We start from the raw sequence: 115,343 nt of genomic DNA, 5'->3' as shown, positions 1-115,343 counted from the left end.
TCCTTACGAATGGACGGCAATACAATTTCTACACAGATCTTGAGCAGCCAAACAAGATGGACGAAAAGCCATTCCTCGTTTTGGATCTTGCCGATATTGACGAAACTCTTCTTCCTGAGCTGCGGAAGCTCACCAAGGATCAGTTTGACCTCGACTCAATTATGAGCGCGGCAGAAGAACTGAAGTACGTCGGAGCAATCAAACGCGAAATTGCGGCAGAGTTCAGGGAGCCATCTAGCGATTTCATCCGCCTTTTCGCATCTCGTGTGTACGGTGGCCGTCTCACTCAACCTGCTCTCGAGAAGTTCGTTCCTCTGACCAGTAAAGCAATGAACCAGTTCCTCGCGGAACGCGTTAATGATCGTCTCAAGAACGCTCTGGGAGCTGACAGTAATACCGTGATTCCCTCAGCAATGACAAGCTCCTTTGAAATTGCTACAGACCCTGAACCAAACGAGGCACCAACACGAGCCTCTTCTGACATTGAAACCACCGAAGATGAGCTCGCGGCATTTTATATCGTTAAAGCAATTGCCTGTGCGGAGCTGCCTCCCGAGCGCATTGCATGGCGCGATGCTAAGAGTTACTTCTCCGTGCTCGTAGATGACAATAACCGGCGCCCAATCTTGCGCTGTTACTTCAACGGACGAAATAAGTACCTCGTATTCCTTGACGACGACAAGAATGAAACGCGTGTAGACATCTCTGTCGTTGAAGACATCTATCTTCACGTTGATGCAATTCGTGAGGCAGCTCGAAGGTGGAAGTAAAACAGGATCGCTTTGGAATACCGGCTGGGCTATAAAGAATATTGATGCAACCCCAGTAGTAGCTGTTCAAGTTACCGAATGGTGGTGTGGGAGCAGAGAGTTCCCACACCACCATTCTGATCTATTCCGTTTATTAGGCTCCTCAAAACCAACAAAAAGCCCGGATTCACAAGGAATCCGGGCTCAACTGCGGAGGATGGGGGATTCGAACCCCCGAGGGCTTGCACCCAACACGCTTTCCAAGCGTGCGCCATAGGCCACTAGGCGAATCCTCCGGAGCGTGAAACACGCACCCCGTAATGCTAGCGGAATTCGTCGAAATCACGAAATTTTCACGCCAGCTTTTAGCGTGGAATCCCTCACGAAGAGCGCCAGAATAGTGCCATCCAGACCAGGAACCAGATCAGAATCCCTACAACTCCGGCGATAATTGCCGCAATCGACGCCCTGCGTCCCACACCGTTCATACTCGTCGAACCGACAAGTCCAATGATTCCTAGAATCACGGCTGCAATCGCGGGAAAGAAGAATATTGAGAGCGTGCTTACCCACGCCGCAATATTTGCAATCGTATTGACCTGCGGTTTGGGAGAGGTGTAACCGGGGCTTGCAAACACATCAAGCAACGAGGTGTCGTCACTGCCCGGGAACACCATGCTCTGTGGCTGTTCGGACTTTGGCTGCCCTAAGTGTGGAGTTGGTCCATAGGGGTCTAGGACGGTCGAGGCCGTTGCTGGATTGGCAGCATTGGCTGCGCTTGTCCCACTGCCGCCGGGAGCATAGGGATTGAGTGCCATGAATACCCTCCGATACTCCTACGACCTACACACACATTGATTCCTTCCTCAAGCATGCCATATCTCATGCCTTCAAGGTCAATACTGCAGCACTAGGCCGCAACCGAACGAAGTAAGGCCGTCCTGTGAGGCGCCACATAGCGAGCACTTTTACACAATACTCAGATTTCGGTCTATGCTGGTGTTCCGACCGGTTTCGGCCCAGACCCTTCAACTGATCGGAGATTTAGCAGCATGTCTGTTGCACAATCAGGATTCTTCCGCTGGAAACTTCATGGCGATGGCACCAGTATTGCTCCCGGTGACGTAGTTCTTCCCGGCGAACGTCTTTCTTGGCCTCGAACAATTGGAATTGGCGCACAACACGTCGTTGCAATGTTCGGGGCAACTTTTTTGGTTCCTTTGCTCACCGGTTTCCCACCGTCAACGACATTGTTCTTCTCGGCAATTGGAACGCTCCTCTTCTTCCTTATCACTGCAGGACGACTCCCAAGTTATTTGGGGTCGTCCTTCGCTTTAATTTCGCCGATCTTGGCGGTCTCCGGAACTAAGGAACTTGGCCCGAGCTTCGCACTGGGCGGCATCATCGCCACCGGTGCAACCCTGGCTCTTGTCGGCATCATCGTTCACTTCGCAGGTGTTCGCTGGATCGATGCGATCATGCCCCCGACCGTTACAGGCGCAATCGTTGCCCTCATCGGCCTGAACCTTGCACCCGCCGCATGGAACTGGGTGAAGACCGGCCCCATCACCGCAGTCATCACAATCCTCTCCATCTGCTTGATCACGGTTCTGTTCAAGGGAATCATCGGCCGCCTCTCGATCCTCTTCGGCGTGCTCATCGGTTACATTGCTGCTGTCATCCAGCACGAGGTGAACTTCGATAGCGTTCGCGAGGCCGCTTGGTTCGGTCTTCCGCAATTCCACACCCCCTCCTTCTCCGTCTCCACCCTGGGCCTCTTCATCCCCGTGGTCTTCGTCCTCATCGCCGAAAACGTCGGTCACGTGAAGTCGGTTTCCGCAATGACCGGTGAAAACCTCGATGACCTGACGGGTCGCGCACTCTTCGCCGATGGTCTTTCCACCATGCTCGCAGGTGCGGGCGGCGGTTCTGGTACGACGACCTACGCCGAAAACATCGGCGTTATGGCAGCAACCCGCGTCTACTCGACGGCTGCCTACCTGGTCGCGGCCTGCTGCGCCTTCCTGCTCTCGCTCATGCCGAAGTTCGGTGCGCTCATCGCAACGATTCCCTCGGGTGTCCTCGGTGGCGCTGGTACCGTCCTCTACGGCATGATCGGCATGCTCGGCGTTCGAATCTGGGTCCAGAACCGCGTTGACTTCTCCAACCCGGTCAACCTCAACACTGCTGCTATCGCTCTGATTGTCGCAATCGCCGACTTCACCTGGAACATCAGAGGCATGACCTTCGGTGGCATCGCCCTGGGCACCGCCGCTGCGATCATCGTCTACCACGGCATGCGCGGTATTTCGAAGCTGCGTGGCACCAACCTTGAGCAGGCTTCGCCCGCTTCGGCTCCGGCAGGATCCGAACTCGAGAGCGAGCCCTACGCTTCACGGCATCGCTCCACTCAAGCCTGATCGTTTCTGATCACTGTGGCCGGGGTGTCCGAAAGGACACCCCGGCCATAGCATTTACCTCATTTCCGCTTAATACCAACGATTTCCTACTGAGCGTAGCTCGCTTACTAAACCGGATGTCCGTTACAGTTATGTGTTAACATCTGCTCATGCGCTCTGAATCGACACGGACTCGATGGGCATTTCTTCTTGTGATTTCACTGGGGCTGTTCATCGTTGCAGCCGATAACTCCATCCTCTACGTCGCTCTTCCTACCCTTCGATCTGAACTCCACACGACCCATCAGCAAGGCTTGTGGATCATCAACGCCTACCCTCTGGTTCTGGCCGGCCTTCTATTGGGAACCGGAACCCTGGGAGACAAGATCGGACACCGACGCATGTTCGAAGTTGGACTCGTCATCTTCGGTCTCGCATCCACTGCTGCGGCATTTGCGCCAAATGTCGCGATCCTGATCGCTGCACGAGGATTCCTCGGCGCAGGTGCTGCGGTCCTCATGCCTTCAACCCTTGCGCTCATCCGCCAGACCTTCCTTGAACCCCGCGAGCGCAACACCGCCATTGGTATCTGGGGATCCGTAGCCACCGTCGGTTCAGCCGTCGGCCCACTCTTGGGCGGCTTCCTTCTCACTCACACGTGGTGGGGAGCGGTGTTCCTGATCAACATTCCCATCGTCATCATCGCCTTGGTCAGCACTTACCTTCTTGCGCCTGACAATTACCCCAACCCCAAACGCAGCTGGGACTTCATGTCCTCCCTCTACGCGATGATCACCATGGTCGGCCTGGTTCTCACAATTGAAAACCTTGCTCACACACCTATTGACACGACCCTTGTCGCGACCGGCATCGTCCTATTCATCATCGGCATGCTGCTCTTCATCCATCGCCAGCGTTACCTAGACGTTCCTCTTCTGACCCTTGATGTCTTTCACAGCCGCCTCTTCACAGCGGGATTCCTCGGCGCATTCCTCGGCATGTTTGTGGTCTCTGGAATGGAAATCCTGACAACCCAGCGTTTTCAACTCTCAGCAGGTTTTACTCCGCTCCAAGCTGGCCTTGTCACAGGCGTCGTTGCTGTAGCGGCATTCCCGGGCGCTATTTTGGGCGGCCGCTACGTCGACCGCTTGGGATTTAGAACCGTCATTTCAGGCGGCTATGTCATTGCAAGCATCGCCGGAATCATTGCGATCATCGCTATCAAGGAAAACCTCTTCCTCATCTTCATGATCGCGCTCGCACTCCTAGGTACGGGAACTGGCCTGGCTATGAGCGTCACCTCAACTGCAATCATCGGCTCAGCCCCAGCCCGCCGGACCGGCATGGCCTCGGCAATCGAATCGGTTTCCTACGAGTTTGGAACGATGCTTTCGGTGGCGGTCTTGGGTTCACTGATGTCACTGTTTTACACTCTCAATGCGGCTCCCGAAGTCGCCCACAACATGGACGCTTCCGCCCACGACCCACTTCTTGCACCCATAGCCGCAAACGCCATCGATACCGCCTATACATGGACACTATCCATTGCGATCGCAGTTGCCCTGAGCGCTGCAATCGCAACAGCAGTACTTCTCAAAGACAATCCGAAGGAGACCAAGTATGCGCACGAGTAAAAAATCGCAGCTCATCCAGGCCGCCTTGGAGATCATCGATAAGAAGAGCCTGGACGCACTGACCTACGACTCCCTCGCGAAGGCCTCGGGAATGTCGAAATCCGGCCTTCTCTACCACTTCCCCTCTCGCACTGCGCTACTTTTGGCGCTCAACGAGCACTTGGCCTCGTCATGGAGGGCAAGCCTTCTCGAGGCCGCGGGAGCCCCTCCCGAGGAACTATCCGCCCGCGAACGCCTGCGCGCCGTCGTGGAAGTACTCTCGCAAAGTGCGACCCGCGCAGACCTTCTTTTGGCGCTCGATACTCATACGCGCGAAGAGGGCGCCGAGGTGTGGGATGAGATCTTAAGTCCCTGGTTGCTTCCTCGCGAAGAAATTTTGGCCGATCCAGATATTTACCTGCTGTACATCATTGCCGACGGCCTGTGGGTGCACGACCACATCAATTCCTACGATCTGACCACACAGGAACGCCGTGCACTGATCACGGCTGCATTGGCGTACTTGGATTCACTTCCTGACGTTTCTCAGGCGCACTTCTAAATCTCACCCGCGCGGGTGATCTCAGCTATTTCCGCAGTGCCAAGCAGGTGCTGGGACCCTTAAGGTCATCGTGATTTTCCTGAACACGCTGCAGATCCTCAGCGGTCAAGGCACCGTTGTAGAGCGAGCCCAGAAGGACCGTCACTCCCGGTTCGGTGTTATCGGTCAAGGTCACTCTCGATGAGGGGAAGAAACGCGCGACGGTGTAGGCCGCATCAACAGACTGAGGACCTGCTTGAATCTGAGCTGAGCCCGCATATTCAGGCGAGGAATTCGAAGGATCTGCCACCTGGAAGCCCACGTTCTTGAGCATGTCCGATGCATCGCGTGCAACACCCGAGCGTGACGTCGTATTGAAAACCTGTACCTTGATCGAGGACGTAGCCAGAGGCTGAGTTTCCTCGCTAGGGCAGGGGATATCCCCCGTCGAGGCGTACTTAACTTTTGCGGAAAAGCCGTTAAGGAAAGGGATGGGAAGAATTCCCGAGAGCACCAAGAGGCTGAGGACACTGAGTCCAGCCATCACCGAAACGACGATCGAGAAGACCGAATTCTGCTTAAGCTGGCGTTCGCGGCGATAGAGTTCGCGGCGGGACAGTTGGGGTTGTGGTGCACTCACAGGACTAACCTACTTCACGAATGGCACTTTGCGCACGAATTACGCCGAATTTCAGTAGAGCACCATTGTCAGAATCAGGGCAATAACAGCAATCAAGGGAAGTGTTCCCTGCTTAATGGCTGCGCTTCGCTTATCTGGAAACCAGAAGATAGCAGTTGCCGGGAGTGCAACTTAAAGCACTCCCGGCAACGCTGCGGCACCGCACGCTCAACCCCACTTCAGCGCGCATAGCGGCCGCTCACACACTCGACGCTCCCCCAAAACACAGAGTCGCCGAGCACGTTGTTTTATGCAGGCCTGAATTCAAAGGATTCAAACCCAAGCTTCTTGATGTCTTCAGCCATCGCCTCGACTTCCATATCCCACGCGCGGTCCCCCGCGTTAAAACCCTGGGCTGTCCCCAAAGCGCGAGCCTGCTGCAAAGCGAAGTGAGTTGCCCCCAAGTCCTTGACGCACGCGGCAACCTCGCGCGCATCGGAAGGACCATCCGGATACACCGTCAGGCGAACCTCATAGGCGACACCCGAATCCAACACCTCGCCCAAGCTCTCCCAGGCTTTTGGACCCGCGTTAGGACGCCCGGCCACGGCCTCGTACGCGGGACCCGACATCGCTTTAATGTCAATGCCCACCCAATCAACCAGGTCGGAACGCAAAATCTCACGCAGACGCGAAGGATAAGGACCCGCGGTGTGCAAACCAACCTCGAAGCCCAAATCGCGCACGCGCTGCATGGCCGGCAGAAGGGCCAACTGGCGCGTGGCCTCGCCACCGGAGAAGACCACCCCGTCCAGCAGACCAACTCGACGGCCCAGCAGGTCCTCAACTTTCTCCCAGGACACCACCCCGGGAATTTTCGGATCGATGATCGCCTGATTGTGGCAATACGGGCATGCCCACGGGCACCCCTGGGCGAATACCGTCGCCACAAATTTCCCCGGCCAGTCCACGCTGGACATGGGGCTCAGACCTGCGATCTGCAGGTCCGAGGCCCTCAAGGTCGCAAGGCTCATCGCTGATCCACCGGCGGGAAAGCACTGACCAGTTCACCGTGATCCGAAGCCGCAGCCTCGGAGAACATGGTGCGCTCGTTGTACTCACCCTTCTTACCGATATTGAACGATTTCACGGGGCGGAAGTAGCCCATGACTCGAGTCCAGACCTCGCACTCTTGCGGTTCGCGGTCGGGGTGAGCCTCGGCGCACTTCTCGCAGGTGAAGTGTTCGCCAGCGAGGTAGCCGTGCACAGGGCAAATCGAGAAGGTCGGGGTGATGGTGATGTAGGGGACCTTGAATGCGGTCAGCGAACGACGCACCATCTCCTTGCAGGCCGCACCCGAGCTCATACGCTCGCCCATGTACAGGTGCAAAACCGTGCCGCCCGTGTACTTGCCCTGCAAAACTTCCTGATCTTCCAAGGCTTGGAAGGGGTCGTCGGTGTAGCCAACGGGAAGCTGCGAGGAGTTCGTGTAGTAGGGCTGCTCATCGGTGCCGGCCTGGAGGATGCCCGGGTAGTGGAGGCGGTCGGCCTTCGCGAAGCGGTAGGTCGTGCCTTCGGCTGGGGTCGCCTCGAGGTTGTACATGTGGCCGGTGGCCTCTTGGAGTTCAACCATGCGCTCACGGATGTGATCGAGGATCGAGCAGCACATCTCAAAACCGAACTTATCGGTGATGTCGTACTGGTCTCCCGTGAAGTTGCGAACCATCTCGTTCATGCCGTTGACGCCGATGGTGGAGAAATGGTTATTCAGGTGTCCCAAGTAGCGCTTCGAGTAGGGGAACAGGCCGTGATCCATGTGGAACTGAATGGTTTCACGCTTGGCTTCCAGGGTCTGAGAACCCAGGTCAATCAAGTGATCCAATTCTTTAACGAGGCCGTCCATGTCGCCCGCGAAACGGTAGCCCAGACGCGCCATATTGATTGTGACGACACCGATGGAGCCCGTCAGTTCTGCGGAACCAAATAGGCCATTGCCGCGCTTGAGCAATTCGCGCAGGTCCAGCTGCAGGCGGCAGCACATCGAGCGGATCATGTGGGGATCCAAGTCGGAATTAATGAAGTTCTGGAAGTAGGGAAGGCCGTACTTTGCAGTCATCTCGAAAAGCGCGTCAACATTTTCGCCCTCCCAATCAAAATCGGGAGTCATGTTGTAGGTGGGAATCGGGAAAGTGAAGACACGGCCATCTGCGTCTCCCCCGGTCATGACCTCAATGAAAGCGCGGTTAATGAGGTTCATTTCCTCTTGGAGCTCGCCATAAGTAAAATCCACAACTTCGTCGCCAATGAGGGGGTGTTCATCAGCCAGATCATCCGGGCATGTCCAGTCGAAGGTGAGGTTGGTGAAGGGGCATTGACTGCCCCAACGCGAAGGAACATTGAGGTTGTAGATCAGTTCCTGCATGCTCTGGACGATCTGTTCGTATGTCATGTTGTCCAGGCGAACGAAGGGGGCCATGTAGGTATCAAAGGAGGAGAAGGCCTGCGCTCCCGCCCATTCGTTTTGCAAAGTTCCAAGGAAGTTCACGATCTGCCCGCACGCCGAAGAGAAGTGCTTCGGGGGTGCCGAGGCGATGGCCCCGCTGACCCCGTTGAAACCTTCTTGGATCAGTCGCTTGAGCGACCATCCCGCGCAGTAACCCGCGAACATATCGAGATCGTGGATGTGGATGTCGCCGCTGCGGTGTGCTGCTCCTGCTTCAGGGGAGTAGACGCGCTCCAACCAGTAGTTAGCAATCATCTTGCCGGCAGCGTTCAGGATTAGGCCACCCAGCGAGTAGCCCTGATTGGCGTTTGCATTGACGCGCCAATCGGAGCGGTCAAGGTATTCCTCGACGGTCGAGATCGCATCGATGTCATAGCGTGTTGTGGGAGATGTAGTCACGGTTTTCCTTTCCGAGCTTCAACACTGACATCGTGGTGGGGCACAATATCTAGTGCGCGAGACGAACGCGTCCCACAATATCTAGTGGTTTCGGAAAAGGTGTAGCTACGACATGCGGCGTGTTGTCATTCGACAAAAATGCGCAAATTACGAAAGTGGGTGAACGCATTGCGCGAGTGTCTGAATAGCTTGTGAATAAGTTAGATGAAACTAGCGCGAGCGCGCTTTCAGCGCAAAATCGGCATTATTTCGCCGAAAGTCGGTCAACTTCGTGAATAACAAAACCTGCAACAGCGATAACACCAAAAGATGAAATCCCCGCAAGAACATGCGCTCGGCGCGGGAGCGCATCTAAAAATTCTGCGTAGGTGATTCCGCCCGAACCCATTTGTGCCAAATCATTGGGAGTCAAGGCCCACACAGAATAAACAACTCCCAAAACCGTGATGAACGCACTGGCCATTGCAATGACAGCCATAGCTTTTTGGACAGGCACGCCGTGGCGAACGCGTGTCTCTAGCGGACACAAGATCAGTGCCCAAAAACCGCAGATTGCCATAGCAACAAGAACATCGGCGGGGCGGTGCCAGCCAAAAACCATGACGGAAATACCCACCAAGGACGTCCAGATATAGCCGATCCACGCTGCGGGGCCTCGGAACCATTCGGGGGCAATCATCACCAATGCCAGAGCAAGGGACATTGCAACCGTCGTATGTCCCGAAGGAAGCGAATTCAAAATGGCTGCCGACACGTGAAAATCCGGGCGATCAATGAGCAGCTTCGCAACCTGAGTCGTCGTATTGGCCGCAACAATCATGCCCAGCGCACGACCCGCCAGCGTTGGACGACGACGCAGCCATGCGATCAAAACAATCAGACCACCAACAGCGACCATCGCGGGAACCGAAATAATGTGCGTCACGGTACTTCCCACAGCGCCCAAGGGCTCCGCCCAGCGCATGGCAGCTTCCATCGACAAAGTGTCGATCGCCTGGCCAGTAACAGTAAAGACGGCAACCCAAGCGACAAGGATACTGAAGAGCGCGCACCCTCCCGCAGCAAAAAGTCGACGCGCAAGGCGAGGACGGTAGCCGGGAGCCACAGTCCTTGGGGCGCTCCGAGCAGCACCCGAAGCGGCACCCGCATTACTACCGCGCGGGCTGGATTGCCGAATATTTGGCCGTCGTCCAGCACCAGAAGAGGGGGTTTCAGAAGTGGCACTCCCCGAGTCCTGGGGACCAGAGAATCGCCTTGACGAGGCCGCGAGCGCTTCCGGAACCTCTGCAGCATCCTCTGAGGGTGCGTAAGCCTCGGATTCTTCGGAATTAAAGGAAGGATCAGGATAACCGGGAATGCGTTCGCTCATTGCGTTCCCCCTTCCCTCATGCGACAACCAACTTGGCGGCAACTGTTTTGTTTCGCGTACTTCGAAGGTCTTATCTTAGTCACCCATCTGGGGCATTTTCTATTGGAACACTAGGTTTTTCCTCGGTTGATTGAGGTAACATTTTGTCACATTCTCAAGCTTCTATCTCGAGCCGCGCTCCGGTCATTCGGTTAGAGTGGAGGAGTCAACAGGCGTGAGTCACTGCAACTCAATGCCACTACCGACTCGGATCAGGGGTGCTACGTGTCGATTTCTCCGGTCAACACCGACCGCATTCGCGCTGTCTTGCACGGTCACGATCTGAATTTTGGTGAGTCTTCAGATGAAGAGCTTGCTGTTCCGACACGAAATGCGATCTATTTCTGGAACACATCAAACCCCCACATCCTGCAATTGCGTGCGCACTGGCGTGGAATTGCCAACGATGATGCTGAATTTGCGTCGCTCACGGAAGAGGTTCGGCGCTGCAATGCAACCCGCACAGGCCCGAAGGCGTACTTGGCACCTTTCGAAGACGGTCGACGCTACGGACTGATCGCCGAATGCGACATCGTTGCAACAAACGGTCTTTCGGAAGCCCAGCTCGATACCTTCTTCGAAACTTCAATGTCGATGATCATGGGATTCTTCTCTGATCTTGAAGAAACCCTTCCCGAATTCGTCACCTGGAGTGATGAAGATTCGGATCAAGAGTCATCTAGCGAGGCGAACACCATCTCGCTCCACCAGGGAGATCGATCATGAGCACGCTTCCAGGCCCCTATCCCGTACCCAAGGATTCGATCACGCCGTACAAGGTGACTTTCGAACGCTTGATGCGCACTCTTTCTGAGCTGCAGTTCCAGGCTGATGTTTTGGCGGAAAACCGCGCTGCTGGTGCCGTTTTCGACGGAGTGCCTTTCCTGCTCAGCATGGATTCTTCCGAACGTTTCCTGTCTATTCGCGCGGTCTGGGATACCGACTTTGATGCCGAAAAGGCCGGCCATCCACTTTTCGCCGCAGCTGATTCATGGAACCGCGAGAAGTATTTCCCAACGGTTTATTGGATGTTGGACCCCGCCGGCTCTCTTCAGGTGTGCGCCGATTTCGCCGTTGACACTTCTGCCGGCCTATCGGACCAGCAGCTCACCGACCACTTGGGCGCTGGCATTTCAACCGGAATTGACGCGATCCGCTACATGCAAGAGGCCGCAACCCAGACCTTGGGTTGGGTCGCTCCGGAGGCAACTCCCTACTCTGCTTCGCCCGAGGCCTCGGCCCCTGCTGAGTCCTTCGCGCAGCCCCAGCCTGGTAGCCCCACCTCCACTGATACCGAGGCCGAGGAACGCTCCGCTCATAGTGGTGCCGCTTTCGGGCTCTGATGGATTCACGCTCTGAGGACCTGCTCGAGATCATCCGTTCCCGAGGCACACAAGGGCAGTTCGTCGATTACCGCTGCCTTCCTGCCCAAGATGCGCTCACTTCACCGTGGCCGGACTGGATTCCCACCGCTGTTGTAACTACGTGGCGTCAAAGCGGAGTTGATGAACCGTGGCTTCACCAGGTGCAAGCCCTTGAGGCGATCCATTCCGGACACGATGTTGTCATTGCGACCGGCACGGGTTCGGGCAAGTCTCTGGTCGCATGGACACCGATTCTTTCAGACCTGGTTCAAGCCGATGACTCAAACAGAATCTCCGATATTCATCGGCGTCCAAGCTGCCTTTATATCTCACCAACCAAAGCGCTTGCAGCAGACCAACTTCATTCGCTGAACCGTCTTGTTGACGGCCTCGAACATGACGTCGCCCTTGCACTTGCCGATGGGGACACTCCCCGCGAAGCCAAGGAATGGGCTCGCGCAAACGCCGATATCGTCCTGACGAACCCGGACTACCTGCACTACGTCATGCTCCCCCGTCATGAGCGCTGGACTCGTTTCTTGGCATCGCTGCGCTACGTGATTGTTGACGAAATGCACCAGTGGCGAGGAGTCAGCGGTAGCCATATTTCTCTGGTTTTACGCCGACTTCTAAGAATCGCGCGCCACCTTGGTGCAGATGTCCAGGTCATCATGATGTCTGCGACTTTGGCCGATCCGCAATCCGTTGCCCAGACAATGATTGGCCGCGAAAACATCGATGCGATCACAGACGATACTTCTGGACGCGGAACTCACCACATCTTTATGTGGGAGGGCCGCGAGGTTCCGCGTGAAGAGGATGTATCAATTGATGCCTTCCTTTCTGCTCTTCGCGCTGCCGAAGCCGGCGAAGAAACGGTTCTTGAAGCTCCAACTCAGCGTCTTTCCGCCCAAACCGAGGCTTCGCTTCTGTGTGCAGAGCTCATTCGCGCCGACGCTCGCCTGCTGACCTTTGTTCGCTCACGCGGTGGTGCCGAGGCCGTCGCCGCCCAAACCCGCGACAAACTCCGCGACGCTCCAGAATTAGCCTCGACCGTCGCTGCGTATAGAGGGGGCTTTCTTCCCGAAGAACGACGCACCTTAGAATCTGCACTGCGTTCGGGGCGATTACGAGCGCTTGCAACGACCTCTGCCCTAGAAATGGGTATCGATATCTCTGGGCTTGATGTCACCATCACGGCTGGGTGGCCTGGGACTCGCGCCTCATTTTGGCAACAGGTTGGGCGCTCCGGACGTGCTGGGGCAGATGGTATTTCTGTTCTTATTGCTGGCGATAACCCCCTTGATTCTTTCCTTGTTCATCACAGCGATGAGATTTTTTCCCCTGTCGAGGCAGCGGTATTAGATCCTCAAAACCCCTGGGTTTTGCGCGACCACCTGTGTGCTGCGGCAGCCGAACTCCCTCTTCCTGAGGACGAAGCGGTATCTGTTTTCGGAAGTGGAGCTCCAGCTCTTCTAGCTGAGCTCGGTCAGGAAGGGCTACTGGTCCATCGAAGTGGAGGCTGGAGGTGGAATGTCAGCTCTTCTGATGGCCCATGGGAGAAAATCCAGATTCGCGGCAGTGGTGGCGATGTTCAAATTGTCGACACTCGAAGTGGAAGCATCATCGGTTCTGTCCCTCAAGATTCCGCGGATTCGCAGGTGTTTCCCGATGCGATCTACGTACATCAGGGACGAACCTTCCACGTCCTTTCTCTCGAAGAAGGCCCCGCACGTATCGCCTATGTCGAAGAAGTTCGCACACCGCTCAGGACCAGGGCTCAAGATGCGACCTCATTGCGGGTTATCAGTGTTGATGAAGAATGGGTCAGCCCAGATTCTCTTGTTCATTGGTATCGAGGGACTGTCGATGTCACCCGTCAGGTCACTGATTTTGACCTCCTTCGACTTCCACGTCTGGAATACATCTCAAATACCCAGCTTGATATGCCCGAGCGCACATTACGCACCCAAGCCTGCTGGTACACCTTGACTCCAGCGACAATGGCAGCGATCGGGATCGATAAAGGCGATGTCCTAGGATCGCTCCACGCAGCAGAGCATGCCTCGATCGCACTTCTTCCCCTACTGGCAAATTGCGACCGTTGGGATTTAGGCGGGCTTTCGACAAACCTCCACACTGATACCGATTTACCAACTGTTTTTGTTCACGATGCTTATCCGGGTGGAGCGGGTTATGCGCATTACGGTTTTGCCCATGCACGTGAGTGGATGGAGCGCACTTATCAGGCTGTTTCCGAGTGCCAATGCCACGATGGATGCCCCCGATGCGTCCAGTCTCCAAAGTGCGGAAACGGGAATGAACCGCTCTCAAAGTCCGGTGCAGAGTTCCTTTTAGGCTTCCTCGTCGAACATTCGCCTTTCGAAGAAATTCCCAGAAAACTTCCAGATACAAAATAGTATCCACACAGTATGACTTCCTATATTTAAGTCATCGAGAGTTGGACCCCACTTAAGTGGGGATGCCACACCGAAAGACTTTTCGGGAAACTCGCACTGTGTTGATGGGATGCTTGAGGGGCCAGCCGGGGGGCAGGCCCCTCAAGTGCATTTACAGCACTTTCATCATCAACTCCCGCTCGAGCCGAGCGAAAGACATTCCATCCCCACCCACTGCTCACACGCACCGTGACGATCGTGTCGACACTTTCGCAGTGACATGAGCTCAGCATTGCCCCGTTTTCTTGAGCGACCTCATTTGCTGCACGACAGGCTTTTTCCTCAACCGACTCCCACTGAGCTGTCGCGGAAATATCTGCTCCCGCCAAGGCACTGAGATCCGCAATATTCTGGGCTCGATTTCCCGCCGCAAGAATTGCAATGTACGTCAGTGCACTGCAGGCAAGAATGGCTAGGGCAGCCAGAACTCCAACCACCATGATTGTCCCGGAGCCTTCATCCGGATCAGTCTTCTCAGCCATTCTCAATCACCGCCAACCACAGTGCTCTCGCGCAACATCTGATATCTGCATTGCGAGTTCAAGCCGATCATTCCCGCGGGGCCCCTATAGGGAGCTTGTGCTTTGCCGTAGATCCACTTTTCATCTGCAGAGAACTCAAAGTGAGCCCCTGATATCCGAGCGGACATCACCTGCGCAGTTTCCTGCCCGTTCCCTCCGCGAGCGCTTTCACGGATGCCCATTGAAAGTGCAGTACACAAATTCTGGGTGGTCATGGCAGCAGCAAAGACTGAAAGGACAAGTGCAATCATGATGACTATCGAGAAGGTACCTAGAGCAATTTCAACGCTGACCATGCCGTCATCCGAATGCTTTTCGGATGACGGCATTGAGCGGCCGCACCTCAGTTTCATGAAATGCTCAATGCAGAGCTAATGAGCTGTTCAAGCGCAGATTGCACGACACCGGACTTTAAAACTACTAAGAGCAAGCCGGCGAATCCCGCTGTAGCCAATGCCCCAATCGCATACTCGACGGTTGTCGATCCTTCTTCTGGATCTGTCATCATTTCGCTCTTCGGATCACGATCATCATGAAGTGTTTCTTCCGTCAACATGGGTCTTTCCTTTCTCTTCGTTCCCATGTCTTGAGAGTGCTCCAAGAAGCTCTCGTAAATCTCAGCAGCCTCGAAAATTGTGGATGAATCGTCGACACACAGAAACTGTGGATAGCATTCGCGGGATTTCTTAGAAACTATTTCGAGCCATTGTCAGAAGTACCGGGGCAACCCCTAGGAAGATAAAGGCTGGCAACATCAGTAATCCCAAGGGCACAACCAATTTCACGCCCAATTCCTCTGCTCCGGCGCGCGCATCGGTCAGTCTTTGATCTCTGCTCGCCTCCGCTAAGGCGTGCAGCTGATGATCAACTGATGCCCCGCGCCCCCATGCTTCTCGTAGCACCTCGGCGATCCTTGCTATCCCCTCACTACATCCCTCCCAGGCGCGATCCCATCGCACACCAAGAGTCAAACAACTTGCGGCTCTCACCAGATCTTCGATTCGCGCAGAGCGCCCAATACACTCCAAGGCTCGAGGAATGGAGACTCCAGAATCCAATGCAGCGATTACCAGCTCAGCGATAATCGCGATATCTTCCTGAGCACCTTCCTCCCATTGACGTGACGATCGGCGTATCAGACGAAGTGACACCCATCGACCCGCTGCCAAGAATGACAGCCCGACTACTGCGCACAGCGAACCCACTCCCCCATCAACAAGCACAGGAAATGGGTTAATCCCCATGATGAATACCGCGAGCAGTGCCAGCAGTGGCAGTAAGTTGAGGATCTTTGCGGATAGAGCGGGGCCAGCACCAGCAACTCGTCGCGCCTTTTGAATGCTCTCAATATCATCAAAGTTTTGTGCCAAAGCATCCAATACCTCTGATAAAGGAGCGCCTAATTCGTAGGAGACGGCGCAGGCTGCAGTAACCATATGCGCGTGCTCTCCAGCCTGTTTGAGAACAATGGAAGCAACCCCATTGGGCACTCCTTCTTCTCCTTCACCCACTTGCAGCCATGCATCACGTGCGGGCAACCCGGCACGAACCAAAGCACTGACTTTTCGCAGGGATTGAGCCGCTTCACTAATCCCGGAATATGAAGTACTTACCCTCCAGGATCGAGAGTGCACGCGTTGCAGATTCGACCAGAATCGCTGCTGCCCACGCGCCAATGGATGCGGATCCCACATCAGAACACGACGAAATGTCCTGGCCTGCATCAGGGGTCCTCAGTAAGCAATGCGCGCAGTCCTTCCCACGCGGGTCCGGGTTTTCCACGGCCTCGGGAATCACATCGATAGGCACAGGTGCACGCAAGTACCCCATTTTCCATCCCAAAAATCCCGATCTGTGTCAGCTGTCGGGCACCGCGCTTTGGACCATGAGCGATACGTTCCATATGGACAACTATCTGAAACGCCGCCTTTGCCTGCAGATCCGTTGCCCGAGCTTCCATTCCCGCGAGCGCTCCCAGTGCTGCAAGTCGGGCTGGAACTTCAGCGGGGGTATTCGCGTGAATCGTGGCAAAACTTCCGCGGTGCCCGGTATTCAAAGCCGTCATAATGTCACGAACTTCAATACCTCGACATTCCCCTAAAACAATGCGGTCCGGCCTCATTCGCATGGCAGCTCGGACCAGTTCCGAAAGAGTCACTTCCCCGCGCCCCTGAGCATTAGCCTGTCTGGCTTGAAGGTGAACGGCATGGGGATGTTGAGGATTTAGCTCGCTCATTTCTTCGATGCAGATCAGCCTCTGACCGTGGGGCAAAGTGCCCAAAAGTGCAGCAAGCAGAGTGGTTTTTCCACTCCCCGTCGCACCAGAAATGAGGATGTTGCAGCGCATATCAAGGGCACGCATCAACACCTGATACGAGGTGTTGTCAATACTTCCCATCTCACGCATCTGCTCAATGCTGAGCCCATTTCTGGCTGGAATCCTCAGAGAAATCAGAGTTCCCCCACCAGAAAGTGGTGGGATAACCGCGTGCAGACGAATCCCCATAGGTAAGACTCCATCAACAATTGGAGCCGCATCGTCTAAACGCTTTCCGCAGATTCCTGCCATTGTGACGGCTAGTTCACGTACTTCTTCTTCACTATCAAAAGAGCATCCAGCCGGCTGAACACCCTGCCCGCAATCGGCCCACACCTGCCTGGAATTCACCAAAATATCTGTAATTCCGGGAAGGTGAATCAAGGGAGCCAAGGTCTTTCCCAAGCCATTGAAACGAGCTTCGAGTTCTTCCAAATGTGTACCAAGCTCTTCGATTCCCATCCCGACAGGCCTGGAAGCTATCGACGCTTGGCCGTCCTCCTTTCCCGAATGCGCAACTACAAGGCAATCGTCGATCAGGCTCATTGCGTGCGCTCCACAATCTGTTCCCACAGTCGCAAGCGGGCACGTCTGCCTTTCCGCCCCTGCCGAGGCCTCATTCCCGCTGGGTGCACACCCATTCCTTCGGTGTGGGTAATTTGAGTGATTTGAGTCGACGAGATTTGTCCGCTCAGTGGAGCTCGTGAAAAGAATCCACCACGTGGAGGTGGCGCGATTAAGAGAAAACTTCGACACGGAAACGGAAATGATGCACTGAGAGCACACAGACGCGCGGCTCCAACAGCATCTCCCAGACCTATAAGAATGAGCGCATCAAAATTCCTTGCGGTCTGTTCGCACCTCGCTCCCCATTTCCCCAGATCACACACCACACTGCGAGTTTCACGCAGAGCGGCAAGAAGCCCCGGGAGTCGCGAGTCATCAGAATCTGCATAGTCGCGTGAATCTCCGCCGACAAAAGACACTCCCTGAGCGCAGGGAAGACTATTCGCGATCGAGGGAAGGAAATAACGCTCGCCTCTGCTCAAGCGCGACCAAGCCACCTGCCCATCCTCGGGAACAGGGATGTGTCCGCCACGGCCTCGTACAGGTCCCGGTCCCGAGCAATTCACTAAAACACTTCCCGTGTCCGCGCACAGATCCCAGGCAAGAGCAGAGACCCCTACTCCCCCGCTCCAACCTGCGATTCCCACACAAAGGTGAGAAGAATGCGGCGGAACCATAGCCTGCCGACGCGCATGATCGGCAAGGATGAGCTGCCCCATTGCCTTCTCACAACCTGGAAGACGCAGCGTATCGCCAATCACCAACACGTGGATTCCACGGTGTTCCCACCGGGCTTGATCTTCGCTCCTACCAAGGACAGCGCAGATCACTTCCTCAACGCGAAACTCTGTGCGCTCACATTCTTCTGGGTGGCATTCACGAACATTAATCCCCAGCAGAGCGCAGACCGCACGCAATGACTGCTCGGCACCTTGCGAAAGTGCCCAAAATGCAACGTAGCCTTCGCTCTTCATGGTGCAAGCGTGAATTTTCTTTTCACCGAATACCACCGCCACCGCAGAATCTGTGGAAAACTAGAGCCAATCCCGTCCCTGTGGATAACACTGCTGTTTCCGCATCAAGCCAAGGTGTCAACGATGACCATCCTCAATAACAACAACACAGAAACCCTCAAACCTGCCTTACCCGGCGCTAACCAACGCCTAGAAGGTGATACCCGTATCGCGGCCTTTTTCGATCTTGACAAGACCATCTTGGCCACGGCCTCGGCAATGGCACTGAGCAGCCCGCTGGTTCACGCGGGAGTCATGAGCCGCTGGGATTCCCTGCGAGCAACCCTTGTCCAACTTCCCTATCTCTTCACCGGTGCTGACGATGAACGAATGCGCTCGATGATGCATGCCTTGGGGGAGCTTACTCGCGGCTGGGACCCACAGTACGTTGAAAAAATCGTCAATAACGTCACAAATTCAACGATTGCACCTCTGTGTTACAGGGAAGCATTGGCACTGATCGATCACCACCGACTCTTGGGCCACCACGTTGTTATCGCATCTGCCTCACCGCTAGAGATCGTTCGCCCCATCGCGCACCTGCTTTCGATCCCCGATGCTTTATCCACGATCGTCGGGCAGGGTCAGGACGGCTTGGCCGATGGCACCATTACCCACTTCAATCACGGGGAAGGAAAGGCCGAGGCCTGCGCAGCTTTGGCCCGCGAGCGCGGCTGGGACTTGAATGATTCCTTTGCGTACAGCGATTCCATCTCTGACCTGCCGATGCTCGAATTAGTGGGAAACCCAAGGGCGGTGAACCCTGATCGCGCGCTTGCGGCGGTTGCACGCGAGCGTGAATGGCCGATTCTGTCCTTTACGCGAACAGTGCGAATTCGAGGCCGAAAGCGCGCCCGCCTTGCCCGTGCAATGATTCCCCTCGCTTTGGCAGGAGGAATAGGCATCGGCTATTGGGCACGCCGCTCAATTCCCAGCTAGTACCGGCATACTTGATATATGTCCAGATTGTCCATCCCGGTCGGCGCTATCCTGCGTCCAGCAATCTTCGCTGTCATCTTTGCGCCCCTTGCCCTGATCCTCATGGGAATGTCGCTCGCGGATCTTCAGGCGCGAGCTGCGATTGGTGTTCCTTTGGCCTCGGTCGAGGGCATGATCGGCATGGCTTTTTCGACCATTCTTCTGGCCATGATTTCTATCAACTGTGAACGCAATTCCATTGGCATGTTCATTGCTGCCGCGTGGGCACTTGTCATTGGTTTCTTGCAGACCTTTGGCTGCCTTCGGGTCCACTTCCTCGTGGCCTCAAACCTTTCAACCAACGATATTTCTGCCGCACAGACCTGGAATCTCTACCCCATATGCGTAGCTGCAATCCTTTTTGGCGGCGGAGTTGCCTTGGCCCTGACTCATCGCGCACGCGAAAACAGCCCGGATTCCGATCAGCTTGTGTCCTTTCAGCGCCACCAGGGTGAGCGAATCGCAGTTGCAGTGGCTTCACTTCCACTGGGAATTATTGCCGTCGTCCTTCTCGTTCGCTGCGCTCCTGCCGATTCTCTTCCAATGGCTGCCAGCGGACTCCACGCAGTCATTGCACAGACCCCCATGCACACATCGGAGGGCATCGCAGTTGCCGTCATGTTAGGACTGATCGCGCTTGTTTCGCGCTGGTCAATGATCGGCCCTCAGGTTGTCGCATGGATGTACATCATCCCCGCCTTCCTTCTGATTCCTGTTGGGACAAGCCTCTCCGGCGCTGTCGTGACCCCTGGAAAATCAATGGGAACTCAGATTCTGATGTCTGCATCGACTATTTCCGCCTACGGAATGATCCTTGCTGCCTCGACCTTGGGAATTTACTGGGCTCGCCGCTACGCTCCCAACGACGCATCAAGCTCTGACCAAGTCGCATAATCCAGCGCTTCTCGGCGGGTAATCCCCAAAAATATTCGTTTTCTCGTTATCGTCAGCACGAGAAGAGGAGGTCTCATGTCTGATCAGGAACACAAGGAAGACGTTGACAAGGTGACGGAAGAAACCGCTCACACCCCTACCGGTGAGGAAACACCACTGACCGGTGAAGAAGTCACCCTTCCCGGTGAGGCATCTGCAACCGAGGACATCATCGGTGGCGCATCAGTTACCGAAACCAGTCAGGTTGAACCCGTCCACATGGGTGTCACCCCGACATCCGTGGACGATGCTCTTGCACAGCGTTCGACCTCTGAGCATTCCGAGGCCGAGGCCGAGTCAGCCCAGGAACAGCAGGATGCGCAGCCCGAGGAATCCTCTTCAGACGAAGCTTCGAGCGAAGAAACTTCGCACGACGATAGCCAGGACTCCGAGCACGCTGAGAACACCGTGACTGAGTCTGAGTACACCTCCCACGACGACGTCGATACTGAGTCGGCCTCGGAAAAAACTGAAGAAACTACTGAGGACAACTCAGAGTCCAAGGATGCATCCCCCATAGAATCTGAGCCCGAAGAATCTGAGGAAGCTGCCGACTCCGCACACACCACAACGATCCCGGCTACTTCCGAAGCTGCGGAAGAAGAGCCTGAGGACTCTCCTTCGGTGACCGAGGTTCCCGACGCCCTCTCGCGCCGCACACCTACTCAGCCCGAAACCACCGAGGAACCCGAGGACGAGGTTGAAAGCACCCAGGTTCGTAGGCGTGCATTCATTGCTCCGGCAGCGGAAAGCACAACGACCGAAGCTTCGTGGAAGCCTCGTGAAGACAGCGGCGAACGTACCGTTCCTCAAGAGACTCCCGAGAGCCTCGACGATGCCCTTTTCGAAGGCGCAACCGTCGTTCCTGAAATGCCTTCTCGCGCGGCTGCTCACTGGAGCTCATTGGCCCTGGGCATCTTTGCTCTGCCTATCACCTGGTACCTCATTGCCGATGCCGGCGCTCGGATGACACTTCCCGAGGGAAATCCCGCAGCAACCGGCGTGATCAACTGGCTTGCTATCACCGAGGTCGCTATCGCATTCGTCGCAGTTATCGCACTGTTTGAAGCATTCAAGCGTTCCTCACTGGGTGCATGGATCGGCGGCCTCTGCTTCTTCGCAGCCGGCCTCCCCTGGGTTTTCGCCCCCGGATTTACCTCGGCACACACGGTTTCCGTTCTGCACTTCCTGCAGAATTCCGGTGCCTTGGGCGCTAACCTTGCACACCACCTCCAAGCATCCGGATACTCCGGCCGCCTCCTCTTCCTTGGAATTGCACTGCTTGGCATCGCATCCCTTTCGCATTCGGTTCGTCGCCGCGGACGCAATGAAGAAGCAATGCGCGAACAGGTCGAACGCGTTAATCCCGTAGGTGCGCACTTCACCGCCCGTGAACGTCGTCGCGCCGCAAAGGCAGCTGGTCTGCGGTGAAACCCGAGGTTTCGCGCGCGGTATTGGAGGCTCCCGGGCCCTGGGTTCACCGTAGGATCTCAGCCTCGGGAGCGTCCTTCCACGTCGCCGACGCGGGACCCGAGGATGCCTCTTTTGCTGTTATCCTCCTTCACTCATTCCCCATGACCTGGTGGACGTGGCGGGAGATTATTCCCGCCTTCACACAGGCCGGTATCCGCACCATCGCAATGGATCTTCGAGGCTTTGGCACCTCCGATCTTGCTCCCGGAGAAGTTGAACTTACCCAGCTGGCGACGGACGTCGCTGGCGTGGCCTCGGCACTGGGAATTTCTTCCTACACGGTTGTCGGCAACGGCATGGGCGGCGTGGTCGCGTGGATGCTCGGCGCACTTAAACCCGCGGGCTTGCAGGCGATTGTGCCGGTGTGTGCCCCTCATCCGCTGGGCCTGCACTTCCTGCGTGGTCTTTCTTCCCGAGGCCGAGGCCGCTGGTTCTCAACCCTGCTATCGCGCCGTCCTCGCGTTACCTTCTTTGCGTCGCGCTCAGCATGGATCGACCGTTCAATCTCTCAGTGGGCTGCGCCTTTTAACCGCGAGGAAATGCTAGAGAATGCGGAAGTCTACCGTGAGGCACTTTCGCGTCACATCGCAGTTCGCTCCGCATGGGAGTCACTGCGGGCAACATTTAGGCCCTCATTTAGCTCAAAGAATGTTCTAACGCGGAGCGTGACGGTACCCGTGCTTTCGATTCAGGCTCGCGATGACGGTTTATGGTCGCACGTTGACTTTGCTGATGACGTCCAGGCAACCAGCGGCGAATTCACCATGCGCGCAGTCGGCGAATGCGGCCATTTCCCACAGGAAGAAAACCCTCAGGCTCTGATCCACGCGATCCTTCCTTTCGTTAAAGAATCTGCTGACTTTACAGCGGAGAGTCAACTCTAAAGAAACGAATTTGCGCAAACCGTGTGCAAATATGTGATTTAGACCGTTCACCGTGCATAATAGTTACGACTATCACACGGTGGCTCTTTTGTGCTGGGCTGCCGTCTTACATGATTAGGACAGCTCAGTAGTCGGCGGCGCATGCTAGCGGCGCTCGCGAATAGAACGGAGTTCCGGCTTTATGTATGGAGATGCAAACTTCATCAACCAAGTCCCGCTCTTCAGTGGACTCGATGAGGCGCAACAGGCATCGCTGCAGCAGAAGATGGGTCAGACAACACTGCGACGCGGCGAAACCCTCTTCGAAGAAGGCGATCTCGGTGACCGTCTGTACATCGTGACCGAAGGCAAAGTGAAGCTGGGCCACACCTCGAATGACGGCCGCGAGTCCCTGCTTGCAGTCCTTGGACCCGGCGAAATCCTTGGTGAACTGACGCTCTTTGATCCGGGCCCGCGCTCGACCACTGCAACCGCCGTTTCTCCCGCAACCCTGCTGCACCTGCTGCACAGCGACCTCATGGAGATCGTCGAGGCAAACCCGACTCTGGCCAAGCACATGCTCCGCGCACTGGCTCAGCGCCTGCGTCGTACGAATGAGTCGCTTTCCGATTTGGTCTTCTCCGATGTCCCCGGCCGCGTTGCTAAGGCGCTGCTTGATCTTGCCGATCGTTTCGGCACGGCAACCGATAAGGGCATCCACGTTCCTCACGACCTCACTCAGGAAGAACTGGCCCAGCTGGTCGGAGCTTCGCGTGAAACTGTCAACAAGTCCTTGGCAGATTTCGTTTCGCGCGGCTGGATCCGTTTGGAAGGCCGTGCGGTTACGCTGCTTGACGTCGATCGTCTGGCACGCCGCGCACGCTAATCTTTAGCTCAATGCCTTCGGGGCTGAGCAGGTTTATCACCTGCTCGGCCCCGATAGTTTATTGCGAAGAAATATTCGCAGTATCAGTCTTGCTTCGGACGCTTCAGATATGCGACCAAGCTATCTGAACCAGTCGGTCCTGGAACAACTTGGACGAGCTCCCAGCCATCGGCTCCCCACTGATCGAGGATTGCCTTCGTTGCGTGGGTCAAAAGCGGAATTGTTGCATATTCCCATGTAGTCATAGCGCCATCCTACGGCACTCACGGCGATTAGCCACGCGCAGCAACAGAAAGTGATGCCTCACGTAATGCCTTGGCATTTGTACGAAGATGTTTCATCGACAAACTTTGGGGAACTCGCGGTTTGCGCAACTCAACCGCCAGAGGATCTCGAGAGTGCATGAGCCACTCACTCCAGTCAGTCTTCTCTGGATAAACGCGCAAAATCACACGGCGTTCGCGTTCGGTAAGACCTCCCCACACCCCGTAGGACATCTGTGATTGCAAGGCATCTGCAAGGCATTCGAGGCGCACGGGGCATTCCATGCAGCGCATACGAACTTGACGCTGAGCTGCGCCCTGCACAAACAGGGAGTCGGGTTCATCTTCGGCACACAGGGCATACTCAACCCAATCGTGGTTATCAATCATGTGAAACTCCACCCTCTCCATGTGGTCAACATTGACCTCTTCCTCAGAGAGTACACATGAAATTTTCATAAGGGAAATTAGGACGGCTTCGGTCCGTAATGTGACAAAGACACGGAACGTTGACCTAATCCACCTCTTCCTCTCTCTTTCCGAGGCCTCTACACGTATCCTGTACCTATGGCTCAGTCGCATACACGCTTTGTTCGACCCGCACAGCTGGTGGCGCTCTTGCTGTCATTCTTGGCGGCATCAACACTGGTTGGTGTGGTCAGTGCTGGCGTCTTGGTGCCGGCCGTCGGAACCGGTGCAATCACGGCGAAAGCAGGGATGGAGATCTTCGACGAGATCCCCACCGACATCCAGGTTGTCTCTCCCGCGACCGAGTCCACCATGCTCGATACGAACGGCCAAGTGATTGCCCGTTTCTACGATAAGCAGCGCATTGTCATCCCCTCGGACAAAATCGCGCCCATCATGAAGAAGGCAATCGTCGCCATTGAAGACCGACGCTTCTTCGAACACCACGGTGTCGACCCCACAGGTATTGCCCGCGCAATGGTCAATAACCTCGGTGATGACGGCGGGAAGCAGGGCGCATCGACCATCACCCAGCAGTACGTTCGTAACGCCTTGGCCGAAAAGGGCTACATGGAAGGCGATGCCGACCAGGTCGAGGCCGCAACCGAGCAAACCACCGAACGTAAACTTCGCGAAATCAAGTACGCGCTTGCTGTCGAAAAGCAGATGGATAAGGATCAAATCCTGACTGGCTACTTGAATATCGCGCCTTTCGGTCCTATCACTTACGGTGTTGAGGCTGCCTCTCGGCTCTACTTCTCCAAGTCTGCCAACGAACTGACGATCGGTGAGGCCGCACTCCTAGCCGGCCTCGTCCAGTCCCCCGTTCAGTACAACCCTCTTCAGCACCCCGAGGCCGCGCAGGAGCGCCGTAATACCGTCCTTTCCGTCATGGCTGACCAGGGCGTCATTACCGAGGCCGAAGAAGCCGAAGCAAAGGCCGTGAACGTGAGCGACATGCTTCACCCCACTCAGATTCGAGAGGGTTGTTCGGGTGCTGGCGATGAAAATGCCTACTTCTGTTCCTATGCAGTACGCCAGTTCCTTGCCGATAGCGCATTCGGTAAGACCTCTGTTGCGCGTGAACGTCTTCTTAAGACCGGTGGCCTGACTATCCGCACGACTCTGGATCCGAAGAAGCAGCATGCTGCCTATGAAGCCTTAACGAAGACCATTCCTTCCGATGATGCTTCTGGTTTGGACGATGCCTTGGTCTCTCTGGTCCCCCAGACAGGCGAAGTTGTCGCCATGGCCCAAAATACTGTCTACGGCGTGGGTGAAGACGAAACGATGTCGAACTATGCGGCTGATGGTTCCTTCCAGGTCGGATCAACCTTCAAGGTCTTTGTCTTGGCCGAATGGTACAAGGAAGGCCGCTCGGGTTATGAAACCATTGACGGGCGAACCAACTTCCCCAACGGTTCCTTCAAGTGTGATGGCGCTCCGATCCACACTGAAAACTGGAACGTCGTCGACTTGGCGGGCAAGGACGGTGCTTTCAATGTCATCGGCGCAACAGGCCTTTCGGTGAACCACTCCTTCGTCAACATGTCCTCCAAGCTCAACTTCTGCAATATCTTCCAGGTAGCGGCGGATATGGGTATTGATGACGGAAACGGTGAACCAATCTTGGCTGTGCCCGGTAACATCTTGGGCTCCAGTTCTGCTTCACCGCTGAACATGGCACGCGCTTTCGCAACCTTCGTCAATGACGGCAAGATGTGCCAACCCTACTCGATCGCCAAGGTCACTGACCGCCAAGAGAACGTTCTTAAGGAAGGTTCTGCGAACTGCAAGCAGGTCATCGATTCGCAGGTCGCCCAAAAGGTTGCAACAACCCTGACGAAGTCGGCAAGCCAGTACTACACGGCTACGCGCTTGTCGGGCGGTCGCCAATTCGCCGCTAAGTCTGGTACAACCGACTACTCAGCAAACACGTGGCTGACCGGATCGACCGCCGAGCTCACCACCGCGGCGTGGGTTGGTCACGGCAACGCCTCGACGACCCCGGTTCAAAACGTTCGCATTAACGGACGCTACTACTCGCAAATCTTCGGTGAAACCTTCGTTGGTCAAAACATTTGGGCGCCATATATGAGCACAGCTCTGGAGGGAACACCCAACCAGCCCATGCCCAATGCGAATATCGGAACCCCACAGGCCGCACCTCGCCAAACTCAAGCTCCGACTCCCAGTGCAGCTCCTGCCCCGCAACAAAATCCGCAGGGCCAGCAACAACCCGGAGACAACGATGATGATGACGATGGGGATGAGTAAGAAATGACTTCACATCAGCTCGTCAAGCACGCATTCCGAGGCGCAGCCGCCCTTGCTCTGGGCGGTACTGCGGCTCTTGCCTGGGGAAGTGTCGAGCGGCGTCGACCTGTCCTTCGCCACTACGACGTCCCGCTTTCAGCACTGTCAACGCCCATGTTGCGCAGTCATCACCGAATGGCGAAGGTCCTCCATTTCTCCGATCTGCACCTTTTCGCAGGCCAAGAATTTCTTCTCGATTTCCTGCAAGAGATTCGCGAAACTCAGCAATTCGACTACGTGATCTCTACCGGAGATAACTTCGGTAGTCCCGATGCACTGGAAATGGTGATCCAAGCTCACGAAATTTTCGCCGATTTCCCCGGAGCCTTCGTTTTCGGTTCAAACGACTACTACTCGCCAAAGCCCAAGAGCTGGACTCGCTACCTTCGGCCTCGCGAATCAGGAAAGATCGAGCGCGCGGTGGACCTGCCGTGGACCGAACTTGCCGCACACCTGCGCGCGATGGGCTGGGCGGATTTGTCGAATTCTTCGGCACTTGTGGAGCCTTACCAAACTGAGACCACGACCGACGTCGACGAGTTCAGCTACGCACCTGCTCCTCTTGCTCTGCTGGGTGTCGATGACCCGCACATTAACCGCGACTCCATCACTGGGCTATCGCAGAGTTGGCTATCCTCTGGAGCTATTCGCATGGGTGTGACCCATGCGCCCTACACGCGCGTGCTCGACTCAATGACCCACTTGGGTGCAGAAGTGATCCTTGCAGGCCACACTCACGGTGGTCAGATTGGACTCCCGGGCGTGACCTCCCTGGTCACCAATTGCGATCTTCCCCGTGAGTTCGGCAAGGGATTGCACGTGTGGGAGACCAGTGCCAGCGAGAATGCATGGCTGCACGTCTCCGCGGGCTTGGGTACCTCCCCTTACGCTCGGGTGCGGATCGCCACCCGCCCCGAGGCCTCGATCCTGACAATTCACGACTGAACACTGGAAACGGGCAGGACTCCAGACCTTCGCGTACAAAATTTTGCGCACCGGCTTTGGACGGCTATACTCAAACGGTCACGGGGTGTGGCGCAGCTTGGTAGCGCGCTTCGTTCGGGACGAAGAGGCCGTGGGTTCAAATCCCGCCACCCCGACGTGATTCCCGCAGCATCGTTTGGTGCTGCGGGTTTTTTCTACCCGTTACACAATCCCATCTTCTGCATCCTCACGCGCATCTGTTTGATACGGCTGATAGCGTGACCTTATGAACGCTTCTCGACCCGCTTCTTCTCGCCCCTTCCTGGTGGCCGTATGCCGACCAGACGGCATTCTTGCGCGAGATGAGCTGGCGTCGATGAAGGCAATCGGCCAGCTCAGTGATTGCGATCTTCACCCACTTCCATTGGTTGATGCCGCTTCACCTCATCCGGCCAGCGATATCGACTTGGACCAGTATTCGGGTGTCATCATCACCGGCTCTCCTTTTGGTTTCGAGCACCCTCATGAGCAGAAAACCCCCGAGCACCTGCGCGTTGAAGAACGCATCGATGCCTTGACCTCCATCCTTTTGGAGCGCGATTTCCCAACTTTCGGCATCTGTTTTGGCTTACAATCCCTGGCCCGAACCTCGGGAGCACCCATCGTTGAGGGCTTCTCTGAGGATCTCCAAGCCCCCGAAATTTCCTTGACCGAGGCCGGACTTGCCGACCCCCTGACCGGTACGCTTCCACCAAAATTCCACGCCTACACCGGCCACGCCGATGCAATTGGATCTATTCCACAGGGAGCCGAACTTTTGGCGACCGGAACTCGCTGCCACGTCCAGATCCTCCGCTGGGGAAAGAACATCTATGGCACGCAATTTCACCCGGAAATTACGCGAGATGGGATGCATCTACGCATTGAGACCTATGGTGACACCTACTATCCTGCAGAAGAGAAACCCGCGGTAGTTGCGCGCTGCGACGCTGCGAATACTCAACCCGCCCACGACCTATTGGCATCCTTTATCCACCGCTACCAACAAGCTTGAGCAAGGGGAGCTATGGCCATCTCGTTCGCACAATCTGAACGTTCAACACTTGGCGTTGAGTGGGAACTCCAGCTCATCGATATCGATTCTGAAGACCTCCGCCAATGCGCGCAGGCAATTATCGCTCAAGTCTGTGCGCACTATCCGGGAACTACACTTGTTCACGGTGAAATGCTGCGCAATACAGTGGAATTAGTGTCTCGCAAACAGACACGTGTCTGCGATGCCATCGCCGATCTCAATGAGGGATTAGAGATGCTTGAGCCGATCACATCGGCACTCCGCGTCGACCTGACAAGCGCAGGGTCTCACCCATTTGCTAACCCTGCACACCAGCGAGTTTCAGACTCAAAACGCTATGCCGAATTGGTCAATCGCACCCAGTTCTGGGGTCGCCAAATGCTGATTTTTGGCACGCATGTTCACGTCGGGATTGAGGAGCGCGCTAAGGTCCTCCCTCTTCTTGCCTTCCTCTCCACTCAGCTCGGGCGAATCCAAGCCCTGACGGCCTCGTCACCCTATTGGGCGGGAACGGACACGGGCTACTGCGACAATCGCGCAATGGTTTTTCAGCAGCTTCCCACGGCGGGTGTCCCTCAGCTGTTTACCCGATGGGAGGAATTGGAACACTACACTCGCGACATGATGCACACCGGCATCATTTCGAATTTTGATGAGATCCGTTGGGATATTCGCCCCTCGCCCAGGCTTGGCACGCTGGAGGTGCGCGTCTGCGATTCGTCCAGCAATGCAGCTGAAATTGGAGCGATCGCCGCGCTTATTCACTGCTTGGTTGAATATGGTTCGCGTGCTCTGGATCGAGGCGAAGAACTTCCAACCACCTCACCGTGGTTCTTGGCTGAGAACAAGTGGCGTGCAGCCCGTTACGGGATGGATGCCATTTTGATCGAAGACATCCACGGCAATGAGCGACACATCGACGAGCTGTTGGATGAAACGATTGAAAAACTGCGCCCGATTGCTGAGGATCTCGATTGCGCAGAAGAGTTGGATTTCATTTCAACGATGCGCAGCATTGGTGTGGGTTATCAGCGTCAGAAGGCGGTTGCCGATGCCTGCGGCAGTCTCGAGGCCGTGGTTTCGCACCTGCGCGCAGAGACTCGCGCCGGCCGTCCGCTTGATCCGCAGGTGACTATCGACGCTTTCACGGAAGGCGCACACACCCCTCGTTCGGGGAACCACAACTAAGAACGTCTTAGGTGTTCCGGCACTGCTGGGCATCCGAAAATTATGGTGGGTGTAAAAGCCCGACTGCAGCGTGCCAGACATACAAATGGGGCGACGCATGCGATATTCGCTGCGTCGCCCCACAAGTTTCAGGCCGGTACTATTCCGACGCGAAAGTAGAACTGTGATGCTGGCGGGTACTTCCCTTCAGCGCTAGCTCAGCCCTGCTTTCCAAAGCGGCGGAAGAACATGGCCAATAGTGCACCGGAAAGGTTGTGCCACACCGAGAAGACAGCGCCAGGAAGGGCGGCCTCGGGGCTGAAGTACTTCGTTGCCAAGCCGGCTGCCAGACCCGAGTTCTGCATACCAACCTCGATTGCAGTCGTGCGAGCTGCACGGTAATCACCGCCCGAGATACGGCCTGCAAAGTATCCGAAGAAGTAGCCGAGCAGGTTGTGGAGGATGACCACAACGAAGACGATGAGTGCAGATTCCATGATCTTATCGGCGGACTTACCAACGACTGCTGCCAGCACGTAGGAGATGCCAAGGACGGAGATCCAGGGAAGTGCCGGGAGGATCTTTTCAACGTAGCGCCCAGCAAGCATACGGACAACGATGCCGGCGATGACAGGGACCAGAACGATCTGGACGATCGAGATTGCCATGCTCTTTGCATCAACAGGCATGTACTGACCGGCCAGCCACTTGGTGAGAAGGGGGGTCATGAGAGGTGCCAGAAGGGTGGAAATCGATGTCATGGTCACGGAAAGCGCAACGTCACCCTTAGCCAAGTAAGAGATGACATTCGAGGCGGTTCCACCAGGGGCGCACCCGACCAGGATGACGCCGGCTGCGATTGCCGGATCGAGGTTGAGCGCCTTGGTCAGAAGGAAAGCAACTCCAGGCATGATCACATATTGCGCGATAACACCGACAATGACGGGCAGGGGGCGCTTCACGACAAGTGCGAAGTCGGGAAGGGTCAGGGTCAGACCCATGCCGAACATGATGATGCCCAGGCCAATATTCACACCCGAGGCGAGCTTTGCTGCCTGGGTCGGGAAAATCAGACCAAGAGCGAATGCCGCAATAATAATGAGCGGGAATACGGTGACCGCGATGCGTGCAGAGCGGTCTTCCTGAGAGAGCTCGGGCTTTGAAGCAACCGAGGACGGAGCATGTTCTTCGCGTGTATCGTTTGTTGACATACCTATAACTATTGCGCTGTTGGCCCAGTTCAGAAAAAGTATGTCTCAGTGAATGGGATGTCGGTGAGCGCCGGCACAGAATTCGCGATTTTCTTAGGTTTGCCTTAGTGAATAGGGGCACTACACTGTTGCCCATGGCTCAAAGAGGATCACGGATGCGCTCACTTATTCGCCGAGGATGGCTCTCAAACGAGCACGGCGCGTGGGTGATGACTGCCCTCCCCATCGCTGTCGGAATCTGCACCCTGAAACCTCAGCCCATTCAGTTCCTTTTACTTGCCGCGTGGACAGCGGCCTACTGCAGCTATCACGCACTCACCCTGTACATGGCCGCCGCACCTCAACGCCGCAAAACCTACCTACCCGCGATGGCGACCTGGGCAGCAATCGCGGCCGCATGCGGGGTCCCGGTCATCATTCTTCACCCGCGTCCTGTCGCGCGAATCCTGATCCCCGTAACAATCTTCTGCGCAATTGCGACATTCGAGGCCTGGAGAAAGCGCCGACGCTCACTCCCCTCACACATTGCCAGCGTTCTGGCCAGTTCATGCACCTATCCGCTGTCAGTGTGGGTTGTTGCTGAAGACTACTCACCACTCAAACTCTGGTGTGCGGCGGCGGCAATTGCGGCATATATGCTGGGTGCCACTCTCTACGTCAGATCGTTAATCCGAGGCGCCGGGGACACGCGGATGTTCGCCGTTTGTATTGCCTGGCACCTAGCGACACTCGTGGCAGGCCTTGTCGGCGTTGTGACCCACGTGGTTCCGCTCTGGTCGTTGATCGCTTTTACTGTGCTTTCTGCGCGAGCGATCATTGTTCCCGCATTACAAAATTCGTCACGGATCAAGCTTCGCCCCGCGCTCATTGGGATCGGCGAATATCTGGCCTGCGTCTTGATGTTTAGCGCAGTTATGGCGATCGTCGCATAGTTCTTTGCTCAGCGATAGGCGATAATTAAGCGCATGAACTTTATTCTGCGTCTTATCGGAACGGGCTTGGGACTGTGGGTCTCAGCCAAACTTGTTCCTGGAATCGTCATCGCACAGGGCACAACCCTGACTGAAACAGTCATCATGCTGGGCCTGATCGCCTTGGTCTTCACCATTGTGAATTCGATTGTGCGCCCCCTGGTTTCAATCCTTGCCTTCCCCCTGTACATCCTCACTTTCGGACTCTTTGCTCTGGTGACTAATGGCATCGGTTTCATGGTGGCAAGCGGAGTTGCCCACTCTTTGGGTCTTCCTTTCTCTGTCTCTGGGATTGGGGCGGCAATTATCGGCGCGATTATCACCGCCGTTGTCTCTTCCCTGTTCGGAGGCCTGACCGGAGCGTCCAAGAAGGACTGATCCTTCCCGCTCTCACACATCACGTCACTCGGCGGGTATCAAAGATATAGGAGCGCGTCTGCGTCCTATCGGTGATACCTAGCCGAGTTCTTCTTTGTTCTTCCCAACGAAGTACTTCCCCAATATTGGGATTCTGTTGCGGATTCACCTGCTCGCATTCACGGATCGCCTGCGTGTAGGTTCCAATGTCGTGTGCAGCAATGGGATTGTCACTGCCCTGCTTCACATCCAGGTGTTCGCTATCAAAATGCAAGGTGAGCGCATTTCCTCGATTCGTATTCGCCGCACCATCAAGGGCAGGAACGATATCGCGTGTATTTTCCATATTGAGCATGGGAACACCAGGATCTGGGTGAAAACCTGCGACGGGCGATCCCGCTGTGAGAACCGAGGCCACGCTGTAGCGTGCGCGAATATCACTTTCGGAAGCCAGCTGAGCAGCGATGATTCCTCCTTGTGAATGCCCTATGAACTCAACGGGTTCATCACTGCGAATTCCCGCCATATCCATGGCAGTTTTCACCGAACGAAGCTGATCTGAGTCAGATTGACCAACTGCCTGAAGGTTCGTCAGCATGTCCTGGGGATTGTCCTCACCCGGTCCCCACTTCTGCGTTCCTCGGATCATGACGGACCACGAACGATGCTCCTGACCCTGTTCATCTGTAGTGACATGCTGAAGGATTTCGATCTGGCCTTCATCCGCGCTTGAGCGCAATTCCCCAATCCTCTCAAGGGCTGCCGAGGCCTGAAGTGGCGTGTTCACATGAGGGGGAGCTTCGCCATTCCCACCTTGCACGATTCCCGAGTTTGCCTGTTGGACCGTCGGCGTGTGTTTGGGGTAGGCAATAACGCTATGAGCCGCATAGAGGGCAACACCGAAAGGCCCACAGTATGTGCGTACTTTTCCGCCATCAGCAACACCTTCCAATACCCGGGTACGCGATGCAGCTCCCTCGCCGGCAGTCGCTGGAAGCGTCTGGGCTGAGACCTTCACTCCCCTGTGTCGGCCAAACATTAACCAGCCCATCGCCGCGTAGAAAGTTGATGCTTGGGCAGCGGCATCGCGCGTCACTTCTGCGTTCTCATGCGAATTCGTGCCGCTCAGCATTCTGGCCACTTCACCAACGTCATACTGGGTCCGGATACCCAACTCTGCATCTTTTGGTTGATGAACGAAGGAATAGCCGTGGGCTGCAATAATCGCCCCTCCATGAACCAATCCAACAGGAGCCATGAGAAAGGGAAGGTTTGGATTCAGGTACTTTCCAAAACCTCCAATCTTTTGCGAGAGCACTAAGCCACCGCCCCAGATATTTACTCCCAACCCGCCGTCTAAGCGGGCGCAGGTGCGCTGGTAGGCTCGGACATCGGCCTCGGCACCTGAGTGGATCCGCGCAACATAGGCAAGCTTTTTCGCGCAACTATCCATCCGCTCACTGAGGTGCGCGCCAAGTGAGTAAAAGTGGTCGGCCAGCTCTCCACACTTGTGAATCCTCAAGTCTTGGATCATCCCAGCGAGCATATTCAACTGCTCATCACAGGCATCTTTGATTTTCCTCATTGAGAGGACATCATCCACCAGTGCTTCAGTATCGATGCGCGTCTGCGAAGAAGTGACAAGCATCCACGACACGGATTCATCGCTCATGACTGTCCCTCCAGACTTGCCATCTCTAATTGCACAAGTTCTTTAAGCTGCGATGCCAGTGCGGACCAAGAATTCGATCCCTTTGCAATTTGATCAATCTCTGCGCGCGCACCTTCACTTCCGCTTCCAGTCCATGACGACAGAGAAAATTCATTCATTGTTGCGGCAATATCCGCACAATTGTCTGCGATTACCTGAAGTGACTGACATACCGTAAACATCCACATACGTGTCAGAGTATGAAGAGGCTCTTCTCGCTTCAGACGCATCAGAATTTCTGTGGAAAACACCGATAACCCGTCACGACTGTGCGTGAATACAAGGTTTCAAAACGTGGTCCCGTGGCAGCGAGCTCTCGGTCTGAGATGATTAAGACATGACTTCGCAGCAAGCATCCATGTTTTCGCCCGAAATGGGATACGCAGACCTAGCAGCAACTGGCCAGGCGCTCTCTCCGCTGGACGGTCGCTACCGCCCTCAAACCCAAGAACTGACTCAGTACCTTTCAGAAGCTGCACTCAATCGAACCCGAATTTTTGTCGAGATTGAGTGGATGATTGAGTTGCTGCGACGGGGCGTCATCGCTCACGCACCCGAAATTTCTGATGCCGAATTGGACTACCTGCGTGCACTTCCTCAGAATTTCAACGCGGATTCCATTGCCGAACTCGCCCAGATCGAAGCCGTAACCCGCCACGATGTGAAGGCAGTCGAGTACTACATTGATCATCGCCTTGAGGCAGCTCGCGATGTTCTCGGACCTGACACTGTACTTCCCTCGCTTCGTCCGCTGGTCCATATTTTTGCGACCTCAGAGGACATCAATAACCTGTCCTATGCCCTCAATGTTCAAGCTGCCGTTCGCCAAGTGTGGTTGCCTCGCGCACAGGCGCTGTATTCGCGACTTCTTGAATTGGCTCAAAATGGCGCGGCTGTTCCCATGCTCGCGCGCACCCACGGTCAACCGGCAACTCCGGTCACTATGGGTAAGGAATTGGCAGTTTTCGCATATCGCCTCTCTCGCCAGCTGTCACGAATTGAAGACGCGGAATACTTGGGCAAGATGAACGGAGCCACTGGAACTTGGGCTGCTCACCGCGTTGCTCTACCCCAGGTCCCCTGGCCGCTTCTTACGAAGGATTTTGTAGAGCGCCTCGGTCTGACGTGGAACCCGCTGACGACTCAGATCGAGTCTCACGACTGGCAAAGCGAGCTCTACAGCGATATTTCACACTTCGGACGCATTGCTCACAATCTTTCGACGGATTGCTGGACCTACATTTCTTTGGGTTATTTCCACCAAAAGCTTGGTGCGCAAGGGTCGACTGGCTCTTCGACAATGCCGCATAAGGTCAACCCCATTCGATTTGAGAACGCGGAGGCTAATTTTGAGATTTCCTGCGCGCTGTTGGAAACCCTTGCTCAGACTCTGGTGACATCGAGGCTTCAGCGCGATCTGACGGATTCCTCAACTCAGCGCAATATCGGGGTGGCTTTGGGGCACTCGCTTGTTGCGATTGATAATTTAACCCGCGGTTTAGAGGGAATCGAACTGAATTCACGGGTCATGGCTGAGGAATTGGCACAGCATCCCGAAGTTCTTTCCGAGGCCATTCAGCAAGTGATGCGTCTTGCCTCCCTTGAGGGGCGCGAAGGCATGGAGAACCCCTACGAGCGCATGAAGGAACTGACGCGCGGACACGATATTGATATCCAGCGTCTACGTGAGTTTGTATCTTCTTTGGATTTGCCCGAAGACCAGAAGCAGCGACTCATGGAGCTCACTCCTGAAACCTATACGGGTTATGCACCAGATATGGTCGATTGGATCAGCGCAGAGTAACGCTGTTTTAGACGGGCCTCCAGCCACTATCAAATGCGGGTGCCCCCAAGCGTTCAAAGAGCTCTTCGGGGCGTACTTGCAGGGAAGAGTATCCCAAAGCTCGCATGTCGGCGACGTCCTGATCACCGCTTTGCAGCTTGCCTTCAATGACAATCGGTGCAATTTCGGGATTACGCCAGGCTGCTTCTACAGCCGCAGCCAGTAAACCCTGCGCAGCATGCGCACGAAGGTCTTCCGCTAGCTCTTCGGTGCCAGCCGTCATCACTACAGTGAAGCAAACCATGGTTGGTTTCCCAAAGCCTTCGTTAACCTGAACCTCGCAGCGATCGACATCCCATGGGGCGGAATTCACATCGCCGTATTCCCCCCGCGCAACCTGCTTTTCTAGGGTTGCGCGAAGCCTTGCCTCGATCATGCGAGCGAAGCGCTGAGAACGCCCTTCCCTATCGCTTGGCCGCAGACGCGTAAGGGCAGCCCCCACTCCGAGCGTTGCGATTCCCATAGCAGCTAGGCCCAGGGGATTAGAAATCCGAGGGATATCGTCAGAGATGCGCTGCAGCGCAGAGCCATTCATCATTCCCAAGATCCGCTTGAGTGATCTATTCGCGTCCATGCGTCACCCCATCGTGATTGTCATCAGCTTCTTGTGCATTACTGGTGAGTTGCCGAGAATGAATACCCTTCACCCGCGACCAAACCCCCGAATTCGGGTCATCAAGCTCTTGCCAGACGTCATAGATGCGCACGCGGGTAGGCTCATCGCCCTGTGGGAGCATCGCTTGGAGCGTGCGAACTGCCTGCCCAACTCGATCCCACTGGGTGATGGCACTGCGACGCTCAAGGTGTCCCACCGTTTCGGTGTACGTCGATGAGGAATGCGCATAGTACAGGGCACGCAGTCGTGGCTGAATGAGCTTTCGTCCCACCATGATCCGATGGTCGGGGGCACGAGCCGGTGTTCCATCAGTAGATGGAACAACATCCTGGTCGTGAGCAATATCAACCATGACAACTTCTGGACGAATTCGTGTTCGCCTGGCGGGAGCTCCCATGGCAAGAATTGCGCGGACATCAATTCCTGTTTCCTGCGCGGATAGGCTTCCCAAATTCACCGCGATCAGACCGCCCTGAGAATGACCGGCAAGCATCACTGGCTCCGTAGCAAAGCCTTCGGGATCGACTCCTTCTTCACTCATCGCCTGGTGAAGTGCCAGAATAATCCCCGCGCGCATAGACGAGGGCATTCCCAATGCCTCTCGAATATTGGCCTCCATGTCTGCCGGGTTGGGAGTTGATGGAGTATCAAAGTGCTGTGTTCCGGGAATCGAAACGAGCCAACGCCGTGTCTCACCCTGGCCTACGCGCGTGATTTTGATGGACTGCCCGTAGGTTCCAGCCCAGTACATGTCATCGATATCCGCTGCCATATCTTGGAGCGAGCGCGGCGCCCAAAGACGCTTGACCTGAGAACGCGGCCGCCCTGGAATCTCAATAAAATCCTGGCCACCATCAGAATCAAAATACTTATCTGCATGTGCGGTTCCACCGGTCATTTGCCCCAGTGAAGTACCGGCAATGAGCATTCCCGCCATCAGAGCTTCAAAGCCATCACGAGGCGTCACCTGCGCCAAGCGTTGAAGTTTGCCTGTGCGATCCAATCCAATGACAGAGTCCAGTGCCGCTGCTGCGTGGACGATTTTCCCGGCACTGCCAGCGATACCGCAGAGAACACGTACGAAAAGGGTGTCCAATCCGGGGTCGCGGAAGAAGATCGATTGGGATTGTTCTGATACCTGTTCACCCAGACGATCTGACTCCATCCGCAGACGCGAGCGGATATCCGATGGAAGAAACCCCAGTGTCGAGGCCCCCGCAACCGCGAGCGCGGAGAGCAGTTTGGGTGCAAGCGGGATGACTTTCGCACGCAGGTAGAGGGAAGTAAAAGAGCCCGGCACACGACGCCGTGCGTAATACGAGCGGTGGTGTTGTCGTCTCATGACCTCTCCTTCCCTTGGTGCAAGCCTAAGCCCCCTGACGTGCATCTGCGTACGGATTGATTCAACGAGAGTTTCCCCATCTTTATTTCCTATTGACACATATACCCCCCGGGGGTATATTTCAAAGCGCAAGGAGGAACACAATGGCTCACGGATATACCGAAGAAACCGAGCACTACCTCAAGCGCCTTCGCAGAATTGAAGGCCAGCTAAGGGGGCTGCAACGCATGGTTGCAGAGGACACCTACTGCATTGATGTCCTCACTCAAATTTCTGCAGTGCAGTCCGCACTGGACTCCGTTGCATTGGGACTCCTTGAAGACCACATGAATCACTGCGTTCTTCACGCCGCTCAACACAGCGAAGAAGAAGGACGCGAAAAGATCCAAGAAGCCACAAAGGCAATCGCGCGACTGGTGAAGTCCTAAGCGCGCACCATACGTCTCTCCATTTTTCCACCACCAAAGAAAGGCGCCATCATGGCACAGGAAATTGATCGCACCGTCGAACTCTCCATCAACGGAATGACCTGCGGACACTGCGTCGCATCTGTCACCGAAGAACTGAGCGAGGTCCCCGGCGTCCTGAACGTCGAGGTCATCCTCAACTCCGGCGCAACCTCCAAGGCCACCGTTGTCACCAACACCGAACTCGATGACAACGCCCTGCGTGACGCTGTTTCCGAGGCCGGCTTCGAACTGGTCGGAATCGCTCGCGATTTCTGACCTCCTCAACCGGGGGCGCCAACAGGTGCCCCCGGGTATCCCATGAACCACACACGACAGAATCGCTCAGAATGACTACCGAAACTCGCCACACATCAACTGATACTGAGAGCGAGCACTTGGGAGACGGTCTGCTGCGCCGCGCCGCGGATCTACGCAACCGCTTCCTTGTGACCCTCCCCTTCACCATTATCGTTCTGGGACTATCCATGGTTCCTCCACTTCAGTTCCCCGGCTGGCAGTGGGTCGTCGCTTTCGCCTCGCTACCGGTCGTGATCTGGGGTGCCGCACCCTTCCATCGCGCTGCCTTCCAAGCGGGACGCCATGGATCTTCGACCATGGATACCCTGGTCTCCCTCGGTGTCATAGCCTCGAGCCTGTGGTCGTGGTATGCCCTGCTCTTTGGCGGCGCAGGCATGATCGGCATGCGGATGCATATGTCGCTCATCCCCGCGAGCAGCCACGCAACGCACGCGGAAATCTACTTCGAGGGTGCCTGCGCAATCGTTACTTTCCTTCTGGCCGGCCGTCTGATGGAAGCACGGACGCGCTACCACTCCGGTGATGCATTGCGTTCTCTTCTTGAGCTCGGCGCGAAGGATGCAATCCTCGTTGAAGGAAGCGGCACGGATCGTCAGTTCCGCACCATCCCCGCAGCTGAACTTCGCGTCGGAGACCTCTTCCAGGTTCGTCCCGGAGACAAGGTTGCAACCGATGGCATCGTTGAAGAGGGCTCCAGCGCCTTGGATACTTCACTGATGACGGGCGAATCTCTTCCCCGTGAAGTATCCCCCGGCAGCGCGGTCACGGGTGGCACTCTCAACACCTCGGGAGCGTTAATCGTCCGTGCAACCGCCGTTGGCTCCGAAACCCAGCTGGCTCACATCGGCCAGATGATCACCGAGGCCCAGGCAACGAAGGCTCCGGTCCAACGTCTTGCGGACCGTATCTCTTCGGTCTTCGTTCCGACGATCATTGTGCTTTCCCTTCTGACTTTGGCGGGATGGCTCATTGCGGGAGCTGGCGTTCAAAGCGCAATCACGGCGGCCGTTGCAGTGTTGGTTGTTGCCTGCCCCTGCGCTCTTGGTCTGGCTACGCCAACCGCCCTTCTTGTGGGTTCGGGTAAGGCCGCGCAGATGGGTATCCTCATTTCTTCCGCTGAGGTTCTTGAGCGCACGCGCAGTATCGACACGATCCTCCTTGATAAGACCGGCACTTTGACCAAGGGTGCTATGTCATTGGAGTCCGTCATCCTTCCCGATGGAAGCGCGAATTCCCCCGATGCCCAGGCCGGCGAGGATGCACTCAGCGTGACCGCCTCGCTGGAGTCGGCCTCGGAGCACCCGATTGCCCGCGCGCTCACTGCGGCTGCCCGCGAGCGCGAGCTTCCCTCGCACCCGGTTCGCGAGCTGCGCAACCACCCCGGACTTGGGGTTTCCGCGCTCGCCGAGGATGGGGCACTGCTTCTAGCCGGCCGCGTGAGCTGGCTGCGTAAGCTGGGTATTTCCCTTCCTGAGTCTGCACTTTCCGCCATTTCCGAGGCCGAGGCCACGGGGGCAACCGTTGTGGCCAGCGCGCGCGTTGAGGGCTGGCAGGAGACTTCCTCCGCTGGTGATACGGCTTCGACGCAGGCCTCAGAGCCTACGCAAGAGGACGAGGACGGCGGAATCATCATCGATATGGCCGTGGGCGGCATGACATGTGCCTCCTGCGTCCGCAGGGTCGAGCGCAAGTTGGGCAAGCTTGATGGTGTTCAGGCCCAAGTGAACCTGGCAACTGAGAGTGCTCGAATTACCCTCAAGCACGATTACAGCGATGCTCAGCTTGAAGAGGTCGTGAAGGCAGCGGGCTACGAGCCGCAGGTTCGTTCGCGTCGGCTTGCCTCCGCTCAAGCACCCACAGCGACACTCACGCCCCAAACGCGTGAACTTCCCGAGCACCTCGATGGCGTGCTTCTGGGCGCCTTCGTTGTGCGCGACACGGTGAAGGAGTCATCGAAGGATGCGATTGCCCAGCTCAAGGCCTTGGGGATCACTCCGACCTTGCTCACTGGTGATCACGAATCTGCAGCACGTTTTGTCGCTTCGCAGGTGGGTATCGATTCGGTCATCGCGGGAGTCCTTCCCCAAGACAAGCGCGATGCCGTGATGCGTCTTCAAGAAGAGGGCCACCAGGTAGCCATGGTGGGTGACGGCGTTAATGACGCTGCGGCTCTTGCACAGGCTTCAACTCAGGGCTTGGGTATTGCCATGGGTTCGGGTGCTGATAGTGCGATCGCTGTCGCGGACATGACGCTGGTGAGCTCAGATCCAACGATGGCTGCCGCTGCGATTCGTATTTCGCGCGCGACCCTGAAGGTCATTAAAGAAAACCTTTTCTGGGCCTTCTTCTACAACGTCATCATGATTCCGCTCGCGATCTTCGGGCTTCTCAACCCGATGCTCGCTTCCGCGGCGATGGCCATGTCCTCGGTGTGCGTCGTCCTCAATTCCATGAGGCTGCGCCGCGCGCACTGAAGTATCACTCTCACACACGGGTGCCCCCGCGATTTCTCGCGGGGGCACCCGTGTCTTGACCGATATGATGCTCAATCAGTTCCAGTAAAGCGCATTAGCTGATGCGTTTAGCGACCTGGAAACCTCCCTGGTTATAAACCAATTCGAAGCTATGCCCCGGATGCGCACCCTGAGCGTAGGCCACGGCATCGACATTCTTCTTATCTCCCCAGGCGGCACCTCGTTGGTCGATAACGACATAGTCGACGTCAACATTTTTAGCGGATCCCACCCAATACACCTCGTGGCGTGGAACCAAGTAGGCCAGCAGCGTGAGATCAGTTTCGACCTTCGAATTCTCGGGGATAAGCTCATTAATTTCTTGAGCCTGGGTCATTCGAGGACTTAAGGTTCCGAAACCCGGATTCGTCATCTGCCACATCGGGAGCTGCGGAGCGGTCACAAAGGCCGCAGCGCAGGGCAGTGCCAAGGCGATTGTTGCCACCAAGGGACGCTGCGTGCTGGTCACCCAGCCCCAGCCTCGGGAAATCGAAGAATCCTCCTGCGAAGACCACCGGCGATGCACATCCAGCAAGGCACCCAAGAGGATCGGGATCAAAATCGCGTTGTAATGCCAGTGCTTCCAATCCCAGTAGTAGTCAACGGAACCCAAGAAACGCCAGGCAATTGTTGGCATGATGACCCAGAACCAGGGGGATGCCATACCAATGATGCCGGCCCCTAAAATCACCATGGCAATCACGCCGTACTTTTGGGCAGGCCACAGCGCGCGCTCAATCAAAGTGACGTCCCCGCGATTGCTGCTTCCATCCAAGCTGTAGGCCCACGTACCCGAGGCGTTGAAGGCGGGCAAAAGCAGCTTGACGGTTACGAAGAAGGCAAGAAGTCCAAAGACCGCAAAGAACAAGGGGTAGGTGAAGGACTTTTCGTTCTCTCGGCCTCGCCACGCCAACACGAGGCCGATCATCATGACGGTAAGGCCGAGGTCTTCCTTCACCAAGACCAAAGGCGCCGACCATGCCATCACGGCAACCCAGCGACCCTCAACAAATGCGGCAGAGGCCCACGCAAGAAGGGGAACAGCAAAAGCAATCTCATGGAACTGAGAGGCAACAGCACCCTGGAATCCCCATGCGGTGACATACCCAATCCCAACGAATGAGCCAAGAAGCCACCCGGCTTGCTTGCTGGCGAGGCGAACCAGCGGCCACGCAGAAACCGCAATCAGAAGATCTTGAACAACCAGCAGGGTCAGTCCCGAGGGGAAGAAGCGATAGACCAGACCCAGAAGAACCAAGATGGGGTGGAAGTGGTCACCCAGAAGGTTGTAACCCGGTCCCTTCACGGGCACGATCGGCGCAGAGAAGTGGGAATACGACTTCGCTGCCTCGGTGAAAATAGCCAAATCCCACGAAGGGACGGTCAGCGAACGCCACTGGCCAACCGAGAAGCTGATGTACAGGCAGGCGCCCAGGACAACGGAAAGTGCAGCGGGAAGATAGGCCGCAAGCGCGCGGGATGTACGCAAACGGGCACCTTTTTCAGACATTAACTGGTTTCTCCTGCGGGTGATTGGGATACGGGAGTGTGCTCGGGATCAGGATAGGGGGCACCCAAGCGTTGGAGGGAGACAGGGGTTCGGTAGCGACGGCGCAGTCGCACTTTGCGTAGGGCCAACATCGCTGACGTCCACGACACATCGGCGAAACCCGTCGTGGGGTTGAGCTCAACCAGACTGTGATCATCACCCGTATGCTCGAAAGCACAGGGCAGTTCAATAGCCGTCATTCCTTCAGAAAGCAGTCGTACCTTCAGGTCCAGCTCTAGGCCGTATCCATTTGCGAAAGGCATGACGCAATTTAGAGCCTCGCGAGTCAGGCACATTTCTGGGGACAGCGGCGCCTGACAATCCCAACCGGTCTGACGACGGATCGTATTGTGGGCCAGGCGCTGAGCGGAAGTTCCCTTCCGTGATTTCCCATCGGAGGCGCTCAAGTCCGCGGGTACGCCACAGGCCAGATCTGCGCGCCCACTAGAAATCGCCTCGACAAGGAAGGCGGCATCGACGGCACTCTCCCCCAAGTCTCCCGAGAGGAAGAGGATGTGGCGTCCGGGAGCGTCCACGCGATCGCGCATTGCTGCGACTTTCACTCCCGTTTCGCGTGCCGAGGCCCGGCCTCGGGGAACGGAATGGCGAACGACAACCGCACCGGCTGCGCGCGCATACTTCCCGGTGTCATCGTCCGAGCCGTCGTCAATAACAATCAGCAGGTCAACGCCTGGGATTGCGCGGCATGCACGAACTGTTGAGGCGATCTGCCGACCCACATTGTGGGCGCAGATGATCGCAGCGACCTTCTGGGAAGGTGAGGGTTCGACGGATTGAACGGGAGTCACTCTGTTAGTCTATCCCGCTCAAGTGCCGCCTTTCCTTAGCGAATCGTGACCTGGCGGGAAACGAGGCCCTGGCGTGCGCGACGTTCGTCTGCACTCAGCGGGGTGGTTTCCTTCAGTGCCTTCTCAACGTTTTCCACAAGAGCCTTTGCATCGGCGGCAACATCTTCTGCCGAAGCGCCTTCAGCGAGCTCAAAAACCGGAATTGCCAGACCGCATGCGCGGAATGCACCGACGAAACGGGAGCCTTCTCCCAATCGGGCATTTCCAGCTGCCTGTAGGCGAGCAAGCGCATCAAAAAGCTTGTGTTCGGGGGCAGCAGACACGTAGCGAACGAAGTTGCGGTTCATTTCGCACCAGTACATGCCTTCTGTACCGGGCACTGCAGCGGTAGGAACAACGTCGGCGCGGTTTTGCTCAAGAGCATCTCGCATTTCGGGGGTGAGTTCCTGATTCGGGTCGAACCAATAACCGAAATCGGCAACGATCTCCATATCGCCAAATGCCTTCGGATCAACAATGTCCTGAAGGCGAGGGGCGGGTTCGCGCACATCAATGTCGATGACGCCGTCAACACCGTCGGACTGTGCTTGAAGAGCAGCAAGAAGAGCCGCCGCAACGTCGTGTGAGAGATCGCCCGAGTTCGAACGAGTCTGCAGGCCAACAAGGATATGTCCATCGGGGCGAATCATTGCGGGATGGCCATCGGGCAGCAGGGTAACGATGTCGAAGTCTGCACCGCCGTGTTCTTCAGTGGTGCGACCGCTCAGCGTTGCGCAGGGGATGATTTCGCGCATTGCGACAAGTTCGACTTCGTTGGGAAGTCCTTCAAAAGGACGTTCCACGAAGGGGATCGGGGGGCGGTATGCCGGGCGATCTGCGCTAACTGCTACTTTTTTACGACGTGAGGCTTTTCCCATGGGGCTATCGTAGCGGTTTTCCCAGCATTCACGAGGCCGTGGCTGCGCACCAGCGCAAAATTGCCTGCATGACGGCGGCCGCGCCATCATTTTCAACAGCCGCTGCAACGAAATCACTGTGAATGCGAACCTCGTCTGTGGCACCGCCCATGGCAACCCCAAAGGCCGCCCATTGAATCATGGCGATGTCATTTGTGCCATCGCCAATAGCGACAGTTCCTTCAACGGGAAGCGAGAGATCCCGTCGGAGTTCATCAAGCCCGCTGGCTTTCGTTACGCCGAGTGCGCTGACATCTGCCCACGAGGTCCAGCCGACGAAAACCTCGTGAGTCTTCGCAAAGGGTAAAGCGCACAAGATACCTTCAAAGGTGTCACGGTCCAGCGCAGGTTCGCGAATGACGAGCTTCGGCGTGCGCATCGCTTTGAGTTCATCAACGCTCACCAACTTGGTATCCTCAACGATTTCCCCTTCGGGGAAGCCGGTTGAAACCAAGCGCAGCTGTCGGTCCTCAACCGCGAAACGTGCCTGCGGAAGAGTCTTCAACGCCTCGTCGATGACCTCAGCGGGGGAAAACTCGTGGCGATGCACAATTTCATAACCGGCCTCGTGAACGCGAGCAAGGATCGCGCCGTTAGAAGCGACAATCCACCCGCGGCGGAAGCCCAGCAGCGGGAGAACGGGCAGGACCGCGCCCATTGAGCGGCCTGTCGCGATAACGACCTGCGCACCGGCGCGACTCAGCGCCGCAATCGCTTCAACGACCTGTGCGCTGGCACCGCTGGGACTCAAAATCGTCCCATCGATGTCCAAGGCGACCATCACCTGCGTGATATCACGCGGGAAAGTGGAAGGAAGCGCATTAAGCGCCTCCCCCACCAGCTCCTCGAAAGGACGAGGGGCTTCACCGCTCAGCGGCGCCGTTAAGTAGCTGGTCACGCAGCCTCGTTACTTTGCGGCAACGGGCTCAAGAACCTCGAGGCCACCCAGGTAGGGGCGCATTGCTTCGGGAACGTAGATTGAGCCATCGGCCTGCTGGTGGTTCTCAAGGATTGCAACCAGCCAACGGGTCGTAGCAAGGGTGCCATTGAGGGTTGCGACAGCGGTCATGCCATCTTCGCGACGCTCACGGATACCCAGTCGACGTGCCTGGAAGGTCGTGCAATTCGAGGTCGAGGTGACCTCCATGTAGCGTTCCTGAGTGGGCAGCCAGGCCTCGCAGTCAAACTTACGAGCGGCAGAAGTACCCAGGTCACCAGCGGCTGTGTCGATCACGCGGTAGGGCAGCTCAACCTTGGCCAGCATCTCTTCTTCCCAAGCCAGGAAGCGTGCGTGCTCTTCTTCTGCATCCTCGGGACGGCAGTAAGAGAACATCTCAGCCTTGTTGAACTGGTGGACGCGGATGATGCCGCGAGTATCCTTACCGGCTGAACCGGCTTCACGACGGTAGCAGGTCGACCAACCCATGTAGCGCTTGGGGCCATCCGACAGATCAAGGATCTCATCAGCGTGGTAGCCGGCGAGTGCGACCTCGGAGGTACCCGTGAGGTACAGGTCATCAGCGGGCAGGTAGTAAATCTCTTCGGAGTGCTCGTTGAGGAAGCCGGTACCGCCCATAACCTGCGGGGTCACCAAGGTCGGGGTCATCATGGGCACGAAGCCGTTGGCAAGTGCCTGGTCCATGGCCATGGTCATCAGAGCCAGTTCGAGGCGGGCACCAATTCCCTTGAGGTAGTAGAAGCGTGCGCCAGAAACCTTCGCGCCGCGCTTGGTGTCGATCGCATCCAGACCTTCGCCCAGTGCCAAGTGGTCCTGGGGTTCGAAGCCTTCGGCGGCAAAGTCACGACGCTCCGGGCCTGCGTGGCGCAGGACAACGTAGTCATCCTCGCCGCCAACGGGGACTCCGTCGAGGACCAGGTTCGGGAGCAGGCGGGCCAGGCGATCGGCCTCGGCATCGGCAGCGTTTGCAGCGGCCTCGGCTGCCTTCACCTCATCGGCAAGTTCCTTCGCCTGCGCAAGAATGGCGGGGCGTTCTTCCTTGGATGCGCGACCCACGGACTTGGACACCTCTTTTTGCGTCGCGCGCAGGGCCTCAAAGTTCTGGAGGGCCTCGCGACGGGCAACGTCGGCTTCAAGAATCTGGTCAACAAGGGCGGGATCAGCTCCGCGAGCGCGCTGTGAGGCGCGTGCGGGCTCAGGGTTTTCACGCAGTGAACGCACATCAATCATGGGGCCATCTTAGTTCACTGAAGCACGTCAGTGCCGACAAATGTCTGTGCTGTGGGCTCAGTGCCCTTTACACTTTGAGTATGCGAAAGTTTCGTGCACCGTCACCGTACCTGATCGCGCTCGCTGGAATTGCCGGAGCAGGCGTTACAGCAGGTGCTAAGTACTTCATTCAGTCACGGTCACGTCGCGCGCATCGTTCGGCAATTTCACTGCCCCCGAGCATCGCCGAAAACATTCGCCCCTGGGTGGTTTTTAATCCTTCCAAGCATGACGATCCGCAGGAATTTCGCAACTCCCTGACACTGGATGCGCGGGCGCTTGGCGTGCGTGACATTCACTTCATTGAGACGACCATTGCTGATCCCGGTGTTTCTCAGGCACGCAAGGCTGTACGCGCTGGCGCAACGCATGTCATTGCCGCTGGCGGAGACGGAACAGTTCGCGCTGTAGCCGCGGGCTTGGCCCACACCGGTGTGCGCATGGGTATCCTTCCCGAGGGCACTGGCAACGTTTTGGCCCGTAATCTTGGGCTTCCACTGGACTCCCCTCTTGATGCACTAGCGGTTGCGCTTGGGGAATCGACCCACCGGGTTGATCTCGCGTGGCTTCGCATGGTTGATCCCGAGGAGCGCTTTGACCTTCCCTGCGAAGGAAAGCTGCTCGCTGGCGTAACCTCCTCGCATCCTTCCTCCTCTGACGAGGCCGCGCTGGCCTTAGACGATGAATTCCCCTTTGTGACCTTGGCTGGGATGGGCTTCGATGGTGAGACCATGTCGAAGACGGATCCTGAACTGAAGAAGAACATCGGCTGGGCGGCTTACGTACTTTCGGCAATTAATTCACTGGATGTCCCTCGCATGGGTGCTCGCCTTCGTGGACAAGATTCTCAAGGTGGGGATGATTCTTCGGAGTTCACCGCTCGTTGCGTACTCTTTGCGAACTGCGGAGATCTACCGGTGATCACCTTGGCTCCCGAGGCCTCATTGCATGACGGATTGCTTGATGTCATCGCTGTGGATACGCAGGCTGGTTTGGTCGGTTGGGCAGATCTGTCCTTGAAAGTCTTCAGTCAGAGCCTTGGACTTCCCCCGGTCAATACGCCTGTCTCCCCTGCCGACCTCTCGATCAGGCAGGTACGCGAGTGCGAGCTTGAACTGGACCAACCTGCGATTGTTGAGGTCGATGGGGATGCCATTGGCCGCAGCGCGAAGGTTGCTGTGCGCATCGATCAGGGTGCGCTGTTGATCGCGGGCTGAGGGCTCCTAGCCCTACACCTTGGCGCCTCGACCGATCTACCCCGCGCATAACAAAAAGGCCCAGCCGAAGCTGGACCTTTGGTTGTGGAGCTAACGGGACTCGAACCCGTAACCCCCTGCTTGCAAAGCAGGTGCGCTACCAATTGCGCCATAGCCCCAAAGGGGTTCCCCCAAGCTTACGCCTGCGAGATGTCATCCGTAACGGATGTCCACAGTTCCTCATTGTCGGAAAGATCCTGGCAGACCTGCCGGATCACGAGCCCCACAACAGCAGCACATGCCACTAGCGAAAGAGTTTTCACAAACTTCTTCATGGGAGCCTCCGCTCAATTGTTCCTGCGGATGGTGGGCCTAGGTGGGCTCGAACCACCGACCTCAGTCTTATCAGGACTGCGCTCTAACCTACTGAGCTATAGGCCCATTGCCATGCCGAAAGGCACGCGTTAAATAGTACATGCGCATGGTGACTCACGCAAAATTGTTTTCTGGTGACGTCGCCCACTCATTAGTGATCACCGTGTTAAACCGCCGTAAGAACACCATTGAACCACCGTAAGAACGGCCTGAATACACGTGTGGGGGTCGGTGCCGCGCACCAACCCCCACACAGTGGAACTTAAAGCTCACTCATCCATCAGTGTCACCTTGATGCCACCGACCAGCGAGGCGACCAAGTTGTACAGGAAGGTTCCCAAAGCCGACAGTGCAGTCAGCAGAACAACGTTCATGACCGCAATGAGAGTCGTGTAGGCCATGACCTTCGGAAGCCTGACGTAATCCAGAAGGGAGACCATCTGCGATGCACCAATGGACTGCAGGAAGCTTTCCGCTGAGGCGAAGACATGCATAGCGTTGAGCATGAGCCACAGGATCATGACTGCAACGACCAGTGCGATACCCAATGCCACGCTGAGCAGGAAGGCAACCTTCATGACTCCCCAGGGGTCCACTCGCACAATGGCGAGGTCTACCTGGCGGGGAAGGTCATCGCGGTCGTTCGATGCGTGATCACTCATTCCTGGACCTCCTGTGAGTCGTCATGCTCTGACGCTACATCCTCAGCAGGGGTTTCGTCATTACTTTGCGAAGAATTGTCCTGCGTTTGCGCATCCTCGGACTCTTCTTCATCAATGTCGCGCTCGGGGTTACGAGTCACAGCAATGATTCGGTCATTCTCATCGGGACGAGCAAAGATGACGCCCATGGTGTTACGCGCAGTCGGGCGCACATCCGAGGCATTGACCTGGACAAGCTTGCCGGACTCGGTGATGACCATGATGTCTTCTTCAGGATCAACAACCAACGCGCCAACAAGTCCGCCACGCTCTTCAACCAGACGACCCACGCGTACACCCATGGTTCCACGACCCTTGGTCGGGTATTCCTCAATGGGAGTGCGCTTGGCGTAACCGGAATCGGTCACAATCAGCAGGTCCGTTCCCTCGCGAGGAACATCCATGGTCAAGAGCTCATCATCGCCACGGAACTTCATACCGCGAACGCCGGAGGTCGAACGACCCATGGGTCGCAGCTGCTCGTCCGTTGCGGCGAAGCGCACGGCCTGACCATCGCGAGACACCAGCAGCAGATCGTCATCGGCATTAGCCAGCTGAGCCGAAACCAGCTCATCCGGCTTGCCCTCTTCGTCCTCACGCAGGTTAACGGCAATGATGCCGCCGCTTCGCGGAGAGTTGTACATCTCCAGCGGGGTCTTCTTCACGAGGCCGGACTTCGTTGCCAGCACCAAGTACTGTGCGTCCTCGTAGGTGCGGATCGCCAAGACCTGCGCAATGCGCTCTTCCGGCTGGAATGCCAGAAGATTTGCAACGTGCTGGCCCTTAGCATCACGACCGCCTTCGGGAATCTCGTAGGCCTTCGCGCGGTATACGCGACCAAGGTTCGTGAAGAACAGCAACCAGTGGTGCGTGGTCGTGACAAAGAAGTGCTCAACCACGTCATCGCCGCGCAGCTGGGTTCCGCGAACTCCCTTACCGCCTCGTTTCTGGGAACGGTAATTGTCGGTGCGGGTGCGCTTTGCGAAGCCATCGCGGGTGATGGTGACGACAACATCCTCTTCGGGGATAAGGTCTTCCATCGACATTTCCCCATCGAAGGGAACGATGGTGGTACGGCGCTCATCGCCGAACTTCTCAACGATTTCGCCAAGTTCTTCGGAAATGATTGCGCGCTGACGCTCAGGCTTAGCCAAAATATCCTGCAGATCTTCAACGCGCGCCTGAAGTTCGGCGTGCTCATTCAAGATCTTCTGACGTTCCAGAGCTGCCAGTCGGCGCAGCTGCAGGGCCAGAATTGCATCGGCTTGGATCTCATCGACATCGAGCAGCTCCATCAAGCCACTACGTGCCTCATCAACCGTGGGTGAACGACGGATCAAGGCAATGACCTCGTCCAATGCATCCAGGGCCTTGAGGTATCCGTTCAAAATGTGTAGACGCTCTTGAGCCTTACGCAGACGGAACTGCGTGCGGCGAACAATCACATCGATCTGGTGAGCAACCCAATGGCGGATAAAACCGTCAATCGACAGGGTTCGCGGCACACCGTCGACCAAGGCCAGCATGTTCGCCGAGAAGTTTTCCTGCAGCGAGGTGCGCTTGTACAGGTTGTTCAGAACGACCTTGGCAACTGCATCGCGCTTAAGGACAATGACCAGTCGCTGACCGGTACGGCCGGAAGTCTCATCGCGAATATCCGCAATACCCTGGATCTGGCCATCACGAACCAGCTGAGCAATCTTGTCAGCCAGGTTGTCGGGGTTGACCTGATAGGGAAGCTCGGTGACCACCAGGCACTGGCGTCCGTGGATTTCCTCCACATTGACAACCGCGCGCTGAGTGATGGAACCGCGTCCCGTACGGTATGCGTCTTCAATTCCGCGACGTCCCAGAATGGTTGCGCCCGTTGGGAAGTCGGGACCGGGGATCAGCTTGAGGAGGGCCTCAAGGAGTTCCTCTCGCGAGGCCTCGGGGTGCTCAAGCGCCCACTGCACGCCGCGCGCAACCTCACGCAGGTTGTGCGGGGGGATGCGGGTCGCCATACCGACGGCGATACCTTCCGAACCATTGACCAAGACGTTGGGGAAACGCGAGGGAAGAATGGTCGGTTCCTGGTTGCGGCCATCGTAGTTGTCCTGGAAATCAACGCATTCTTCGTCGATGTCGCGGACCATTTCCATGGCCAGAGGGGCCATCTTACATTCGGTGTAACGAGGTGCTGCGGGGCCCAGGTTACCGGGGGTACCGAAGTTACCCTGACCGGCGACCAAGGGGTAGCGCAACGACCAGGGCTGCACCAGGCGCGCAAGTGCATCGTAGATCGCTGCGTCGCCGTGGGGGTGGTAGTTACCCATGACGTCACCGACGATGCGCGATGACTTCGAGAATGAAGAGGTGGGACGGTAACCGCCGTCGTACATCGCGTAGAGGATGCGGCGGTGGACGGGCTTGAGTCCGTCACGAACATCGGGCAGCGCGCGTCCGACAATAACGCTCATGGCGTAGTCGAGGTAGGAGCGCTGCATTTCCTTTTGCAGGTCGACCTGGCGAATACGTTCGACGTCGCGGATATGTCCGGCATCGACTGTTTGTTCGTCGCTCACTTTGGTCCTTCGTTTCGTTTTCTACTGACGAGGCCGCGTGCGTCGTGGCCTCATCGCTGGGCTTTAGATGTCGAGGAAGCGCACGTCTGTGGCGTTGCGCTGGATAAACGTGCGGCGCCTCTCGACGTCGTCGCCCATCAAGATGGTGAAGGTTTCATCGGCATCTGCTGCATCTTCGAGAGTGACCTGCTTGAGGATGCGGTGCTCGGGATCCATGGTGGTTTCCCAAAGCTCGTGATCATTCATCTCACCCAGACCCTTGTAGCGCTGGATGCCGCCTTCCTTGGGAAGCCTACGATTTGCTGCGGCTCCCGCGGCAAGCATCTCGTCGCGTTCCTTGTCTGAGTAAGCAAATTCGTGCTCTGCGTTGGACCACTTGATGCGGTACAGCGGAGGCATAGCAATGAAGGTGTGTCCCTGTTCAACCAGGGGACGCATGTAGCGGAACAGCAGGGTGAGCAACAGGGTTGCAATGTGCTGACCGTCAACGTCGGCGTCGGCCATGATGACGATCTTGCCGTAGCGCAGTTTCGCCAGGTCGAAGTCTTCGCCGATTCCGGTTCCGAATGCGGTGATCAGGGAGCGAATCGTATCCGAGCTCAGTGCGCGGTCCAGGCGAGCCTTTTCCACGTTCAAAATCTTGCCTCGGATCGGCAGAATCGCCTGGTGTTCGGGGTCGCGTCCGCCAACGGCTGAGCCGCCTGCGGAGTCACCCTCGACGATGAAGATTTCGCATTCTTCGGGAACTCGTGAAGAGCAGTCGCGCAGCTTACCGGGCATCGAGGCCGACTCCAGTACGCCCTTACGGCGAGTAGCTTCGCGTGCCTTTCGAGCGGCAACACGCGCAGCCTGAGCTGCCTGGCCCTTCTGAATAATGGCCTTGGCATCCGCCGGGTGAGCATCAAACCAGTCGGTGAGCTTGGAGTAAACCTGCTGCTGAACGAAGGTTCGCGCTTCGGTGTTGCCCAGCTTGGTCTTGGTCTGGCCTTCGAACTGGGGCTCGGTGAGCTTGATCGAAATAACGGCCGTCAGACCTTCGCGCACGTCATCACCGGTCAGGTTGTCATCCTTCTCGCGGATGATGCCCTTTTCGCGGCCGTAGCGGTTCACCAAGGAGGTCAGCGCGGTACGGAAACCTTCTTCGTGCATGCCACCTTCGGTGGTATTGATGGTGTTTGCGAAGGTGTGAACCGACGAGGAATACGCCGTGGTCCACTGCATGGCAATTTCCACGCTCATGGTGCCTTCGTCGTTTTCCGCTTCGAAGTCAATGATGTCGGCGTTGATCGTTTCGATCTTCTTTGCCGAATCCAGGTATTCCACGTAGTCACGCAGGCCGTGCTCATACATGTAGGAAACCTGGCGGAATCCCTTGTGCTTTTCTTCCGAGGCCTGCTCGTCTCCGGCGATTTCGTCGCCTTCATCCGTGGCAGTTTCGCGCTCATCAGTCAGGGTGATACGCAGTCCCTTGTTGAGGAATGCCATCTGCTGGAAGCGCTGACGCAGGGTTTCGAAATCGAAGACAGTGGTCTCAAAGATTTCGGGATCCGGGTAGAAGGTTTGCGTCGTTCCGGTTTCAGTGGTTTCTTCACCACGAACCAATTCGGTAATGGGGTGGCCGCCGTTAGCAAAGGACATCCGCCATACGTATCCCTGCCTGCGAATCTCCGTGTCAACACGCGTAGACAAGGCATTCACAACCGAAATACCCACACCGTGAAGACCGCCGGAAACTGCGTAACCGCCACCGCCGAACTTACCGCCCGCGTGCAGGATGGTCATGACGACCTCGACCGTTGGCTTGTGCTCGGTCGGGTGCTCGTCAACGGGAATACCGCGTCCGTTATCGACGACGCGAACGCCACCATCGGCCAGGATCGTGACCTCAATGTGGTCCGCGTAGCCAGCCAAGGCCTCGTCAACGGAGTTATCTACAACCTCATACACCAGGTGATGTAAGCCGCGCTCACCGGTTGACCCGATGTACATACCGGGGCGCTTACGCACCGCCTCCGAACCTTCGAGGACGGTGATATCTGACGCGCCGTAGCCGTCGGATCCGTCATCGACTGTTGGTTCTTGCGTTTCAGCCACCTAATGGCTCCCCTCATTCTTCACCCGCATGGGTGTGCACTGCTCGAAAATGGCGCAGTAGCAATAAAACAACCGCTACCATTCTACCGAAAAGGCAGGGGGAAAGCCCTGATTGACACTGCTACGAGGAAGATTCACTCACAGGAATTATCCGCGAAATATAGCCGTTTTTGAGGCTGTGACCAGTCACACGTTCAGAAACTAGGCGTAGGTATCGCGAGGACCCCGTCCGGGCACCGATAAACGGCCCTTTTTCCACGAAGGAGAAGCCGGTGGACGCAAGATCACCTGCTGCACGACACCCTCACCCACGGCCTCGGCAATCGTACGTTCTAGGCGCGGCAGAAGTAGCTGAAGTTGCTTAAACCACGCGGTGGAATCACATTGAACAATCAGGCGGTGATCATCAATTGTTTCAATGGAGCAGTGCTCAGCGACTTCATCGCCGACAATATCGTTCCATCGCGACATCAGATCTCCGGCCCGCGTGTGTTCCTGCCACCCGCGCGAGGCGATTAAAGAATCAATTGTCAGGCCCAGCTTCTTCGGCTCGCGGTATTGTCGCCGCATCGGAGCCATTCCAGGCATTTTGATCCAACGACTGCCAGCCCGAGAAACGACCGTTGACAGCGCGCTCAATTCGCCATCCGGATCAGCTTGAGGATCAAGGTTGACCTCCGAAGCTTCCTGCTCATCATCGAGCAAAATTTCCTCGGCAAACTCTTCACTTTGTCCACTCACACTTCTGCGTCGTGACCGCAGAGGAATGCGGTAGTGGCCCTGGGCCTGCGCTCTTGCTTGTACACGCCGTAGTGCAGCAGAAGCGTATTCGAAATCGGAAAATTCACTCATCACCGACCACCGTTCCAAGCTCAGGATCCCAATGGACTGCATGAACCTGAGCATGTAATTCTTGCGGAACATCATCGGCGACCGCTGCCGTGATTAATACTTGCTCCGCTTCGGTAATCATACGGGTTAATCCCGCTCTGCGCGACGAATCAAGCTCTGCAAATACATCATCGAGAATAAGAATCGGAGTATCTCCATCTCGAGAAAGAAGCTCGAAAGCACCCAAACGTAGTGAAAGAGCAACCGACCATGTCTCGCCGTGGCTTGCATAGCCTTTCACGGGCATCCCACCAAGGGTGAGCTTCAAATCGTCGCGGTGTGCGCCGAATAAATTCACTCCCCTTTCGGCTTCCTTCATGCGTGACGAGGCCAAAATTTCCTTGAGTTCACCCGCAATCGTGGCCACGTCCCCACCCACCGGGCAATTCCCCTGGGAAGCAAGGAATTCGATATCCAATTTCCGAGGCGATCCACCGATTTCCTCATAGGCATGGGCCGCGGGACCGCGAAGTTCCTCAACTAGTCCCACGCGCGCAAGACTGAGCTGCGCGGAAAGCTGAGCAAAGGTGTCATCCCAAACTTCTACTGTTGAAAAATCGGGAGTAAAACCTCGGCGTAGCTGTGCTTGAGCACTCTTCATCAAGGCCGCACGCTGACGCGCAACTTTGTCAAAATCGCTTTTTACCTGCGCAATTAGCGGGTGCTGCTGAATGAGGAGATCATCTAAGAACTGGCGACGGACCTGCGGGTCACCGCGAACAATTTGAAGATCTTCCGGCGAAAACACCACGCTTTTGAGCAGGCCAAGAACTTCGCGCGGTCGAACTTGGGTGCGATTGACCTTCGCCCTATTCGCTTTTCCACGAACAATCTCAAGTTCAATAACCGTTTCGCGCTCACCGGCGGTCACCAGCCTGACCCGAACAACTGCCCCACCGGGCTGAGGTTCATCAGCGGAAAGCGGTAAACGCACCAGGGCTTGTTCGGCACTCACGCGGTGGGAAGAGAACGCGGAAAGGTAGGAAACAGCCTCGACAAGATTGGTCTTTCCCTGGCCATTCGAACCCAAAAGGACCGTCGTTCCCGGCGCAAACTCCACTACCGCATGACGGTATGAACGAAAGTCATCCAGCGCAACGTGCGAAACTCGCACACAAACTCCAGATCAGATTCCGTAGCGGATCGGCATCAGCAGGTAGCGGAAGTCAGTCGACTCTCCGCCATCGGCCTTTTCTTGGCCGGTGATGACAGCAGGCTTCGTCGGGTGAGTGAAACCAAAGCGAACATACTCGGTATCCATGACCGACAAACCTTCGCTGAGGTACTGCGGATTAAATGCAGTCGCGATGTCATCGCCCATGAGTTGGGCCTGAACAACTTCAGAAGCCTGGGCGTTATCACCCTGGCCGGCTTCAAGAACAAGCTGGCCATCGGAGAAGGACAGACGAACACTGGTCTTGCGCTCGGCAACCAAGGAAACACGCTTGACTGCCTCGAGCAAAGTATGACGCTCGACGATTGCCTGGATGGTGGTCGTTTCCGGGAAAAGACGTCGAACCGGCGGATAGTCACCATCCATCAAGGTCGATGTCGTGCGGCGTCCACCGGCCTGGAAGCCGATCAGCGAAGAAGCACCCGGCTGAGATTCCTGCGACAGACCGATCTCAACCTTTGCACCAGAAGTCATAGACTTTGCGACGTCCTGAAGAATGCGTGCCTTGACCAGTGCGGCTTCGGACATATCGGAAACCGAATCCCACTTGAGCTCACGCATGGCCAGACGGTAGCGGTCGGTTGCCAAAAGCGTGATGTTATTGCCGTCGATTTCGACGCGTACGGCGGTAAGAAGCGGAAGGGTTTCATCGCGAGAAGCTGCGATCGATACCTGAGCAACGGCCTGCTGAAAAACCTGCGAATCTACAGAACCTGCAACCTGAGGCTGTGCGGGAAGAAGCGGGTATTCATCGATAGGCATGACTGCCAAGGTGAAGTGCGAGGAACCGCAAGAAAGAGAAACCTTTTGTCCATCAACTTCGATGGTGACCGGCTTGTTGGGCAGGGACTTTGAAATATCTGCAAGAAGTCGACCCGAAACCAGGACTTCGCCTTCTTCATCAACAGAGGCGGGAATACGCGAGTTTCCAGAAACTTCGTAGTCAAAGGAGGACAGAGTCAGTTCCTGACCCTGAGCCGAGATTCGCATACCAGCAAGGATGGGGCTTGCGGGACGGGTAGGAAGTACACGCGCTGTCCATGAAACAGCTTCTGCAAGCACGTCGCGGGCGACGGTGAACTTCATGGATTCTCCTTGGAACTGAATGTAGATATACCGTGGTCAGTTTACCTGGCTGTAGGCGTCAAGGAAACTGAGAATTACACCTTAACGAGTCTGAGCTCGAGGCCTCACTGATGTTGGCGATTTTTTGTTATTTGTCTTGAACTAAAGTTCGTCATCATCATCGGCTATGTGGATTGTGTGGAAAACCCATTTTTACCGTGAAATGAGAGCACTTCTTTCGTGGATGAATATGTGAATCTGTGTGTGAATGAACTACACGTTTTTGTGGACGAAAATTGTTCTGTTGTTTTTCTCCACAAATTGCTCTGCGCTATGCACAAGCGATCGGTGATGTTTCACCACAGTTTCCACAGCTTCTGTGGAAAGGAAGTTTGCACCCCGAAACGTCCAGTTTTTAGTTGAGAGTTGCCGACTGGCGTGCGGCCTGCTTAATGCGGTTGGTCAATTCAGTGACGTAGTTGAAGGTCTCCCTCTTTTCCGCCATCAACCCCACAATCTTCTTATTCGCGTGCATCACGGTTGTGTGATCGCGTCCGCCGAATGCAGCGCCAATCTTCGGAAGCGAAAGATCAGTGAGTTCACGACACAGGTACATCGCAATCTGACGAGCCTCGACGACGACATGCGAACGGTCCGAGGACGACAATTGGTCAATCGTCACGCCGAAATACGTCGCGGTCTGACTCATAATCAGCGTTGGTGTGACCTCGGTGTCCTGGGGGTCGGAAGCAAAATCCTTCAAGAGCATCTCTGCCATCGAAACGGTGACCGGTTCTTTCGACAGGGATTCGAAGGCTGCAACTCGCACCAGGGCGCCTTCAAGTTCGCGGATATTCGAGGAAATTCGCTGGGCAATATATTCCAGAACCCGAGGATCAACTTCGATATTTTCCGCACTGGCCTTCTTTTGCAAGATTGCGATACGGGTTTCCAGGTCGGGAGGAAGGACGTCGACCAAAAGGCCCGCTGCGAAGCGCGAACGGATTCGATCTTCCAGATCGAGTTCGCGAGGCGGGACGTCTGAGGTCAAAACGATCTGCTTTCCCGCGTTGTACAGAGAGTTAAAGGTGTGGAAGAACTCTTCGACCGTACGCTCTTTGCCCTGAATGAATTGGATATCGTCAATGAGCAGAACGTCGACCTCGCGGTAGCGCCTCTGAAATTCCTCAATGCTTTCCTCGCGCACAGAGTTAATGAAGTCGTTGGTAAATTCCTCTGAGTTCACGTAGCGCACGCGCATCTGCGGGAAAAGTGACAGCGTGTAGTGACCGATTGCGTGGATTAAGTGGGTCTTCCCCAGCCCGGAACCACCGTGAATAAACAGCGGGTTGTAGGCACGTCCCGGGCTTTCTGATACCGCAAAAGCTGCAGCATGAGCGAAGCGGTTCGAAGGACCAATGACGAAGGTGTCAAAAGTGTGCTTGGGATTGAGATGCGTGCTGGCGGTATCGATTGCCAGTTGTGGGCTTCCCGTGCTGCCGGAGGTTTGGCTGAGCTGTGAAAAAGCCTGAGAAGAAGAGGATGAATGGGCGGGCTCGGCCTGTGAGGTAGGCGCTGAGTTATCCGCAATTTCCGAGGCCGTGGAGGAGCTTTCCTCTACCGCTTCTTCTTGTGCATCCAAAGTGGGGTCGATGGTTACAGCCAGTCGAACACTTCGACCAAGAATTGCAGCAAGTGCCTGCGTGAGGTCATTTGCACCGTTGTTTTCAATCCACTTTTTTGCGAAGTCATTGGGAACTGCGATGAGGATCGTGCCGTCAATATCGCCCAGCGGCTTTGCTGAACGTAGGAAAGACATGGCTGCGGGTCCCAGCTGATCTGAGTTTTGCGACAGTGCCTCAGACCAAGCCTGAGTAAGGGCATCGATCGACACGGGAACCTCCGAAAGCTGACGTGAGATAGGACACGAGAAATGATATCGGTTGCGAATCATTATCCACCGATAACTTTACAAGCATGTCATGTTTTCCACAGCTGGGGATAGACCTGTGGATATTTAATCCCCAAATGACATTTGTGTAGTTACAACACCTCACCCTTGTGCCAAAAAGAAAAGACCTCTGTCCACAGCTCTGTGGATAACTTTGCATGTGGATAACTAACCCCCAATTTATCCACACCTGCTTCCACAGGTGTGGATTCGGTGTGGTACGGCGCTCTTTCGTTGACGGAACGGCCAAAAACCCGTAGGCTGTCAGTTCGTATGTGTGCCTAATTGCGGCGCACACTGTCCATGACCAATTCGAGGAGATATCAGTGACCACCAAGCGGACTTATCAGCCGAACAACCGTCGTCGTTCGAAGACGCACGGCTTCCGCCTGCGTATGAGCACCCGCGCTGGCCGCGCAATCCTGGCTGCACGCCGTCGCAAGGGCCGCGCCCGCCTCTCCGCCTGAGCTTTCGCGAGGTGTTGCCCCGCTCGAACCGCATGGTGAATCCAGCGGACTTCCGCCTCGCAATCCGAAGCGGATCGCGCGCGGGTCAGCAAAGGCTCATTGTGCATTGTCGAACCGACGAGGATAGTGATTCACGCCTCGTCGGTTTCGTCGTACCTAAAAGCCAAATTAAACGAGCGGTTGGACGTAATCGAGTTAAGCGGCAATTGCGCCACCTCATGAAAGAACGCTTGGTTGCACTTCCTCAGGGCGCACGCGTTGTTGTTCGCGTTAAGCATGACGCCCTGGGTGCAAGCTCGTGCGAACTTGGGGAAGAATTAGACCAAGTTCTTCGCCGTGCATGGAAGAAATGGGATCATCGGGAGGGAGGTCGCCTGTGAGCTCTCCTTTTGCCTACATTGCCATTCTTCCCGTGCGCTTCTATCAGCGTTTCATCTCTCCGATGTTTGCCCCGCGTTGTCGCTACTACCCCACCTGCTCAAGCTATGCTTTGGGCGCCTTGCACACCCACGGCCTCGTCAAAGGGACAATTCTGGCCGTGTGGCGCATCCTTCGTTGTAATCCGTGGAGCCTTGGCGGGGTCGATGAAGTTCCCGCACGCGGCAAGTGGACCAGCGAAGCCTGGACGCCACCCCAGGACTGGGCCGGTTACGACGATCCGTGGGCACAAACCCCCATGGGCATGGATCGCACCGATGACAAGACATCGGTCGACACTCTTGAAGACTTCTCGGCGAAGGCCGAGCATCACGCGGACGCAGTGAGCGTCCCCCGCGCATCATAAGGAGATCTCCTGTGGATTCCATTCTCTATCCCTTCGTTGTCGCAGTCGCATGGCTGTGGATTCGAATTCACGACTTGCTTCTGCTTGTTGGAATGAGTTCAGGTGCAGGACTTGCATGGATTATCTCCATCATCCTGCTGACCATCCTTGTGCGCGTGCTCATCATCCCGCTGTACCTCAAGCAGCTGAAGAGTATGAGGGGCACCTCCATTGTTCAGCCCCAAATGCAGAAGATTCAGGCGAAGTACAAGGGAAAGACTGACGTCGCCTCGCGCCAGCGGATGCAGCAAGAAATCTCCGAACTCAATAAGAAGTACGGAGTCAACCCCTTCGCGTCCTGCTTGCCGATGCTGGTTCAGCTGCCCGTTCTTTTCGCGATGTACCGCGCGATCTACGCGATCCACGCACTTGCCGAAAACACCTACTCGGTCGGTTCGCGCCACATTGATTCACTGGGTCCGATCACTCAGTCGGTCGCCAGCGAAATTGATGCCTCCCAGGTCTTCGGTGTCCCGCTGTCGCACACCATTCGCGACGCGCAGCTCATGTCGCTGCCGACTCTGGTCTTCGTCATTTTCATCATTGTTATGGTTGCAACGCAGTTCTTGACCATCCGGCTGACGATGACGAAGAACATGCCGCAGAACCAGGATCCAAACAACCCCATGGTTCGTTCGCAGCGCATGATGATGTACTTCATGCCCTTCATGTTCATCTTCTCGGGTCTGTTCTTCCAGATGGGTGTCGTGATCTACACGACGACCGCGGGCATTTGGGGCTACCTGCAGATGCTGTGGGTGATTAAGAATATTCCGAATCCGAACTCCGCTGCTTACAAAGAACTCTTGGCCAAGCGTCAGGATGCCTACCAGTCGTGGGCACGTCCCTTCTTTGCGGACTACGACGAGAAGCGCCGCGATCTGGCCGATGGATCTGATGAACTCAAGGCTCTTAACGAGACCACGTTGACCGAGGTTCGTAGCCGTGCCAAGCGTCAGAAAATCGCCTCCGATTTCCCCCAGGCAATGAGCGCCGGAGAGATCGTTTCTGTTTACCGCAACCTGTCCATGCAAGAGTGGACGACCCTTCCCGATGAGGTTTGGATGAAGGGTGTGAAGGTTGCGACTGAGCGTGCAGCAGAACGTCGCGAGGCTGCTGCTAAGCGTGAAGAGGCCCAGCGACAGGTTCGCGCTCGTGGCGGACAGAGCGCTTCTTCCGAGGCCTCCTCGGATGCTCAAGCCGCAGAGCTCGAGCGCAAGCGCCAGGAACGTCGCAAGGCTCGCCGCGCGGCTGCAAAGAAGAAGCGCTGAGGCGCCCATAGACCATTCGATGCCTGAGGCATCAAACCCCTACGGAGGATAAACATGAGCGAAGAAACGACAAACGAGCTCTCGCGCCTTGAGGAAGAAGGCGAGCTCGCTGCCGATTACTTGGAAGAACTGCTGGATATCGCTGACCTTGACGGCGACATCGAAATTGATGTTGAAAATGGTCGTGCATCAGTAGAGATCATTTCGGAAGATCCCTCTGCTCTGGATCATTTGGTCGGCGAGGATGGCGAAGTTGTCGACGCCCTTCAGGAACTGACGCGCCTTGCTGTTCAGACTGAAACTGGCGAACGCTCGCGACTCATGCTCGATATTGCGGGCTTCCGCGCTGATCGTAAGGCTGATCTTCAGGACCTCACCCATGAGGCAATCGCCCGCCTTCGCGCGACCGGTGAGCCCCAGAAGCTTGAGCCCATGAACCCCTTCGAGCGCAAGGTCTGCCACGACGTTGTTGCTTCCGAGGGTCTGCGCAGTGAGTCCGAGGGTGTTGAGCCCCGTCGTCGCGTTGTGATCCTTCCTGTTGAGGATGCTGACGCCGATTCTGACTCCGCCGACGAGGCCGAGGAGGCCTGAGTGGACGCGCTCGGTAATTCCCCTCGCGAGGCCGAAGATGACCTTGAACTTGAGGTTCCCGGACCCGAAGTTCGAGAGCTTTTCGGTCTGGCCTACCCAGACATTGCCGAGTTTGCGAACATGCTTGTTGAGGAAGGTGAGCTCCGCGGGCTGATCGGTCCGCGTGAGCTCCCCCGACTCTGGTCGAGGCACTTGGTGAACTCTGCCGCCGTCTTGCATTTTCTTCCCAAGAAGGGACAGGTTTTGGATGTCGGTTCTGGGGCAGGCTTCCCCGGGATTGTCATTGCGATTTGTCGCCCAGATCTTGATGTCCATCTTGCTGAGCCCATGGCGCGACGTTGCGAATGGCTTGCTGATGTTGTGGATACTCTTGGTTTGGATAATGTCAGTATTCATCAGGCTCGTGCTGAGGAACTTCGCGGTAAGGGTAAAGCTGATGTGGTGACCTCACGTGCCTTGGCGAATATGACGAAGCTCGTACGTATGACCTCAAAGCTTATTGCTCCCGGTGGTTCTCTTGTCGCTCTCAAGGGGCGCCGTGCGGGTGAAGAAGTCGAGGCCGCTGCAGCTGAGTTGAAGCGTCACCACCTGAGTGCTCAGATCCATGAGGTTCCTTCCGTAATGGAAGACGATTCGACTTACGTCGTTGTTGCGAAGAGACTTCGTTCCTAATTCCCCATTTCTTTTCCCCGGGTGTGTCCTCGGTTTTCTCCCGTGGGCATGACTGCCTACACTTGTGTCATTGACGTGTGAGAAAGGCTTGTGTTTTATGGCCGGCGATACCCCACTTTCGGACCAAATTACGCGGAATTTCCAGGATCGAGAGTTCCTTGAGAAGGCGGAGTTTGGTGTACCCGCTTCGACACGTGTCATTGCGGTAGCGAATCAGAAGGGTGGCGTTGGTAAGACGACTTCTGTTGTCAATCTCGCGGCCTCTTTCGCGCAGGCCGGTCTGAAGGTTGTTGTTATCGATGCAGACGCTCAAGGCAACGCCTCGAGTGCTCTGGGCGTTGCTCATGGTCCCGGGACGCCTTCGACGTATGAGGTCATTACCGGTCAATTGACGATTGGTGAGGTTCTTCAGGCCTGCCCAGATATGGATAACCTGTGGGTATGCCCGGCTACTATTGATCTCTCAGGCGCGGAAATTGAGCTTGTTGATCTTGAGCGTAGAGAGTTTCGTCTTGCCGATGCTGTTGAGTACTTCGTTCAGGCATATCAGCAAATTGATCTGATCTTTATTGATTGTCCGCCCTCGCTTGGTTTGGTGACCTTGAACGTCATGGTTGCAGCTGACGAGGTTTTGATTCCGATTCAGACCGAGTACTACGCGCTTGAAGGTTTGAGCCAGCTGTGGTCGACCATCGATCGGATCAGTGCAGACCTCAACCCGAAACTACATGTTTCAACTATGCTGCTCACGATGGCCGACAAGCGTACGCGCTTATCCGAGGAAGTTGAGAATGAGGTACGTTCACACTTCCCTGAGCAGACGCTGCAGACTGTCATCCCTCGTTCGGTTCGCGTCTCTGAGGCACCAAGCTATGGGCAGAGCGTTATCACTTATGATCCGAACGGTGCCGGCTCACTTGCCTATCGCAAGGCTGCATACGAGCTGAGCCATCGTCTGGCGAAGTGATATTTCGTTTCGTTCTCTAAAATCATTTTTTCAGGGTTTCTGTCGTTTCGATATGCGATTGAAGCCCTGATTCTTTTTCTCAGGAGAACGCGTCTCTGAAAACGCGTTTTTGCTTGTTTGATACACATTTTGCTGTTTCACGTGAAACAATGGACTCAACATTCAGTATTCGCGAGATTGGTAAGTGTGCATGGCCGAGCAATCAAAATCGACTCATAAGTCCCAACGACGTACAGGTTTAGGGCGAGGTTTGGGTGCACTCATCCCCCCTGCCCAAACTGAGAAGCCTGAAGACGTGGCCAAGCGACCTCTCGATGTTCTATTTCCCGGTGAGCGTAGGTCGTCGGGAACGGTGCGTGGTGGTTCCGCTCGTGACTTGTTGGAACCAAAATCTCGAACCGCTAAGTCAGCATCGCTGAAGTCCAAGTCATCGGCTCGATCTAAGGCGAGTGCACAGACTGCAGCGAGTACCAGTTCTGATGATGAGAAGGTCGCGGCTATCTCAGGTGCGTCTGTCACTACTGCTTCGTCTCAATCTTCCGGCTCTACTCGTTCCGCGCGAAACAAAATGCATGAGTCTGATGGGAGCACTTCAGCACATGTGAGTGACGATGTTTCACGTGAAACATCGGATTTGATGCAAGTGCCTGGTGCCACGTTCGCAGAAATACCGCTTGAGCAGATCGTTCCAAATACCCGTCAACCGCGCCAAGTATTCGATGAAGACGACCTGAATGAACTGGCAGCTTCGATTCGAGAAGTTGGTGTCTTGCAGCCGGTAGTTGTTCGACGCATTCCCCTGAATGAGCAACCTTCTGAGACACTCAAGGCGTTCCTTGAGGAGAAGCCGGAGGCTCGTTATGAACTGATTATGGGTGAGCGACGTTTACGAGCAAGCGAACTTGCTGGCCTGGATTCAATCCCCGCGATCGTTCGACACACTGATGACGAAGACCTGCTCCGTGATGCACTACTTGAGAATCTCCATCGAGCGCAGCTGAATCCTTTGGAAGAAGCATTTGCGTATCAGCAGCTCATGGCGGATTTTGGGGCTACGCAGGAAGAACTCTCGAAGAAGATTGCGCGTTCTCGTCCGCAAATTGCAAATACCCTTCGCTTGCTGAAACTCCCGGCCTCGGTGCAAAAGAAGGTCTCGGCACAGGTCTTGTCCGCAGGGCACGCGCGTGCACTTCTTGGCCTACCTACGCCTGAAGATATGGAGATCCTCGCCAATAGGATTATTGCTGAGGGCTTGTCGGTTCGAACAACTGAAGAACTGGTACGCCTCGGCTCAGTACAGCGTCCTTCGAAGCGTTCGCTGAAGCGTATTAAGGTTTCGTCTCCGCTCGGAGAGCACATGAGCCAAGTACTTGCGGATGCTTGGGATACGCGCGTAACCGTTTCCGAAGGTAAGAGGAAGGGAAAGATCATCATCGAGTTTGCAGGCTCGGATGATCTGCAACGGCTTGCTGACCTTCTCCTCCCGCATGCGAACAGGCAATAGTGCGGCTATTAATTCGCAGATGAACGGGTAGCGATTGATCCTGAACACCTAGATTCCGCGATGACGAGCTAGTGGGCGATGTTTCACGTGAAACATCGCCCACAGTGCTTGATATCAGGAAGAGTGATGGCTCCGCGAAATCATAGTTTGCATAAGCGCAAAACACTCAGCCAAAGTAAGCGGTGGTGCGGATCGTTAATAACAGACCGGTTGAAATAAAGAAGGTGCACGTTATCTGAGCGGTCAGAAGTCGCTCTGTACCACAAATAAATGCAGTGATAACGCAGGAGTTCTGAACGTGAGAATAACTTTCGCTAATTTTGTTGAATCGACAGTCATGCGGGAGAATAGAGGCGGAGGTTGACATACATGGCTGACGAGCTCAATACTGAACTAATTTTCTTCGATGTCGGAGGAGTCTTAGTTAGCCAACGTCCGGACCCGCGAGAATTCGCGTCGATTATTGGCCTTGATGACTCTGCGGAATGCGTGTCGCTGGTCGATAAAGCAGTGTGGGCACATCGCGACACATATGACGTAGGAATGTCGGATCTAGAGTTCTGGGATTCAGTAGCAGGAGATTGCGGCCTACCCCAACCATCAGAAGATCAAATCCGCATGCTAGTGACAGCGGACGCTTCGCGTATGCACGCTATCGACGAAGCAGCGGCTCATCTTCTCAGTGACCTCAGAAGTGTGGGGTATGACTTAGGGTTACTCACGAACATGCCCGCGACGCACGCATCAGTAGTGATGGAAAGCGTTTGGGCGCAAAGGTATATCAATGGTCCGATGATCTTTTCCTCGCATGTCGGTATCACAAAACCGAATAGAGGGATCTATCGGGAAGCGCTTGCTTCGACCCAACGAGAGCCTGAGAAACTTCTCTATATTGATGATCGATCTGAGTACGTCAAGGCTGCGGAGTATCTTGATATACGCGCTCTGACCTGGGAAAACGTCGATGATGTTAGAGAAAACTTGAAGAAACTGGGCATTCTTTAACGACTTGAGAATAAAGTTTGGGGCTACACCATGGTGGTGTAGCCCCAAACTTGTAGCCCGAAACTATTGAGCGAAACTGATCTGGCAGAGGCAGCTATGCACGCTGTGCGACGTACTCAACGATTGATGCACAGATCTCGTCGAAAGAGCCTGTTGCTTCGGCAGCCTGAGGGAACAGCGAGGTATCGGTCATGCCGGGTGAAACATTCGCATCGATAAACCAGAAGTTTCCGTCTTCATCAGCAATGAAGTCGATACGTGAAAGATCACGCAGTCCCAACAGCTCGTGAATCTGGATGGCCGCAGACTGCACATCCGTCATCTCGTCGTCGCTCAGGCGAGCGGGCACAAAGTACTCACTCTCATCAGTTGTGTAACGAGCTTCGTAGTCGTAGTGCCCATCATCTGTGGCTACCTCGACAGGAGGCAACGCAAGGGGCCCATCTTCTAAATCGATGACCGAAACCGCAATGTCACGTCCAGCAACGTAGCGCTCAAGCATAACGTGCTCTTCATAAGAGAAAGCATCAACCATTGCTGAACGCAGATCACCGGCATCGTAGGCTTTGGACATACCCAGGGCAGATCCACCCGAGGAAGGCTTAACAACCAAGGGAAAGGTCAGACCGGCCTCGATCATCTTCAAGACATTGTGTGCACCAAGCTGACGGAAAAGCAGCTGGGGAAGGGCGATCCACCCGGGGGTATCGAGCTCCGCGGAACCAACCAAAGCCTTCGCAGTAGGCTTGTTCGAAGCGAGCATCGCCTGGGCGGGCGTTGAACCCACGTAAGGAATTCCGGTTCCTTCAAGAAGTGTTTGCAAAGATCCATCTTCGCCGATGGAGCCATGCACAAGCGGCCAAATAACATCGGGCTGAAAATCCGTAATTGCAGAGGGAAGGTTTTGGTCGAAATCGACAACCTTGGCTGCAAAACCCTGATTGACCAGCGAATTTGCAACACGTCGCCCCGAACGTACGGAAACATCGCGTTCGTGGGTCAGACCTCCGGCGACAATAAGGACCTTCAAAGATTGAGCGGACATGAGGGTTTCTCCTTGTCAGTCTTCGGTATGAACGGAACCGTCATGACGGTTAGTTAAAAATTCAGTATCTTCTTCGGGGGCAACGCCGAACATGTCGACCAATTGCTTTTCAGCATTAACGACCCCAGCAAGGCGGCGGACACCCTCACGAATACGATCCGGTTCCGGATAGCAGAAGGACAGACGCATGTGGTCAGTACCGCGACCGTCATAGTAGAAGGCAGTACCCGAAACGTAGGCAACCTGGGCCTTTACAGCGCGGGGAAGCATGCTGCGAGCATTCAGGCCCTCGGGCAAAGTGACCCAGGTGTAGAAACCGCCAAGAGGCTTCGTCCACGAGCACTCGGGCATGTACTCATCAAGAGCATCCAACATTGCCTTGCAGCGCTCGGCGTACATTGCCCGGTAGACCTTGACCTGGCCATACCAGTCGTAATTGTTCAGATAGCTGGACAAGAACATCTGTCCGAACATACCCGGAGACAAAATCGCTGCTTCCGAGGCCAAGATCAGCTTTGCGCGGATAGCGTGGGGAGCAAGTGCCCAACCAATACGCATACCGGGAGCAAACATCTTAGAAACCGAGCCCAGGTAGACAACACCTTCGGGGGAGAAAGAATGAATAGCGGGCAGGGGATCCGAATGGAAGCCAAGCAAACCGTAGGGGTTATCTTCCAAAATCAGCACGTGCTCACGCATACAAATCTCCGCGATGCGTTGACGCCTTTCAAGGGTCAAAGTCACGCCAGCAGGGTTCTGGAAATTCGGAATCGTGTAGAGGAATTTAATGGCGCGACCGGCGGACTTCAGGTGACGGATCGTCTCTTCCAAGGCCTCGGGAATCAGGCCATCTTCATCCAAATCAACGTGAACAACATCGGCCTGGCGAGCACGGAAACACCCAAGAGCGCCCACATACGAAGGAGACTCAGCCAAAACAACATCGCCCGCGTTGATGAAAAGCTCTGCCATAAGGTCAAGGGCTTGCTGTGAGCCGGTAGTGATCACCACGTCGTCGGGGTCGGCGCCAATGATTCCGTCATAGGTCATCACGCTCACCAGCTGCTCGCGTAGAGGTTCCCAGCCTTGACCGGAACCGTACTGCAGGGCCTGAGCACCAGAGGTCAAGATCAAGCTCTTTGCGGTTTCAGCGAGGCTTTCAAGGGGAAGATCCTTCAAATTCGGCATACCGCCGGCAAGGGAAACAACCTCGGGACGAGAGACAACAGAAAACAGTGCGCGAATCTCAGAAGCTCGCAGGTTATGAGCTCGATCTGCGTAGGCATCAAACCACGGGTCGAGTCGATTTCCCTGTGACTGAGGATCCTGAGACATTAGCGAACCTTTCTATATAAGTATGTCGAAGGACACACGTATCTAAGTGTGCCACTAAAACGACTGTTGTGACATAAGCGCCGAGGCCGTGGACACTTAGTCCGCGCCGTGAGGGTCCGCTTCCTCAACGGAATAGATGCCGGGAAGATCAGAGATTGTGGCGATCAGTGCAGGAAGCGCAACACGGTCGGCGGTCGTCGTCTCAATGAATGCATGTCCGCGTTTACCCTCAGTGTCAGATCGAACCTCGGAAACGCGCCACTTTGAATCTGTCATCACGCCCAATACGCGACGCATGACCCCTTGACCGGGATCGAAGACCAACTCCAAAACAATCGTGTTGGGACGGCGGGGAGCATGAGGACCGATGTGGCGTGAAAGGGGTGTGAGTGCAAAAACAACAATGAAATGCATCAATGTGACAGCGGTTCCCGCAATCCACAAACCTGCGCCACATGCCATACCAATCCCGGCTGTCTCCCATACGGTAGCGGCTGTGGTCAGGCCTCGGACTGCTCCCGAGCGGGTCAGAATAATACCCGCGCCAAGGAAGCCAATTCCGGAAACGATCTGCGCGGCGACGCGAGAGGGATCAACACGGACAAGATCAGCCGCAAGCACGTCATTAAAACCGTACTTCGATACGACCATGAGAAGGGCTGAGGTCATACCGACAATCGCATCAGTACGAAGACCAGCACTTTTTCCGCGTGCCTGACGCTCCAAACCGATCAGAGAAGAAAGGAATAGAGCAAGCAAGATCCCGAGGATCTGGTCGATATGTTGGCTCAGAGTGAGCACTGGCCCTCCTTGGCAGCGGCGCGGTGGGTGTGTCATTGATTGTTTACAAGGGTACATCCCCAAGGAAAACCAGGGGTCAATCAGGGCCTTACCTCATGGTTCTAACGGGCAGAAAGGCGCAAACTGAAACCATGACTTCACCACTGCAGCAGGGCGCAGGCGCGCCACAAGCTCCTTATGCATCCACGGCCTCGGGAATGGTTGTCAACGGGCTTACGAAACTCTATCAACGCGGCGGAAATACAGTTCAGGCGCTCGCGGGAGTCAGCCTTTCGATCCCCCAGGGCAGTCAACTGGCAATTATGGGGCCCTCGGGCTGCGGAAAGACCACGCTTTTGCACTGCTTAGCGGGAGTGCTGCGACCGACGACGGGAAGTATCACCCTGGATGGCACTGAAATGACACAACTGAGTGAGGGAGCAATTTCAGAACTCCGCCTCAAGCACTTTGGTTTCGTGTTCCAAGATGGGCAGCTGCTTCCAGAACTTCCCTGCCAGGAAAATATTGCAATGCCCCTGATGCTGGCGGGAGTTGCGCGTAAAGAGGCCATTGCCCGCGCACAGCAGATCCTGGTGAATCTGGGGCTGGAGGGCGCAGGTCCATACCGCCCCGGCCAGCTCTCCGGTGGTCAGGCGCAGCGCGTAGCGATTGGGCGCGCGCTGATTACCAATCCAAAAGTCGTCTTTGCCGATGAACCGACGGGCGCTTTGGATCAAAGCACCGGCGCGGAGGTCATGGGTGTGCTGACCTATGCCTGCCAAAGCACCAGGGCGAGCTTAATTCTGGTGACCCATGATCCTTCGGTGGCCGCGCGGCTTCCGCATGAAATCCATATGCGAGACGGCCTGATCGATCAGCAGGTGTCTCGATGAGCACAATACTCACTGCGGCACGCGCAGTCCTGGGTTCTCGTGATCGCGCGACCTCAATTCTGACAGTTTTGGCTTTTGCCCTTCCCCACGCAATTCTTCTATCCGTCACGGGTGGGGTTCTGATGTTCTTTACGCGTACCTATGACCTGCCAGAAGGCTTCGAGGGAATGGGTGGCTTTTATGTCTTGCTGGCGTGCTTTGCGGGTCTATTAATGATCGTCCCGACTCTGAGCATGGGCGCGGCAGCTGCGCGTCTGGGAATGAGTCGACGCGCACGGGATCTAGCGGTTCTCCGCCTCATGGGATTAGGGCCCGCAAAAACGCGTCTTGCATGTCTGATCGAGACCGCGGTCTATGCAGCGGTTGGTGTTGTGTGTGGTACCGCTCTGTACGGTGCGCTTTTGCCAGTTTGGCAGTTGATTTCCTTCCAGGGTGAGCGCATTGGGGTTCACGAAATGTGGGTCGGTCCCCTTGTCCTCCTTGCCGAGGCCGTACTGATGATTGTGCTGGCCGCAGCTTCGTCGATGCTTGCGATGCGTAAAGTGGCAATTACCCCCTTGGGTGTTACGCGTCGTACGGAGGGAGCGAAGGTTTCACCACTGTGGCTGGCCTTGATGCTTGTGCTGATCGTAGGCTGGGTGATTGTCGCTCAGTTTATGATGCAGCTGGGGATGGCGATTGCCGTCGGGTTGTTCTTGGGATTCCTTGGCGTGATTTTTGCGCTGGTTAATGTCGTGGGAGCTTTTTCGGTATCCCTTCTGGGAAATGCCATGGCAAGTTTTGCACGCACTCCGCAGATGCTTCTTGCGGGTCGTCGGATTGCTGATGATCCAAAGAGCGTTTGGAGGTCTTTCGGTGCGGTTGCCCTGGTCGCTTTCATTGTCGGTGTGCTCATGCCAATCTTCAGCTCGATCGTGGGTGCTGCGGGGGACATGCAGGACGTCGAGAGGATCCTCTTGTCGGATATTCGCACGGGAATGCTTTTAACCTTTGGTATCACTATGGCTTTGGGTGCAATTTCGACTGCGATCAATCAAGCCATTCGCGTCATTGATTCCGTTGAGCAGATGAAAGCCTTGGAATTCATGGGCTCGCCCCGAAACTTTATGGATCGTGCGCGCAGGATTGAAATTCTGCTTCCGGCACTGCTCATGATCGGCGGAGCAATGAGTTTGGGCATTGTCTTTATGTCTCCGATTATGGCTCTGAGTGCTGGACTCGCCCCGATGCTGATTTTGGTGGGTATGACTGTGCTGGGTATTGGGCTGATTATGTTGGCTTCCGAGGCCACAGGACCCTTGCGTCGTAAACTATTGAGTGATCTTCACGAGGGGAATAACTGAATTAATACGGCACAAAAAGAGCACTTTAAGGTTGCACCTTAACCAGCTTTAAACAGCCTCTGACCTGGGAGAATGTGCATCGCTCAATGCACATTTTCCCGGGTTTCGTCGTTTAGTCGGGATTAAAATAAAGGCACTGGTTGGGAGGTCAGGGTTTCGACCGGGCTGAGCTTCCACTTGCAATGGCGCTGGTGGAATGACGTGCCGGTGCTTTTGCCCCTACAAAAGCACCGGCAAGTCAGCCGTCCAAAGACCTCAGCTTTCGCAGGCAGATGTCTTATCCGGGACCCCGCGATAGCTAAGTGCCGCGGACTTAATCAATTGGGTAGCCCGTTGGAAGACCCTGATCAGCAGGAACCCAACCGAGCTCAGGTGCCACATATGTGGCGAAGTTGCTGATGATCGACAGATTTTCCTGGAATCCCAACTGGACTATTAGTCAGCCATCACTGTATAGTTCAGTGCATGCTGACCATTGCTTCGCGCCTCGACGTCATGAACCGGCTCGGCCGGGCCATGGCCGACCCGACGCGCTCCCGGATCCTGATGTCCCTGCTTGACGGTCCAAGCCACCCTGCCGTGCTCTCGCGCGAGCTGGGGCTGACCCGCTCGAACGTGTCCAACCATCTGACCTGTCTGCGCGACTGCGGCATCGTGGTCGCTGAGCCCGAGGGGCGGCAGACCCGCTACGAGATCGCCGACCCGCACCTGGCCGCGGCGCTGACGGCGCTGATGGACGTGACGCTGGCGGTGGACGAGAGCGCCCCGTGCATCGACCCACACTGCTCGGTGCCCGGCTGCTGCGGTCCGAGCGGCTCCGAGGACGCCTCGTGAGCGCCGCATGCGGCTGCGATGAGCCGACCACCAACGCCGCTGAAGAGGCAGAGGAGACCGAGCGCCCGTGGTGGCGCGACCTGGGCCTGGTGGTGCCGATCCTCTCTGGGGTCGCGTTCGGCACCGGCCTGGTGCTGGAGTGGTCGGGGCTGCACGTCTCGGCGCTGGTCGCGTTCTGGGCGGGCCTGCTGCTGGGCGCGTACACGTTCGTGCCCGGCGCGCTGCGGAACCTGTTCGCCAAGCGGAAGCTCGGGATCGCGCTGCTGATGACGATCAGTGCCGTCGGCGCGGTCATCCTCGGCTACGTGGAGGAGGCCGCCGCGCTGGCGTTCCTGTACTCGATCGCCGAGGCCCTGGAGGACAAGGCGATGGACCGCGCCCGCGGCGGCCTGCGCGCGCTGCTCAAGCTCGTGCCGGAGACCGCGACCGTGCTGCGCGACGGTGCCTCGGTGGAGGTCCCGGCCAAGGAGATCGCCGTCGGCGACGTGCTGCTGGTCCGTCCGGGCGAGCGGGTCGTCACCGACGGGATCGTCCGCGTCGGACGCTCCAGCCTGGACACCTCCGCGATCACCGGCGAGTCGATCCCGGTCGAGGTCGCACCCGATGACGCGGTCTCGGCGGGGGCGATCAATACCGCCGGAGTGCTGGAGGTCGAGGCGACCGCCCCGGGCACCGACAACTCGCTGACCACGATCGTGGAGCTGGTAGAGCAGGCCCAGGCAGAGAAGGGCGACCGAGCCCGGATCGCTGACCGGATCGCCCGCCCGCTGGTGCCCGGCGTGATGGTCCTCGCCGTCTTGGTCGGCGTGCTCGGGTCCCTGCTCGGCGACCCGGAGACCTGGATCACCCGCGCCCTGGTCGTCCTCGTCGCGGCCAGCCCCTGCGCGCTGGCGATTGCGGTGCCCGTCACCGTGGTCTCCGCGATCGGTGCGGCGACCAAGTTCGGCGTCGTCATCAAGAGCGGGGCCGCCTTCGAGCGCCTCGGCGGCATCCGGCACCTCGCCGTGGACAAGACCGGCACTCTGACCCGCAACCGGCCCGAGGTCACCGCCGTCGTCGCCGCCGACGGGTTCGACGACGCGCAGGTGCTCGCCTGGGCGGCGTCCGTTGAGCAGCACTCGACGCACCCTCTCGCCGCCGCCATCGCCGCCGCGGGCCAGGGGGCCCTCGCCGCGCAGGACGTGACGGAGGAGGCCGGGCACGGCATCGGCGGCACCGTCGACGGCCGCCGGGTGACGGTGGGCAGCCCCCGCTGGATCGATGCCGGACCGCTCAAGGCCCGGGTCAAGGACCTGGAGGCCGAGGGCCAGACCTGCGTGCTCGTGGCCGTCGACGGCTGCCTGGCCGGGGCGATTGGCGTCCGCGACGAGCTGCGCCCCGAGGTCCCCGAGGCCGTGCGCACGCTGCGAGGGCAGGGGATTGAGGTGAGCATGCTCACCGGCGACAACGCCCGCACCGCCCACGCGCTCGGGCAGATCGCCGGGATCGGCGACGTGCACGCCGAGCTGCGGCCCGAGGACAAAGCCCGCATCGTCGCCCAGCTCTCCGAGGCCTCACCGACGGCGATGATCGGCGACGGCATCAACGACGCCCCCGCCCTGGCCGGTGCGACTGTGGGCATCGCGATGGGCGCGACCGGCTCCGACGCCGCGATCGAGTCCGCCGACGTCGCCTTCACCGGGCGCGACCTCGGCCTGATCCCGCAGGCGCTGTGGCATGCCCGCCGCGGCCGGGCGATCATGAATCAGAACATCGTGCTGTCCCTGGCGATCATCGCCGTGCTGCCGCCGCTGGCCATCACCGGCGTGCTCGGCCTGGCCGCGGTCGTCCTCGTCCACGAGGTCGCCGAGGTCGTCGTTATCGCCAACGGGCTGCGCGCAGCGCGTGCCCACAAACGATAGGGGTGGCATCGAACGTCATAACTCAGACATGTGCTAGCGCATATCGATAACGCCGGTACCCACTTCAATATGTGCCGTCCGTGCTGCAACCGCAGAAAGAAGCGGCATAGGGGAAGCCCCCTGAGGCGCAAAATGTTGCGCCCTGATAGGCGCCATTGACACCTAGATCGTCGGCAGCGACCGACAATTCAATAGCCTGATGAAGGACATCGCGCCCGCTCAGTCCGCGCCTTCTGTCCCGTGCGTAGTGTCCAAAGCTCAGGAAACCGAAGGCCTTCAATACTTACTCTTGAGATTCAAGCCAGTGCTGCGCATCCAAGGCAGCACGGCATCCGGAACCGGCAGCAGTAATTGCCTGGCGGTAGGTGTGATCAACAGCGTCGCCACAGGCGAAGACACCCGGAAGGTTAGTTGCGGTACCCGGGTCATTGACCAGGATGTAACCGGCCTCGTCCAAAGCAACCTGACCGGAAACTACGGCAGTGCGGGGAAGGTGACCGATGGCAACGAAAACACCATCGGCATCAAGAACGCGAGTCGAATCATCAACGGTGGAACGCAGGCGAACACCGGTCACGGCCGAATCGCCCAGAACCTCTTCGACGACGGAGTTCCACGCGAATTCGATCTTGTCATTGGCCAGCGCGCGGTCAGCCATCGCCTTAGACGCACGCAGCTGATCGCGGCGGTGAACGACAGTGACCTTTGAAGCGAACTTCGTCAAGAAGGTTGCCTCTTCCATTGCGGAGTCACCGCCACCGACGACGATGACGTGCTTATCGTGGAAGAAGAAACCGTCGCAGGTCGCGCAGAAAGAAACGCCTCGACCAGAGAACTCTTCTTCGCCGGGAACATTCATATGACGGTATTCGGAACCGGTTGCCAAGATGACGCTGCGAGCCAGGAGAGTTTCATCCTCAAGGGTGATCTTCTTGATGTCGCCTTCGAGCTCCAGCGTGTAGGCATCCTCGTAGCGAACATCGGCACCGAACTTTTCGGCCTGCTGACGCATATTGTCCATCAGCTCCGGGCCAAGGACACCCTCGGGGAAACCGGGGAAATTCTCAACTTCAGTCGTGTTCATCAGCGCGCCACCGGCAGCCAGGGCACCGGCAACGACAACAGGCTTGAATCCAGCGCGCGCAGTGTAAATAGCCGCAGTGTATCCCGCAGGACCGGAGCCGACGATGACGACGTCGTGGATAGTTTCAGACATGATGTCTCCTTTTGAGCAGGTAACGGTTACTTCACTGACAATTCGCTGACCCACGCCCAAGCGCGGCCATCTTGCGATGTTGGCATCTTACGGAAGGTGATGCTGATCGCTTCAGTTTCCACGGGATGTGCCAGCTTGATGTCCGTCTTGGGAGAGAACGTCGTCGTAGCGATTTCTGTTCCCTCTCGAGGCGTATTGGGATTTACAGCACGTACCACGCCTTCACCACCGGTGGTCGACGGATCCATATCCAAGGTGATCTCAGAGACCGTTGCCTTCTTCTCGAGCTTCACCAAGATGGTGACCGCGGTCTGGTCCAGGAACTGGTTGTAATCGAAGTAGCGCGAGTGCCAATTCGTCTTTGCGTCGCCGTCAATCATATTGACAGCCATTTCCTCGTGGTCACCCTTATCGTTTTGCCATGACAACACGGAAACACTAGAAATTACGGGCTTCTCCGTCGCTGCCTGAGTGGCTTCTTGGGTGGGCTGCGCCGATGCTGAGGCAGATGCCGATGAGCTTGGCTTGCTGGACGAGCTGCTGATATCGCTGTGCTTGACTGGGCTGAGGGCAGTTGCACCCGCCCAAATCGTGGCAATGACAGTCAGAACTGCAGCAAAGATAATCGTGGGTCGCGTGGGGTCAATTCCCTTTTCGCCCCCATTTCCCGAGGCCGAAGCGCGTGAGTGCTCATCGTGGCCCTGAGCGTCGCCGGAGTTTCCACGGCCACCGCCAGAGCCTCCGTTACTGCCTCCGCCGGCCTCGGAATGACCGTGACCCGAGGAGCGACTTGGGGTGGCAGCCGTGGCGGAACCCGCAACGGATGCTGCAGCCCCTCCGACAACCGCGCCCTCGGCGAAACCGTGGGGAAGCGGAGTGGGGATACGAGAAGTTGATTCCTGATGCTGAGCCTTAGCGGCGGCTGTCTCAGCCGAGGCCTCGGCAGCTGCAGCGCCCAAGGGGATACCGGCGGGCGCGGTTGCGTCGACGTCGTACATGCGCGCGGTTGCGGGCAAGGTCGGGACGATGGGGTGTTCGGGCTTTGCTTGGCTCATCTGGACGCTCCCTTGGGAACCGCGATTGCTGTGAGGAAGGGTTGGGACATTCGCAGGTGTGTCCTGCTGGGGTGAATGAGACGATGCCGCAGGGTGGCCCTCGCCGTCGGGATGAACAACATCATCGAAGGTCGGCACCGAAAGGTCAACAGAAAGGGGAACCCAATGTGGCGTTCCTTCACGGGGAGTGTGCTGATCCTCGGTAGCCATGGTTTCCTCCTGAGGGGACGGTGCCACACCATTATGAACGCTTTGTGGTTCACGTGTAGGTTGCGCGGCCGAAAGCAGGTCACACACCGCAATCGGAAGATGTAAACGCTTGAGCAGGGGACGAATACTGGTTGAAGATTCTTGGGGATTGATCACGCGCATTGCGATCATGTACACGACGGTGACGATGATGGCCACCACACCAAACTTCACGCCCGAAAGCAGCCAGCGCAGGATCTTTGAGGACAGGGTCGTGTAGATTCCCATGAGCCAAAGAGCGCCAAAACCGATACCGCCTGCGATGATCGCACACCCGACATAGGTGAGGTAGGAGCGCGTGATTTCTGAGGAATTTACGTAGCTGTTGCGCTGTCCGACCCAGCGCATCGCAATCAAACCCTGAACGATTCGGCAGACCGTTTCGCCAAGAGCCGCGCCGATCACCCACCAGCGCACGCCGGTTGCGAAGTAGATCGACCAACCGACAATGATCTGCAAGATCGTCGGAACAATGCCCATGAGGAAGACGGGCTTGGCGTCCTCGTAGGCGAAGAAGACGCGCTGGCTCATTAGAACAATGCCCGTGGAAGCCACACCGGGCATGAGGGAGACCAGGATCAACGCGTAGGAAGAAATGAGTTCGGGACGGGCGGTGTTCGTGACAACCAGCTGCATCATGGGAGCAGCGCCCGCCATGAAGATCGCAGCGGCAAGAACCGTCAGTGAGGTGATCAGGCGAATGCCTGTGTGGTAGTGCTCGGCGACTTCTTCGTCATTGTCGTCGGCAACCGCGTAGTTCAATCGCGTAAAGATTGCGGTTGCAAGAGAAACAGTGATGACCGACTGCGGCAGCATGAAGATCAAGAAGGCTGCCGAATACCCCGCCAGGCCTGCGATGGGCATGGGGTTCTGGTTCAGGTAGTTATCCGCAATCGAAGCGATCGCGTTCGTCGAAAGAACACCAACCTGAGACACACCCAAGGTTGCGAAAGTCCAACCCGCAACCTTAGAGGCGGAGCCAAAAGACGTTCCACGGAAGTGAAAATCAGGCTTGAAGGAAACTCCCGCACGCCGCATGGGAATGAAGAGCACCAGAGCCTGGCAGACCACGCCCAAAGTGGTTGTGATCGACAGCAGCCAGAACTGAGGGGATGTGAAGTCAGAAATTGCGAAATCTTCGTGGGCGCCCCACAGAATGAGGAAAGCTACCAGACCCGCGATTGCAATGATGTTGTTGAGCACCGGCGCCCACATGTAGGGACCGAAGACACCGCGGGCATTGAGTAGCTCGCCCAAGAGGTTGTACAGGCCGTAGAAGAAAATCTGCGGGAGACACAAGAACGCGAAGGCAACGGCAAGTGAGCGGATGTCTTGGCTGTATCCCGGTGCCATGATGACGATCAGTACGGGCGCCAAGAGCGTTGAGACGAAGGCAACCAAGAACAAAATTGTTCCGGCCAGAGTAATCAGTCGGTTGATGTAGACCTGACCCTCGTCGCGTTTGAGTGCGCGTACGATCTGTGGGACCAAGACCGCATCGAAAACGCCCGATGCCAGCAGATTGAAGATTGTGTTGGGAAGAGTATTTGCCGTTTGGAAAGCCGCGGAGACCGCGCCACCGGCAGAACCCAGGGCCGCCAAGAGCATGGCGGCTTTAATGAAGCCAAGGACTCGGGAAACCATTGTTCCCGAGGCCATCAGTACGCTGGCTCGAAGAAGTGAGCCGTTGCGGGCCTGGCTTTCACTCATTCTGATCCTCTACATCTGGTTTGGGTGAATCCGAGCTTTCCGGACGATCCGGCTGACGCGGGGGACGTCCTGCTTGGACAAAACCACCGCTGGAAAGTGGAACGTTCACTGTGCCCTTTTCGACGCCGCCCATTCCTGGAAGATGCGAAGACTCTTCGGTCTGCGAGGACTTCAAACGACGTCGAATGGTCCGAATGATGCCGCCAAGGAAGGCAATTCCGATGATGACGGTCACGACCGCGGTGGCTGCGTCTTCCCATCCCGCGCGCATTCGCACCAGGACTTTCTGGGAATCATCAAGAACAGCTCCGCTGGGCGTTGACACCTTATAGGTCACGCGAATATCACCCGAACCAATTGCCGTGACTGGAACATCCACATTCGAGGAGGAATTCGCGGGGATCGTGGCCGTTCCCGTGCTGGTTACGCGCAGGCGTGGGTCGCTGGGAAGCAAAGTCACTTCGACATTGACTGGCCAGGGAAGTGAGTTACGCACGCGCACGGGGAAATTGGCGCTCTTGTTAATCAGATTGACGGCGTTCGAGGATTCAACTGAGACGGAGGACCTGAATGTATCAAGTGCCTGCGTATTTGCAGTGATCGTTTGGCTTTGCTGGTCACCCGCATCCGCTTGGAGCGCGCTGGCTACGGTCGTATTCAATTGAAGACGCGCAGCATCAACATTCGCTGTGGCATCGGCCAAAGGAAGAGCGTTTGAATATGCTTCGCTCAGTCCTGCCGTTTGCGAGCGCAGTTCGTCAGAAAAATGAGCATCCTCGACGGGGTTACGTTCAATATCGGTGGCCTCGGAATCCACGAGTTCACTGAAACTGGTGCCCTTGACCCAGCGGTTATCAAGGATCGCACGAACACGCTCAATGCGATTCTCATCCAGCGAGGACCCACGCTGAAGTGGAACAAATAAGGTACGCGAGAAGTTTGGGCGCTCGCGGGTGATCATCGCGGTCAAAGCTGTCAGGAATTGCTGAGTATCCAGCTCATCATCAACGCTTTGCGCATCCCACGACAAGAGCTCGCTCAGATTGTCGATTGAGGCAAGAGCAGTGACCGTGTCCCCAGACTGAGCAGAGTCACACGTGTGGGTCTGGCCGTCAGATGAGAGCTTGACCTTGGCCATCGAGGTGAAGTTCTGCTCTGAGCTTGGCGCTAGTTGCCCGGGAGGAGCAATCACAGTCGAGGCGTATTTGCTGTTGAGCGCTTGGGTACCCCAGCTTTGCGAGGCAGGCCAGGAAACATTTGAGATCAGTGTTGGCCCGGAGTTGTCGTTATCTGACGAGGCCGAGCTTGAGTCCGGCGAGGGGGTGGCGCTAGGTGATTGCGAACTTTCGCTTGAGGGAGTTGCGCTTGAGGACGAAGAAGCAGAGCTCGTGGGAGAAGTAGACGCATTTGAACGCGAGGAAGGCAGGAGAGCCTTGACCTTGCTGACGGAGGTTGGAACCGAGGCGCGCGATGAGGTCAGGTAGTCCATGACCGCGTCATTGTTGAGCGTGGTTGCCAAGGAAAGGTCTGCGTCGTGGCTGGGCAGAGCAACCAATTCTTTCGTGCGCTCAAAGAAAGTTTGGAGAAAGGCCGCGCGAGTATTGCGATCTGCCGTGATCTCAGCCTCGGAACGCGCAGTGGGCGAAGAGGACGCACTGGGTGAAGCGGAGGCGGTGGCCTCGGAAGAAGAGGAAGTCGAAGGAGAGGCAGCCGAGGAGGACACGGAAGGGAAGGCGCGAGTTGAACTTTGGTCTTCGGGGACCATGAGCTCACGGACTAAAGTATCCGAATCGGTCGCGAAGGTAACACCGGTCATCGATGCTGCGGACAGAATCGAATAGGAGTCGGTGGGAGTTTGCGGCGTTGATTCGGTCCACGGGAGCAGGACATTTGCGCGAGTGGGTTCAAGGGAATAACCCGAATCCCACACGAGGATTGAGCGATCAGAGCCGCGAGTTTCATCGCCTTCAACGACGACGGTGATTCCACGCGGTCCCCACTCAAAATCTGATCCGAAGGGAAGGGATTCAAAAGGGATTGTGATGTGGAAAGTCTGCTCGGCGTGAGGAGCAATCGTTGCTTCAAGGGTCCCCGCGTGAACGCGCCGACCCTGCCAGCTCTGGCCTGAAAGGTATGAGGAAAGCTCCGGTGCGGTCACGGGTGAATAGGTCTGGACGTAGGCATCCAGGGATGGATTCGTGACGGGCTTATCCGACAGGTTTCGAACGACGCCCGATACCTGCAGGTTGTGCTGCGAGGTAATGACCCGCGGTTCCAGCCTGTTGATTCGTACGTCAATTCCTGAGGCCTGACCCGCATCCCCCAAGATCTGCGGTCGCGTTGTTGATTGGGGCTCGAGTGCAGAAGGAGAGGTGGAGCGCGAAGAAGCCGAGGCCTGCGTCCCTTGAGTTCCCTGAAGGTGCGTGGGCAGTGCGTGAGCGCTCGCGGGGGTTGTCCCCAGGAGCAGTGCGCTCAGCGGCAGAAGAGTCAGTGCGTATCGAGCTGCTGGCGGCTTGATCATGATGCATCCCGGTAGAGCAAGTCCAAAGCGATACCGACAATGCGCCTTTCATTGGGATAGGCCAGCTCATGGGTGAGGTCACGCAAGGGAACCCACGCGGCGTCTTCGGCCTCGTGATCGGGGTCGCCCTCGACAGTGATGGAGCCTGAAATATAGCCCATTAAGTAGTGGTGAACGACCTTGTGAATCCGTCGATCTGCACCTGAGAACCAGTAGTCGATTGAGGCCAGGTGACGAATAATTCGCCCGTGGATTCCGGTTTCTTCGGCGACTTCGCGCAGAGCGGCTTCCTCGGGAGACTCGCGGCCTTCAAGATGTCCCTTTGGGAGGCACCATTCAATCTTCCCCGACCGATTACGGCGAGCAATGATTGCCGCATAGGGCTGACCATCGCGAACATCGACAACGATGCCGCCCGCGGAGGTTTCGGAAGAAACGGGAAGGAAATGGGGTGTCGGCTGGACCGTGCGCAAAGAAGGATTGCGACGCGGAGGCCGGGGCACTCCGGGTCGTAAGGCTTCAGAAGGCACAGTCATACCTCCACTTTAGGCGGGATTGGGGCTCTTGGTCAGGTCGCACCATCGGTCAAGTGGGAATTACCGCAATTTTTGTGTGTCAGAAGGTCAATTGGTGCGACCTTCGGCGCATGTCAACCGAAGACGAGGCCGTGATGCGGATGCATCAAAGATGCGGAAATCATGGCATGCTGGAGGGGATGAGTACACAACTTTCGCGAACGATGGGTCAATCCCGCTCACACGCCCCCCTTCCCAGCGGTCTAGGCGAGGGCGATCTGGGTCTATTAATGGCTCAGGCACAGCAGGCTTTTTCCCACCTTCCCAAGGAAATCCTCGAGCTCGGTGAAATTTTTGCCGAAGCTGGAGAGGAAATTAGCCTGGTCGGTGGACCGGTTCGCGATGCCTTCTTGGGACTCACTCCCCACGATTTTGATTGCACAACCTCTGCGCGTCCGGAGAAAACTGAAAAGCTATTGGCGCAGTGGGGGAATGCAACCTGGGATATTGGCCGCGAGTTCGGGACCATTGGTGGTCGCCGAGGAAAGCTGGTCGTTGAAGTTACGACCTATCGCACGGATTCGTATGAGGTCGGTTCGCGCAAGCCTGAGGTCGAGTATGGCGACACCTTGGAAGGCGATCTAACGCGGCGTGATTTCACCGTCAATGCGATGGCCATGCGATTGCCTCAGATGGCTCTGGTTGATCCCCACGATGGCCTTGGCGATTTAGCTTCGGGACGTCTACGCACCCCCGTTAGTGCACTGCAGTCCTTTGATGACGATCCGCTGCGAATCATGCGCGCGGCGCGCTTCAGTGCCCAGCTGGGTATTGATGTTGATGAAGACGTCATGAACGCCATGGAGTCAATGGCCGGACGTCTTGAGATCGTTTCAGCTGAACGTATCCGCGCTGAACTTGAACGACTCGTTATTTCGCCGTGGCCCAGGCGCGGTTTGGAATTGATGGTCCATACAGGGGTTGCAGATATCGTCCTGCCGGAACTGTCTGCTCTGGTATCGACCGTTGATGAGCATCATCGTCACAAGGATGTTTACGAACATACGCTGATCGTTTTGGATCAAGCGATCGACTTGGAAACAGATGCTGACGGTCCTGTTCCCGGTCCGGATTTCATTTTGCGTTTCGCGGCACTCATGCACGATGTGGGCAAGCCGGCCACGCGTCGCTTTGAACCCAATGGCACGGTGTCATTCCACCACCACGAATTAGTGGGAGCGAAGCTCACGCGTAAGCGGATGAAGGCCCTGCGTTTTGATAAGGCAACGATTGATGCCGTTTCAGAACTGGTTGCCCTGCACCTGCGTTTCCATGGCTACGGGGAAGCGAAATGGACGGATTCGGCAGTTCGCCGTTACGTCGCTGATGCGGGAGAGCTTCTTGAGCGCCTGCATCGCCTGACGCGCGCTGATTGCACGACGCATAATAAGCGCAAGGCCGCCTACCTGTCTGCTGCTTATGACGACCTAGAAGAGCGTATTGCCGCTCTTCGCGCCCAAGAAGAACTCGATGCTATTCGTCCCGATCTCGATGGCGATCAGATCATGGAAATCCTTGGTCTGCGTCCTTCGAAGGCCGTGAAGATGGCCCGCGATTATCTTCTGGATCTTCGAATGGAACAGGGTCCTTTGGGAGAAGAAGCAGCGCGCGAGGCGCTCCTTGCTTGGTGGGCATCGGATGAAGTTCGAGAGATCGCCGCAGAGTATCAAGCACAGCAGGAACGCTGGGAAGCAAAGGCCGCCGAAAAGAAGGCGCGCAAGCGCCGTTCTGCCAGCGAAAACTAAGCCGATCCGGAGCTTGCTTTAGGCAATATGCCCGCTTTCTGCGTAGGCTAGACACGATCACCTATGCTGAAAGGCTGGTTTTTCGTGACACCTTCTAACGCAAACGACGACCGCGGACGTCGACCTCTTCCCTCGCGGGCCGAGGCCACTCGACGTCGGCTCGCAGAGCAGGCCCGTCGTGATGGAGAGGGAACGATTCCCAAGACTTCCGCATCCTCAACACCTTCCGCACCCAAGCGGACTTCCGCAGTTGCGCGGGTCTCAGGCGGGGCCTCGGCGCGCACAGGAAGCAGCAGCGAGGGTCGACGCACAGGCACCCAAGGCGCTAGCTCCTCCTCGGCAAGTAGTGCGCGTAAGCGTCCCACTCGTCCACAAAGCGATCGCGAGGCCTCGGCAGCAGCAAGCCGCGCGCGTGCAAAGAAGGGCCCAGCTAAGGGCGGTAAGGCAAATAAGGGGAAGAAGAAGCGGAGCCTGGGTGCACGTATCGGCCGCGGAATCCTCTTTACTTTCCTTGGGCTGATCATCGCGGGGCTGGGAACCTTCCTGGTTGCCTACGCCGCGTTGACGGTTCCCCAGGCCGATCAGGTTGCGCTCGCGCAGACCACAACTGTCTACTACGCCGATGGCACCACCGAAATGGGCCGAATGTCGCAGGTCAATAGGAAGATCATCGATGCATCGACCCTTCCGGACTATGTTGCGCATGCCGTTGTTGCCTCGGAAGACCGGACTTTCTACACGAACTCCGGCGTTGATCTTAAAGGTATTGGACGCGCACTGGTCAACAATATTAGGGGCGGGGCACGCCAAGGTGCATCGACCCTGACTCAGCAATATGTTGAGCGCTACTACGTTGGGGAAACAACCGGTTATGTGGGTAAGGCCAAGGAAGCAATTCTTGCCCTCAAGATCAACCGCGAACAGTCCAAAGACCAGATCATCGGCAACTACCTCAACACCATTTACTTCGGGCGTGGAGCCTACGGAATTGAGGCCGCATCCCAGGCTTACTTCGGTCACGAAGCAAAAGATCTGACCCTCTCCGAGGCCGCAATGATTGCCGGAATCATTCCCGCTCCTTCCGCGTGGGACCCGGCGGTTGATGAAGAGAAAGCGCGCTCGCGGTGGACTCGTGTCATCAATCTGATGGTCGAAGACGGGTGGATTTCACAGGCCGATGCGAACGCGGCTGAATTCCCCAAGACCATTGATCCCGATACTTTGGGCGGGCCGACAATGGAAGGGCCGACCGGTTATCTCATGGAGCAGATCCGCACGGAACTTGCCCAAGAGGGTGGTTTCACGGCCGATCAGCTGGCAACCGGTGGATACCGGATCATTTCCACAATCGATAAGGAGAAGCAGGATCAGGCGGTTGAGGCTGCCGAGTACATGTACACGGTGCGTGGGTGGAATGAAGACTCCATGCACGTGGCTTTGACGTCATTGGATCCCGCTACCGGTGAAATCGTTGCCGAATACGGCGGTAAGGACTACCTCAAGCGCCAGCAAAATGGTGCGACGCAGGACATCATGGCTGCCGGTTCGACCTTTAAGCCCTTCGCCTTGATTGCTCACGCCGAACAGGGCGGGTCGATCTACGACACCTATGATGGTTCGTCGCCGAAGACCTTCAGCGGATTGGCACGTCCGGTGAGCAATGACTCGGGTGTGTCCTGGGGGCGACAGAACCTGGTGAATGCAACGAAGAATTCGATTAACACGGTTTTCGTTGGACTCAACCAGGAAGTTGGACCCGCAACGACCAAGCAGGTTGCTGTTGAGCTGGGCATCCCCGAAGACACCAACGGCTTGGATGACTCTCTGCTGAATGTTCTGGGCTTCGCGGCTCCTCACAATATCGATCTGGCTCACGCTTATTCGACCATCGCTTCTGGTGGCCAGCGAACCACCCCGCACATTGTCCGCGAGGTGCAAAACTCTGATGGTTCGAAGGTCTTCCAGACCACCGTGAACCCGAAGCAGGTTTTCGATACGAAGACCATGTCAACGGTCCTTCCTGCGCTGCAGTCCGTGACCGCTTCGGGTGGTACAGCCGAGGCCGCTGCAGTTCTCAAGCAGGATAGCGGTGGAAAGACAGGTACCTCGGAAGAGCAGAAGACCGCACAGTTCGTTGGTTTTACCCCGAGCTTGGTCACTGCCGTTAGCATGTACCAGCTAGATGAGAATGGTAGCCCGGTATCACTGACAAATATTGGCGGTTTGGGCCAATTCCACGGCGGCGACTGGCCGGTAACCGTGTGGGTGCGCTACATGAAGGCGGCGACCGCAAACGATACGAAGCTTCATTTCGACTGGTATAAGCGTCAAACCGCGACTCCGGTGAATCCTGCTCCGGTTGCGACGACCACCCCCACTCCGACTGAGGAAACACCAACACCGACTCCCGAGGCGACCCAGGAAACTCCCGGCGCTGAGGTTCAGCCAACCGTTACTCCTTCTGCCCAAAACAACGGCGGCAATGGCGGCAACGGTGGCGGCTCTAACGGCGGGGGCTCATCGAACGGTGGTGGCGGACGCCCCGGTGGCGGTGGCGGTCCGGAGTAAAGCCTATTCGGGTATAACAAAAGCCGGGGCAATCCCTTTCGGGACGCCCCGGCTTTTGTATAAGCCTTGTCAGACTGTCACTTCACGGCCAGAACGCGAACCTTAAGGTTTGCGCGAACATCGGCGTGGAGGTTGACCGTCACGGTGTGGTCACCGGTGGTCTTGATCGGGTCGGTGATGATCACGCGACGACGATCGATGGTCTGGTTCAGCTGTTCCTTCACTGCGTCAGCGATCTGAGCGGCAGAGACGGAACCGAAGAGGCGTCCGTGTGCACCGACCTTGCTGTTCACGGTCACAACCGCGGCCTGCAGGGCGTCGCGCACGAGGCGTGCATCGTCGACGGAAGCGATCTCACGACGGCGGCGAGCTGCTGCCATCTGATCGATCTGTGCCTGTGCACCCTTGGTCCACTTGGTGGCGAAGCCACGGGGAACCAGGTAGTTACGGGCGTATCCAGACTTGACCTCGACGACATCGCCTGCGGAACCGAGACGTTCCACATCGTGGGTGAGGATGAGCTTGGTAGTTGCCATTTTTCACTCCTTCCCTTCGAATCAGCGGCCGGTAGAGGTGTAGGGCAGCAGGGCCATCTCACGCGCATTCTTGATGGCGCGAGCAATGCGACGCTGCTCCTGGACGGAGACACCGGTGACGCGGCGAGCGCGGATCTTGCCACGGTCCGAGATGAACTTACGCAGCAGAGCGGTGTCCTTGTAGTCGATCGATTCGATCTTGGCCGACTTCAGCGGGTTGGCCTTCTTCTTAATGGGCTTATTGCGAAGTTGAGGCTTCGCCATGATGTTCTCCTTGATGATCTGAGCGAGTGAACGCTCCCAAGCATGTGTTCAGCGTGTGTCAGCGCAATGCTGACGAAGCGCTATTTAGAAGGGCGGATCTTCGGCGAAAGAGGTCGCAGCACCGGAATCGGATGTGCGCCACGGATCGTCTTGAGAGCCGCCGGCGGGTGCGCCATAGCTGGCCTGGCCCTGTGAGTAACCACCTTGGTTTCCATAGCCCTGCTGCTGTCCGTAGCCGCCACCCTGGGAGTAGCCTCCCTGGGGTGCTCCGCCTTGCGAGGCCGGGCCGCCCGTGCGGGTGACCTGTGCCTTTGCGCGGCGCAGTGAGGGGCCGACCTCGTCGACTTGAAGTTCGACGACGGTACGACGTTCGCCCTCGCGGGTTTCGAAAGAGCGCTGCACGAGGCGACCGGTGACAATGACGCGCATTCCCTTACGCAGGGATTCGCCGACATTTTCAGCCATTTCGCGCCAAACAGAGCAGCGCATGAACAGGGTTTCCCCATCCTTCCATTCGCCGCTTTGACGGTCGAAGGAACGCGGGGTAGACGCCACCGTGAAGTCGGCGACGGGTGCTCCGCTCTGCGTCCAACGCAGTTCCGGATCATTGGTCAAATTGCCAATGATCGTAATGACGGTTTCTCCAGCCATTGGATCTCCTTGGTGGGCTGTATGAGGTGATTGCTCAGGCGAGCAAAGGTCAGTGGGCGTCCGGACGCAGGAGCTTCGTGCGCAGGATGGACTCGTTCAGAGTCATCAAGCGGTTGATTTCCAGCGCAATTTCGGGGGTGGTCGTCATGTTGATGACGACGTAGATTCCCTCGGAACGCTTGAGAATGTCGTAGGCAAGACGACGCTTGCCCCAGATGTCGACCTTTTCGACGGAGCCGCCGTTAGCGGTGACCTGCTCGAGGTACTTCTCCATCTGCGGGGCGACGGTGCGCTCGTCGATCGAAGGATCGAGGATCACCATCAGTTCGTATTCACGCACGTTGATACCCACCTCCTGTGGTCTTCGCGGTCACGGTATTTCCGTGACAGGAGGGTCATGCGTTGCAATTACCGGAGTTTCACCGGCTTTTGCACATGGACACATGGGTGTCCATGTGACTCATTTCTTGCCCGGGTGGGTAGAAACAGTCCAGCGTCAGAGTCTAGCGTTTTTTCAGTTTTCTGTCACTACCTGTCACCTAGTTCAAAGCGTGATTTATTCGGCGCTTTGGGCACCGGCCTCGTGGCGAGGAATCAGCGCATGTTTAGGCGAGAACCAGGTGATCCACGAATTGGTCAACGCGCGCGTGAGCATGTACAAACCGGTGACCAAACCGATGAGGACTGCAACTGCCTGAGTTTCTGTAAGGGCGGGGCGCGCAACCGAGAACAGCCACAGTGCGGGAAGCAGAATCGCCAGGTTGAGGAATGCGGCCTTTGCCAGCGATGCTCCGCGTCCGGCTCCAATCAGGACGCCATCGAGCAAGAAGGCGTGAGATTGAGCGGGGAAGAAGACTGCGTTGACGATCACCGCGGGGATCGCCATGTTTCGGACCACGGCCTCGGAAACGAAGAAGGAAGGGATCCAGGGGGACAGGGCAGCGGTCAATGCGCCGATGATGATCCCCGCAAAAATTCCCCACCACGAGAGGGTGCGAAGCAGAGTGCGCAGCTGTGAGCGATCGCCCGAACCGATTGCGAAGCCGACCAGGGTTTGCGAGGCGATCGCAAGGGAATCGAGAAGGAAAAGTGGGATTTGCCAGGCGGACATGACAACTTGGTAGGCAGCCAGGCCATTCACGCTAATTGCCGTCGCGCTCCAGATCGAGGTGAGGAAGGCTAGACGAATTGCGACCGAACGGGCCAAGAGGGGGCCTCCGACGCGCGCGGATTGGCGGATTCCCGTGAGTGAGGGCCGCAGGGAGACTCCCAGGGTGTGCGCCGGACGGGCAAGGATTATGACCAGGCTGATCGCCATGATTGTTGAGACGATCGAGGTTCCAATGCCGCTACCGACAATCCCTAGGTTGATCCCGTAGATGAGGAAGGCGTTGAGGCCAATGTTCAGCGCTGCGCCCGCTCCAGCCGCGATGAGCGGAGTGGTGGTGTCCTTCATTCCGCGCAGGACACCCGTGGCCGCCATGGTGATCAACGAGGCCGCAAGTCCGGGTAGGGATGCGTAGAGGAAGGATTGGGCGTAGGGCATGATTTCGGGTGCTGCGCCCAATGCGTGAAGCAGCGGAATTCCACAGAGTGCCAAGAGAAGAGCCAAGGAAACACCGATGATGGCTGCGAGCCACATGGCGTGTACTCCCAGTTCGCGTGCCCTGCGTTCGTTTCCGGCTCCCATTGCTTGGGCAGTTTCGGCAGTGGTTGAGTAGGCCAGGAAGATCGACATTCCGTAGACGGTGTTGATGATGATCATGGCCAGGGACATGCCGGCGATTTTCTCTGCACCCAAGTGTCCGACCATCGCGGAGTCAATGGTGAGGAAGAGCGGTTGGGCGATTGTTGCGCCCAGGGTTGGGATGGCGAGTGCCAGGATTTGTCTGGTGAGGCTTGGTTTTTTCGTCACCACGGGGGTGCTGTCACCTGTCTTTTCTGAAGGAAGGCTGGGAATGGGATCGGATGCTTCAGTAAGTGTCTGTCTATCCACTGACGTGGATCCATCTGTGGATAGAGCCTGTTCAGAGTGCTCATTTTCAGTTGATGTCGGTTCATTGTGGATAGAAATATGTGACGTGCGTAAACCTTCAATCTCCACTTGAGGCTTATGTTTGCGCTGGTCATCGTTATCCACTGATTCTCGCTCCACTTTTTATCCACAGTCTGTGTACACATCTGTGGAAAGATCTTACTCGGAAAATGGCGTGATTCTAGGGAAACTCAAAACTGAGGATAGCCTGAGAGAGGGCTTGGGAAATACCTGTTATCCACACCTTTCCACAGGACATGTGGATGACACGCGGCCAAATCCACAAGATATCCACACGTCATCCACATTCGTGTTGACCTTGAAGGTGGCACGCTTCCTCACTTGGCAGTACTCTCGCGTGTACGCGCTTTGCGTCGCTAGCTCGAATCGACGCGGCAGGCCAATCCCGTCCACATGCACACATTCGCCTAGGAGAGCCCTTCATGGCATCGGAAGATTTTGATCGCACCCCACCTCAGGACATCGACGCTGAGATGTCTGTTTTGGGGTCCATGATGCTCTCCAAGGAAGCTATTGCCGATGTCACCGAAGAAATTCGAGGGACGGATTACTACAAACCTGCTCACGAAATCATCCACAACACGATCATTGATCTGATGGGGCGCGGAGAACCCGCAGATGCCGTGACGGTGGTAGGCGAACTCCAAAGGCAGGGTGACCTGTCCAGGGTAGGCGGGGCCTCGTATATCCATTCGATTATTGCTGCAGTTCCTACCGCGGCAAACGCCGGCTACTACGCGCGAATTGTTAAGGAGCGCGCGATCTTGCGTCGACTGGTGACTGCGGGAACGCGAGTTGTTCAGCTGGGTTACGCAGATGCCGGTGGTGACGTCGATGAGATCGTTGACCAGGCGCAGGCTGAGATCTTCGCAGTCGCCGAACGTCAGTCGCAAACTGACTACGTGTCGATGGCAGAGATGTCAGAGAACATTCTGGGCGAACTGGAACAGATTGAACTCAATCAGGGCAAGCTCGCTGGTGTGCCCACGGGATTCGTTGACCTTGATCGAATGACCGGTGGCCTGCGAGGTGGGCAGATGATCATTGTCGCGGCCCGTCCCGCAATGGGTAAGTCGACTTTGGCTCTGGACTTTTGCCGTTCGGCCTCGATTAAACATGGAATTACCTCGATCATCTTCTCGCTGGAAATGTCGCAAAACGATATTGCGATGCGCATGCTTTCCGCTGAGTCTTCAGTGTTTATGAGCAAGATGATGAAGGGCGAAATGACCGAGCGCGACTGGCGGAAGGTCTCTGAAACAACCGGCAAGATTTCCGAGGCTCCGATTTTTGTTGATGACTCGGCGAACGTCACCATGACGGAAATTCGTTCAAAGTGTCACCGCCTCAAGCAACAGCATAATTTGGGCCTCGTTGTTGTCGACTACCTGCAGTTGATGACAACGGGTAAGCAGGTTGAATCTCGACAGCAGGAAGTTTCAGTTCTGTCGCGAAACCTCAAGCTTCTTGCGAAGGACCTCGATATTCCAGTCGTTGCTGTCGCTCAGCTGAACCGTGGTCCCGAAGCGCGAACCGACAAGAAGCCGATGATGAGTGACCTGCGTGAATCGGGTTCGCTGGAACAGGACGCGGATATCATCATGCTCTTGCATCGTCCCGAATACTACAATTCTGAAGATCGTCCGGGTGAAGCCGATATTATTTTGGCCAAGCATCGTAACGGTGAAACGGGAACTATTCGTGTGCTTTTCCAGGGGCACATGGCACGCTTTGCGAACTTTACTTCGCGCGAAGAACCTGTGTAGTTTGAAGAGTTAGGAGGGATATGTACGACTTAAATGCTTTTACGCCTGCACAAGCGGCTGATCCCTCTTTACCTGCCGAACTGATTGCGCAACTTGCCGCCGCACGCCCTGACCTGCATGCCGTGCTCTTGGAAAACCCCAGCATGTACCCGCAGCTGCGCCAGTGGATTATTGATACGAATGCTCAGCGCGAGCCCCAATTCGTCTACGGCTCGGGAGTTGCCGCGCCAAGTGGAGCATTTCCCTCGCAGCCTCAAGCTGACTACTTCCCAGTCCCCGGAAGTGGCCCTGCGCCGCAGACTCGGGTCTCACCGCAGAGCGAGGCACCGGTCCCAGGACAGTACGCCTCGGCGCAGGTTCAGGCGCCGGCCTCGGCAGTGGGGGAAGCGGTGGACTGGAGCTGGGCACAACCGCGCCAAAGCGGGCCACTTCAAGACCTCGAGGCCTTTGCGAATGGCAAGCGCGTGCGCGAACCCGGACAGGGTAGGGGCGGGTCTGCTCTTGTGTGGGGAATTGGGGCCTTTATAGCGCTCTGCGCGGGTGTGATCGCTATTGTTTGGAGCGGCGTACTTTAAGCAGACCGTCCACGCTGAGTAAAGCCAATGCAACCCAGACGATGCCAGTTGCAATCCAGCGCGTGGGCTCCATGTGCTCGTGGAAAATGCAGACGCCGATGATCAGCTGAATGCTGGGCGAGATGTACTGCAAGAAACCCAAAAGGCCAAGAGGCAGGCCCTGGGAGGCTTTGGCGAAAGTGAGCAGCGGGATGACAGTGAGGATTCCCGAACCAATCAGAAGAGCCAGGTGAAGCTGCCACGACATGGCTCCGTCTCCCAAGCGAGCAAGCGCATGGAAAGAAGTTGCCTCGTGCGCGGCAAGGTAGATGTAGTAACCCAGAAGAATTGGGATGACCACGGCAGTTTCGATCGTCATTCCATCAAGGGGACGGACCTTGAGCGCGACCTGCTTCTTCACAAGGGAATACAGGCCAAATGATGCGGGTAAGGCCAGCGAGATCCACGGCAAGCGCCCAAGGCCGACAATAATGACCGCGACAGCGATCACACCCAAAACTAATGCGACTCCCTGAAGACGTGAGATCTTTTCGCGCAAGACGATCATGCCCAGAGCAACGGTCAGTAGGGGGTTGATGTAATAGCCAAGTGCGGCATCAGTCGTGTGTCCGATGAGGATCGCGTAAATATAGGTCGTCCAGTTGATAACGACAAGGAATCCCGCTGCGACTAGAGGCCATGTGATCGAGGGGTCGTGGACAATGCGCCACACTCGCGGCAGTGAGCGGGTCAAGGCCAAGGCGATAAAGCACGCAATGAAGGCCCACAGTGCGCGGTGGACGATGATCTCTAGAGAACCTGCGGGATCGAGCAGGTGGAAATAGAGCGGGAAGAAACCCCATAAGACATGGGTACCAATACCTAGTGCAAGGTACTTACCGAAGTGCTCGTGTCGTGTGGGATGTTCGCTGGCCATAGATGCAGGGTATCGGTTTGGGTAGGGAAGTGCCCGGTGGTGTGTGCGATTTTTGTGTGGGCTACCCTGATGGCATGTTCATACGCCCTGCCACTTCCGAGGATCTGGATTTCATCGAGTCTGCTTTTGACCACGCCCGCGAATTCATGCGGGCGAACGGTAACCCGACGCAGTGGCCCAGCGATTACCCCAACCGCAGTGATGCGCTCAACGACATTGAAAGAGGCGAGTGCTTCCTTGTTTGTGATGAACAGGGGCCTTTGGCAGTGTTTAGTTTCGCTCGCGGGCCGGAAGAGGAGTATTCCCAGGTTGATGGGGCCTGGCACTTCGATGATGAGTATGGCGTGATTCATCGCCTTGCCAGCGTCCGAGGCCGTGGGGTCACTCGCGTGGTCATGGACTTTTGCGCGGGACAAGTTCCGTATTTGCGCTGCGATACGCACCTTGATAACGGACCGATGCGTCGAGCGCTGGAGGCGTATGGCTTTGAGCCGTGCGGGATGATTTCGGTACGAGGCCAGTGCCCGCGAATTGCCTACGATGGGTTGTTTTCTCAAATATCGAAATAGTGTCGAGTAATTACTTGCTGAATCAGCTTTCTTCGCTAGGCTGAGGTTGACCTCAACGACGGCGAGGAGGTGTGGTGGTGTCTGATTCGCAGTCCACGCGTGGAGCACAGGGACGGCTCATGAAGCGTTTTTGGCGTGTGGTTGTGGTGCTTGTGTGTGCTGTTGTGGGGTTTTTTGGGTTTTCGTTTTATGCGTTGTTGCATGATGATGGTTTGCCGTCGATGGATGGGCGTCTTCCTTTGGAGAAGCGTGTGTCGATTGAGGCGTTTCAGCGTGATATGGAGCCTCATATTCTCTCTGCCCGGCAGGCGCTGTTTGAAGATACCGGTGGAGTACGCCCCTATTCGGAGGGCAGCAGGATAAGTACGGCTGTGGGTGAGTCGTGGACCTTGTATAGCCAGAACACCGATGGGGCTAAAGTGTCTGTAGACAAGATTTATGCGGTCATGCGTGATTATGTGGAACCGCAAGGTTATGTTGTCGCTTTAGATAAGACTTACAAAGATGGTTCACGCAGCTTTGTCTGGCGCGACTATGACAATGGCGGAACAGTCGATGTGAATATCAATGGGGATTGGACGAGTTTTGCTTATGAGAGTGGTGCTCGTCCTTCTGATGGTTCTGTGCCTGATCCGCGGGTGTTGATTCCCAATGATTCTCGGGATATTGCTGGATACGTGAGTCCTAGTCTTCCCAGTATTGGGTATTGGGATTTGGATGCGCCTAGATTTCCAGAGACTGATGGCAGTGAGTGGGCGGAGAAACGTCAGTCGATTGAGGTGTTTCAGCGTGATGTTGAGCCGGGGATTTTGAGTTTCAGAGACGAAATTGTTGGTGATTCACCGTATTACGTGGCACCCAGCCCCAGCGAGATGGAAACGAGGAAGAGCTATCTCCCTCCAGAGTATTGGTTTAAGAGTCAGCGTGTTCAGTGTGGTCCGCGTGATGTGGAGCGGGTAATTGAGATGGGGAATGCTCATTTGAATCCACTGGGCTATGAGTTGGTGTATGACTATGCCAGTCCGCTACCTGGGGTCGGCCACTATCTGGCGTGGAAGGATGAGAAGAATGGCGGGATTGTGACGGTTATTCTTCGCCAGGAGAACACGGAATTTAGTTACAAGAGTGGGGCTCGTCCTTCTGATGGTTCTGTGCCTGACCCGACGGTGTTGATTCCCAACGATCACCGCGACCTACCAGACCCTCTTGCGTAGCAGCGACCGCGGCCTCGGCTATTCCCTAATACCGACGTGGATGGTGGGAATATAGACCGGTATGGCCAGTGACGCAAGAAGCTCCTCAAGGCTACTGCGTAAAACCCCTAGATCTGCATACTGCATACCCTGATGCGCCTCACCCGGAAGACGAGAGGGAAGATAGCGCAAAACCTCGTACTGATCGCCTTCATAGTCCGTATACAATCCGGTTTCGACGAAGCCATTGCGCTGATAGAAGGCCAGTCGCCTTTCGCGCTGATGGAAATTAGAAGCATCGGTAGTCATTGGCTCGATTTCCAAAGCAATGGCAAAACCGGGGAAACGCTCCTTCAACTGGTCAAGAATTCGCGTTCCATATCCCCGCGAGCGAAGCGCGGGATTCGTCGCTAAAAACACGACAAAAAGCAAATCATCTGAGTGAATAGTAAAAGTCACTCCGCAAAAGCCCGAGGGCTCTTCCGGATCAAAATACGCAGTGAAATCAATAGAACGGCGTAGTGCAAGCGCATTCATCACCCATTCAGGAATGAGTTCGGCGGGTGGAAAGGCCTCGGCAAGGAGGCGACGAACCTGCGGGTAGAAGTGGGAATGACGGCGGACGGGCAAAGTGATAAGAGGTGACTCGCTTGAACTCACCCTTCCATACTAAATTTCACCCGCATCGGCTGCCTCATGACAATTGTCATGTGAAACTTCGTAAAAACGACACTGTTGTCGATGTCCCTCACAGGCTTGACTTAAAGCATGAACACGGACACTCAAACCACGACCCCAGTGATCCTTGCGAAAGACCTGGTGAAGACCTACGGGAATGTGCACGCGCTCAAGGGCATGAACCTGCGCGTTGATTCCGGTGAAATCGTTGCTTTCCTTGGCCGAAATGGCGCAGGAAAAAGCACAACAATTGACATCATTCTTGGCCTTCAGCAAGCAGATAGCGGAAGCGTTGAAGTTTTTGGCATGAGCGCCAAAGAAGCAATCCGCCGCGGATTGATCGGTGTCGTTCTCCAATCGGGTTCGCTTCCTGGGGACTACAGCGTCGCAGAAATCCTCAAACTCTTCTCGCGCGTCTACAAGCGCACCGAGTCCATTGACCCCCTTGTCGAAGAAACCCACCTTCGACACCTTCTTGGCCGCAAAATCCGCAAGCTATCCGGTGGTGAGCAGCAACGCGTTCGCCTAGCAATGGCACTCATTCCTGACCCAGAACTCATCATTCTCGACGAACCGACCGCCGGAATGGACGTCACCATGCGCAAGGAGTTCTGGGATCTCATGAGTACCCAGGCCTCGAAAGGTAAGACGATCCTTTTCGCCACTCACTACCTGGCCGAGGCGCAGGACTACGCTCAGCGTACGGTCATCGTCAATGCGGGCCGCGTGAGTGCCGACGCCCCCACCGAAGAAATCCGCCGAGCGCACTCGTCGACGCGCCTGGCCTTCTCTATCCCTGCTTCCTCTCTTGAGGGTGTGCGTGCAGGACTGGCCGCGCGTGCGGCTGAGCTTGGGACAGTGTGGGAGCTTTCCGATATTGCCGAGGTCGATTCCACCGATTCCTCCCCCGCTGCCTTGGGCGAAGAGGACTTGGCTGCCGATCACTGGCTACGCGTGGAGTTCCACACGACCTTCTCTGACGAGGCCGCTCGACACATCGTCGCCATTCCCCAGGCATGCGAATTCGAGGTTGTTTTCTCGAGCCTCGAGGATGTTTTCGCCGAGCTCACGCAGTAGAACGCAGGGCACGAAGTCCTGTCTTTCACTTTGGCCACCTCGCACCTCTTCTTTAAGGATTCACAATGACGACTCACACTCACGCAGCAACAAACCCCTGGATCAGCCGCCGGGCACTGAGCTCCTGGCAGGGATTTGGGCTTCTCACCTGGAAGTCATTCCTGAAGCTGGTTCTCAATCCCGCTATGTTCGCCTTCGCGCTGATCCTTCCGATCTTCATGTACATGATGTTTGGAGCAGGACAGGAGTACTCGAAAGAGTGGGCGATCAATGCAAATATTGGCGCAACGGTTTTGGTGTCAATGACCCTGTACGGCGTAATGATCGCTGCCGCATCGGCTGCAACCGTTGTCGCACTTGAGCGAACCTCTGGAATCTCCAGGCTCTTTGCACTGTCCCCCGTGGGTTCGGGCGCCTTCATCTTTTCCCGTTTGATCGCGGCGATTTCCATGAGTGCCCTGGTTATTGTCATTACCTATACCTTCGGATACGCGACCGGAGCACGAATGAGACCCGAGGCCTGGGTTGAAAGTGGGCTCATCACCTTGGCTGCATCGGTGATTTCCGCTGCCCTTGGTCTGGCGCTGGCCTTCCTCATGCGCTCAGATACTGCCTTCGCGGTGATTAATGGTGTCGTTGTCTTGGGTGCTTTCCTTGCGGGAATGTTCATTCCGATCAGCTCCATGGGGTCGATATTTAAGACGCTCGCGCCCTATAGCCCCTTCTACGGACTCTTCAACCTCTCTCAGCTGCCCCTCTACGGTTTCGATAATTTCGAATGGAAATGGGTGATTTCAACGGTCGCGTGGTTTGTTCCCATGGCACTGCTTGCGATCTGGGCGCAGCGCAGGGACACTGATCGCTAAGAAGTCCGGCGCAATCGGGCGCGCTCTCGCACTACTTTCATTGCCAATGACTGGGGAAGGACCGGAATGAGCACCAAAACTCAGGGGACAGATGCCTCGTGGTCACAGCGCCACCCGCGCTTGTCCGCGGTGTTGTGGGCGCTGCCCTACCTGGCGTTCTTGGCCTTTCCCTTGGGGATGATTCCTTCCGTTGAATCCCCCGGGATGATCGCGCTGATCCTCACTCTGACCTTTGGCGTTGCTGCTGCTGATATTGCAATTTACATCGTCAATCCGACCCCTGAATGGGGAGCGCGCATCACCAAGAAAATGTGGATCTCGCACGGGATCTTGCTGGCCCTGGTGATTGCACTGGGACTCGTCCTGGTTGTCGCCGGCGCATCGCGAGTAACCTCGGCCCTTTTCATCACCTACTCGATCGCAGGCTGGAACCTTCAAGCTCCCAAGAGATATGTGGTTCCCGGCCTAGTGGCACTTGTCGGCTGGGAAGTCATTGCCATCTTGTTGCCTATTGGCAGTATCGACGCGGTGGCCTTGAGCTACGCGATCATCGCGCTGCTGATGGTTTTGGGATTAACCCTGGCCGTGCGCCGCAGTTTCGATAATCGCCACTCAGAGCAACAACGTCAACGCCAAGCAATCAGCCTGGTTCGTGAGCGCGAACGCCTGCGTTTTGCCGGGGATCTTCACGATATTCTGGGTCACTCGCTGACGGTCATCACCATGAAGAATGAGCTTGCCCAGCGCTTGCTCTCCGTGGGAAAGATTGCCGAGGCCAGTGAGCAGATTGCGCAGACCCTGGAGTTATCCCGCCAGGCGAAAGAAGATCTGCGTGGGATCATCGCCGCTTCGCGAAGCCTGTCCGCCGAGGAAGAGGTCGAGTCGGCCCGTGAACTATGCGAGCAAGCGGGAATCGAATTTACCGCCGATATCCAAGGAGAAATACCACCCGGTCCCAGGGCAAATTTGGCCGCACATGTCATCCGAGAGGGGACTGCCAACGCGATTACCCACGCTCATCCCTCCACAATCAGCGTCCGCCTGACTCCTGGTGAGGTCCTGGTGGAAAACGACGGGTATTCACGCAGCTATTCACAGGCCTCGGCAGGGGGAGGAGCCGGATTGGAAGGACTACGCCAGAGGGCGGCCTCGGAAGGGGAGATGACGTGGGGGAGCCAGGGGAATACGTGGACACTGCGCCTGACTTTCCGCGGGGAGTCCGCCTAATCGGAAGGTAGAATTGGCGGGTCAAGTACTGGCGCGCAAAAGGAATACCAATGATTCACGTGATTGTGGCCGATGATCAGGCCTTGATTCGTGGTGCCTTGAGCGCGCTCATTGACTTGGAAGACGATATGCGCGTCGTCGCTCAGGCCGCTGATGGTCGTGAGGTCATCGCCGCAGTCGAGGCCTATAACGCTGAGAATTCCAGCGGTGACCAGGCTGCGAAAGCCGCGTCGACACTGGTCGTCATTATGGACGTCGAAATGCCCGTAATGGATGGAATCAGTGCAGCCGCGGCCTTGAAAGACCGCGTGGCGAATGCACGAGTCCTCATGGTGACAACCTTCGGGCGTCCCGGGTACGTCCAGCGCGCATTGGATGCGGGAGCCGTTGGATTCATTGTCAAAGACGCACCGGCCGAGCAGCTCCTAGAAGCAATCCGACGAACTTCCCAAGGACTGCGCACGGTCGATCCTGCGCTCGCGGTCGATGCGCTCACGAAAGGTCAAAGCCCGCTCAGCGCGCGCGAAGTTGAAGTTCTGCGCGCTTTTGAAAGCGGAGGGACCGTGGAGGATGTGGCCTCGGAGCTCATGTTGTCGGCGGGGACGGTGCGCAACTACGTGAGCTCGGCGATGGATAAGACCCACGCGCGAACGAGAGCTGAAGCACTCAAGGTAGCAACAGAAAACGGGTGGTTGTAAACTGAGATTCCATGGTAAACAGCTATGGACGTCGCCAAGAGACGCAGGAAAACGTTACTCGCCACATCTTCGTCACCGGAGGTGTGGTTTCTTCTTTAGGTAAGGGTTTGACGGCCTCTTCGCTGGGGCGTCTGCTGCGTTCGCGCGGTTTGAGCGTCGCCATGCAAAAGCTTGACCCCTACATCAACGTTGATCCCGGGACGATGAACCCCTTCCAGCACGGTGAGGTTTTCGTCACTGAAGATGGCGCGGAAACCGACCTTGATATCGGCCACTACGAGCGCTTCTTGGACGTGAACCTCTCCGGCGCGGCGAACGCGACGACCGGTCAGGTCTACTCCACGGTTATTGCAAAGGAACGCCGCGGCGAATACCTGGGCGATACCGTCCAGGTCATCCCTCACATCACCGATGAAATCAAGCGCGTCATGCGTGCCCAGGCTGTGCCCGATGCTGAGGGCAATGCCCCCGATGTCATCATCACCGAAATCGGTGGCACGGTAGGCGATATCGAATCACAGCCCTTCTTGGAGGCTGCGCGTCAGGTGCGCGCCGACCTGGGCCGCGACAATGTTGCCTTTGTGCACGTCGCACTGATCCCCTTCCTTCCCGCTGCCGGTGAGCTCAAGACCAAGCCGACCCAGCACTCTGTGGCCGCGCTGCGCTCTATCGGTATTCAGCCCGATGCGCTGGTGCTGCGTACGGATCGCCCGCTGCCCGAGGGAATTAAGGGCAAGGTTGCACTCATGTGCGACGTCGACCGGGATGCTGTTATCGAATGTAAGGATGCGGCCTCGATCTATGAGGTTCCCCCGACACTGCATCGCGAGGGCTTGGATGCCTTCCTTGTTCAGCGTCTGGGCCTGACTTTCCGTGACGTGGACTGGAGGGAGTGGAACGAGCTCCTTGAGCGCGTTGAGTCGCCGAAGTACCGCGTTGAGGTTGCGCTGGTCGGTAAGTACATTGACCTGCACGACGCTTACCTTTCCGTTTCCGAGGCCGTGAAGCACGGTGGTTTTGCGAATAACGCTCGCGTTGACCTGCGTTGGGTTGCTTCCGACACCTGTGAAACCCCCGAGGGTGCGCAGAAAGCCCTGGGTGGCGTTGATGCGATCATCGTCCCCGGCGGTTTTGGTATCCGAGGCATTGAAGGCAAGTTGGGTGCGCTGCGGTGGGCACGCGAGCACAAGATTCCGACCTTGGGATTGTGCTTGGGCTTGCAGTGCATGGTGATCGAGGCCGCTCGTGACCTGCTTGGCTTGGCTGGAGCTTCCTCGACGGAAATGGATCCCGAGACGCCGGATCCGGTTGTTCACACCATGGATTCGCAGGTCGACATTGTTGAGGGCGATGGCGATCTGGGCGGAACCATGCGATTGGGCGCATACCCCGCGGTCCTTCAGGAAGGTTCTATTGTTGCCGAGGCCTATGGGAAGACTCAGGTTTCGGAGCGGCACCGTCACCGCTTTGAAGTGAACAATGATTACCGCGATCAGCTGGAATCGGTTGGCCTGCATATCTCGGGTACCTCACCCGATGGAAACCTGGTCGAGTTTGTTGAACTGGATCGTTCCTTGCACCCCTACTACGTGGCAACTCAGGCGCACCCCGAGTTCAAGTCGCGTCCGACGAAGGCTCACCCGCTATTCGCGGGCCTGGTTCGCGCCGCACTTGCGCGTCACGCGGAAAACTACGCCGCGCGCGGTGGGCGCAAGTAAGGGCTGTTGAGCTCTCATACCGATCTCACGGGGTCTTGAGCTGTTGTGGCTCAGGGCCCCGTGGGCTTTTCGGGGTCTACAAAAGAAAAACTGGAACCCTAAAAGCCCTTACACTATGACCGATCAGCCTCGATCACCGTATTTCCGGGCACGAAGATCGGATCAAGCAGGGTCAAGCCGTGCACGGGGCGACGGATCTTGGCCTCGAAATCTTCCGATGCCATCGACTCATGTGCCCATGCCTCGATATCCGCGTCCGTTTCCTTCCGGGGCTCCCCATCGATCTGCGCAACCAGCATCTCAACCGCTCGCCTCAAAAGCTCATCCGGCCGGGTATCAAAATGATCGACATCGAAAAGGCAGTGGGCTCGTTCCGCATGCCATCCGCTGGCAACCAGCGAGACATCGCGTCCCGGTCTAATCCCCAGATCCATCAGCGCATTGCACCAGTCATCGGCGGAAATCGTCGGCCCAAGAATGTAGGAATCAACCCGTCCCTCGCCGGCAATTTGGCCAACCAAGTGGCGAATTGCCTGAATTCCAGTTCCGCAGGTGCGTGAGAGCAAAGGAATCCCAAGCTCACCGGCAGTATCCACAACCGCTTGCTTAAACTGCGCGACGAAGTTCAAGGACTGCACATCTGCGCTGGCCGAGTGCACGAAAGCAACATTCCGTGCCCCCGCATCGCGAATGCGGTGCACGGCCTGGGTGCCGGCCTCGTAATAGTCCACGTCAATGGACTGGATCGGCGACCTAAAGGGTCCGGGCCCGGGAGTGCCAATGAAAACCGTGGGGATCTTGCCCTCAGCCACGACCTCTAGGCGGGGATCGTTGAAGCGAACTTCCATGATGAACAGGCCATCGCATAGCGCGGTCGTCATGACGCGACGCAGACCCGCAGCACCCTCGTTCGCGGTGATCAAGAGTAGATCAAAATCATGTTCGCGCAAGAGCTGTGCCAGTGAGATCAGCATGTAGTGCTGGTCCGCCCCATCCGCACCCTCGTGGTAGGGGATGACAACTCCTAGGACTCGCGACTTGCGTGAGCGCAGTGAACGAGCACCCGCATGAGGCTGGTAACCCAGTTCCTTCATTGCAATTTGGACACGTTTTTCCGTCTCCGGAGACACCGTCCGTCTGCCACTCATGACGTAGGAGACCGTGGTTTGTGAGACTCCCGCGAGTTTTGCGACATCTCTACTGGTTGGCTGGCGTGCCATCAGTTCCTCCTGCTCTCTTGACAGGACCGCTTTTACAACTTATCTTGAGTTTCACATCACACGCGAGCAGCGATGCTCGCAAAAAATTTTTACATGACGAATACGTATGCGTAATGGATATTACCAGAAAATCTCCTGCATAGAAGCATGGAGCGAATACGTATTCGTACCCTTCGCTAAGGAGTCATAGGTGTACACGAAAAAGGAGTACCCGGGCGCAGTCGAACTCTCCTATGCGCACGAGTTCATCCGCATTGAGGCCTGGGGTCGCAATGCACTTCGCGTCCGCATAGGCCCCAATGCGAACTTCCCCCAGGGACTGGGCGCGCTCGAGGCCGCACCCCTTAGTGGCCTCGGCGCGACCTCTGGAGCATCCACGGATCCGCTCACCCAGGCTTCGACAGGGGCTACCGGGAATGAACCTTGCTCTGTCACCGAAATCCCCGGCTACGATCGCCCCGAAGAAGTCTTTTCCAACGGACGAATCAGCGTGGTTGCAAACCTTGATGGCGGGACCGGAATTGCCCGATTCCTTCTGGATTTCCACAAGGACGGCGAATCCATCCTGCGCGAAGCCCCCGAACACTTCTGGTGGCCGGGAGCCCACGGAATCTACCCGGGCTTCGGCGGACACGAAGTGCACCAATGCTTTGCCTCGGACCCCGCTGAGCGCTTCTACGGAATGGGCCAGCACTCCTACGACTTCCTTGATCACAAGGGTGTCGTCTCCGATCTGGTCCAGCGAAACGGCGAAGTCTCCATCCCCTTCGTCCTCTCAGATAAAGGCTATGGATTCCTATGGAACAACCCCAGCGTTGGCCGCGTGGAATTCGCCAAAGAAGCCAGCCGCTGGGTTGCGCAGGCAAGCGAATGGATCGACTACTGGGTGTGCGTGGGCGATACCCCCAAGGAAATCCTCGAGGCCTACGCCGACGCGGTCGGCCACGCGCCGCGCATTCCGCAGTGGGCACTTGGCCTGTGGCAATCCAAGCTGCGCTACACCAGCCAAGAAGAACTCATGGATGTCGCGCGCGAATACAAGCGCCGCGGCCTGCCCCTATCTGTGATCGTCACCGACTTCATCCACTGGCCGGCCATGGGGGAGTGGCGCTTTGACCCAAGCGAATATCCCGACCCCGAAGCGATGATGGCCGAACTGGACGAAATGGGCACCAAGCTCATGGTTTCCGTGTGGCCCACGGTCTCCCCCCTTGCCGAAACCGATGCAGAAATCCGCGCAAAAGGTCTATTGGTCGGCACCGAGGCCGGAGTTGAATACCACCAAACCTTCCGCGATAAGGGAATGGATCGCCCGCTTCCCGTCGCCTTCTACGACCCCACGAATCCCGCCGCGCGCGACTACGTGTGGAACAAGCTCAAGAACAACTACTTCGATCTGGGCGTGCGGGTGTTCTGGCTGGATGCTTGCGAGCCTGAACTCAATCCCGGTCACCCCTCTAACCTGCGTTTTTATGCGGGAAAGGGCCTGAATGTCTCGAACCTTTACCCACGCGAGAATGCCCGCATGATCTGGGAAGGTATGCGTGAAGAGGGCGAAGACGAATTCCTGACCCTGTGCCGCAGCGCCTGGGCAGGCCAGGCAAAATACGGCGCCGCCGTGTGGAGCGGAGATATCGGCCCCACCTGGGAGGCCCTCTACACGCAGGTGCGAGCTGGGCAATCCATTGGAATCGCAGGAATCCCCTGGTGGACCAGTGATATCGGCGGCTTCCACGGAGGCGACGCCAGCGACCCCGCATATCAGGAACTCTTCGCCCGCTGGTTCGAATTCGGAACCTTCTGCCCACTCATGCGCGTTCACGGACACCGCGAACCCCGCGAAGATGTGGCCTCGGAAAACCCCGGCGGCCCCAACGAAATCTGGTCCTACGGCGAGGAAGTCGCGGATATCTGCTCCCGCTACATCCTCCTGCGCGAAACCCTGCGCCCCTACCTCACTCGCGTGATGGACGAGGCCAGCGAATGCGGAATCCCCGCCATGCGCGCCCTTTTCCTGGAATTCCCCGAGGATGAGCGCTGTTGGAGTTGGGACGGAGAGTTCCTTTTGGGTCCCGACCTCTTGGTTTCCCCGATTACCGAGGCCGGCTCCCGCACTGCCCGCGTCTACCTTCCCCGAGGTGCGCGGTGGCGCCAACTTCTTATCGCCCCAAGCCGCGGCGGCGAGGATCAAGAGGCCACGGCCTCGTACATGCTTGGTGAGACTTTCGAAGGCGGAAGTGAACTCACCATCGATGCACCACTGGAGTGCATCCCATTATTCATCCGTGAAAACACGGATCTAGATAGTTGGTTGACGGACAACTATCGACACTCAAAGGAGAGAAAGAATGGCATACGCATCTAAGCGCGCAATGCGCGGGATTGCCTTCTTCGGTGCCGGAGTTATGGCACTGGGACTGGCAGCATGCTCCGGGACGAAGACGGATTCGGCCGACTCCGGCAGCGCATCCGGCGGTCAAGTAACCGTTGAGATGTGGGACTACCTGAGCGGTGAAACCGCCAATGACTCGATCAATGCATCGATCGCTGAGTTCGAGAAGGCCAATCCCGACATCAAGGTCAAGCGCACCACCTTTGCGTTTGCAGACCTGTCCAAGTCCATCCTTCAGGGATCGGTCGGCGGTCAGGTTCCCGATGTCGCAGTCGTCGACGTTGTCGACAACCAGAACTTCGCATCCCTGGGAATGCTCAAGGACCTGAGCAACGACGGAATCAACAAGTCTGACTTCTTCGATGGCCCCTGGTCCTCGGTCGTCTACGAGGGCAAGACCTACGGTATTCCGCTCAACTCCAACAACCTGGCTCTGTACTACAACAAGCAGATGCTCAAGGACGCAGGCGTTGAGGTTCCGACCGACTGGGCATCCCTCAAGGACGTCGCAAAGAAGACCACCAAGGGTGACGTGAAGGGTCTTGCGATCTCGGCCGTGAAGTCCGAGTCCGCAACCTTCCAGATTCTGCCCTTCGTGTGGCAGACCGGCGGTGACCTGAACGATTACGCCACCTCTGGCGCGACCGCTCTGGCCTACCTGCGTGGCCTGATCGATGACGGCTCCATGTCCGAGGCCGTTTCGAACTACACCCAGGAAGATGCGCGTACCCAGTTCATCACCGGCAAGTCCGCAATGATGATCAACGGCCCCTGGGAGCTGGCAACCCTGACCAAGGATGCCCAGTTCGACTGGGATGTTGCACCTCTGCCCAAGGACAAGCGCGCAGCAACCTCGATGGGTGGCGAAAACGTTGTCGTCATGAACGGTGCCAAGCAGTCTGATGCAGCAGTCAAGCTCGCAAAGTTCCTGACCAGCGCAGAAGGCGCCAAGATCTACTGCGATGGCTCCGGCCAGCTGTCCTCTCGCCCCGACCTGCAGGGCAAGCTCAAGCTCTCGAACGATGCCAAGCTCAAGGTCTTCGAAAGCCAGCTTGCTGACGCACACGCACGTGCATACGGCAAGGATTACCCGAAGATTTCCGAGGCTATCCAGCTGTCCATGCAGGAAGCTCTGACGGGTGCATCAACCCCCGAGGCCGCAGCAAAGAAGGCCGCGGATACGATCAACCCCTTGCTGCCCAAGAACTGAGTAGCGCAAGAAACCGGTTCGCCTGGGGTGATCGCTCCTAGGCAACCAACACACACATAAAGTTCCCCGCGCGAGTGGGAACGCAACGATGAGCAGTGGTTTGATGCCGCAGCGAATCTTCCACTCGCGTGGGGAAACACCCCTGTTCGGGTGCTGACAGGCTACGGAGCCCGCCAGGCCAAACAGTATTCCCACACAAACCTCGGATCTGTGAGTGAATTTCGATGGCGCGAACGAAAACAGCGGGCCACGACGACGGATCACGTTCTTTGGCGCGAACACGGCGCCTAGGACTGCTTCTGGCGTTACCCGCACTGATTTACATAACGATTTTTCTTGTTGTCCCACTGATCTATAACATCTGGCTGTCCATCTCTGACGCGAACGGCGCAAATCTCATTTCGGGTGACTATCATCCCACGGGCCTTGCGAACTATGAAGCGATGGTGAAGAGCCCAGGCTTCTGGAATGGCGTAAAGCTCTCCATCATCTGGACCGTTGCCTCGCTTGCCCTGCAATTCCTTGTTGGTTACGCGCTGGCCTTGTTCTTCCGCAAGCCCTTCCCGGGTAACGGCATTATTCGCGCGCTCCTATTGGTCGCATGGATCCTTCCCGCTGTTGTCACGGGCACGATCTTCCGCTGGATGTTCGACTCTGACTTCGGCGTGATCAACTACTTCTTGACGACCCTGCACATTATTGATCACCCGGTGATGTGGCTGACCGGCCCGACAACCGCAATGATTGCAATCGTCGTTGCAAACCTGTGGGTTGGCATGCCCTTCAATATGCTGCTGATCCTTTCAGGCCTTCACACCATCGATGACGGCCTGTACGAGGCCGCAGAGGTCGATGGCGCTGGCCCGATTCGTACCTTCTTCTCCATCACCGAACCTCTCATGCGCCCCGTGGTGATTTCACTGCTCTTGCTTGGCGTCATCAATACCTACAAGGTCTTCGACCTGATTTACACCATGACCAAGGGTGGTCCTGTCGAGGCGACAACAACCCTGCCGATTTTCACCTACCTGCAAACCTTCAAGGTTTTCGACTTCGGTAACGGTGCTGCGGCTTCAATGCTGACCATGGTTTTGCCGCTGGCTCTGTCGTGGTTCTACGTTCGTTCGCTGGATAAGGAGGACCAGTGATGTCTGAAAAGACCGCTGAAGTTCAAGAAAAAGTCCAGACCGTGACGGACGAAAGTGCACCCAGGGGCGGAGCGCTTTCCGCAGCCTCGGGAGCGAAGGGCTTAGCGAAGACGAAGCGTGAAAAGCGCGAGGGGCGCGTCCGGATTGGGAAATCTGCATTCGCGTGGGTCATGGCAATTTTCTACCTGTTCCCCGTCTACTGGATGGTGTGTACGGCCTTCAAGACGCAGATGGAAACCTTTGCGCAGCCCCCGCACCTGATTCCGCAAAACCCAACTCTGGCCTCGTTCAAGGTCGCTTTCAGCGACAACTTCGGGATCTGGAAGGCGCTGGGAAACTCAGCAATCATCGCAGCCGGCTGTTTGGTGCTGACGCTGCTTTTCGCAATTCCCGCGGCCTACGCAATTGCGCGAATGAGAAGCACAATCACAACGGGCATGTTGATCTTGCTCAGTGTCGTTCAGCTGCTTCCCGCGATCGCAATCTCGATTCCGATGTTCGTGCTTTTCCGCCACGCTGGAATGGTCAATACCCTTCCCTCGATCATCTTGGCGGATGTGACGGGAACACTACCCTTTGCGATCATCATGCTGCGTCCCTTCTTCAAGCAGTTCCCCAAGGAAGTTGAAGAGGCCGCGCGACTTGATGGACTTGGCATCATTGGAACCATCGTCCGAGTCGTCATCCCGACGATTCGTCCAGGCGTCATCATGATCGGTTCCTTCTCCTTCTTGATGACCTGGGGTGAATTTACCTTTGCCTTGACCTTGCTCACGAAGGCAGATCTGCAGCCTTTGACGGTTGCCCTGAACCGACTCATTGGCCAGTACGCAACGAACTGGAATGACCTGATGGCGGTCGCAACGGTTATTGCGATCCCCGTCTTGATCCTGTTCGTCGCCCTTCAGAAGTACATCGTTGCCGGCCTTGCCGGCGGCGCGACGAAGGGGTGAAATCCTGACCCTAAAAGTTGGGTGGTGAGTTGCTTGGGGGCATCGGTGTGTGGGCCGGTGCCCCCAAGTTTGTGCCTGAAAGGCAGGAAGAGGCCGTTGCCGAGGCCGGGCCGAGTTGCTCTTAGGAGCGGCGCTTGGACACGTAGCCCTGGAGCCCGATAACCGCTGCTCCCCGGCACCAGGTCTCATTCGCTGGCGAGGCCAACTCGATCTTGACCAGCGAGGCTCGTGGGTCGCGGGTTTCCGCCAAGCCCTGGCGCATCCATCGATTGCTTAACGAGGCCAATGCAACGCCTTCGCCGCCAATAATGACGACTTCCGGAGCCGTGAGGTTAGCGATTGCGCCAATTAAACGCCCAAGTGCCAATCCCGATGCTCGCAAGACGGCGGAAACGGCGGGGTCTTCGGCCTCGGCCAAAGAGATCACATCGCTCCAGCTGACCTCACGGCCCAGAGCTTCTGAAATAGAGCGGGTAATCGCGGGGGTTGTCAGCATCGATTCTGCGCAGCCGCGATGCCCTTGCGAGCACAGTGGGCCCAGCGGGTCTAGGGGCCAGTGCCCAACCAAACCGATGCCTGAATCCTGGTTTTCCAACGGCCGCCCGTTTGCCACGCAGCCATAGCCGGTGCCGATGCCCAGGGTCAGGACCGCGAAATTCCGGTGCTGTGCACCTAGATCAAACCAGTGCTGCGCCTGCGTGTAGGCCGTCAGGTCATTTGCGACGAAAACAGGGATTTTGATGTGTTCGCGCAAAAGACCGACAAGATCAACATCTTCCCATTCCAAGAAAGGCGCGGATTTGATCACGCCCTGATCTGTAACAACACCGCCGATGCCCACGCCAATTGCATCGATGTGAAAACTCTTTTCGGCTTGGCTTGCCAAAGAGGAGATGCCCTCAACAACATCCTTGGGGGAGTGAGTGGGAAGAGGAAGGTGGTCGTAGCTTAAGACCTGTGCCTTCAGGTTGATGACCGCGGCGGTGAGGCAGTCGTCGGCGACTTTGATTCCAAGGAAATGATGGCTATCGGGAACAACGGCCAGGGGGATCGAAGGGCGGCCGGATGTGCCGGTGCGGGTGCTGCGTACTTCGGTGAGGAGTCCCGAGGCGATCAGATCGGTGCTGATGCGGGTGAGCGTCGCGGGGGCCAGTGAAAGACGACGGGCTAATTCGGAGCGGCCGAGTGGTCCGTGAAGGAGGACTTCGAGTGCCACGCTCTGCGCAAGTTCATCCTGAGGCTGCCACCCCATCATGAGCGCCTTTCTTTACCAAATTAAATAAATAGCAGAGTAATTAGACTATAGATCACATACTTGACGCAAGTATTTTTATTTGGTGAAATAACCTCCAGTGGCCAATGATGACCGCCTCACGAAGAGACCCAGTGCGATGACGCAGAGAACTCTAACGAAGGTGAGGACTGGTGCAGTGAAAGGATTTAATCCCATGTTCGAACTTCTTCCCGTGTCCGCGGCCTTTCAGGTCAAAGACGATGTACGCATCGACATTGTTGCCGATTCACCCCTTCCTCCCAGTGCCACCTTGCGCCTGACCCACCTGGGCCTCGTTATTGCCGAGGCCGAACCCCCGCTGGGTGAATCGGTGTCCTTTGGCACTTTGGAGGAGGGAGGATACGGCGTTCTGCTGTGTGATGGGGACGAGGTCCTTGCCTCCACCGCTCTTCAGGTTCTTGACGATACCCGTCGGCGACTTCGCTACGGTTTCGTTGCCAGCTATACCCCCGATAAGGATGTCGAGGCCGTAGCCCGCTTGGCGCGCAAGCTGCACCTCAACGGCATTCAGTTCTACGACTGGGCCTACCGCCACGCTGATCTTGTAGGCGGGGGAGAGAACTATCTCGATCCTCTTGACCAACCGATTTCGCTGGAAACAGTTCGTCGCCTTATCCATGCGCTGGCGCAGGCTGGATCTCGCTCATTCGGATACGCCGCTGTCTATGGCGTCGGGAATGAAGACTGGGACCAGTGGAAGGATGCCGCCCTGATGCAGTGCGATGGGACCCCCTATGAGTTGGGTGGTTTCCTTCAGATTGTCGACCCGGCCGCTAGGGCGTGGCTTGCCCACTTCATCAGTGACCTTCAAAAGTGCGTTGAACAGGTGGGCTTCCAGGGATTCCACCTAGATCAATACGGATACCCAAAGTATGCAACTCGCGCCGACGGAGAACTTATCGACTTGTCGCAGAGCTTCACACGCATGATCAACGCTGCGCGCGAGGGGCTTCCAAACGCTGTCCTTGTTTTCAACAATGTCAATGACTTCCCAACTTGGGCCACTGCTGGTACTCCCCAAGATGCTGTGTACATCGAACCCTGGGCTCCCATCACAACGCTGGGTGCGCTCGCGGGTGTTGCGGCTCGAGCCAGAAGCGTTGCGCAAGGTAAGCCCGTGGTTCTTGCGGCGTACCAAAGCGTCTACTCCAAGGCCTCGGCAGAAGAATCGGAGCAGGCAAATAAGCTCACCATGGCGACGCTCTTCTCTCATGGAGCAACCCAGCTTTTGGCGGGAGAAGGAGGAAACGTCCTCGTCGACCCCTACTACGTCAATAACCACCAGGCCGCTGACAGCACCCTGGAGATGCTCAAGCGCTGGTACGACTTCCTCGTTGAGCACGATGAGATCCTGATGGATCCATGCATTGCGGAAGTAACTGATTCATTCGCTGGCCCGTTGAATGAGGATGTCGAGGTTGCCTACGACAATCTGTGCGTGACGGAAGATCCCAAGGAAGGGGCAGTGTGGAGGCGAGTAACGACCACCCGCCACGGATTGGTTGTTCACCTCATCAATCTTGTCGGGCAAAAGGACACTCTGTGGGATGGACCTAAGCGTTCAGGGATTCTTGTCGAAGGTGGACGACTGACATTGCGCTGCTGCGCGGAGCGTACTCCCCGCGTATTTGTGGCGGACCCAGACGGTAGTGGACACCTAGAAGAACTTCGTGTTCACTGTGAGGGAGCGCAGGCAAAGGTGGATCTTCCACCGCTACAAGTTTGGCAGGTTCTTCGTGTTATTCTCTGAGGCTTCACTTCCCAAAACCAATGCCCTAAGCGAGCTTTCAGCTGATGAGTGGTGGAAGAGCGCGGTTGTCTATCAGATCTATCCGCGCTCATTCCAAGACTCCAATGGTGATGGTTTTGGGGACCTTCAGGGGATCCGCTCTCGACTGGGATATCTGAAAGAGCTGGGCGTTGATGTCCTATGGCTTTCGCCGATCTATCGATCGCCACAGGCTGATAACGGTTACGACATCAGTGATTACCAGGATATTGATCCGGTTTTCGGAACCATGAAAGACTTCGACCAGCTCATTGCCGATGTTCACGCTCTGGGCATGAAGCTGGTTATGGACTTGGTCGTCAACCACACCTCGGATGAACATCCGTGGTTCCTTGAATCGCGCTCATCAGTGGATAATCCCAAGCGCGATTGGTACTACTGGCGCGATCCGCGGCCAGGCTTTGAAGGCGGAACTCCCGGAGCGGAACCAACGAATTGGGAGTCCTTCTTTTCCGGTCCGGCGTGGAAGTATGATCCGGCGACAGGGCAGTACTACCTGCACCTTTTTGCGGAGCAGCAACCAGACCTGAACTGGGAGAACCCAGAAGTTCGTCAGGCCGTCTACGAAATGATGCGCTGGTGGCTGGACCGAGGTGTCGATGGCTTCCGTATGGATGTTATTAACCTGATCTCGAAGGTCCCGGGATTGCCTGATGGAACTCCTGCGCCCGGTCGAGCTCTGGCCGATGGAAGCCCCTTCTATATGGAAGGCCCGCGCCTTCATGAATTCCTTCAAGAAATGCATCGCGAGGTCTTCGTTGGTCGCGGCGCTCTCTTCACTGTCGGAGAGACCCCCGGCGTCCTATTAGAAAACGCGCACCTGTATTCCGATCCCGCGCGGCGCGAAGTCAATATGATCTTCCAATTTGAGCACGTCATTTTGGGGCTTCCCGAAGGAAAGTTTGGTCGTCGCACCTTGGAAGAGGGAGATCTTGCTGATTGCCTGACACGTTGGCAAGAAGGCCTTGCTGAGAGGGGTTGGAACAGTCTGTACCTGTGCAACCACGACCAGCCAAGGACTGTGAGTCGTTTCGGTGATGAAAAGTACTGGTATGACAGTGCAACCGCACTGGCAACCGCGCTTCACCTGCTTCGCGGAACTCCCTATGTGTATCAGGGTGAAGAACTGGGCATGTCGAATACTGTTTTCGAAGGAATTGAGGACTTCGAAGACATTGAATCAACGAATTACTATCGCTTGGCTGTGGAACGTGGCGAAGATCCTCAGACGGTTCTTTCCGGTTTGCGTGCCATGGGCCGCGATAACGCACGCACTCCCGTCCAGTGGGATGGTTCTGCGCACGCCGGTTTCACTACGGGCACGCCGTGGATTGTGCTCAATCCGAATTACCCGGTGATTAATGCCTCCGAGCAGGTGGGTGATCCGACCTCGGTCTTTGCCTACTTCAAGGCTCTGATCGAATTGCGTCACCGCTTGGCAGTAGTTGCAAACGGAAGTTTTGAGCGCATCGATGCGGGGAGCCGTGAAATCTTCGCATATCGTCGAGTTCTGGGTGAACGCGAGCTGATAGTTATTGCAAATCTTTCCTCGCGTGATGCCCAGCCATCACTTCCTTCAGACATTTCCGAGGCCGCACCGGAGTTTGTCCCAGTTCTGACCAATGCAAATGTCTGGGAAGAGATGGATGCTCCCCTTGCTCCGTGGAGGGCGCGGGTTTTCCTCGCGTGAGTTTCCATTGTTTGTGACGGCGGTCGTGGCCAGAGTTTACGTAAAGTACAAAAAGCGAGGACTGAAAAAACTCTGGCAGTTCAGGGGGACTCTTCCGAAAAGTGGAATGTCATCCACTCAAGCATTTGACAATCCGTGCACACTGACAGCGGAACGCGAATGTTAGCTGTTCGTGTTCCATCAGGCTGTGGCCCCATCTTCTAGGAGGGAGAGATGGGGCCACAGTCTTATTATCAGGTAGTTTTTAGGTTAATCAAAGGTTATCTTAGGGTTTGGGATTGATGCGTGCAGAGTCACAGTGCTGAACTTTGCGCTGGATGCGTTGCGCGCGGTAATCTATTGACAATTTGGCCTAGATCCAATCTTGTTCATCACGCCATTACCCAGTCTGCACATGCATGAAAACCGGGTGTGCCTAGGTGACAGAGGTGACGGACCAAACAAGACAGATAACGAACGACGCGCTACGAAACCTTAGAACCTGGAAGGATAACCGATGAGCACAATCGCACCTGAACGACACAAAGAGGACGTCATCCGACATGATGATGACTTCTCATTTGAAGCAGTTCCATCAAAGAACCGACGGTCATTTTGGGCCGTCGGTTTTGTTATGCTCGGCTTCACCTTCTTCTCGGCCTCGATGAGCGTGGGTGCCAAGCTTGGTAATGGTCTGAACTACAGCCAATACGTGTGGGCAGTCATCGTCGGTGGCGCAATCCTTGCGGTCTACACGGGCGCGCTGGGCTACATCGGCGCAAAGACCGGTCTGAGCTTTGACCTTATGGCCCGTCGCACCTTCGGTCGCATCGGTTCCTTCCTGCCCTCAGCGTTGATCTCCTTCACCCAGATGGGGTGGTTCGGCGTGGGCGTCGCGATGTTCGCAATCCCCACCGCTGAGACCCTGCACATCAACGCGTGGCCCGTCGTCATCATCGCGGGTGGCCTGATGACCGCCTCCGCCTACTTCGGAATCAAGGCCATTGAGATCGTCTCCTTTGTCTCAGTACCTCTGATCGCATTCCTCGGAAGCTACTCAATGGTCAGTGCAATCAACGCAGGTGGCGGTATTACTGCAGTCTTTGGTCAAAACCAGGGCATGACCACCGTCGCAGCCATCGGCCTCGTGATCGGAAGCTTCGTCTCCGGCGGTAGCGCAACCCCCAACTTCACGCGCTTCGCAAAGTCCACAACCTCGGCAGTCATCACCACCGTGATCGCCTTCTTCATCGGTAACACCCTGATGTTCTCCTTCGGAGCAGTTGGCGGAGCCTTCACCGGTAAGGACGATATCTTCTACGTGATGATCGCCCAGGGCCTGCTGATTCCTGCGCTGATCGTCTTGGGTGCAAACATCTGGACAACAAACAACAACGCCCTCTACACCACCGGTCTGGGCTACGCGAACATCACTGGAGTCAACAAGAAGCCTCTGGTTTTGATCGCGGGCATCATCGGAACTCTTGGAGCCCTGTGGCTCTACGACAACTTCGTCGGCTGGCTTAGCCTGCTCAACGCCACCCTGCCCCCCATCGGTGCAGTTCTGGTTGCTGATTACTTCGCACGTCGCCGTAGCTACATGGATCTGGGCTCGAATGAACCCGAGGTCAAGTGGGCACCGATCGTTGCTCTGATCGCGGGTGCGCTCACCGGCTGGCTGACCCCTGGCTTTGGCATCGTTTCAATCAATGCCATGGTCGTCGCCATCCTCGTCTACTTCATCGGTAGCGCAATCGAGAAGGGAATCCGTCGATGAGCGCGGATACTCAGGGCAGCAGCGCACCCCGCAATCAGGCCTCGGCAATGGGAGCAAAAGGCGCAAATCTTCTCATCAAGGGCGTTCGCATTGAAGACGGCCCCGCAGGAGTCGACATCCGCATTACGGACGGAAAGTTCACCGAAATCGGCGCGGGTCTGGCGCCACGTGAAGGCGAAGAGGTTCGTGACTACACGGGCAAGCTGGTTCTGCCTCCCTATATCGAGTCGCATGTGCACCTGGATACTGCGCTCACCTCGGGGCAACCGCGCTACAACGAAAGCGGCACCCTCTTCGAAGGTATCGAGGTGTGGAGTGAACGCAAGCAGACCCTGACCTACGAGGACGTCAAAGATCGCGCCGGCCGGGCACTTCGCCAGCAGGCACAGTTCGGCATCCAGTACGTGCGCTCGCACGTCGACGTCACTGACCCGGACCTGACAGCCCTGCGCGCGCTCATTGACCTGCGTGAGGAACTCAAGGACTCCATGACCCTGCAGTTGGTCGCCTTCCCGCAGGAGGGCATCGAGTCCTTCCCGAACGGACGCGACCTCATGCGTCGCGCGGCCGAAATGGGTGTCGATGCAATCGGCGCTATCCCGCACTTCGAGTTCACCCGCGAATACTCCGTCTCTTCGCTGAATTTCGCAGTCGAGCTTGCGCAGGAGTACGGACTGCTCATGGATGTGCACTGCGACGAAATCGACGACGAGGCCTCGCGCGGGTTGGAAACCCTGGCCACGCGCGCGCTCGAGGCCGGGATTGGCCCGCGAGTCACCGCCTCGCACACGACCGCGATGCACTCGTATAACAACGCCTACTTCCTGCGCCTGGTGCGCTTGCTCAAGATGAGCGGTATCAATTTCGTATCGAATCCGCTGGTCAACACGCACCTGCAGGGGCGCGTCGATACCTACCCGAAGCGCCGAGGCGTCACCCGAGTGAAGGAACTGACCGAGGCAGGAATCAACGTCTCCTTCGGTCAGGATGATATTGAGGATCCGTGGAACCCCATGGGTACCGGAAACTTGCGAGATGTCGTACTCAACGGCCTCTACGTCACCCAGATGATGGCGCGCAGCGAGATCACTGGGTCCTACAACTTCATTACTCATAATGCTGCGCGCACGCTGAACCTCTCCGATTACGGCATCGAGGTTGGAAACACCGCAAACTTCATTGTGTTGGATGCCGAGGACTGGTTCCACGCGCTGAGCTTCGGTTCTCCCGTTCTGGCAAACTTCCGCGCTGGCCGGGTTTTGACCGAGTCCGAGGCCGTGGTGCGCACGGTGAATTTCTGAGGTCTGCATAAAAGTCCCGGGGTCAGGTG

At 56.7% G+C, this 115,343-nt stretch carries 102 protein-coding genes and 4 tRNA genes (1 of these 106 running past the window's edge); 56 read left to right on the top strand and 50 right to left on the bottom strand.

Annotated features, from left to right (window positions below; all coding sequences use genetic code 11):
- Positions 1–770, top strand: the 3' portion of a protein-coding gene (locus tag HGAS_RS05020; RefSeq protein ID WP_019126764.1) for a type I restriction endonuclease. It extends 328 nt beyond the left edge of the window; only the last 770 of its 1,098 coding nucleotides appear in the window; the start codon falls outside the window, past its left edge; the stop codon is at positions 768–770.
- Positions 771–960: 190 nt separating this feature from the next.
- Here the strand turns inward: HGAS_RS05020 and HGAS_RS05015 are convergent.
- Positions 961–1,045 (bottom strand) — tRNA-Ser (locus tag HGAS_RS05015).
- 84 nt (positions 1,046–1,129) lie between these two features.
- On the bottom strand, positions 1,130–1,567 hold the full coding sequence (locus HGAS_RS05010) for a DUF4190 domain-containing protein (RefSeq protein WP_019126763.1): 438 nt from the start codon (positions 1,565–1,567) through the stop codon (positions 1,130–1,132).
- A 234-nt stretch (positions 1,568–1,801) separates the two neighbouring features.
- On the opposite strand from HGAS_RS05010, the gene HGAS_RS05005 reads away from it, so the two are divergent.
- From HGAS_RS05005 to HGAS_RS04995, 3 genes are all read left to right on the top strand, one after another.
- On the top strand, positions 1,802–3,169 hold the full coding sequence (locus tag HGAS_RS05005; RefSeq protein ID WP_019126762.1) for a uracil-xanthine permease family protein: 1,368 nt from the start codon (positions 1,802–1,804) through the stop codon (positions 3,167–3,169).
- Positions 3,170–3,318: 149 nt separating this feature from the next.
- Positions 3,319–4,782, top strand: coding sequence for an MFS transporter (locus HGAS_RS05000; RefSeq protein WP_019126761.1), 1,464 nt, complete (start codon positions 3,319–3,321; stop codon positions 4,780–4,782).
- Complete coding sequence (locus tag HGAS_RS04995; RefSeq protein WP_019126760.1) at positions 4,769–5,323, top strand: TetR/AcrR family transcriptional regulator; 555 nt, start codon at positions 4,769–4,771, stop codon at positions 5,321–5,323. Before HGAS_RS05000 ends, HGAS_RS04995 begins: the two co-directional genes overlap by 14 nt.
- A gap of 25 nt (positions 5,324–5,348) precedes the next feature.
- On the opposite strand, the gene HGAS_RS04990 is transcribed toward HGAS_RS04995, so the two are convergent.
- The 4 genes from HGAS_RS04990 to HGAS_RS04975 all read right to left on the bottom strand — a co-directional run bounded on the left by HGAS_RS04990 (position 5,349) and on the right by HGAS_RS04975 (position 10,192).
- Positions 5,349–5,942, bottom strand: coding sequence for a LytR C-terminal domain-containing protein (locus HGAS_RS04990; protein WP_019126759.1), 594 nt, complete (start codon positions 5,940–5,942; stop codon positions 5,349–5,351).
- Positions 5,943–6,229: 287 nt separating this feature from the next.
- Positions 6,230–6,955: an anaerobic ribonucleoside-triphosphate reductase activating protein gene (locus HGAS_RS04985; protein WP_019126758.1), complete on the bottom strand. Its 726-nt coding sequence runs from the start codon at positions 6,953–6,955 to the stop codon at positions 6,230–6,232.
- Positions 6,952–8,823 carry a ribonucleoside triphosphate reductase gene (locus tag HGAS_RS04980; RefSeq protein WP_019126757.1) on the bottom strand — a complete coding sequence of 624 codons (1,872 nt, stop codon included), beginning with the start codon at positions 8,821–8,823 and terminating at the stop codon, positions 6,952–6,954. Before HGAS_RS04980 ends, HGAS_RS04985 begins: the two co-directional genes overlap by 4 nt.
- A gap of 244 nt (positions 8,824–9,067) precedes the next feature.
- The gene (locus HGAS_RS04975) at positions 9,068–10,192 is read right to left on the bottom strand and encodes a phosphatase PAP2 family protein (RefSeq protein ID WP_019126756.1); all 1,125 of its coding nucleotides are present in this window, start codon (positions 10,190–10,192) and stop codon (positions 9,068–9,070) included.
- 264 nt (positions 10,193–10,456) lie between these two features.
- Between HGAS_RS04975 and HGAS_RS04970 the strand changes: the two genes are divergently transcribed.
- The 3 genes from HGAS_RS04970 to HGAS_RS04960 are packed head-to-tail and all read left to right on the top strand — an operon-like array spanning position 10,457 to position 14,015.
- Positions 10,457–10,957, top strand: coding sequence for a YbjN domain-containing protein (locus tag HGAS_RS04970; protein ID WP_019126755.1), 501 nt, complete (start codon positions 10,457–10,459; stop codon positions 10,955–10,957).
- Positions 10,954–11,574 (top strand): YbjN domain-containing protein, encoded by a 621-nt coding sequence (locus tag HGAS_RS04965; RefSeq protein WP_019126754.1) that lies wholly within the window; start codon positions 10,954–10,956, stop codon positions 11,572–11,574. Before HGAS_RS04970 ends, HGAS_RS04965 begins: the two co-directional genes overlap by 4 nt.
- Positions 11,574–14,015, top strand: coding sequence for a DEAD/DEAH box helicase (locus tag HGAS_RS04960; protein ID WP_019126753.1), 2,442 nt, complete (start codon positions 11,574–11,576; stop codon positions 14,013–14,015). The genes HGAS_RS04965 and HGAS_RS04960 overlap by 1 nt, the downstream gene beginning before the upstream one ends.
- 26 nt (positions 14,016–14,041) lie before the next feature.
- Here the strand turns inward: HGAS_RS04960 and HGAS_RS04955 are convergent, their stop codons facing one another.
- The 6 genes from HGAS_RS04955 to HGAS_RS04930 form a co-directional block, all read right to left on the bottom strand.
- A complete protein-coding gene (locus tag HGAS_RS04955; protein WP_019126752.1) occupies positions 14,042–14,536 on the bottom strand; it encodes an Rv3654c family TadE-like protein in 495 nt (164 codons plus the stop codon).
- 2 nt (positions 14,537–14,538) lie between these two features.
- On the bottom strand, positions 14,539–14,904 hold the full coding sequence (locus tag HGAS_RS04950; RefSeq protein WP_233993718.1) for a hypothetical protein: 366 nt from the start codon (positions 14,902–14,904) through the stop codon (positions 14,539–14,541).
- Between the two features lie 20 nt (positions 14,905–14,924).
- Entirely contained in the window at positions 14,925–15,131 is a 207-nt protein-coding gene (locus HGAS_RS04945) for a DUF4244 domain-containing protein (protein WP_019126750.1), read from the bottom strand.
- Positions 15,132–15,261: 130 nt separating this feature from the next.
- Positions 15,262–16,065: a type II secretion system F family protein gene (locus tag HGAS_RS04940; protein WP_233993716.1), complete on the bottom strand. Its 804-nt coding sequence runs from the start codon at positions 16,063–16,065 to the stop codon at positions 15,262–15,264.
- Positions 16,066–16,298: 233 nt separating this feature from the next.
- Positions 16,299–17,438, bottom strand: a complete 1,140-nt coding sequence (locus tag HGAS_RS04935; RefSeq protein ID WP_019126748.1) for a TadA family conjugal transfer-associated ATPase — start codon at positions 17,436–17,438, stop codon at positions 16,299–16,301.
- Positions 17,435–18,433, bottom strand: a complete 999-nt coding sequence (locus HGAS_RS04930) for a hypothetical protein (protein WP_019126747.1) — start codon at positions 18,431–18,433, stop codon at positions 17,435–17,437. The genes HGAS_RS04935 and HGAS_RS04930 overlap by 4 nt, the downstream gene beginning before the upstream one ends.
- Positions 18,434–18,556: 123 nt before the next feature.
- On the opposite strand from HGAS_RS04930, the gene HGAS_RS04925 reads away from it, so the two are divergent.
- The 5 genes from HGAS_RS04925 (at position 18,557) to HGAS_RS04905 (ending at position 23,605) form a co-directional block, all read left to right on the top strand.
- Positions 18,557–19,411, top strand: coding sequence for an HAD family hydrolase (locus HGAS_RS04925; protein ID WP_019126746.1), 855 nt, complete (start codon positions 18,557–18,559; stop codon positions 19,409–19,411).
- Between the two features lie 18 nt (positions 19,412–19,429).
- Complete coding sequence (locus HGAS_RS04920; protein ID WP_019126745.1) at positions 19,430–20,344, top strand: hypothetical protein; 915 nt, start codon at positions 19,430–19,432, stop codon at positions 20,342–20,344.
- Positions 20,345–20,419: 75 nt separating this feature from the next.
- Positions 20,420–21,814: a hypothetical protein gene (locus HGAS_RS04915; protein WP_019126744.1), complete on the top strand. Its 1,395-nt coding sequence runs from the start codon at positions 20,420–20,422 to the stop codon at positions 21,812–21,814.
- Positions 21,811–22,740, top strand: a complete 930-nt coding sequence (locus tag HGAS_RS04910) for an alpha/beta fold hydrolase (RefSeq protein WP_019126743.1) — start codon at positions 21,811–21,813, stop codon at positions 22,738–22,740. Before HGAS_RS04915 ends, HGAS_RS04910 begins: the two co-directional genes overlap by 4 nt.
- Positions 22,741–22,921: 181 nt before the next feature.
- Positions 22,922–23,605, top strand: a complete 684-nt coding sequence (locus HGAS_RS04905) for a Crp/Fnr family transcriptional regulator (RefSeq protein WP_009748215.1) — start codon at positions 22,922–22,924, stop codon at positions 23,603–23,605.
- 83 nt (positions 23,606–23,688) lie between these two features.
- Here the strand turns inward: HGAS_RS04905 and HGAS_RS08790 are convergent, their stop codons facing one another.
- On the bottom strand, positions 23,689–23,850 hold the full coding sequence (locus HGAS_RS08790) for a DUF4177 domain-containing protein (RefSeq protein WP_009748214.1): 162 nt from the start codon (positions 23,848–23,850) through the stop codon (positions 23,689–23,691).
- A 27-nt stretch (positions 23,851–23,877) separates the two neighbouring features.
- The gene (locus HGAS_RS04895; RefSeq protein WP_019126742.1) at positions 23,878–24,258 is read right to left on the bottom strand and encodes a WhiB family transcriptional regulator; all 381 of its coding nucleotides are present in this window, start codon (positions 24,256–24,258) and stop codon (positions 23,878–23,880) included.
- Between the two features lie 177 nt (positions 24,259–24,435).
- On the opposite strand from HGAS_RS04895, the gene HGAS_RS04890 reads away from it, so the two are divergent.
- From HGAS_RS04890 to HGAS_RS04870, 5 genes are all read left to right on the top strand, one after another.
- Entirely contained in the window at positions 24,436–26,613 is a 2,178-nt protein-coding gene (locus HGAS_RS04890) for a transglycosylase domain-containing protein (protein ID WP_019126741.1), read from the top strand.
- A 3-nt stretch (positions 26,614–26,616) separates the two neighbouring features.
- Positions 26,617–27,597, top strand: a complete 981-nt coding sequence (locus HGAS_RS04885) for a metallophosphoesterase (protein WP_019126740.1) — start codon at positions 26,617–26,619, stop codon at positions 27,595–27,597.
- 81 nt (positions 27,598–27,678) lie between these two features.
- Positions 27,679–27,752 (top strand) — tRNA-Pro (locus tag HGAS_RS04880).
- Positions 27,753–27,862: 110 nt separating this feature from the next.
- Positions 27,863–28,630 carry a glutamine amidotransferase-related protein gene (locus HGAS_RS04875; protein WP_019126739.1) on the top strand — a complete coding sequence of 256 codons (768 nt, stop codon included), beginning with the start codon at positions 27,863–27,865 and terminating at the stop codon, positions 28,628–28,630.
- Positions 28,631–28,642: 12 nt separating this feature from the next.
- Positions 28,643–29,839: a glutamate--cysteine ligase gene (locus tag HGAS_RS04870; protein ID WP_019126738.1), complete on the top strand. Its 1,197-nt coding sequence runs from the start codon at positions 28,643–28,645 to the stop codon at positions 29,837–29,839.
- Between the two features lie 197 nt (positions 29,840–30,036).
- On the opposite strand, the gene HGAS_RS04865 is transcribed toward HGAS_RS04870, so the two are convergent.
- Positions 30,037–31,029, bottom strand: coding sequence for a bile acid:sodium symporter family protein (locus HGAS_RS04865; RefSeq protein WP_019126737.1), 993 nt, complete (start codon positions 31,027–31,029; stop codon positions 30,037–30,039).
- A 155-nt stretch (positions 31,030–31,184) separates the two neighbouring features.
- Here HGAS_RS04865 and HGAS_RS04860 point away from each other — a divergent pair, with 155 nt between their 5' ends.
- Positions 31,185–31,961 carry a YwiC-like family protein gene (locus tag HGAS_RS04860; RefSeq protein WP_019126736.1) on the top strand — a complete coding sequence of 259 codons (777 nt, stop codon included), beginning with the start codon at positions 31,185–31,187 and terminating at the stop codon, positions 31,959–31,961.
- Between the two features lie 33 nt (positions 31,962–31,994).
- Positions 31,995–32,378, top strand: coding sequence for a phage holin family protein (locus HGAS_RS04855; protein ID WP_019126735.1), 384 nt, complete (start codon positions 31,995–31,997; stop codon positions 32,376–32,378).
- A gap of 19 nt (positions 32,379–32,397) precedes the next feature.
- Here the strand turns inward: HGAS_RS04855 and HGAS_RS04850 are convergent, their stop codons facing one another.
- Together HGAS_RS04850 and HGAS_RS04845 are read right to left on the bottom strand one after the other, a co-directional pair.
- The gene (locus HGAS_RS04850) at positions 32,398–34,029 is read right to left on the bottom strand and encodes a hypothetical protein (RefSeq protein WP_019126734.1); all 1,632 of its coding nucleotides are present in this window, start codon (positions 34,027–34,029) and stop codon (positions 32,398–32,400) included.
- Positions 34,026–34,298: a hypothetical protein gene (locus HGAS_RS04845; protein ID WP_019126733.1), complete on the bottom strand. Its 273-nt coding sequence runs from the start codon at positions 34,296–34,298 to the stop codon at positions 34,026–34,028. The genes HGAS_RS04850 and HGAS_RS04845 overlap by 4 nt, the downstream gene beginning before the upstream one ends.
- A gap of 107 nt (positions 34,299–34,405) precedes the next feature.
- Here HGAS_RS04845 and purB point away from each other — a divergent pair, with 107 nt between their 5' ends.
- A complete protein-coding gene (gene purB, locus HGAS_RS04840) occupies positions 34,406–35,872 on the top strand; it encodes an adenylosuccinate lyase (protein ID WP_019126732.1) in 1,467 nt (488 codons plus the stop codon).
- A gap of 7 nt (positions 35,873–35,879) precedes the next feature.
- Here purB and HGAS_RS04835 read toward each other — a convergent pair whose 3' ends face one another.
- On the bottom strand, positions 35,880–36,485 hold the full coding sequence (locus HGAS_RS04835) for a hypothetical protein (RefSeq protein ID WP_034233965.1): 606 nt from the start codon (positions 36,483–36,485) through the stop codon (positions 35,880–35,882).
- On the bottom strand, positions 36,472–37,869 hold the full coding sequence (locus HGAS_RS04830) for a hypothetical protein (protein ID WP_019126730.1): 1,398 nt from the start codon (positions 37,867–37,869) through the stop codon (positions 36,472–36,474). Before HGAS_RS04830 ends, HGAS_RS04835 begins: the two co-directional genes overlap by 14 nt.
- A 143-nt stretch (positions 37,870–38,012) precedes the next feature.
- On the opposite strand from HGAS_RS04830, the gene HGAS_RS04825 reads away from it, so the two are divergent.
- From HGAS_RS04825 to HGAS_RS04815, 3 genes are all read left to right on the top strand, one after another.
- Positions 38,013–38,297, top strand: a complete 285-nt coding sequence (locus HGAS_RS04825; RefSeq protein ID WP_019126729.1) for a metal-sensitive transcriptional regulator — start codon at positions 38,013–38,015, stop codon at positions 38,295–38,297.
- 51 nt (positions 38,298–38,348) lie between these two features.
- Positions 38,349–38,594, top strand: coding sequence for a heavy-metal-associated domain-containing protein (locus HGAS_RS04820; protein ID WP_009748199.1), 246 nt, complete (start codon positions 38,349–38,351; stop codon positions 38,592–38,594).
- 71 nt (positions 38,595–38,665) lie between these two features.
- A complete protein-coding gene (locus HGAS_RS04815) occupies positions 38,666–41,110 on the top strand; it encodes an HAD-IC family P-type ATPase (RefSeq protein ID WP_019126728.1) in 2,445 nt (814 codons plus the stop codon).
- Between the two features lie 94 nt (positions 41,111–41,204).
- Here HGAS_RS04815 and HGAS_RS04810 read toward each other — a convergent pair whose 3' ends face one another.
- The 5 genes from HGAS_RS04810 to serS are packed head-to-tail and all read right to left on the bottom strand — an operon-like array spanning position 41,205 to position 46,651.
- Entirely contained in the window at positions 41,205–42,659 is a 1,455-nt protein-coding gene (locus HGAS_RS04810) for a DUF2079 domain-containing protein (protein WP_019126727.1), read from the bottom strand.
- Positions 42,659–43,507: a glycosyltransferase family 2 protein gene (locus HGAS_RS04805; RefSeq protein WP_019126726.1), complete on the bottom strand. Its 849-nt coding sequence runs from the start codon at positions 43,505–43,507 to the stop codon at positions 42,659–42,661. The genes HGAS_RS04810 and HGAS_RS04805 overlap by 1 nt, the downstream gene beginning before the upstream one ends.
- Before the next feature lie 35 nt (positions 43,508–43,542).
- On the bottom strand, positions 43,543–44,424 hold the full coding sequence (locus tag HGAS_RS04800; protein WP_019126725.1) for a DUF5926 family protein: 882 nt from the start codon (positions 44,422–44,424) through the stop codon (positions 43,543–43,545).
- A gap of 28 nt (positions 44,425–44,452) precedes the next feature.
- Positions 44,453–45,361, bottom strand: a complete 909-nt coding sequence (locus HGAS_RS04795; RefSeq protein ID WP_019126724.1) for an HAD family hydrolase — start codon at positions 45,359–45,361, stop codon at positions 44,453–44,455.
- Positions 45,362–45,370: 9 nt separating this feature from the next.
- Positions 45,371–46,651: a serine--tRNA ligase gene (gene serS, locus HGAS_RS04790; RefSeq protein WP_019126723.1), complete on the bottom strand. Its 1,281-nt coding sequence runs from the start codon at positions 46,649–46,651 to the stop codon at positions 45,371–45,373.
- A gap of 80 nt (positions 46,652–46,731) precedes the next feature.
- On the opposite strand from serS, the gene HGAS_RS04785 reads away from it, so the two are divergent.
- Positions 46,732–47,907, top strand: coding sequence for a diacylglycerol/lipid kinase family protein (locus tag HGAS_RS04785; RefSeq protein ID WP_019126722.1), 1,176 nt, complete (start codon positions 46,732–46,734; stop codon positions 47,905–47,907).
- Positions 47,908–47,992: 85 nt separating this feature from the next.
- Here the strand turns inward: HGAS_RS04785 and HGAS_RS04780 are convergent.
- The 10 genes from HGAS_RS04780 to dnaA form a co-directional block, all read right to left on the bottom strand.
- Positions 47,993–48,065 (bottom strand) — tRNA-Ala (locus HGAS_RS04780).
- A gap of 18 nt (positions 48,066–48,083) precedes the next feature.
- Positions 48,084–48,221, bottom strand: coding sequence for a DLW-39 family protein (locus HGAS_RS08845; RefSeq protein ID WP_009748190.1), 138 nt, complete (start codon positions 48,219–48,221; stop codon positions 48,084–48,086).
- 29 nt (positions 48,222–48,250) lie between these two features.
- Positions 48,251–48,327: transfer RNA gene (locus HGAS_RS04770), tRNA-Ile, on the bottom strand.
- A 203-nt stretch (positions 48,328–48,530) separates the two neighbouring features.
- Positions 48,531–48,923, bottom strand: a complete 393-nt coding sequence (locus HGAS_RS04765; RefSeq protein WP_009748189.1) for a DUF3566 domain-containing protein — start codon at positions 48,921–48,923, stop codon at positions 48,531–48,533.
- The gene (gyrA, locus tag HGAS_RS04760; RefSeq protein ID WP_019126721.1) at positions 48,920–51,526 is read right to left on the bottom strand and encodes a DNA gyrase subunit A; all 2,607 of its coding nucleotides are present in this window, start codon (positions 51,524–51,526) and stop codon (positions 48,920–48,922) included. Before gyrA ends, HGAS_RS04765 begins: the two co-directional genes overlap by 4 nt.
- 63 nt (positions 51,527–51,589) lie before the next feature.
- Positions 51,590–53,620, bottom strand: coding sequence for a DNA topoisomerase (ATP-hydrolyzing) subunit B (gyrB, locus tag HGAS_RS04755; protein WP_019126720.1), 2,031 nt, complete (start codon positions 53,618–53,620; stop codon positions 51,590–51,592).
- A gap of 201 nt (positions 53,621–53,821) precedes the next feature.
- A complete protein-coding gene (locus tag HGAS_RS04750) occupies positions 53,822–54,472 on the bottom strand; it encodes a DUF721 domain-containing protein (protein ID WP_034233979.1) in 651 nt (216 codons plus the stop codon).
- Positions 54,465–55,625 (bottom strand): DNA replication/repair protein RecF, encoded by a 1,161-nt coding sequence (gene recF / locus HGAS_RS04745; protein ID WP_019126718.1) that lies wholly within the window; start codon positions 55,623–55,625, stop codon positions 54,465–54,467. The genes HGAS_RS04750 and recF overlap by 8 nt, the downstream gene beginning before the upstream one ends.
- A 12-nt stretch (positions 55,626–55,637) precedes the next feature.
- On the bottom strand, positions 55,638–56,771 hold the full coding sequence (gene dnaN / locus HGAS_RS04740) for a DNA polymerase III subunit beta (protein WP_019126717.1): 1,134 nt from the start codon (positions 56,769–56,771) through the stop codon (positions 55,638–55,640).
- Between the two features lie 394 nt (positions 56,772–57,165).
- A complete protein-coding gene (dnaA, locus tag HGAS_RS04735) occupies positions 57,166–58,644 on the bottom strand; it encodes a chromosomal replication initiator protein DnaA (RefSeq protein WP_019126716.1) in 1,479 nt (492 codons plus the stop codon).
- Positions 58,645–59,027: 383 nt separating this feature from the next.
- Between dnaA and rpmH the strand changes: the two genes are divergently transcribed.
- The 9 genes from rpmH to HGAS_RS04690 all read left to right on the top strand — a co-directional run bounded on the left by rpmH (position 59,028) and on the right by HGAS_RS04690 (position 66,001).
- On the top strand, positions 59,028–59,168 hold the full coding sequence (gene rpmH / locus HGAS_RS04730; RefSeq protein ID WP_009748181.1) for a 50S ribosomal protein L34: 141 nt from the start codon (positions 59,028–59,030) through the stop codon (positions 59,166–59,168).
- Between the two features lie 11 nt (positions 59,169–59,179).
- The gene (rnpA, locus tag HGAS_RS04725; protein WP_026066652.1) at positions 59,180–59,548 is read left to right on the top strand and encodes a ribonuclease P protein component; all 369 of its coding nucleotides are present in this window, start codon (positions 59,180–59,182) and stop codon (positions 59,546–59,548) included.
- Positions 59,545–59,952, top strand: a complete 408-nt coding sequence (gene yidD / locus HGAS_RS04720) for a membrane protein insertion efficiency factor YidD (RefSeq protein ID WP_019126714.1) — start codon at positions 59,545–59,547, stop codon at positions 59,950–59,952. The genes rnpA and yidD overlap by 4 nt, the downstream gene beginning before the upstream one ends.
- A gap of 11 nt (positions 59,953–59,963) precedes the next feature.
- Complete coding sequence (gene yidC / locus HGAS_RS04715; protein ID WP_019126713.1) at positions 59,964–61,262, top strand: membrane protein insertase YidC; 1,299 nt, start codon at positions 59,964–59,966, stop codon at positions 61,260–61,262.
- Positions 61,263–61,316: 54 nt separating this feature from the next.
- Entirely contained in the window at positions 61,317–61,853 is a 537-nt protein-coding gene (locus HGAS_RS04710) for a protein jag (RefSeq protein WP_009748177.1), read from the top strand.
- Positions 61,854–62,525 (top strand): 16S rRNA (guanine(527)-N(7))-methyltransferase RsmG, encoded by a 672-nt coding sequence (gene rsmG / locus HGAS_RS04705; protein WP_019126712.1) that lies wholly within the window; start codon positions 61,854–61,856, stop codon positions 62,523–62,525.
- Positions 62,526–62,622: 97 nt separating this feature from the next.
- Positions 62,623–63,492, top strand: coding sequence for a ParA family protein (locus HGAS_RS04700; protein ID WP_019126711.1), 870 nt, complete (start codon positions 62,623–62,625; stop codon positions 63,490–63,492).
- Between the two features lie 190 nt (positions 63,493–63,682).
- The gene (locus HGAS_RS04695) at positions 63,683–64,996 is read left to right on the top strand and encodes a ParB/RepB/Spo0J family partition protein (RefSeq protein WP_026066651.1); all 1,314 of its coding nucleotides are present in this window, start codon (positions 63,683–63,685) and stop codon (positions 64,994–64,996) included.
- A 369-nt stretch (positions 64,997–65,365) separates the two neighbouring features.
- On the top strand, positions 65,366–66,001 hold the full coding sequence (locus HGAS_RS04690) for an HAD family hydrolase (RefSeq protein ID WP_019126709.1): 636 nt from the start codon (positions 65,366–65,368) through the stop codon (positions 65,999–66,001).
- A gap of 94 nt (positions 66,002–66,095) precedes the next feature.
- Here the strand turns inward: HGAS_RS04690 and HGAS_RS04685 are convergent, their stop codons facing one another.
- From HGAS_RS04685 to HGAS_RS04675, 3 genes are all read right to left on the bottom strand, one after another.
- A complete protein-coding gene (locus HGAS_RS04685) occupies positions 66,096–67,046 on the bottom strand; it encodes a D-alanine--D-alanine ligase family protein (protein WP_019126708.1) in 951 nt (316 codons plus the stop codon).
- Positions 67,047–67,061: 15 nt separating this feature from the next.
- The gene (locus HGAS_RS04680; RefSeq protein ID WP_019126707.1) at positions 67,062–68,381 is read right to left on the bottom strand and encodes a PLP-dependent aminotransferase family protein; all 1,320 of its coding nucleotides are present in this window, start codon (positions 68,379–68,381) and stop codon (positions 67,062–67,064) included.
- Between the two features lie 96 nt (positions 68,382–68,477).
- Positions 68,478–69,182, bottom strand: a complete 705-nt coding sequence (locus HGAS_RS04675; protein ID WP_019126706.1) for an MgtC/SapB family protein — start codon at positions 69,180–69,182, stop codon at positions 68,478–68,480.
- Positions 69,183–69,379: 197 nt separating this feature from the next.
- Here HGAS_RS04675 and HGAS_RS04670 point away from each other — a divergent pair, with 197 nt between their 5' ends.
- The 4 genes from HGAS_RS04670 to HGAS_RS04655 all read left to right on the top strand — a co-directional run bounded on the left by HGAS_RS04670 (position 69,380) and on the right by HGAS_RS04655 (position 74,132).
- A complete protein-coding gene (locus HGAS_RS04670; protein WP_026066649.1) occupies positions 69,380–70,054 on the top strand; it encodes an ABC transporter ATP-binding protein in 675 nt (224 codons plus the stop codon).
- Positions 70,051–71,397, top strand: a complete 1,347-nt coding sequence (locus HGAS_RS04665) for an FtsX-like permease family protein (RefSeq protein ID WP_019126704.1) — start codon at positions 70,051–70,053, stop codon at positions 71,395–71,397. The genes HGAS_RS04670 and HGAS_RS04665 overlap by 4 nt, the downstream gene beginning before the upstream one ends.
- A 465-nt stretch (positions 71,398–71,862) precedes the next feature.
- Positions 71,863–72,231, top strand: a complete 369-nt coding sequence (cmtR, locus tag HGAS_RS04660; protein WP_019126703.1) for a Cd(II)/Pb(II)-sensing metalloregulatory transcriptional regulator CmtR — start codon at positions 71,863–71,865, stop codon at positions 72,229–72,231.
- A complete protein-coding gene (locus tag HGAS_RS04655; protein WP_019126702.1) occupies positions 72,228–74,132 on the top strand; it encodes a heavy metal translocating P-type ATPase in 1,905 nt (634 codons plus the stop codon). Before cmtR ends, HGAS_RS04655 begins: the two co-directional genes overlap by 4 nt.
- Positions 74,133–74,415: 283 nt before the next feature.
- On the opposite strand, the gene trxB is transcribed toward HGAS_RS04655, so the two are convergent.
- Genes trxB through HGAS_RS04635 form a run of 4 tightly spaced genes read right to left on the bottom strand, consistent with a single transcriptional unit; the run spans position 74,416 to position 81,419 of the window.
- Complete coding sequence (gene trxB / locus HGAS_RS04650) at positions 74,416–75,348, bottom strand: thioredoxin-disulfide reductase (RefSeq protein ID WP_019126701.1); 933 nt, start codon at positions 75,346–75,348, stop codon at positions 74,416–74,418.
- A gap of 26 nt (positions 75,349–75,374) precedes the next feature.
- Entirely contained in the window at positions 75,375–78,362 is a 2,988-nt protein-coding gene (murJ, locus tag HGAS_RS04645) for a murein biosynthesis integral membrane protein MurJ (RefSeq protein ID WP_019126700.1), read from the bottom strand.
- Complete coding sequence (locus HGAS_RS08485; protein ID WP_019126699.1) at positions 78,355–80,883, bottom strand: DUF6049 family protein; 2,529 nt, start codon at positions 80,881–80,883, stop codon at positions 78,355–78,357. The genes murJ and HGAS_RS08485 overlap by 8 nt, the downstream gene beginning before the upstream one ends.
- Positions 80,880–81,419 carry an NUDIX hydrolase gene (locus HGAS_RS04635; RefSeq protein ID WP_019126698.1) on the bottom strand — a complete coding sequence of 180 codons (540 nt, stop codon included), beginning with the start codon at positions 81,417–81,419 and terminating at the stop codon, positions 80,880–80,882. The genes HGAS_RS08485 and HGAS_RS04635 overlap by 4 nt, the downstream gene beginning before the upstream one ends.
- A 269-nt stretch (positions 81,420–81,688) precedes the next feature.
- Here HGAS_RS04635 and HGAS_RS04630 point away from each other — a divergent pair, with 269 nt between their 5' ends.
- Together HGAS_RS04630 and HGAS_RS04625 are read left to right on the top strand one after the other, a co-directional pair.
- Positions 81,689–83,203: a CCA tRNA nucleotidyltransferase gene (locus HGAS_RS04630; RefSeq protein ID WP_026066647.1), complete on the top strand. Its 1,515-nt coding sequence runs from the start codon at positions 81,689–81,691 to the stop codon at positions 83,201–83,203.
- 63 nt (positions 83,204–83,266) lie between these two features.
- Positions 83,267–85,771 carry a transglycosylase domain-containing protein gene (locus tag HGAS_RS04625; RefSeq protein WP_026066646.1) on the top strand — a complete coding sequence of 835 codons (2,505 nt, stop codon included), beginning with the start codon at positions 83,267–83,269 and terminating at the stop codon, positions 85,769–85,771.
- A 77-nt stretch (positions 85,772–85,848) separates the two neighbouring features.
- Here the strand turns inward: HGAS_RS04625 and rplI are convergent, their stop codons facing one another.
- The 5 genes from rplI to HGAS_RS04600 form a co-directional block, all read right to left on the bottom strand.
- Complete coding sequence (gene rplI, locus HGAS_RS04620; protein WP_009748155.1) at positions 85,849–86,307, bottom strand: 50S ribosomal protein L9; 459 nt, start codon at positions 86,305–86,307, stop codon at positions 85,849–85,851.
- A 21-nt stretch (positions 86,308–86,328) separates the two neighbouring features.
- Positions 86,329–86,571, bottom strand: a complete 243-nt coding sequence (rpsR, locus tag HGAS_RS04615) for a 30S ribosomal protein S18 (protein WP_009748154.1) — start codon at positions 86,569–86,571, stop codon at positions 86,329–86,331.
- An 84-nt stretch (positions 86,572–86,655) separates the two neighbouring features.
- A complete protein-coding gene (locus tag HGAS_RS04610; protein WP_009748153.1) occupies positions 86,656–87,222 on the bottom strand; it encodes a single-stranded DNA-binding protein in 567 nt (188 codons plus the stop codon).
- 49 nt (positions 87,223–87,271) lie between these two features.
- Positions 87,272–87,562, bottom strand: coding sequence for a 30S ribosomal protein S6 (gene rpsF / locus HGAS_RS04605; RefSeq protein ID WP_026066645.1), 291 nt, complete (start codon positions 87,560–87,562; stop codon positions 87,272–87,274).
- Positions 87,563–87,778: 216 nt separating this feature from the next.
- Positions 87,779–89,218 carry an MATE family efflux transporter gene (locus tag HGAS_RS04600; RefSeq protein ID WP_233993713.1) on the bottom strand — a complete coding sequence of 480 codons (1,440 nt, stop codon included), beginning with the start codon at positions 89,216–89,218 and terminating at the stop codon, positions 87,779–87,781.
- Between the two features lie 482 nt (positions 89,219–89,700).
- Here HGAS_RS04600 and dnaB point away from each other — a divergent pair, with 482 nt between their 5' ends.
- On the top strand, positions 89,701–91,044 hold the full coding sequence (dnaB, locus tag HGAS_RS04595; RefSeq protein WP_019126694.1) for a replicative DNA helicase: 1,344 nt from the start codon (positions 89,701–89,703) through the stop codon (positions 91,042–91,044).
- 20 nt (positions 91,045–91,064) lie between these two features.
- A complete protein-coding gene (locus tag HGAS_RS04590; RefSeq protein WP_019126693.1) occupies positions 91,065–91,619 on the top strand; it encodes a hypothetical protein in 555 nt (184 codons plus the stop codon).
- Here HGAS_RS04590 and rarD read toward each other — a convergent pair.
- Positions 91,594–92,535 carry an EamA family transporter RarD gene (rarD, locus tag HGAS_RS04585; RefSeq protein ID WP_019126692.1) on the bottom strand — a complete coding sequence of 314 codons (942 nt, stop codon included), beginning with the start codon at positions 92,533–92,535 and terminating at the stop codon, positions 91,594–91,596. The genes HGAS_RS04590 and rarD overlap by 26 nt on opposite strands.
- A 74-nt stretch (positions 92,536–92,609) precedes the next feature.
- Between rarD and HGAS_RS04580 the strand changes: the two genes are divergently transcribed.
- Together HGAS_RS04580 and HGAS_RS04575 are read left to right on the top strand one after the other, a co-directional pair.
- Entirely contained in the window at positions 92,610–93,104 is a 495-nt protein-coding gene (locus HGAS_RS04580; protein ID WP_026066644.1) for a GNAT family N-acetyltransferase, read from the top strand.
- 77 nt (positions 93,105–93,181) lie between these two features.
- Positions 93,182–94,318 (top strand): DUF4853 domain-containing protein, encoded by a 1,137-nt coding sequence (locus HGAS_RS04575; RefSeq protein WP_233993711.1) that lies wholly within the window; start codon positions 93,182–93,184, stop codon positions 94,316–94,318.
- A gap of 18 nt (positions 94,319–94,336) precedes the next feature.
- Here the strand turns inward: HGAS_RS04575 and HGAS_RS04570 are convergent, their stop codons facing one another.
- On the bottom strand, positions 94,337–94,957 hold the full coding sequence (locus tag HGAS_RS04570) for a GNAT family N-acetyltransferase (protein WP_019126689.1): 621 nt from the start codon (positions 94,955–94,957) through the stop codon (positions 94,337–94,339).
- Between the two features lie 108 nt (positions 94,958–95,065).
- Between HGAS_RS04570 and HGAS_RS04565 the strand changes: the two genes are divergently transcribed.
- The 5 genes from HGAS_RS04565 (at position 95,066) to HGAS_RS04545 (ending at position 100,561) form a co-directional block, all read left to right on the top strand.
- Positions 95,066–96,052 carry an ABC transporter ATP-binding protein gene (locus HGAS_RS04565; protein WP_026066642.1) on the top strand — a complete coding sequence of 329 codons (987 nt, stop codon included), beginning with the start codon at positions 95,066–95,068 and terminating at the stop codon, positions 96,050–96,052.
- 65 nt (positions 96,053–96,117) lie between these two features.
- Positions 96,118–96,918, top strand: coding sequence for an ABC transporter permease (locus tag HGAS_RS04560; RefSeq protein WP_019126687.1), 801 nt, complete (start codon positions 96,118–96,120; stop codon positions 96,916–96,918).
- Between the two features lie 66 nt (positions 96,919–96,984).
- Positions 96,985–98,145: a sensor histidine kinase gene (locus HGAS_RS04555; RefSeq protein WP_019126686.1), complete on the top strand. Its 1,161-nt coding sequence runs from the start codon at positions 96,985–96,987 to the stop codon at positions 98,143–98,145.
- A 50-nt stretch (positions 98,146–98,195) separates the two neighbouring features.
- On the top strand, positions 98,196–98,843 hold the full coding sequence (locus HGAS_RS04550) for a response regulator transcription factor (RefSeq protein WP_019126685.1): 648 nt from the start codon (positions 98,196–98,198) through the stop codon (positions 98,841–98,843).
- 11 nt (positions 98,844–98,854) lie between these two features.
- The gene (locus HGAS_RS04545; RefSeq protein WP_019126684.1) at positions 98,855–100,561 is read left to right on the top strand and encodes a CTP synthase; all 1,707 of its coding nucleotides are present in this window, start codon (positions 98,855–98,857) and stop codon (positions 100,559–100,561) included.
- 113 nt (positions 100,562–100,674) lie between these two features.
- Here the strand turns inward: HGAS_RS04545 and HGAS_RS04540 are convergent, their stop codons facing one another.
- Positions 100,675–101,781: a LacI family DNA-binding transcriptional regulator gene (locus tag HGAS_RS04540; protein ID WP_026066640.1), complete on the bottom strand. Its 1,107-nt coding sequence runs from the start codon at positions 101,779–101,781 to the stop codon at positions 100,675–100,677.
- A gap of 190 nt (positions 101,782–101,971) precedes the next feature.
- On the opposite strand from HGAS_RS04540, the gene HGAS_RS04535 reads away from it, so the two are divergent.
- The 4 genes from HGAS_RS04535 (at position 101,972) to HGAS_RS04520 (ending at position 107,484) form a co-directional block, all read left to right on the top strand.
- Complete coding sequence (locus HGAS_RS04535) at positions 101,972–104,146, top strand: TIM-barrel domain-containing protein (RefSeq protein ID WP_019126682.1); 2,175 nt, start codon at positions 101,972–101,974, stop codon at positions 104,144–104,146.
- Positions 104,130–105,383 (top strand): sugar ABC transporter substrate-binding protein, encoded by a 1,254-nt coding sequence (locus HGAS_RS04530; protein ID WP_019126681.1) that lies wholly within the window; start codon positions 104,130–104,132, stop codon positions 105,381–105,383. Before HGAS_RS04535 ends, HGAS_RS04530 begins: the two co-directional genes overlap by 17 nt.
- Before the next feature lie 224 nt (positions 105,384–105,607).
- The gene (locus HGAS_RS04525) at positions 105,608–106,531 is read left to right on the top strand and encodes a carbohydrate ABC transporter permease (RefSeq protein ID WP_019126680.1); all 924 of its coding nucleotides are present in this window, start codon (positions 105,608–105,610) and stop codon (positions 106,529–106,531) included.
- Entirely contained in the window at positions 106,531–107,484 is a 954-nt protein-coding gene (locus HGAS_RS04520) for a carbohydrate ABC transporter permease (protein ID WP_019126679.1), read from the top strand. Before HGAS_RS04525 ends, HGAS_RS04520 begins: the two co-directional genes overlap by 1 nt.
- A 121-nt stretch (positions 107,485–107,605) precedes the next feature.
- Here the strand turns inward: HGAS_RS04520 and HGAS_RS04515 are convergent, their stop codons facing one another.
- Positions 107,606–108,739, bottom strand: coding sequence for an ROK family protein (locus HGAS_RS04515; protein ID WP_019126678.1), 1,134 nt, complete (start codon positions 108,737–108,739; stop codon positions 107,606–107,608).
- 193 nt (positions 108,740–108,932) lie between these two features.
- Here HGAS_RS04515 and HGAS_RS04510 point away from each other — a divergent pair, with 193 nt between their 5' ends.
- The 4 genes from HGAS_RS04510 to codA all read left to right on the top strand — a co-directional run bounded on the left by HGAS_RS04510 (position 108,933) and on the right by codA (position 115,314).
- On the top strand, positions 108,933–110,528 hold the full coding sequence (locus HGAS_RS04510) for a glycoside hydrolase family 66 protein (protein WP_019126677.1): 1,596 nt from the start codon (positions 108,933–108,935) through the stop codon (positions 110,526–110,528).
- Positions 110,515–112,257: a glycoside hydrolase family 13 protein gene (locus HGAS_RS04505; RefSeq protein WP_019126676.1), complete on the top strand. Its 1,743-nt coding sequence runs from the start codon at positions 110,515–110,517 to the stop codon at positions 112,255–112,257. The genes HGAS_RS04510 and HGAS_RS04505 overlap by 14 nt, the downstream gene beginning before the upstream one ends.
- Positions 112,258–112,753: 496 nt before the next feature.
- Positions 112,754–114,013, top strand: coding sequence for a cytosine permease (gene codB, locus HGAS_RS04500; protein ID WP_019126675.1), 1,260 nt, complete (start codon positions 112,754–112,756; stop codon positions 114,011–114,013).
- A complete protein-coding gene (gene codA, locus HGAS_RS04495; protein WP_019126674.1) occupies positions 114,010–115,314 on the top strand; it encodes a cytosine deaminase in 1,305 nt (434 codons plus the stop codon). Before codB ends, codA begins: the two co-directional genes overlap by 4 nt.
- Positions 115,315–115,343 lie beyond the last annotated feature (29 nt).

It is taken from the genome of Actinomyces sp. ph3 (assembly GCF_000308055.1).
Classification (GTDB): domain Bacteria; phylum Actinomycetota; class Actinomycetes; order Actinomycetales; family Actinomycetaceae; genus Pauljensenia.
This window is presented reverse-complemented; position numbering and strand designations above follow the sequence as displayed.

Excerpts from the sequence above, each read along its gene's own strand:
- HGAS_RS04510 (WP_019126677.1), top strand. The coding sequence starts at position 108,933 with ATGTTCGAACTTCTTCCCGTGTCCGCGGCCTTTCAGGTCAAAGACGAT.
- HGAS_RS04550 (WP_019126685.1), top strand. The coding sequence starts at position 98,196 with ATGATTCACGTGATTGTGGCCGATGATCAGGCCTTGATTCGTGGTGCC.
- HGAS_RS04855 (WP_019126735.1), top strand. The coding sequence starts at position 31,995 with ATGAACTTTATTCTGCGTCTTATCGGAACGGGCTTGGGACTGTGGGTC.
- dnaN (WP_019126717.1), bottom strand. The coding sequence starts at position 56,771 with ATGAAGTTCACCGTCGCCCGCGACGTGCTTGCAGAAGCTGTTTCATGG.
- HGAS_RS04830 (WP_019126730.1), bottom strand. The coding sequence starts at position 37,869 with ATGAGACGACAACACCACCGCTCGTATTACGCACGGCGTCGTGTGCCG.
- HGAS_RS04925 (WP_019126746.1), top strand. The coding sequence starts at position 18,557 with ATGACCATCCTCAATAACAACAACACAGAAACCCTCAAACCTGCCTTA.
- HGAS_RS04875 (WP_019126739.1), top strand. The coding sequence starts at position 27,863 with ATGAACGCTTCTCGACCCGCTTCTTCTCGCCCCTTCCTGGTGGCCGTA.
- HGAS_RS04530 (WP_019126681.1), top strand. The coding sequence starts at position 104,130 with ATGGCATACGCATCTAAGCGCGCAATGCGCGGGATTGCCTTCTTCGGT.
- HGAS_RS04825 (WP_019126729.1), top strand. The coding sequence starts at position 38,013 with ATGGCTCACGGATATACCGAAGAAACCGAGCACTACCTCAAGCGCCTT.
- HGAS_RS04630 (WP_026066647.1), top strand. The coding sequence starts at position 81,689 with ATGGCTCAGGCACAGCAGGCTTTTTCCCACCTTCCCAAGGAAATCCTC.
- cmtR (WP_019126703.1), top strand. The coding sequence starts at position 71,863 with ATGCTGACCATTGCTTCGCGCCTCGACGTCATGAACCGGCTCGGCCGG.
- rplI (WP_009748155.1), bottom strand. The coding sequence starts at position 86,307 with ATGGCAACTACCAAGCTCATCCTCACCCACGATGTGGAACGTCTCGGT.
- HGAS_RS04610 (WP_009748153.1), bottom strand. The coding sequence starts at position 87,222 with ATGGCTGGAGAAACCGTCATTACGATCATTGGCAATTTGACCAATGAT.
- HGAS_RS04865 (WP_019126737.1), bottom strand. The coding sequence starts at position 31,029 with ATGTCAACAAACGATACACGCGAAGAACATGCTCCGTCCTCGGTTGCT.
- purB (WP_019126732.1), top strand. The coding sequence starts at position 34,406 with ATGACTTCGCAGCAAGCATCCATGTTTTCGCCCGAAATGGGATACGCA.
- HGAS_RS04930 (WP_019126747.1), bottom strand. The coding sequence starts at position 18,433 with ATGAAGAGCGAAGGCTACGTTGCATTTTGGGCACTTTCGCAAGGTGCC.
- HGAS_RS04835 (WP_034233965.1), bottom strand. The coding sequence starts at position 36,485 with ATGGACGCGAATAGATCACTCAAGCGGATCTTGGGAATGATGAATGGC.
- HGAS_RS04690 (WP_019126709.1), top strand. The coding sequence starts at position 65,366 with ATGGCTGACGAGCTCAATACTGAACTAATTTTCTTCGATGTCGGAGGA.
- HGAS_RS05005 (WP_019126762.1), top strand. The coding sequence starts at position 1,802 with ATGTCTGTTGCACAATCAGGATTCTTCCGCTGGAAACTTCATGGCGAT.
- HGAS_RS04810 (WP_019126727.1), bottom strand. The coding sequence starts at position 42,659 with ATGTCTGAAAAAGGTGCCCGTTTGCGTACATCCCGCGCGCTTGCGGCC.
- HGAS_RS08790 (WP_009748214.1), bottom strand. The coding sequence starts at position 23,850 with ATGACTACATGGGAATATGCAACAATTCCGCTTTTGACCCACGCAACG.
- trxB (WP_019126701.1), bottom strand. The coding sequence starts at position 75,348 with ATGTCTGAAACTATCCACGACGTCGTCATCGTCGGCTCCGGTCCTGCG.
- HGAS_RS04850 (WP_019126734.1), bottom strand. The coding sequence starts at position 34,029 with ATGAGCGATGAATCCGTGTCGTGGATGCTTGTCACTTCTTCGCAGACG.
- HGAS_RS04820 (WP_009748199.1), top strand. The coding sequence starts at position 38,349 with ATGGCACAGGAAATTGATCGCACCGTCGAACTCTCCATCAACGGAATG.
- HGAS_RS04870 (WP_019126738.1), top strand. The coding sequence starts at position 28,643 with ATGGCCATCTCGTTCGCACAATCTGAACGTTCAACACTTGGCGTTGAG.
- codB (WP_019126675.1), top strand. The coding sequence starts at position 112,754 with ATGAGCACAATCGCACCTGAACGACACAAAGAGGACGTCATCCGACAT.
- HGAS_RS04670 (WP_026066649.1), top strand. The coding sequence starts at position 69,380 with ATGGTTGTCAACGGGCTTACGAAACTCTATCAACGCGGCGGAAATACA.
- HGAS_RS04985 (WP_019126758.1), bottom strand. The coding sequence starts at position 6,955 with ATGAGCCTTGCGACCTTGAGGGCCTCGGACCTGCAGATCGCAGGTCTG.
- HGAS_RS05010 (WP_019126763.1), bottom strand. The coding sequence starts at position 1,567 with ATGGCACTCAATCCCTATGCTCCCGGCGGCAGTGGGACAAGCGCAGCC.
- rarD (WP_019126692.1), bottom strand. The coding sequence starts at position 92,535 with ATGGCCAGCGAACATCCCACACGACACGAGCACTTCGGTAAGTACCTT.
- HGAS_RS04860 (WP_019126736.1), top strand. The coding sequence starts at position 31,185 with ATGCGCTCACTTATTCGCCGAGGATGGCTCTCAAACGAGCACGGCGCG.
- HGAS_RS08485 (WP_019126699.1), bottom strand. The coding sequence starts at position 80,883 with ATGATCAAGCCGCCAGCAGCTCGATACGCACTGACTCTTCTGCCGCTG.
- rpsR (WP_009748154.1), bottom strand. The coding sequence starts at position 86,571 with ATGGCGAAGCCTCAACTTCGCAATAAGCCCATTAAGAAGAAGGCCAAC.
- HGAS_RS04885 (WP_019126740.1), top strand. The coding sequence starts at position 26,617 with ATGACTTCACATCAGCTCGTCAAGCACGCATTCCGAGGCGCAGCCGCC.
- HGAS_RS04785 (WP_019126722.1), top strand. The coding sequence starts at position 46,732 with ATGCGAAAGTTTCGTGCACCGTCACCGTACCTGATCGCGCTCGCTGGA.
- HGAS_RS04845 (WP_019126733.1), bottom strand. The coding sequence starts at position 34,298 with ATGCGTCTGAAGCGAGAAGAGCCTCTTCATACTCTGACACGTATGTGG.
- HGAS_RS04895 (WP_019126742.1), bottom strand. The coding sequence starts at position 24,258 with ATGATTGATAACCACGATTGGGTTGAGTATGCCCTGTGTGCCGAAGAT.
- HGAS_RS04815 (WP_019126728.1), top strand. The coding sequence starts at position 38,666 with ATGACTACCGAAACTCGCCACACATCAACTGATACTGAGAGCGAGCAC.
- HGAS_RS04965 (WP_019126754.1), top strand. The coding sequence starts at position 10,954 with ATGAGCACGCTTCCAGGCCCCTATCCCGTACCCAAGGATTCGATCACG.
- HGAS_RS04935 (WP_019126748.1), bottom strand. The coding sequence starts at position 17,438 with ATGAGCCTGATCGACGATTGCCTTGTAGTTGCGCATTCGGGAAAGGAG.
- HGAS_RS04625 (WP_026066646.1), top strand. The coding sequence starts at position 83,267 with ATGCTGAAAGGCTGGTTTTTCGTGACACCTTCTAACGCAAACGACGAC.
- HGAS_RS04590 (WP_019126693.1), top strand. The coding sequence starts at position 91,065 with ATGTACGACTTAAATGCTTTTACGCCTGCACAAGCGGCTGATCCCTCT.
- HGAS_RS04945 (WP_019126750.1), bottom strand. The coding sequence starts at position 15,131 with ATGTTGACGGAAGAAACACTTCATGATGATCGTGATCCGAAGAGCGAA.
- HGAS_RS04800 (WP_019126725.1), bottom strand. The coding sequence starts at position 44,424 with ATGGGAAAAGCCTCACGTCGTAAAAAAGTAGCAGTTAGCGCAGATCGC.
- HGAS_RS04680 (WP_019126707.1), bottom strand. The coding sequence starts at position 68,381 with ATGTCTCAGGATCCTCAGTCACAGGGAAATCGACTCGACCCGTGGTTT.
- HGAS_RS04710 (WP_009748177.1), top strand. The coding sequence starts at position 61,317 with ATGAGCGAAGAAACGACAAACGAGCTCTCGCGCCTTGAGGAAGAAGGC.
- HGAS_RS04995 (WP_019126760.1), top strand. The coding sequence starts at position 4,769 with ATGCGCACGAGTAAAAAATCGCAGCTCATCCAGGCCGCCTTGGAGATC.
- HGAS_RS04920 (WP_019126745.1), top strand. The coding sequence starts at position 19,430 with ATGTCCAGATTGTCCATCCCGGTCGGCGCTATCCTGCGTCCAGCAATC.
- HGAS_RS04765 (WP_009748189.1), bottom strand. The coding sequence starts at position 48,923 with ATGAGTGATCACGCATCGAACGACCGCGATGACCTTCCCCGCCAGGTA.
- HGAS_RS04545 (WP_019126684.1), top strand. The coding sequence starts at position 98,855 with ATGGTAAACAGCTATGGACGTCGCCAAGAGACGCAGGAAAACGTTACT.
- HGAS_RS05000 (WP_019126761.1), top strand. The coding sequence starts at position 3,319 with ATGCGCTCTGAATCGACACGGACTCGATGGGCATTTCTTCTTGTGATT.
- HGAS_RS08845 (WP_009748190.1), bottom strand. The coding sequence starts at position 48,221 with ATGAAGAAGTTTGTGAAAACTCTTTCGCTAGTGGCATGTGCTGCTGTT.
- HGAS_RS04750 (WP_034233979.1), bottom strand. The coding sequence starts at position 54,472 with ATGAGTGAATTTTCCGATTTCGAATACGCTTCTGCTGCACTACGGCGT.
- serS (WP_019126723.1), bottom strand. The coding sequence starts at position 46,651 with ATGATTGATGTGCGTTCACTGCGTGAAAACCCTGAGCCCGCACGCGCC.
- HGAS_RS04565 (WP_026066642.1), top strand. The coding sequence starts at position 95,066 with ATGAACACGGACACTCAAACCACGACCCCAGTGATCCTTGCGAAAGAC.
- HGAS_RS04525 (WP_019126680.1), top strand. The coding sequence starts at position 105,608 with ATGGCGCGAACGAAAACAGCGGGCCACGACGACGGATCACGTTCTTTG.
- HGAS_RS04580 (WP_026066644.1), top strand. The coding sequence starts at position 92,610 with ATGTTCATACGCCCTGCCACTTCCGAGGATCTGGATTTCATCGAGTCT.
- HGAS_RS04515 (WP_019126678.1), bottom strand. The coding sequence starts at position 108,739 with ATGATGGGGTGGCAGCCTCAGGATGAACTTGCGCAGAGCGTGGCACTC.
- HGAS_RS04695 (WP_026066651.1), top strand. The coding sequence starts at position 63,683 with ATGGCCGAGCAATCAAAATCGACTCATAAGTCCCAACGACGTACAGGT.
- HGAS_RS04555 (WP_019126686.1), top strand. The coding sequence starts at position 96,985 with ATGAGCACCAAAACTCAGGGGACAGATGCCTCGTGGTCACAGCGCCAC.
- HGAS_RS04955 (WP_019126752.1), bottom strand. The coding sequence starts at position 14,536 with ATGGCTGAGAAGACTGATCCGGATGAAGGCTCCGGGACAATCATGGTG.
- HGAS_RS04950 (WP_233993718.1), bottom strand. The coding sequence starts at position 14,904 with ATGCCGTCATCCGAAAAGCATTCGGATGACGGCATGGTCAGCGTTGAA.
- dnaB (WP_019126694.1), top strand. The coding sequence starts at position 89,701 with ATGGCATCGGAAGATTTTGATCGCACCCCACCTCAGGACATCGACGCT.
- HGAS_RS04975 (WP_019126756.1), bottom strand. The coding sequence starts at position 10,192 with ATGAGCGAACGCATTCCCGGTTATCCTGATCCTTCCTTTAATTCCGAA.
- HGAS_RS04890 (WP_019126741.1), top strand. The coding sequence starts at position 24,436 with ATGGCTCAGTCGCATACACGCTTTGTTCGACCCGCACAGCTGGTGGCG.
- HGAS_RS04915 (WP_019126744.1), top strand. The coding sequence starts at position 20,420 with ATGTCTGATCAGGAACACAAGGAAGACGTTGACAAGGTGACGGAAGAA.
- codA (WP_019126674.1), top strand. The coding sequence starts at position 114,010 with ATGAGCGCGGATACTCAGGGCAGCAGCGCACCCCGCAATCAGGCCTCG.
- HGAS_RS04960 (WP_019126753.1), top strand. The coding sequence starts at position 11,574 with ATGGATTCACGCTCTGAGGACCTGCTCGAGATCATCCGTTCCCGAGGC.
- HGAS_RS04635 (WP_019126698.1), bottom strand. The coding sequence starts at position 81,419 with ATGACTGTGCCTTCTGAAGCCTTACGACCCGGAGTGCCCCGGCCTCCG.
- HGAS_RS04700 (WP_019126711.1), top strand. The coding sequence starts at position 62,623 with ATGGCCGGCGATACCCCACTTTCGGACCAAATTACGCGGAATTTCCAG.
- murJ (WP_019126700.1), bottom strand. The coding sequence starts at position 78,362 with ATGAGTGAAAGCCAGGCCCGCAACGGCTCACTTCTTCGAGCCAGCGTA.
- HGAS_RS04665 (WP_019126704.1), top strand. The coding sequence starts at position 70,051 with ATGAGCACAATACTCACTGCGGCACGCGCAGTCCTGGGTTCTCGTGAT.
- HGAS_RS04520 (WP_019126679.1), top strand. The coding sequence starts at position 106,531 with ATGTCTGAAAAGACCGCTGAAGTTCAAGAAAAAGTCCAGACCGTGACG.
- HGAS_RS04540 (WP_026066640.1), bottom strand. The coding sequence starts at position 101,781 with ATGGCACGCCAGCCAACCAGTAGAGATGTCGCAAAACTCGCGGGAGTC.
- HGAS_RS04560 (WP_019126687.1), top strand. The coding sequence starts at position 96,118 with ATGACGACTCACACTCACGCAGCAACAAACCCCTGGATCAGCCGCCGG.
- HGAS_RS04685 (WP_019126708.1), bottom strand. The coding sequence starts at position 67,046 with ATGTCCGCTCAATCTTTGAAGGTCCTTATTGTCGCCGGAGGTCTGACC.
- HGAS_RS04905 (WP_009748215.1), top strand. The coding sequence starts at position 22,922 with ATGTATGGAGATGCAAACTTCATCAACCAAGTCCCGCTCTTCAGTGGA.